This is a genomic window from Pseudoalteromonas sp. OFAV1 (assembly GCF_021532595.1).
Lineage (GTDB): Bacteria > Pseudomonadota > Gammaproteobacteria > Enterobacterales > Alteromonadaceae > Pseudoalteromonas > Pseudoalteromonas lipolytica_C.
On sequence record NZ_JAKGBG010000003.1, the window covers coordinates 57,672 to 173,014 of the forward strand.

General features: G+C 41.0%; 98 protein-coding genes, 6 tRNA genes and 2 pseudogenes (2 of these 106 cut by a window edge). 32 read left to right on the plus strand and 74 right to left on the minus strand.

Going from position 1 to position 115,343, the window contains the following annotated elements:
- The 12 genes from L1267_RS02425 to L1267_RS02480 form a co-directional block, all read right to left on the minus strand.
- Positions 1-394, minus strand: the 5' portion of a protein-coding gene (locus L1267_RS02425) for a GNAT family N-acetyltransferase (RefSeq protein ID WP_235382028.1). It extends 5 nt beyond the left edge of the window; 394 of the gene's 399 nt are visible here — the first part of the coding sequence; its start codon is at positions 392-394; its stop codon lies beyond the left edge, outside the window.
- Positions 395-490: 96 nt separating this feature from the next.
- Positions 491-2,392, minus strand: a complete 1,902-nt coding sequence (gene ppiD / locus L1267_RS02430; protein WP_235382029.1) for a peptidylprolyl isomerase — start codon at positions 2,390-2,392, stop codon at positions 491-493.
- A gap of 197 nt (positions 2,393-2,589) precedes the next feature.
- Complete coding sequence (locus tag L1267_RS02435; protein WP_175580427.1) at positions 2,590-2,880, minus strand: HU family DNA-binding protein; 291 nt, start codon at positions 2,878-2,880, stop codon at positions 2,590-2,592.
- 196 nt (positions 2,881-3,076) lie between these two features.
- On the minus strand, positions 3,077-5,437 hold the full coding sequence (gene lon / locus L1267_RS02440; protein WP_135923985.1) for an endopeptidase La: 2,361 nt from the start codon (positions 5,435-5,437) through the stop codon (positions 3,077-3,079).
- A 143-nt stretch (positions 5,438-5,580) separates the two neighbouring features.
- Complete coding sequence (clpX, locus tag L1267_RS02445) at positions 5,581-6,864, minus strand: ATP-dependent protease ATP-binding subunit ClpX (RefSeq protein WP_135923984.1); 1,284 nt, start codon at positions 6,862-6,864, stop codon at positions 5,581-5,583.
- A 135-nt stretch (positions 6,865-6,999) separates the two neighbouring features.
- On the minus strand, positions 7,000-7,617 hold the full coding sequence (gene clpP / locus L1267_RS02450) for an ATP-dependent Clp endopeptidase proteolytic subunit ClpP (protein ID WP_135923983.1): 618 nt from the start codon (positions 7,615-7,617) through the stop codon (positions 7,000-7,002).
- 275 nt (positions 7,618-7,892) lie between these two features.
- Positions 7,893-9,197 carry a trigger factor gene (tig, locus tag L1267_RS02455; protein WP_135923982.1) on the minus strand — a complete coding sequence of 435 codons (1,305 nt, stop codon included), beginning with the start codon at positions 9,195-9,197 and terminating at the stop codon, positions 7,893-7,895.
- A gap of 410 nt (positions 9,198-9,607) precedes the next feature.
- Positions 9,608-9,684: transfer RNA gene (locus L1267_RS02460), tRNA-Pro, on the minus strand.
- A gap of 42 nt (positions 9,685-9,726) precedes the next feature.
- Positions 9,727-9,803: transfer RNA gene (locus L1267_RS02465), tRNA-Pro, on the minus strand.
- 15 nt (positions 9,804-9,818) lie between these two features.
- A tRNA-His gene (locus L1267_RS02470) sits at positions 9,819-9,894 on the minus strand.
- A 23-nt stretch (positions 9,895-9,917) separates the two neighbouring features.
- Positions 9,918-9,994: transfer RNA gene (locus L1267_RS02475), tRNA-Arg, on the minus strand.
- A gap of 50 nt (positions 9,995-10,044) precedes the next feature.
- Positions 10,045-10,121 (minus strand) — tRNA-Pro (locus tag L1267_RS02480).
- 341 nt (positions 10,122-10,462) lie between these two features.
- On the opposite strand from L1267_RS02480, the gene folD reads away from it, so the two are divergent.
- The gene (gene folD, locus L1267_RS02485) at positions 10,463-11,317 is read left to right on the plus strand and encodes a bifunctional methylenetetrahydrofolate dehydrogenase/methenyltetrahydrofolate cyclohydrolase FolD (RefSeq protein ID WP_135923981.1); all 855 of its coding nucleotides are present in this window, start codon (positions 10,463-10,465) and stop codon (positions 11,315-11,317) included.
- 50 nt (positions 11,318-11,367) lie between these two features.
- Here the strand turns inward: folD and L1267_RS02490 are convergent, their stop codons facing one another.
- Both L1267_RS02490 and cysS read right to left on the minus strand, forming a co-directional pair.
- Positions 11,368-12,252 (minus strand): DMT family transporter, encoded by an 885-nt coding sequence (locus L1267_RS02490; protein ID WP_235382030.1) that lies wholly within the window; start codon positions 12,250-12,252, stop codon positions 11,368-11,370.
- Between the two features lie 135 nt (positions 12,253-12,387).
- Positions 12,388-13,767, minus strand: coding sequence for a cysteine--tRNA ligase (gene cysS, locus L1267_RS02495; protein WP_235382031.1), 1,380 nt, complete (start codon positions 13,765-13,767; stop codon positions 12,388-12,390).
- A 177-nt stretch (positions 13,768-13,944) separates the two neighbouring features.
- On the opposite strand from cysS, the gene ppiB reads away from it, so the two are divergent.
- Genes ppiB through L1267_RS02510 form a run of 3 tightly spaced genes read left to right on the plus strand, consistent with a single transcriptional unit; the run spans position 13,945 to position 16,075 of the window.
- Positions 13,945-14,436, plus strand: a complete 492-nt coding sequence (ppiB, locus tag L1267_RS02500) for a peptidylprolyl isomerase B (protein WP_135923978.1) — start codon at positions 13,945-13,947, stop codon at positions 14,434-14,436.
- 56 nt (positions 14,437-14,492) lie between these two features.
- Positions 14,493-15,227 carry a UDP-2,3-diacylglucosamine diphosphatase gene (locus tag L1267_RS02505; RefSeq protein ID WP_235382032.1) on the plus strand — a complete coding sequence of 245 codons (735 nt, stop codon included), beginning with the start codon at positions 14,493-14,495 and terminating at the stop codon, positions 15,225-15,227.
- Positions 15,228-15,277: 50 nt separating this feature from the next.
- The gene (locus L1267_RS02510) at positions 15,278-16,075 is read left to right on the plus strand and encodes a transporter substrate-binding domain-containing protein (RefSeq protein WP_235382033.1); all 798 of its coding nucleotides are present in this window, start codon (positions 15,278-15,280) and stop codon (positions 16,073-16,075) included.
- Here L1267_RS02510 and L1267_RS02515 read toward each other — a convergent pair.
- From L1267_RS02515 to miaE, 3 genes are all read right to left on the minus strand, one after another.
- Positions 16,068-17,969 carry a sensor histidine kinase gene (locus L1267_RS02515; RefSeq protein WP_235382034.1) on the minus strand — a complete coding sequence of 634 codons (1,902 nt, stop codon included), beginning with the start codon at positions 17,967-17,969 and terminating at the stop codon, positions 16,068-16,070. The two genes, L1267_RS02510 and L1267_RS02515, sit on opposite strands and share 8 nt — an antisense overlap.
- 5 nt (positions 17,970-17,974) lie before the next feature.
- Entirely contained in the window at positions 17,975-20,197 is a 2,223-nt protein-coding gene (locus L1267_RS02520) for a GGDEF/EAL domain-containing response regulator (protein ID WP_138558168.1), read from the minus strand.
- A gap of 224 nt (positions 20,198-20,421) precedes the next feature.
- Entirely contained in the window at positions 20,422-21,180 is a 759-nt protein-coding gene (gene miaE / locus L1267_RS02525; protein ID WP_135926255.1) for a tRNA isopentenyl-2-thiomethyl-A-37 hydroxylase MiaE, read from the minus strand.
- A 230-nt stretch (positions 21,181-21,410) separates the two neighbouring features.
- Here miaE and L1267_RS02530 point away from each other — a divergent pair, with 230 nt between their 5' ends.
- Positions 21,411-22,010: a Yip1 family protein gene (locus tag L1267_RS02530; RefSeq protein WP_135923973.1), complete on the plus strand. Its 600-nt coding sequence runs from the start codon at positions 21,411-21,413 to the stop codon at positions 22,008-22,010.
- A 77-nt stretch (positions 22,011-22,087) separates the two neighbouring features.
- Here L1267_RS02530 and purF read toward each other — a convergent pair whose 3' ends face one another.
- The 22 genes from purF to L1267_RS02640 form a co-directional block, all read right to left on the minus strand.
- A complete protein-coding gene (gene purF / locus L1267_RS02535; RefSeq protein ID WP_135923972.1) occupies positions 22,088-23,614 on the minus strand; it encodes an amidophosphoribosyltransferase in 1,527 nt (508 codons plus the stop codon).
- Positions 23,615-23,632: 18 nt separating this feature from the next.
- Positions 23,633-24,127, minus strand: a complete 495-nt coding sequence (locus L1267_RS02540; protein ID WP_135923971.1) for a CvpA family protein — start codon at positions 24,125-24,127, stop codon at positions 23,633-23,635.
- A gap of 449 nt (positions 24,128-24,576) precedes the next feature.
- Positions 24,577-25,230, minus strand: a complete 654-nt coding sequence (locus L1267_RS02545) for an SPOR domain-containing protein (protein WP_235382035.1) — start codon at positions 25,228-25,230, stop codon at positions 24,577-24,579.
- Between the two features lie 11 nt (positions 25,231-25,241).
- Positions 25,242-26,507: a bifunctional tetrahydrofolate synthase/dihydrofolate synthase gene (gene folC, locus L1267_RS02550; protein WP_138557818.1), complete on the minus strand. Its 1,266-nt coding sequence runs from the start codon at positions 26,505-26,507 to the stop codon at positions 25,242-25,244.
- A gap of 25 nt (positions 26,508-26,532) precedes the next feature.
- Positions 26,533-27,408 carry an acetyl-CoA carboxylase, carboxyltransferase subunit beta gene (gene accD, locus L1267_RS02555; protein ID WP_135923968.1) on the minus strand — a complete coding sequence of 292 codons (876 nt, stop codon included), beginning with the start codon at positions 27,406-27,408 and terminating at the stop codon, positions 26,533-26,535.
- A 158-nt stretch (positions 27,409-27,566) separates the two neighbouring features.
- Complete coding sequence (truA, locus tag L1267_RS02560) at positions 27,567-28,361, minus strand: tRNA pseudouridine(38-40) synthase TruA (protein WP_135923967.1); 795 nt, start codon at positions 28,359-28,361, stop codon at positions 27,567-27,569.
- A 102-nt stretch (positions 28,362-28,463) separates the two neighbouring features.
- On the minus strand, positions 28,464-28,796 hold the full coding sequence (locus L1267_RS02565; protein ID WP_135923966.1) for a Na+/H+ antiporter subunit G: 333 nt from the start codon (positions 28,794-28,796) through the stop codon (positions 28,464-28,466).
- A gap of 8 nt (positions 28,797-28,804) precedes the next feature.
- A complete protein-coding gene (locus tag L1267_RS02570) occupies positions 28,805-29,074 on the minus strand; it encodes a K+/H+ antiporter subunit F (RefSeq protein WP_135923965.1) in 270 nt (89 codons plus the stop codon).
- Positions 29,068-29,604, minus strand: a complete 537-nt coding sequence (locus tag L1267_RS02575) for a Na+/H+ antiporter subunit E (RefSeq protein ID WP_138557817.1) — start codon at positions 29,602-29,604, stop codon at positions 29,068-29,070. The genes L1267_RS02570 and L1267_RS02575 overlap by 7 nt, the downstream gene beginning before the upstream one ends.
- Positions 29,604-31,121 carry a monovalent cation/H+ antiporter subunit D gene (locus L1267_RS02580; RefSeq protein WP_138557816.1) on the minus strand — a complete coding sequence of 506 codons (1,518 nt, stop codon included), beginning with the start codon at positions 31,119-31,121 and terminating at the stop codon, positions 29,604-29,606. The genes L1267_RS02575 and L1267_RS02580 overlap by 1 nt, the downstream gene beginning before the upstream one ends.
- A complete protein-coding gene (locus L1267_RS02585) occupies positions 31,118-31,462 on the minus strand; it encodes a Na+/H+ antiporter subunit C (protein ID WP_135923962.1) in 345 nt (114 codons plus the stop codon). Before L1267_RS02585 ends, L1267_RS02580 begins: the two co-directional genes overlap by 4 nt.
- A complete protein-coding gene (locus tag L1267_RS02590) occupies positions 31,462-34,254 on the minus strand; it encodes a monovalent cation/H+ antiporter subunit A (RefSeq protein WP_138557815.1) in 2,793 nt (930 codons plus the stop codon). The genes L1267_RS02585 and L1267_RS02590 overlap by 1 nt, the downstream gene beginning before the upstream one ends.
- A 212-nt stretch (positions 34,255-34,466) precedes the next feature.
- Entirely contained in the window at positions 34,467-35,501 is a 1,035-nt protein-coding gene (locus L1267_RS02595) for a hypothetical protein (RefSeq protein WP_235382036.1), read from the minus strand.
- Positions 35,502-35,652: 151 nt separating this feature from the next.
- A complete protein-coding gene (gene nlpI, locus L1267_RS02600) occupies positions 35,653-36,531 on the minus strand; it encodes a lipoprotein NlpI (RefSeq protein WP_135923959.1) in 879 nt (292 codons plus the stop codon).
- Positions 36,532-36,659: 128 nt separating this feature from the next.
- Positions 36,660-38,789, minus strand: coding sequence for a polyribonucleotide nucleotidyltransferase (gene pnp, locus L1267_RS02605; protein WP_138557813.1), 2,130 nt, complete (start codon positions 38,787-38,789; stop codon positions 36,660-36,662).
- Between the two features lie 243 nt (positions 38,790-39,032).
- Complete coding sequence (gene rpsO / locus L1267_RS02610) at positions 39,033-39,302, minus strand: 30S ribosomal protein S15 (RefSeq protein WP_036969894.1); 270 nt, start codon at positions 39,300-39,302, stop codon at positions 39,033-39,035.
- A 108-nt stretch (positions 39,303-39,410) separates the two neighbouring features.
- A complete protein-coding gene (gene truB, locus L1267_RS02615) occupies positions 39,411-40,355 on the minus strand; it encodes a tRNA pseudouridine(55) synthase TruB (RefSeq protein ID WP_135923957.1) in 945 nt (314 codons plus the stop codon).
- On the minus strand, positions 40,355-40,759 hold the full coding sequence (rbfA, locus tag L1267_RS02620) for a 30S ribosome-binding factor RbfA (protein ID WP_036969898.1): 405 nt from the start codon (positions 40,757-40,759) through the stop codon (positions 40,355-40,357). Before rbfA ends, truB begins: the two co-directional genes overlap by 1 nt.
- Positions 40,760-40,869: 110 nt before the next feature.
- On the minus strand, positions 40,870-43,527 hold the full coding sequence (infB, locus tag L1267_RS02625) for a translation initiation factor IF-2 (RefSeq protein ID WP_135923956.1): 2,658 nt from the start codon (positions 43,525-43,527) through the stop codon (positions 40,870-40,872).
- 25 nt (positions 43,528-43,552) lie between these two features.
- Positions 43,553-45,052 (minus strand): transcription termination factor NusA, encoded by a 1,500-nt coding sequence (gene nusA, locus L1267_RS02630; RefSeq protein WP_135923955.1) that lies wholly within the window; start codon positions 45,050-45,052, stop codon positions 43,553-43,555.
- Between the two features lie 38 nt (positions 45,053-45,090).
- Positions 45,091-45,546 carry a ribosome maturation factor RimP gene (rimP, locus tag L1267_RS02635; RefSeq protein WP_062569821.1) on the minus strand — a complete coding sequence of 152 codons (456 nt, stop codon included), beginning with the start codon at positions 45,544-45,546 and terminating at the stop codon, positions 45,091-45,093.
- 295 nt (positions 45,547-45,841) lie between these two features.
- Positions 45,842-45,918: transfer RNA gene (locus tag L1267_RS02640), tRNA-Met, on the minus strand.
- Positions 45,919-46,463: 545 nt separating this feature from the next.
- On the opposite strand from L1267_RS02640, the gene L1267_RS02645 reads away from it, so the two are divergent.
- Positions 46,464-46,625 carry a hypothetical protein gene (locus tag L1267_RS02645; protein ID WP_235382037.1) on the plus strand — a complete coding sequence of 54 codons (162 nt, stop codon included), beginning with the start codon at positions 46,464-46,466 and terminating at the stop codon, positions 46,623-46,625.
- On the opposite strand, the gene L1267_RS02650 is transcribed toward L1267_RS02645, so the two are convergent.
- Complete coding sequence (locus L1267_RS02650) at positions 46,620-47,399, minus strand: DUF4124 domain-containing protein (RefSeq protein ID WP_235382038.1); 780 nt, start codon at positions 47,397-47,399, stop codon at positions 46,620-46,622. The genes L1267_RS02645 and L1267_RS02650 overlap by 6 nt on opposite strands.
- A 129-nt stretch (positions 47,400-47,528) precedes the next feature.
- Here L1267_RS02650 and L1267_RS02655 point away from each other — a divergent pair, with 129 nt between their 5' ends.
- Positions 47,529-49,085: a cryptochrome/photolyase family protein gene (locus L1267_RS02655; RefSeq protein WP_235382039.1), complete on the plus strand. Its 1,557-nt coding sequence runs from the start codon at positions 47,529-47,531 to the stop codon at positions 49,083-49,085.
- A 78-nt stretch (positions 49,086-49,163) separates the two neighbouring features.
- Here the strand turns inward: L1267_RS02655 and L1267_RS02660 are convergent, their stop codons facing one another.
- Entirely contained in the window at positions 49,164-49,610 is a 447-nt protein-coding gene (locus L1267_RS02660) for an Hsp20 family protein (RefSeq protein WP_135923951.1), read from the minus strand.
- A gap of 330 nt (positions 49,611-49,940) precedes the next feature.
- On the opposite strand from L1267_RS02660, the gene L1267_RS02665 reads away from it, so the two are divergent.
- The 3 genes from L1267_RS02665 to L1267_RS02675 all read left to right on the plus strand — a co-directional run bounded on the left by L1267_RS02665 (position 49,941) and on the right by L1267_RS02675 (position 52,739).
- Positions 49,941-50,399: a TlpA family protein disulfide reductase gene (locus L1267_RS02665; RefSeq protein WP_235382040.1), complete on the plus strand. Its 459-nt coding sequence runs from the start codon at positions 49,941-49,943 to the stop codon at positions 50,397-50,399.
- A 111-nt stretch (positions 50,400-50,510) separates the two neighbouring features.
- Positions 50,511-50,774, plus strand: coding sequence for a GrxA family glutaredoxin (locus L1267_RS02670; protein WP_054553185.1), 264 nt, complete (start codon positions 50,511-50,513; stop codon positions 50,772-50,774).
- Between the two features lie 147 nt (positions 50,775-50,921).
- Positions 50,922-52,739 (plus strand): DEAD/DEAH box helicase, encoded by a 1,818-nt coding sequence (locus L1267_RS02675; RefSeq protein ID WP_135923949.1) that lies wholly within the window; start codon positions 50,922-50,924, stop codon positions 52,737-52,739.
- A 135-nt stretch (positions 52,740-52,874) separates the two neighbouring features.
- Here the strand turns inward: L1267_RS02675 and L1267_RS02680 are convergent, their stop codons facing one another.
- The 8 genes and pseudogenes from L1267_RS02680 to L1267_RS02715 all read right to left on the minus strand — a co-directional run bounded on the left by L1267_RS02680 (position 52,875) and on the right by L1267_RS02715 (position 64,476).
- Entirely contained in the window at positions 52,875-54,434 is a 1,560-nt protein-coding gene (locus tag L1267_RS02680) for an AbgT family transporter (RefSeq protein ID WP_135923948.1), read from the minus strand.
- 149 nt (positions 54,435-54,583) lie between these two features.
- On the minus strand, positions 54,584-54,862 hold the full coding sequence (locus L1267_RS02685) for a YfcL family protein (protein WP_135923947.1): 279 nt from the start codon (positions 54,860-54,862) through the stop codon (positions 54,584-54,586).
- Between the two features lie 2 nt (positions 54,863-54,864).
- Complete coding sequence (locus L1267_RS02690) at positions 54,865-56,007, minus strand: ATP-NAD kinase family protein (RefSeq protein WP_235382041.1); 1,143 nt, start codon at positions 56,005-56,007, stop codon at positions 54,865-54,867.
- On the minus strand, positions 55,997-56,566 hold the full coding sequence (locus tag L1267_RS02695; RefSeq protein WP_135923945.1) for an elongation factor P hydroxylase: 570 nt from the start codon (positions 56,564-56,566) through the stop codon (positions 55,997-55,999). The genes L1267_RS02690 and L1267_RS02695 overlap by 11 nt, the downstream gene beginning before the upstream one ends.
- A gap of 90 nt (positions 56,567-56,656) precedes the next feature.
- Entirely contained in the window at positions 56,657-59,833 is a 3,177-nt protein-coding gene (locus L1267_RS02700) for an HD domain-containing phosphohydrolase (RefSeq protein ID WP_235382042.1), read from the minus strand.
- A 122-nt stretch (positions 59,834-59,955) separates the two neighbouring features.
- Positions 59,956-61,548, minus strand: a pseudogene (locus L1267_RS02705) (HD-GYP domain-containing protein); the annotation flags it as partial.
- Positions 61,549-62,486: 938 nt separating this feature from the next.
- Positions 62,487-63,542: a GGDEF domain-containing protein gene (locus L1267_RS23725; protein ID WP_168246721.1), complete on the minus strand. Its 1,056-nt coding sequence runs from the start codon at positions 63,540-63,542 to the stop codon at positions 62,487-62,489.
- Positions 63,543-63,825: 283 nt separating this feature from the next.
- On the minus strand, positions 63,826-64,476 hold the full coding sequence (locus tag L1267_RS02715) for a glutathione S-transferase family protein (RefSeq protein ID WP_235382044.1): 651 nt from the start codon (positions 64,474-64,476) through the stop codon (positions 63,826-63,828).
- A 101-nt stretch (positions 64,477-64,577) separates the two neighbouring features.
- Here L1267_RS02715 and L1267_RS02720 point away from each other — a divergent pair, with 101 nt between their 5' ends.
- Complete coding sequence (locus L1267_RS02720; RefSeq protein WP_235382045.1) at positions 64,578-65,417, plus strand: LysR family transcriptional regulator; 840 nt, start codon at positions 64,578-64,580, stop codon at positions 65,415-65,417.
- A gap of 13 nt (positions 65,418-65,430) precedes the next feature.
- On the opposite strand, the gene L1267_RS02725 is transcribed toward L1267_RS02720, so the two are convergent.
- The gene (locus tag L1267_RS02725) at positions 65,431-67,434 is read right to left on the minus strand and encodes a winged helix-turn-helix domain-containing protein (RefSeq protein WP_235382046.1); all 2,004 of its coding nucleotides are present in this window, start codon (positions 67,432-67,434) and stop codon (positions 65,431-65,433) included.
- A 130-nt stretch (positions 67,435-67,564) separates the two neighbouring features.
- Here L1267_RS02725 and L1267_RS02730 point away from each other — a divergent pair, with 130 nt between their 5' ends.
- Positions 67,565-69,571, plus strand: a complete 2,007-nt coding sequence (locus L1267_RS02730; protein ID WP_235382047.1) for a fused MFS/spermidine synthase — start codon at positions 67,565-67,567, stop codon at positions 69,569-69,571.
- 74 nt (positions 69,572-69,645) lie between these two features.
- Here the strand turns inward: L1267_RS02730 and aroC are convergent, their stop codons facing one another.
- A complete protein-coding gene (aroC, locus tag L1267_RS02735) occupies positions 69,646-70,743 on the minus strand; it encodes a chorismate synthase (RefSeq protein WP_235382048.1) in 1,098 nt (365 codons plus the stop codon).
- Between the two features lie 65 nt (positions 70,744-70,808).
- On the minus strand, positions 70,809-71,744 hold the full coding sequence (gene prmB / locus L1267_RS02740) for a 50S ribosomal protein L3 N(5)-glutamine methyltransferase (RefSeq protein WP_135923936.1): 936 nt from the start codon (positions 71,742-71,744) through the stop codon (positions 70,809-70,811).
- Positions 71,745-71,845: 101 nt separating this feature from the next.
- Between prmB and smrB the strand changes: the two genes are divergently transcribed.
- Both smrB and L1267_RS02750 read left to right on the plus strand, forming a co-directional pair.
- Positions 71,846-72,403, plus strand: a complete 558-nt coding sequence (gene smrB / locus L1267_RS02745) for an endonuclease SmrB (protein WP_135923935.1) — start codon at positions 71,846-71,848, stop codon at positions 72,401-72,403.
- 24 nt (positions 72,404-72,427) lie between these two features.
- Complete coding sequence (locus L1267_RS02750; protein WP_235382049.1) at positions 72,428-73,348, plus strand: AEC family transporter; 921 nt, start codon at positions 72,428-72,430, stop codon at positions 73,346-73,348.
- Between the two features lie 3 nt (positions 73,349-73,351).
- On the opposite strand, the gene L1267_RS02755 is transcribed toward L1267_RS02750, so the two are convergent.
- The 4 genes from L1267_RS02755 to sixA are packed head-to-tail and all read right to left on the minus strand — an operon-like array spanning position 73,352 to position 75,419.
- Complete coding sequence (locus L1267_RS02755; RefSeq protein WP_235382050.1) at positions 73,352-74,086, minus strand: SDR family oxidoreductase; 735 nt, start codon at positions 74,084-74,086, stop codon at positions 73,352-73,354.
- Positions 74,087-74,088: 2 nt separating this feature from the next.
- Positions 74,089-74,559: an ASCH domain-containing protein gene (locus L1267_RS02760; protein WP_235382051.1), complete on the minus strand. Its 471-nt coding sequence runs from the start codon at positions 74,557-74,559 to the stop codon at positions 74,089-74,091.
- Entirely contained in the window at positions 74,543-74,893 is a 351-nt protein-coding gene (locus tag L1267_RS02765; RefSeq protein ID WP_235382052.1) for a RidA family protein, read from the minus strand. Before L1267_RS02765 ends, L1267_RS02760 begins: the two co-directional genes overlap by 17 nt.
- A 49-nt stretch (positions 74,894-74,942) precedes the next feature.
- Complete coding sequence (gene sixA, locus L1267_RS02770; protein WP_135923930.1) at positions 74,943-75,419, minus strand: phosphohistidine phosphatase SixA; 477 nt, start codon at positions 75,417-75,419, stop codon at positions 74,943-74,945.
- Positions 75,420-75,615: 196 nt separating this feature from the next.
- On the opposite strand from sixA, the gene L1267_RS02775 reads away from it, so the two are divergent.
- Both L1267_RS02775 and L1267_RS02780 read left to right on the plus strand, forming a co-directional pair.
- Complete coding sequence (locus L1267_RS02775) at positions 75,616-78,336, plus strand: insulinase family protein (RefSeq protein WP_199527867.1); 2,721 nt, start codon at positions 75,616-75,618, stop codon at positions 78,334-78,336.
- Between the two features lie 176 nt (positions 78,337-78,512).
- Positions 78,513-80,627 carry a sensor domain-containing protein gene (locus L1267_RS02780; RefSeq protein ID WP_421966305.1) on the plus strand — a complete coding sequence of 705 codons (2,115 nt, stop codon included), beginning with the start codon at positions 78,513-78,515 and terminating at the stop codon, positions 80,625-80,627.
- Here L1267_RS02780 and L1267_RS02785 read toward each other — a convergent pair.
- Positions 80,624-80,818 carry a hypothetical protein gene (locus tag L1267_RS02785; RefSeq protein WP_135923927.1) on the minus strand — a complete coding sequence of 65 codons (195 nt, stop codon included), beginning with the start codon at positions 80,816-80,818 and terminating at the stop codon, positions 80,624-80,626. The two genes, L1267_RS02780 and L1267_RS02785, sit on opposite strands and share 4 nt — an antisense overlap.
- A 375-nt stretch (positions 80,819-81,193) precedes the next feature.
- On the opposite strand from L1267_RS02785, the gene L1267_RS02790 reads away from it, so the two are divergent.
- Positions 81,194-81,670 (plus strand): DUF4234 domain-containing protein, encoded by a 477-nt coding sequence (locus L1267_RS02790; RefSeq protein WP_199527869.1) that lies wholly within the window; start codon positions 81,194-81,196, stop codon positions 81,668-81,670.
- A gap of 78 nt (positions 81,671-81,748) precedes the next feature.
- Here L1267_RS02790 and L1267_RS02795 read toward each other — a convergent pair whose 3' ends face one another.
- The 7 genes from L1267_RS02795 to efpL form a co-directional block, all read right to left on the minus strand.
- Complete coding sequence (locus L1267_RS02795; RefSeq protein ID WP_235382053.1) at positions 81,749-83,068, minus strand: DUF58 domain-containing protein; 1,320 nt, start codon at positions 83,066-83,068, stop codon at positions 81,749-81,751.
- Positions 83,065-84,048 (minus strand): AAA family ATPase, encoded by a 984-nt coding sequence (locus tag L1267_RS02800; RefSeq protein ID WP_235382054.1) that lies wholly within the window; start codon positions 84,046-84,048, stop codon positions 83,065-83,067. Before L1267_RS02800 ends, L1267_RS02795 begins: the two co-directional genes overlap by 4 nt.
- On the minus strand, positions 84,045-85,193 hold the full coding sequence (locus L1267_RS02805) for a hypothetical protein (RefSeq protein WP_235382055.1): 1,149 nt from the start codon (positions 85,191-85,193) through the stop codon (positions 84,045-84,047). The genes L1267_RS02800 and L1267_RS02805 overlap by 4 nt, the downstream gene beginning before the upstream one ends.
- Positions 85,183-86,643 (minus strand): hypothetical protein, encoded by a 1,461-nt coding sequence (locus tag L1267_RS02810; RefSeq protein ID WP_135923922.1) that lies wholly within the window; start codon positions 86,641-86,643, stop codon positions 85,183-85,185. The genes L1267_RS02805 and L1267_RS02810 overlap by 11 nt, the downstream gene beginning before the upstream one ends.
- Entirely contained in the window at positions 86,633-87,583 is a 951-nt protein-coding gene (locus L1267_RS02815) for a stage II sporulation protein M (protein WP_235382056.1), read from the minus strand. The genes L1267_RS02810 and L1267_RS02815 overlap by 11 nt, the downstream gene beginning before the upstream one ends.
- Complete coding sequence (locus L1267_RS02820; protein WP_235382057.1) at positions 87,580-88,308, minus strand: RDD family protein; 729 nt, start codon at positions 88,306-88,308, stop codon at positions 87,580-87,582. The genes L1267_RS02815 and L1267_RS02820 overlap by 4 nt, the downstream gene beginning before the upstream one ends.
- A 177-nt stretch (positions 88,309-88,485) precedes the next feature.
- A complete protein-coding gene (gene efpL / locus L1267_RS02825; protein WP_135923919.1) occupies positions 88,486-89,058 on the minus strand; it encodes an elongation factor P-like protein EfpL in 573 nt (190 codons plus the stop codon).
- A gap of 190 nt (positions 89,059-89,248) precedes the next feature.
- On the opposite strand from efpL, the gene L1267_RS02830 reads away from it, so the two are divergent.
- The gene (locus L1267_RS02830; RefSeq protein WP_135923918.1) at positions 89,249-89,635 is read left to right on the plus strand and encodes an MmcQ/YjbR family DNA-binding protein; all 387 of its coding nucleotides are present in this window, start codon (positions 89,249-89,251) and stop codon (positions 89,633-89,635) included.
- 14 nt (positions 89,636-89,649) lie between these two features.
- Here the strand turns inward: L1267_RS02830 and L1267_RS02835 are convergent, their stop codons facing one another.
- From L1267_RS02835 to fadI, 3 genes are all read right to left on the minus strand, one after another.
- Entirely contained in the window at positions 89,650-90,180 is a 531-nt protein-coding gene (locus L1267_RS02835) for a GNAT family N-acetyltransferase (protein ID WP_235382058.1), read from the minus strand.
- Between the two features lie 138 nt (positions 90,181-90,318).
- Positions 90,319-92,544 carry a fatty acid oxidation complex subunit alpha FadJ gene (gene fadJ / locus L1267_RS02840; RefSeq protein ID WP_235382059.1) on the minus strand — a complete coding sequence of 742 codons (2,226 nt, stop codon included), beginning with the start codon at positions 92,542-92,544 and terminating at the stop codon, positions 90,319-90,321.
- Entirely contained in the window at positions 92,544-93,854 is a 1,311-nt protein-coding gene (gene fadI, locus L1267_RS02845; protein WP_235382060.1) for an acetyl-CoA C-acyltransferase FadI, read from the minus strand. The genes fadJ and fadI overlap by 1 nt, the downstream gene beginning before the upstream one ends.
- A gap of 359 nt (positions 93,855-94,213) precedes the next feature.
- On the opposite strand from fadI, the gene L1267_RS02850 reads away from it, so the two are divergent.
- The 8 genes and pseudogenes from L1267_RS02850 to L1267_RS02885 all read left to right on the plus strand — a co-directional run bounded on the left by L1267_RS02850 (position 94,214) and on the right by L1267_RS02885 (position 102,432).
- Positions 94,214-95,170: an AAA family ATPase gene (locus L1267_RS02850; protein ID WP_135923914.1), complete on the plus strand. Its 957-nt coding sequence runs from the start codon at positions 94,214-94,216 to the stop codon at positions 95,168-95,170.
- 3 nt (positions 95,171-95,173) lie between these two features.
- The gene (locus L1267_RS02855; protein ID WP_135923913.1) at positions 95,174-96,118 is read left to right on the plus strand and encodes a DUF58 domain-containing protein; all 945 of its coding nucleotides are present in this window, start codon (positions 95,174-95,176) and stop codon (positions 96,116-96,118) included.
- Between the two features lie 2 nt (positions 96,119-96,120).
- Complete coding sequence (locus L1267_RS02860) at positions 96,121-96,561, plus strand: DUF4381 domain-containing protein (RefSeq protein ID WP_138557445.1); 441 nt, start codon at positions 96,121-96,123, stop codon at positions 96,559-96,561.
- Positions 96,554-97,540 (plus strand): vWA domain-containing protein, encoded by a 987-nt coding sequence (locus L1267_RS02865; protein ID WP_135923911.1) that lies wholly within the window; start codon positions 96,554-96,556, stop codon positions 97,538-97,540. The genes L1267_RS02860 and L1267_RS02865 overlap by 8 nt, the downstream gene beginning before the upstream one ends.
- Before the next feature lies 1 nt (position 97,541).
- Complete coding sequence (locus tag L1267_RS02870; RefSeq protein WP_235382061.1) at positions 97,542-99,419, plus strand: VWA domain-containing protein; 1,878 nt, start codon at positions 97,542-97,544, stop codon at positions 99,417-99,419.
- Positions 99,413-101,062 carry a BatD family protein gene (locus L1267_RS02875; RefSeq protein WP_199527877.1) on the plus strand — a complete coding sequence of 550 codons (1,650 nt, stop codon included), beginning with the start codon at positions 99,413-99,415 and terminating at the stop codon, positions 101,060-101,062. The genes L1267_RS02870 and L1267_RS02875 overlap by 7 nt, the downstream gene beginning before the upstream one ends.
- Positions 101,063-101,140: 78 nt before the next feature.
- A pseudogene (locus L1267_RS02880) lies at positions 101,141-101,683 on the plus strand (sigma-70 family RNA polymerase sigma factor); the annotation flags it as partial.
- Positions 101,683-102,432, plus strand: a complete 750-nt coding sequence (locus L1267_RS02885) for a DUF3379 family protein (protein WP_235382062.1) — start codon at positions 101,683-101,685, stop codon at positions 102,430-102,432. The pseudogene L1267_RS02880 and the gene L1267_RS02885, both read left to right, overlap by 1 nt.
- A gap of 71 nt (positions 102,433-102,503) precedes the next feature.
- Here L1267_RS02885 and L1267_RS02890 read toward each other — a convergent pair whose 3' ends face one another.
- The 4 genes from L1267_RS02890 to L1267_RS02905 form a co-directional block, all read right to left on the minus strand.
- A complete protein-coding gene (locus L1267_RS02890) occupies positions 102,504-103,694 on the minus strand; it encodes an amino acid aminotransferase (protein ID WP_054553227.1) in 1,191 nt (396 codons plus the stop codon).
- Between the two features lie 73 nt (positions 103,695-103,767).
- On the minus strand, positions 103,768-104,427 hold the full coding sequence (locus tag L1267_RS02895; protein WP_235382063.1) for a GAF domain-containing protein: 660 nt from the start codon (positions 104,425-104,427) through the stop codon (positions 103,768-103,770).
- A gap of 45 nt (positions 104,428-104,472) precedes the next feature.
- Positions 104,473-106,143 (minus strand): ATP-binding SpoIIE family protein phosphatase, encoded by a 1,671-nt coding sequence (locus L1267_RS02900; RefSeq protein ID WP_235382064.1) that lies wholly within the window; start codon positions 106,141-106,143, stop codon positions 104,473-104,475.
- Positions 106,143-106,448, minus strand: a complete 306-nt coding sequence (locus L1267_RS02905; protein ID WP_135923903.1) for an STAS domain-containing protein — start codon at positions 106,446-106,448, stop codon at positions 106,143-106,145. Before L1267_RS02905 ends, L1267_RS02900 begins: the two co-directional genes overlap by 1 nt.
- A gap of 133 nt (positions 106,449-106,581) precedes the next feature.
- Here L1267_RS02905 and L1267_RS02910 point away from each other — a divergent pair, with 133 nt between their 5' ends.
- Entirely contained in the window at positions 106,582-106,911 is a 330-nt protein-coding gene (locus L1267_RS02910; RefSeq protein ID WP_135923902.1) for a stress response translation initiation inhibitor YciH, read from the plus strand.
- A 16-nt stretch (positions 106,912-106,927) separates the two neighbouring features.
- Here L1267_RS02910 and L1267_RS02915 read toward each other — a convergent pair whose 3' ends face one another.
- Positions 106,928-109,927, minus strand: coding sequence for a bifunctional diguanylate cyclase/phosphodiesterase (locus tag L1267_RS02915; protein WP_199527881.1), 3,000 nt, complete (start codon positions 109,925-109,927; stop codon positions 106,928-106,930).
- Between the two features lie 332 nt (positions 109,928-110,259).
- Between L1267_RS02915 and L1267_RS02920 the strand changes: the two genes are divergently transcribed.
- The 3 genes from L1267_RS02920 (at position 110,260) to L1267_RS02930 (ending at position 112,359) form a co-directional block, all read left to right on the plus strand.
- Positions 110,260-111,411, plus strand: a complete 1,152-nt coding sequence (locus tag L1267_RS02920) for a chorismate mutase (protein WP_135923901.1) — start codon at positions 110,260-110,262, stop codon at positions 111,409-111,411.
- A gap of 127 nt (positions 111,412-111,538) precedes the next feature.
- A complete protein-coding gene (gene dsbB, locus L1267_RS02925) occupies positions 111,539-112,057 on the plus strand; it encodes a disulfide bond formation protein DsbB (RefSeq protein ID WP_199527882.1) in 519 nt (172 codons plus the stop codon).
- A complete protein-coding gene (locus L1267_RS02930; RefSeq protein ID WP_235382065.1) occupies positions 112,057-112,359 on the plus strand; it encodes a DUF6170 family protein in 303 nt (100 codons plus the stop codon). Before dsbB ends, L1267_RS02930 begins: the two co-directional genes overlap by 1 nt.
- 23 nt (positions 112,360-112,382) lie before the next feature.
- Here L1267_RS02930 and L1267_RS02935 read toward each other — a convergent pair whose 3' ends face one another.
- Positions 112,383-112,676: a ComEA family DNA-binding protein gene (locus L1267_RS02935; RefSeq protein ID WP_135923898.1), complete on the minus strand. Its 294-nt coding sequence runs from the start codon at positions 112,674-112,676 to the stop codon at positions 112,383-112,385.
- Between the two features lie 287 nt (positions 112,677-112,963).
- Here L1267_RS02935 and L1267_RS02940 point away from each other — a divergent pair, with 287 nt between their 5' ends.
- On the plus strand, positions 112,964-113,266 hold the full coding sequence (locus tag L1267_RS02940) for a YebG family protein (protein WP_135926253.1): 303 nt from the start codon (positions 112,964-112,966) through the stop codon (positions 113,264-113,266).
- Positions 113,267-113,328: 62 nt separating this feature from the next.
- Here L1267_RS02940 and putP read toward each other — a convergent pair whose 3' ends face one another.
- Entirely contained in the window at positions 113,329-114,840 is a 1,512-nt protein-coding gene (gene putP / locus L1267_RS02945; RefSeq protein WP_135923897.1) for a sodium/proline symporter PutP, read from the minus strand.
- A gap of 370 nt (positions 114,841-115,210) precedes the next feature.
- Here putP and L1267_RS02950 point away from each other — a divergent pair, with 370 nt between their 5' ends.
- Positions 115,211-115,343 carry the 5' portion of an EAL and HDOD domain-containing protein gene (locus tag L1267_RS02950; RefSeq protein ID WP_135923896.1) on the plus strand. It continues 1,091 nt past the right edge of the window, so 133 of the gene's 1,224 nt are visible here — the first part of the coding sequence; its start codon is at positions 115,211-115,213; its stop codon lies beyond the right edge, outside the window.

Consider the following 115,343-nt stretch of genomic DNA (forward strand, 5'->3'; position numbering starts at 1 on the left):
ACTTTTTATACATCCCTTGGCTTTGTGGTGCGACAAACTTGTAGCCAAGCTTTTCGTAAAAACCTGGTTTGTCAGCGACCATAGTGACATAGCTGCCTTCAAAGGCGGCAGATTCGATGTAGCGGTCTACATGTTCCATAATTTGACGCCCTAGCCCTTTACCTTGATATTCAGGTGATACAGCAATATCAACTACCTCAAAATTACAACCACCATCACCAATAACACGGCCCATGCCAATCAACTCATCGTCTTTGCGAACACAAATAGCATAAAGAGAGTTTGGCAGCCCTGCTTTCGCCGCAGCTAATGAACGAGCTGATAAGCCGGCCTTAAGGCGCATTGCACAGTATTCTTCCGCACTTGGTAACTGCTCTATTAGGCGATACTCCATAAATGCTCCTTTGATACCTATTCACGAGTTAGAATTACCTGAAAAGTTAACAAAAAAGGCGCCATAAGGCGCCTTTTATTTAAGTTGTTTTGCTACTTATTCAGCAGCTTGTACAACTTTTGGTACTTTTACATCTGCTTGCGCTTTAAGTGCAGCAATGAATACCATGTAGTTTTTATTCACTTGAGCCATAGTGATGTTTTGTTTTTGTTGTTCATTAATATCGGTGCTTTGTGCTTCATTCACTGCTTTTAAAGCAACGATAGCAGAGTCACCATTATTCAGATCAACAACATCTACCACTGGCGTATCCTGAGGATGCGGCATTTTAAATACTTGCTGTACAATTGCCGGAGACACAGTATACGCTTGACGAGCAAGTGCAGACTCTTGACGCACTTCAATACCTTCGGCAGTAGCAACATCATTTAAGCTCTTACCTGCTTCGATATCTGCAAATAAACTACGTGCTTTTTCTTTAGCAAGTTCAGAGGCTTTCTGTGCAACCAGTGTTGCTTTAATTTGCTCTGATACGTCTTCAAGTGGCTTAGTCGTTGCTGGTTTATGGTCGTTTACACGAACAACAACAGCGTGCTCATCACCCACTTCAATAACCTCTGAGTTCATACGATCTTCTAACACTTCAGGAGAGAAAATTGCAGTAACAACTTGCGGGTTATTTAAAGGCTCTGGTAATGAGTTACGTGTCACAAGTTCTGTTTTCTGTACTTCAACACCGGCTGCGTCTGCAGCGTCTGTTAATGTATCAGAAATTTCAAAAGCAATTTCTCCCATTTGAGTTTGCTTTTCATAAAACGCATTCACTTTCTTAGTACGTTCAAGTTCAGCACGAAGCTCATCTTTTACGTCAGCATACGGTTTAACTTGCTGTTTTTGAATATCAGTGAGCTTGATGATGTGATAGCCGAATTCTGATTCAACAACGTCAGAAATGTCACCTTTGTTCTCAAGTGCATACGTTGCATCTTCAAAAGCTGGGTCCATCATGTCACGTTCGATCCAATCAAGATCACCGCCCATTTCAGCACTCACAACGTCATCCGAAGATGATTCAGCTAGCTCAGCAAAATCAGCACCGTTTTGCAGTTGTGCTAATAGCTCTTCAGCTTTCGCTTTTGCTGCATCATCGTCTTCACTGTTATCAATTAAGATGTGTGATACACGACGCTTTTCAGGCTCAATATATTGTGCGCTGTTTTGATCGTAGTATGCTTTGATATCTTCTTCTGAAACACTTGAATCCAACGTTAAGTTTGCAGCATTTAAATCAATATAGCTGACAGATACTTGTTCAGGCGCTAAAAATTGCGGTTGATTTAATTCATAGTAATCTGCAATTTCTTGCTCTGTTACTTCAATACCCGCTTGTAATGATTCTTTTGACACAACTAAATAGTCAATACTACGAGTTTGCTGTTGAAGCGCTACAGTATTATTTAATTCGTTTTCAAGAATAAAGTCAGTACCAGCAACTGCACCAACAAGTTGGCTGCGAGTCATGTCTTTACGTAAGTACTCTCGGAAAGCGTCTGGCTGGAAGTTCATCTGACGAATAACTTGTAAGTAACGATCGTTGCTAAATTGGCCGCCAACTTGGAAGTAAGGCATTTCTAAAATAGCTTTACGAACACTCTCATCACTTACACGAAGGCCTAACTCTGCCGCTAGTTGAGTTTGCAATTCTTGTTGTACTAAGCGGTCAATCACGCCTTGGCGAATTTGTGCCATGTAATTTGGATCAGCTGCGATTTGTGCAAAGTATTCACCAAACTGTTGCTCTAAACGATTGCGTTCATTTTGGTAAGCACGGCTGAACTCGGTTTGGCTAATTTTAACTCCATTTACTTCTGCAACGGGTTGCTCTGTGGTTTGTCCTAAATAACCACCAATCCCAGCTAAAGCAAAAGATAAAATCACCGCGCCTAAAATAATTTTGGCTGCAGGTCCCTGCGAACCTTCTCTGATTTTCTCAAGCATTTATCTATCTCTATTCTGATCAGGTACAAAATATACCAATTAGCATAATCAAGGATGATTGCTGATTGATATCAACCCTGCTCATGTAAAAAAAGCGTATCTTACCAGATACGCTTTTTCACTTGAAGTAACTGGTGATAAGTTACCTAAATTCTATTTAAGTGTCCTTAGGTATCCTCACCAACTAATCTTATTGATTAGTTTACTGCGTCTTTCAGCGCTTTACCTGCTTTGAAAGAAGGGATATTTGCCGCAGCAATCTGGATAGTCTCACCAGTTTGCGGGTTACGACCTGAACGTGCTGCACGCTCACGTACTGAGAAAGTACCAAAGCCAACAAGCGCCACTGAGTCGCCATCTTTAAGAGCGCCTGAAACAGCCTCGATGAATGAATCTAGTGCACGACCTGCAGCCGCTTTAGAAATGTCAGCGTCAGCTGCGATTTGATCGATTAATTGAGATTTATTCACAATATCATCCTCTTTCATTGTTATTATCAAGAGCGATTATTTTTTAAAAAATAACATCACTGTTTTGAAAATTTATAAGCAAATTAAGTTTATGCTCAGTTTATTATATTTTTCTCAACCCTAGGCCACATAAGGCCTAGGCTTGAAAACTAGTGCTTAACTTATCATACCCTTAGTATTTGAAAAGCCCCTAAATGCACTTTTTTGCGGTTTTTTACTGGTTTTTTTCAGTTTCGACAGAAAAACTCTCAACTGGGTGCTTTAAAGCCAGTTTTAAAACGTCATCAATCCATGTAACTGGGTGAATTTCAAGGCCCTCTAATACATTGTTTGGGATCTCTTTTAAGTCACGTTCGTTAATTTTTGGAATAATAACGGTTTTAATACCACCACGATGAGCCGCTAGTAACTTTTCTTTTAAGCCACCAATCGGTAACACTTCACCACGTAAAGTGATTTCACCTGTCATAGCAACATCAGAACGTACCGGGTTACCTGTTAAGCTCGAGACTAAACCAGTTACCATTGCAATACCCGCACTTGGGCCATCTTTTGGTGTTGCTCCTTCTGGTACGTGAACATGGATATCACGTTTTTCATGGAAGTCGCTATTAATACGTAATTTTTCAGCACGATTACGAACAACCGTCATGGCCGCTTGAATCGACTCTTGCATTACATCACCAAGTGAACCGGTGAAAGTAAGTTTACCTTTACCTGGAACAGCAGCTGATTCGATAGTCAGTAAATCACCACCTACTTCAGTCCACGCTAATCCGGTTACTTGACCAATGCGGTCACCATCTTCAGCTTTACCATAGTCAAAGCGTTGTACACCTAAAAACTCTTCTAGATTATCTTCATCGATAGTCACTTTTTTAGTGTCTTTATCTAACAAGATATTCTTAACAGCTTTACGGCAAAGTTTAGATACTTCGCGCTCTAGGTTACGCACACCGGCTTCGCGAGTGTAGTAGCGAATAATGCCAATAATTGCACTATCAGCTATTTCAACTTCACCCTCTTTTAGGCCATTACGCTTCACTTGCTTTGGAATTAAATGCTGCTTAGCAATATTCAGCTTCTCGTCTTCGGTGTAACCCGATAGACGAATAACCTCCATACGGTCTAGTAATGGGCCTGGAATGTTGAAGCTATTTGATGTTGCAACGAACATTACGTCTGATAAATCGTAATCAACTTCTAGGTAATGATCAGCAAAATGACTATTTTGCTCAGGATCAAGCACCTCAAGTAATGCTGATGCTGGGTCACCACGCATATCAGAAGACATCTTATCGATTTCATCTAATAAGAATAATGGGTTTTTCACGCCGACTTTGGTCATATTCTGGATTAACTTACCAGGCATAGAACCAATGTAAGTACGACGATGACCACGAATTTCAGCTTCATCACGAACGCCACCAAGGGCCATACGAACATATTTACGACCAGTAGAACGTGCAATTGACTGACCTAATGAGGTTTTACCCACACCAGGAGGGCCGACTAAACATAAAATTGGGCCTTTGAGTTTATTAGTACGTTGTTGTACCGCAAGATACTCAATAATGCGTTCTTTTACTTTATCTAGACCATGATGATCGCTGTCTAAAATCTTTTGTGCGCCAGCTAAGTCTTTTTTCACCTTAGAGCGTTTTTTCCAAGGCACATTGATAAGCGTATCAATGTACGAGCGCACTACGGTTGCTTCAGCCGACATAGGCGACATCATTTTTAATTTAGATAACTCTGCGTTCGCTTTTTCTTGCGCTTCTTTAGGCATACCTGACTCTTCGATGCGTTTTTTAATTGCTTCGAATTCATCGGGTACATCATCAAGTTCGCCAAGCTCTTTTTGAATCGCTTTCATTTGCTCGTTGAGGTAATACTCTCGCTGCGATTTTTCCATCTGCTTTTTAACGCGAGTACGGATTTTCTTCTCAACTTGCAGTAAGTCAATTTCACCTTCCATCAGCGCCATTAGGTATTCAAGACGCTCAGTGACATCAGCTATCTCAAGTACTTTTTGCTTTTCAGGCACTTTCAGTGGCATATGAGCTGCCATAGTATCTGCAAGACGTGCGGCTTCATCAATACCTGATACAGAAGTGAGTACTTCTGGTGGAATCTTCTTATTAAGCTTTACATAGCCTTCAAATTGGCTAATTGCGCTGCGTATGAAGACATCCTGCTCTTGTTCATCAATATGGTTTGACTCAATAAACTGCGCTTCAGCTACAAAGAAATCATCATTGTCTAGAAATGTTTCTACTTTCGCGCGTTGAGTGCCTTCAACCAACACTTTAACGGTGCCATCAGGTAGTTTTAATAACTGAAGTACTGTGGCAATGGTGCCAACACGGTAGATATCGTCTTGCTGCGGATCATCAACAGAGGCGTCTTTTTGCGCCACTAGGAAAATTTGTTTGTCCTTGTCCATCGCCGCTTCTAGGCATTTTATTGATTTTTCACGACCAACAAATAGCGGGATCACCATGTGCGGGTATACCACAACATCGCGCAGTGCCAACACGGGGATTTCGACTCGATCGGTTCTCTCAAGCGTCATTATATTCTCTTCGCACTTCATTTATTTTAAAGATTACTCAAGTATATGGGGATATGTAAGGGAAAGTTCAACATATTTGTAAAAAAAGGAGCCTTTGGCTCCTTTTTTATACTTAACTGATTAAATATTAATCTATTAAAGCTTTATTCTGATGCAGCTTTGTCTTGATTACCACTTTGGTAAATTAAGATTGGGTCTGATTCACCTTTAATAACGGTTTCATCAATAACCACTTTGCTTACATCATCCATTGAAGGCAACTCATACATAGTATCAAGTAACACACCCTCAACAATTGAACGCAAGCCACGTGCACCTGTTTTACGCTCCATTGCTTTGTGAGCAATCGCACTGAGCGCATCTTCACGGAACTCAAGCTCAACATCTTCCATTGCAAATAATGCAGAGAATTGCTTAGTTAGAGCATTCTTTGGTTCGCTAAGAATTTGAATAAGTGCCGCTTCATCTAGTTCTGTCAATGTAGCGACAACAGGAAGACGACCAATAAATTCCGGTATTAAGCCGTATTTAACAAGATCTTCTGGCTCTACATCTTTAAACGTTTCGCTTAAACTACGGCTACTTGCCGATTGCTTAACTTGAGCGCCAAAACCAATACCTGTATTTTTGTGGCTACGCTGTTCGATCACTTTATCAAGGCCAGCAAATGCACCGCCACAAATAAATAGAATCTTCGATGTATCAACTTGCAAGAATTCTTGCTGCGGATGCTTACGTCCACCTTGTGGTGGTACAGACGCAACCGTACCTTCAATCAGTTTAAGTAACGCTTGTTGCACACCTTCGCCCGATACGTCACGAGTGATCGATGGGTTATCAGACTTACGAGAAATCTTGTCAATTTCATCAATGTAAACAATACCACGCTGCGCTTTCTCTACGTCGTAGTCACATTTTTGCAGTAGCTTTTGAATGATGTTTTCAACATCTTCACCAACATAACCTGCTTCTGTTAGCGTAGTCGCATCAGCCATAGTGAAAGGTACATCGAGCAAACGAGCCATGGTTTCAGCAAGTAATGTTTTACCACTACCAGTAGGACCAATTAATAGGATGTTACTCTTACCTAGCTCAATTTCTGCATTAATACTTTGATTACGAAGGCGTTTGTAGTGATTGTATACCGCTACCGACAGCACTTTTTTTGCATGATCTTGGCCAATAACATAATCATCTAAGTGATTACGAATTTCTTTTGGAACAGGTAATTTATCAGACGCATTATGCTTTGGCGCAATGTCTTTGATTTCTTCCCTGATGATATCATTACACAGCTCAACACATTCATCACAAATGTATACTGAAGGGCCTGCAATAAGTTTACGAACTTCATGCTGGCTTTTGCCACAAAAAGAGCAGTATAACAATTTATTACTTTTGTCGCCGTCTGTAGGAGTGTCAGACATTCAGCTACCTCATTTATTACGTTGGCAGCAGCACTGGGCTACTGCTAATTCACTATGTTTAACTATATCAAAGAAAATCAGTTTTCGCATAGTAAAGGGTGATAGCTAACAATACGTTATTATTAGCTATTCAGATTACTTCGTTTCGCGGCTAGAGAATACAGAGTCAACTAGGCCGTATTCAACCGCTTCGCTTGCGGTCATAAAGTTATCACGGTCAGTATCGCGTGATACGACCTCTAATGGTTGACCGGTGTGCTCTGCCATCAAACGGTTTAACTTATCTTTAATCGATAAGATTTCGCGCGCATGAATTTCGAAGTCAGATGCTTGACCTTGGAAACCACCTAATGGTTGGTGGATCATCACGCGTGAGTTAGGTAAACAAAAACGCTTACCTTTAGCGCCACCTGATAACAAAAAAGCACCCATACTAGCTGCTTGACCCACACAAATAGTGCTTACATCAGGTTTAATGAAATTCATTGTATCGTAGATTGCCATACCAGCAGTTACAGAGCCACCTGGCGAATTGATATAAAGATAAATATCTTTTTCTGGGTTTTCTGATTCTAAAAACAGCATTTGTGCAAGAATCAGGTTTGCCATGTTATCTTCAACTTGGCCTGTTAAGAAAATAATGCGCTCTTTTAAAAGACGTGAGTAAATATCATATGAGCGCTCCCCTTTTGCTGTTTGCTCAACAACCATAGGGACTAATGCGTTTAGAGGGTCTATCATACCGCTATTCATTCTTATTTAATTCCTTATCCGCTGCGACTCATCCTTACTATAAGGAAAGCACATTAATACTAATGTTAATTAAAGTAACTGTTCAATCTTTTTAACTATATGTGAACGGTTCGGCACTATTTCAATCTTTACTGAAAAATGTTCTGAAATAACATCTAGTATTGTCGGTTTTTGTGAAACTTGCTACCACAAACTAAAATGGCCCGGGTACGCTGTAAATATACAGAGTAACACGAGCCATTTAATCGCTAGCGAGAGCTTAAGTCAATGACTTATTAAGCACCTTGCTGTGGATTCATGATGTCGTCGAATGCTTTTTCAACTTCAGTCACGTTTGCTTTAGCTAGGATAGCTTCAACTGCTTGCTCTTCCATCGCTACGTTACGCATTTGTTGCATAAGTTGATCATTTGACTTGTAGTATTCTACAACTTCAGTTGGATCTTCGTATGCAGAAGCTACAGTTGCGATTAACTCTTCAACTTTAGCGTCGTCAACTTTAAGCTCGTTCGCCTTGATAACTTCACCTAGTAATAGGCCAGTCTTAACGCGAGTTACAGCTTGCTCGTGGAATAATTCAGCTGGAAGCTCAGGCATGTTTTTAGCATCGCCACCAAAACGTTGTGCAGCTTGCTGACGTAGTGCATCAATTTCTTGATCAACTAGCGCTTTAGGCACTTCGATTTCGTTGTTAGCTAAAAGACCTTTGATAGCTTGGTCTTTAACGTTAGCTTTAACCGCTTGGTCAAGCTCACGTGTCATGTTCTTTTTAACTTCTTCTTTAAGAGCGTCAACACCGCCTTCAGCTACACCGAATTTAGTTGCGAACTCATCGTTAAGCTCAGGAAGCTCTTGAGTTTCAACTTTCTTAACAGTGATTGCGAAAGAAGCAGCTTTACCTTTAAGGTTTTCAGCATGGTACTCTTCAGGGAAAGTTACTTCAGCAACAACTTCTTCGCCCGCTTTTTTACCAACGATGTTGTCTTCAAAACCTGGGATCATACGACCTTGACCAAGTTCTAGTGGGAAGTCTTCAGCTTTACCGCCTTCAAACTCTTCACCGTCGATAGAACCAACGAAATCGATAGTTACACGATCGTTCTCGCCTGCAGCTGCATCAACTTCAGCCCAAGAAGCGTGTTGCTTACGTAAAGTTTCTAGCATGTTAGCTAGGTCTTCGTCAGTTACAGATACTGCTGGTTTTTCAACAGCAATTTTATCTAAACCTTGGATTTCAACTTCTGGGTAAACTTCAAACGTTGCATCGAATTCTAAATCTTTACCAGCTTCTAATGCTTTAGGTGCGAAAGTTGGAGCACCCGCTGGGTTAATTTTTTCTGAAACGATTGCTTCGATGTAGTTGCGTTGCATTAATTCGCCAGCAACTTCTTGACGCACTGCTGCACCGTAACGCTTGTTGATGATAGACGCAGGTACTTTACCTGGGCGGAAACCATCGATACGCTGGGTTTTAGACAGTTGTTGTAAGCGTTTTTTAACTTCAGTCTCAACGTTCTCTGCAGGAACGGTGATGGTCAGACGGCGCTCAAGGCCTTGAGTCGTCTCAACAGAAACTTGCATGATTTACCTCAATCTTCAATTTTGGCGACTGTTCGCCTTCCTTACAAACAAGGTGATCTCCATGAGTGATAGCAAGTTTTAATGCTGAAAAATTCAACTTAAAACGGCGCATTGTAACCATGAGATACCATTGCTGCTTTGCCTCTATGGGCACTATGTTAAACAATAGACGCGGCATTATAACCTAATATTTATGATAGTCGAGTCTAGGGGGCAATTATTTGGCGTATATAGCAGCATTCAGCGTTTAAGTGCTGAAAAAACGAACGCAGTAAAATAACAAAGTTAAATTAGGCTGATTTAAAGGAGGTATTTAGATATTAAGAAGTGGTCGGCGATGCAGGATTTGAACCTGAGACTGAATTGGATATACCCAAACCAATCGTTCTTTGACCATAAATCTTTAAAAGTGGTCGGCGATGCAGGATTTGAACCTGCGACCCCTTGGACCCAAACCAAGTGCGCTACCAAACTGCGCTAATCGCCGATACTGAGAGAAGCTTTGAAAATTAAGACCACTTTAGAAAAGTGGTCGGCGATGCAGGATTTGAACCTGCGACCCCTTGGACCCAAACCAAGTGCGCTACCAAACTGCGCTAATCGCCGATATCTTAAGTAAATTGGGGTGACTGATGGGGCTCGAACCCACGACAACCGGAATCACAATCCGGGGCTCTACCAACTGAGCTACAATCACCACGGCATTTACATATTTTCAAATGGCGCACCCGGAAGGATTCGAACCTTCGACCAACGCCTTAGAAGGGCGTTGCTCTATCCAGCTGAGCTACGGGCGCATCGAAAACTTCAAAAGTTTGCCTGTAAGCACCGCTTCTTAAAGAAGAAGTGGTCGGCGATGCAGGATTTGAACCTGCGACCCCTTGGACCCAAACCAAGTGCGCTACCAAACTGCGCTAATCGCCGATGCTTACTGTTGTTTGCGAGTGACCTCGTTAACAACGGGGTGCATAATAGTGATTTGGCCGTGTTAGGTCAAACTTTTTTTTAAGAAAATAATTCAATCGGTCACTTTTAGTTCATAATGGTTAAATATTGCAAATATAAGCTAAAATTTGAACTCTTTTTTATAAAGTATCGCTTTATATACAATTGCATCTTGGCGCTATGATGCTTTTCTGCGAAAATACACAACATTAATAAATATGATCAAACAAACATGATTTGTGTATCCACGCCCCCTTTATTGGATGATCATATTTTGATGTATCAGTATCAAGTTAACTAACCCCAATGAAAGGTCACCCATGACGGCAAACATCATCGATGGTAAAGCAATAGCTAAACAAGTACGCAGTAATGTAGCTGAACGTGTTGCAGAGCGTGTAGCAAACGGTTTACGTGCACCAGGACTAGCAGTAGTGTTAGTTGGTCAAGACCCAGCAAGCCAAGTCTATGTTGGTTCTAAGCGTAAAGCATGTGAAGAAGTCGGCTTTGTATCTAAGTCTTACGATTTACCTGGCGACACCACAGAACATGACTTACTTGCTTTAATTGACCAGCTTAATGAAGACAAAGAAGTAGACGGTATCTTAGTGCAACTGCCTTTACCACAAGGCCTTGATGCTGAAAAAATTCTTGAGCGTATTACTCCTCATAAAGATGTTGATGGTTTCCACCCTTACAATATTGGTCGTTTAGCACAGCGTATGCCGGCACTTCGTCCTTGTACGCCAAAGGGGATCATCACCCTACTCGACTCTACAGGTGTTCGCTATAAAGGGATGCATGCAGTCGTTGTTGGTGCTTCTAACATTGTTGGTCGTCCTATGTCGCTTGAGCTTTTACTTGCTGGCTGTACAACAACGGTATGTCACAAGTTTACACAAGATTTAGAAACACATGTTCGCCGCGCTGATTTATTAGTGGTTGCGGTTGGTAAACCTGAATTTATTCCGGGTGACTGGGTGAAAGAAGGCGCTATTGTGATTGATGTGGGTATTAACCGTCTTGAATCAGGGAAGCTTGTTGGTGATGTTCAATATGATGTGGCTGAACAAAAAGCGCATTTCATTACACCTGTACCAGGTGGTGTTGGCCCGATGACTGTTGCAAGCTTAATTGAAAATACGCTTGAAGCATGTGAAAAATATCACAGCTAAGAAGAGCTAAATTATTGCAAAAGGCTGCCAATGGGCAGCCTTTTTTGCTTTTAAGTTTTTTGTAGTTTTAACTGCTTAAGCTTTAGCATCTGAGGTAGCACTGAAAATACAATCATCATAAACATCAATAGGTATTGCCAGTCTTGGTATTGTTCGTTTATGAGCAAAACAGCGCATACTATTCCCGCGATTGGGTTGGCAATGGTGCCAAATGAAAACTCAGCCACACTCATGCGCCCTAATAACCAAACATACAGAGTATAGGCAATGGCAGTATTGGGCACGATTAACCAAAATAGCGCAGAGTATTGCAGCGCTGAAATTGGCTCAAATACCACTTGGTATTGCTCTGGCTTTAGCAAACTTCCATCGATAAAAGCAGCTAGCAATAATATGCTGCCACCAATGATTAATTGCCAAGTAAGCACAACCCACCAATGTATATGCACCGACAAACTTTGTACTAAGGTGCTACCAATCACAATAGTAAGTAAGGCACCCAATAAAGCCGCCACTCCCAATACATTTAATGTGACGTAAGCTGGATCAAACAATAACCACGCCAGTACAACCAAGGCTATGGCGCAAAATGCTTGAACTCTTGCTGGACGCTGTCCTTTTACAATCCATGCATACAGCAAAGCGACAACCGGCACTGACACCATCCCCACCCCAGCAATAGCTGCTGGAAGATTTACCGCCATGATAAAAATAAAGGCAAAAAACAGCGCTATATTCACAGCACCTAAAGTCAATAAACTTGGCCACTGCGATCGAGTTGGTAAACTAGGCTTAAGTAATAAAAGTAATAATCCTGCAGGCAATGCGCGCAATGCACCTAATAATAATGGCGGCCAATCTGGAGTGGCATATTTAGTCACAGCATAGGTAGTACCCCATAAAAAAGCAGGGATCATGGCAAGTAAGATATTCAATGTAAGTCCTTGTTAGTGAAAAGTAGCGTAAAAATAAAACCTCAAGTAAGGTTTAGGTCAATAGCTATGCCCAGTTAAAAACAAAAAAGGTTGCCTCTTGGCAACCTTTTCAATTTGTAATATCTCGGTGGATACTTAAGCTTTACGCCATGTTGTTTTACCAGCTGAATCTTCAAGTACCACACCGAGTGCATTAAGTGCATCGCGCGCTTCATCAGCTGCCGCCCAATCTTTGCTGGCACGAGCTTCGTTACGTTTTGCTATTAACGCTTCGATATGTGCTACTTCGTCGTCAGCTTGGCCACCTTGCAAAAAGGCTTCTGGGTCTTGTTGTGCAACGCCTAGTACCTCTGCAACACTGCGTAGTACATAAGCTAGCTTACCTGCTTGCTCTGTATCGCTATCTTTAACACGGTTTAGCTCTTTTGCTAATTCAAATAATACTGGTAGTGCTTCAGGGGTGTTAAAGTCATCATCCATCGCTTTTCTGAATTTAGCCACATATTCATTGCTAGCTAAATCGCACTCGATTGGCGTTACGCCACGCAATGCAGTGTAAATACGTTCAAGTGACGAACGTGCTTGCTCAAGGTTTTCTTGCGAATAGTTAAGCTGGCTACGGTAGTGACCTGAAATTAAGAAATAACGAACTGATTCAGCATCATACTCTTTTAATACGTCACGTACGGTAAAGAAGTTGTTTAAAGACTTAGACATCTTCTCTTTATTAACCTGAACCATACCTGTGTGGATCCACGTATTAACGTACTTGCCGTTATTTGCGCAGCATGACTGAGCAATTTCGTTTTCATGGTGTGGGAACTGTAAATCTGAACCACCACCGTGAATATCAAAGTGCTCGCCTAAGTGCTTAGAACTCATTGCTGAACATTCAATATGCCATCCTGGACGACCCTCACCCCATGGTGAAGACCATGACGGCTCTTCTGGCTTGGCTTTTTTCCATAGCACGAAATCAAGTGGATCTTGCTTATCTTGTGCAACTTCAACACGTGAACCAGCCTGTAGCATGGTTAAGTCTTGTTGTGATAAAGCACCGTATTGCTCAAATGTAGAGACATCAAATAATACATCACCATCAGCTGCAATGTAGGCATGGCCTTTCGCAATTAAACGTTCAACCATAGCGATGATTTCATCCATATGGTTTGTTACGGTTGGCTCAACATCAGGACGCAACATATTTAAGCTGTCAAAGTCTTCATGCATTGCTTTAGTCATGCGAGTCGTTAAATCATTGATAGACTCGCCTTTTTCGTTAGCACGTTTGATAATTTTGTCGTCAACATCGGTGATGTTACGTACATATTTTAAATCGTAGCCGATGTGACGAAGGTAACGAACAATTACATCAAACCCTACAAATGTACGTGCATGACCGATATGGCAGTAATCATAAATGGTGATACCACACACATACATGTCGATTTTGCCATCAACAAGGGGTTTAAACTGCTCTTTTTGTCGCGTAAGTGTGTTGTAAATTTGTACCATTTATAAAATGTCCTTAACGGTGTTTCGAGATTCTCTATGTTAACACTTGCAAAGCCGCTGCTCTAGCGCTTTATCAATTGAATAAGCACTTTGTTAATCGTTTTAAACAAGCTCTTTGTTAATCAAAGACAACTACTATAAAATAGTGCCATTATTAAACCAGATATAGGAAACCTCATGGTTGTACTACACACAAACTTTGGTGACATCACCATCAAAATGCACGAAAACGATGCACCAAACACAGTTAAAAACTTCTTAGAGTATGCAAACTCTGGCTTTTACAACGGCACTATCTTTCACCGTGTAATTGATGGTTTTATGGTACAAGGCGGTGGCTTTGAGCCAGGTATGGTTCAAAAAGAAGTAAACAACCCTATCGAAAACGAAGCAAACAATGGTCTTGCGAATAAAGTAGGCACATTAGCAATGGCGCGCACGCCGGATCCACATTCAGCAACTGCGCAGTTCTTCATTAACGTTAACGACAATGACTTCTTAAACTTCAGCAGTGAAACTTCACAAGGCTGGGGCTACTGCGTGTTTGCAGAAGTTGTTGAAGGTATGGACGTGGTAAACAAAATCAAAGGTGTTGCAACTGGCAGCGCAGGTTTCCACCAAGACGTACCACTTGAAGATGTAATTATCGAAAAAGTAACGGTTAGCTAATTTAATCGTTTAGTACTTTTTTAAGCGGGCCTTTGCCCGCTTTTTTGCGAGTAACCATGAAACAAAGTTATTTTATTGCCGATCTCCACTTAACAGAAAACCGCCCAGACATCACTGCGGCATTTTTTGATTTTCTTGATAGCAAGATTATTAATGATGACGTTGATGCCCTGTATATTTTAGGTGACTTTTTTGAAGTATGGGTAGGTGATGACTATCAAACTGACCTTTCAGTGAGCGTTGCCACACGTTTAAGCCAGGTAAGTGAAAGTGGTACTAAGGTGTTTTTTATTCATGGTAACCGCGATTTCATTATGCGTGAAGGCTATGCCAAAAGCGCGAGTATGACTTTATTACCCGAACAAGTTGTTATTGATTTATACGGCACCCCAACGGTTATCCTGCATGGTGATGAAATGTGCACCCAAGATGTTGAATATCAAAAGTTTCGCAAAAAAAGCCGTGGTTGGTGGTGGCCAAAATTAATGCTTGCTATGCCGCTTTGGTATCGCAAGAAGATTGCTCGCAACGCCCGCGAAAAATCAAAACAAAGCCAAGCTGGTAAAGCATTAGAAATCTTAGATGTTACAGAAGATGCGGTATTAGCCATGTTTAAAAAACATCAGGTTAAGAATATGATCCATGGTCATACCCACCGCCCTAATGTGCATCACTATAAGCAAAATGGAAAAACACTAACCCGCACTGTACTGGGTGACTGGTATGAGCAAGGTTCATACTTAAGAGCTACTCCAGAGCAGCAAAAACTAGTCCACACGCCCTTTAAATAACCAATTTTTTAACTATGCTTTAACCAGTATTGTCAAAAAATGCATTATCTATGATGAGTCGGTTAAGCCTTTTATGTTGTTGTTTACTAATTAGCTTTTCAATCAATTGCCAAACTTGGCAATTGGTCACAGAGCCGTTTCCTCCTTATTTTATTGATGAGCCAAATAAGCCGGGCTGGCTGCACGAAGTCATCATCGCAGCACTGAAAACACAAAAACATCAAGCCACTATTGAATACACACATTGGGCTCGCGCGCTAAAGCTTGCCACGCGCCATAAACGTGTCGCAGTGCTAGGTGCTTTTTATACAAAGCAAAGAGCGAGAGATTTTACATATTCACCTTCATTAGCAACCGCACATACAGTGTTATTCAAGCGTGTTGATAGCAAAATAACTTACACTGGCTCTTTGTATTCATTAAAGCCATATACAATCAGTAAAGGTGAAGACTATGTGGTAAGTGAGCAATTTGAGCACCACCCAAACCTTAGCGTGACAACCACAGGTAGCTTGATTGAGAGCTTGTTGCTATTAAAGCATGGTCGTGTTGATTTAGTTGCAGGCACAAAAGAAGTTGCCTTGTATTGGCTCGATAATAGCGAACGCCTACAGCAAGCAAAGCAAACAGAGTTAGAAATAGTTACCCCCTATCTTGCTACTCAACACTTACATGTGATTACTGATAAAAATCACCCTCAGGCTGAGCTTTTTCAGCAAAGTTTATCTTTAGGTCTTAAAGCAATTACGGCGTCAGGCAAGCTTTTAGAGATACTGAAGCATTATAAACTGAATGAAAAAGAAATTAGTCACATTACGCAACTATATGAAAAAACCTATGCTAACTAATTTTGTTCTTTTTCAAGCCTGGCAAGGTTATCTTAAACTGGGTTGCTATTCCTTCAGGTAGGTCTTTGCTTGCAACTAGCTGGATTTTTCCGTTAAGAACACTCGTAACCCATTCATGCACAAGATACAAACCTAACCCTGTATGACCATGGTTTCTAGATGTAGTCACGAAGGGGTCAAATAAGTTACTACGCAAAGAGTCATCAATCCCACAACCATTATCAGAAACGCTAATACAAAGGTCACCTTGTTGATTTAAATGTACATGCAATTGAATTTGTTTGTTATCAACCTCGTCAAAGGCGTGAGAAATTGCATTAACGATTAAACTCTCGATAACCTGAGAGATAATCCCAGGGCGACTAATAATGTCTTTTTTGACATCGATTTTAGTTTCTATGGTTACTTTTGAGGCTTTAAAGCGAGATTTTAAACCCAGTAGTAGATCATCGATGACTTTTTCGACATTAAAGCTAATGTATTGATCGTTTGACCGATCATGGGCCATTTCTTTAAAGCTTTTCACATGAGCGATCGCTTTATCTAAATTTACTTTTGAGAGCGACAAATTATCGGCAATACCTTCAACACTCGTTTCTAAAAACTGTTTTGTGAACCCTTGGTCAATTTTATCTTTGAGTTGTTGATTAATTAATTGCGCATTTGATAGTGAAATAGCAGCACCACCCAATGGTGTATTCATTTCGTGGGCCACACCTGCCACCATTAAACCGAGTGATGACAACCTTTGTGCTTCAATAAGCTCACCCTGTAATTGATGCTGCTGTTTTATGTAACGTTGTAATTTAGTATTGGCTGCTAACAGCTCCTGCTGCTCGTGCTCTAAGTGTGCTCTGGCTTTAATAATCTGACGTTGGTCACGATAACTGCGTTTCAGATATAAGCCAGAAATTGATATCAAGCTTACAGCACATGCAAAAGCAATAAAAAAAGACCATAAAACAATCTCGTTTTGCACCGAATCATCAGCCTTTACCAGTACAATAATATCGTTTGTACCATTTGCGCTATTATTATCTAAGGTCATTTTTAAAAAGCTAGTTGCATGACTATGCGATGCAATAAGATCCTGAGATTTTGGCAGCTGGGTGATGACTTGCCATAATTGGCTATCTTCTTTACCGAGTGTCAGCATCGGCTGCTCCAGCATAAACCCCCACTCTTTATCTTTGCGTGGATGTAACAACCAATAACCTTCACCATTAATTAATTGTATTTGTGCTTGCATGGTACTGAGTGACTTTATTTGCTGTAGAGTTTTCGACAGGTCAAAATTGACAACAATTAACCCGTTTAGAATAAAGCTATCGCTTATGGTTCGATAAGATGCTCTTAATGTTGGTTCATGTGGTGTAACAACTGCGCCGCGCTCGACATTTAAATCTATTGGCGTGATATAAACGTCCCCCTTACTGTGCTCCATCCCCTCGGTAAAATAATAACGACTACTTTTATTTTGTAGCTGTTGTTTTGGTACTAGCTCTGCTTGTCCTGCCTTAAAGTTAACACGGTACTTTTCTTGGCCTTCACTATCTAACCAACGAATTTGAGAAATGTTTTCTGCGGCTAAACCAAAGTTCACAAAATGGGTTTGTATTTGTTGCTCAAGTAATTCGTTTTCATCACTTTGCTTTAATATGTCATCGGCCACCAGCAACTTAACCACTTTTCGCACATCGCCAAGCTCTCTGCTTAAGGTGTTATGAGCGGCAAGTAAGGTGTTATCTTGCAAAAGCGTGATACTACTTTTTTGTATTTGATACTGGATCACATAAACCATCAAGCTAATTAATAAGCTAACAGCAACCATCACCATAAATTTAAAAAGTAGACTTTTTTTCAGTGACTTATATTGGCTTGTTACTTCTACCATAATAGTTAATTATACCTGCCCTTTAGCCACTGCAATGCATCATCATAAAACATGGGTTTTGCGTAATAGTAGCCCTGCCCTATGTAACACCCAGCTTCAATAAGCCAGTTGTGTTCAGCTTCTGTTTCAATGCCCTCAGCTGTTACTTCAAAGCCGAATTTTTCTGCCAGCAACATTATCATTTCGATAATGTGTTGGTTAGATTTTGACTCTTGAATATCGGTTACAAAGCAGCGATCTATTTTTATTATCTGCGCAGGAATTTCGCTAATATGGGCAAGTGACGAATAGCCAGTACCAAAATCATCAATACTAATTTTTATACCCAAGCCCGCAAAACGACATAAACATGTATTGATCTTTTCATAGTTAAAAATCGCTTGAGTCTCTGTTACTTCAAGCTCAAGTAACGAAGGTGAAATGCCATACTCCTCAATGCGTGCTGCAACCTCAACAAAGTAATCATCGGCTAACAAATCAAACGTCGATGCATTAAACGCGATTGGCAAACTAACGCCCTGCTCTGCAAATTGCTTAATCGTCTGCATTATTTTATCGAAAATAAGTTTGTCTAACTCACTGATAAGCCCTGCAGTTTCGGCAAGTGCAATAAACTCATCGGGTCTGACAAATGTTCCATCATCTCTTTGCCATCGCGCCAATGCTTCAAAACCAATCACTTCATCTGTGGTTAAATTAATCTTAGGCTGTAGGGCTACTTGAAGTTCTTTGTTGCGAATTGCAGTGCGCAACTCTTGCATAAGCTCATAGCGCCGGGTGATTGCTTTGGTATTATCTAACGTATAATAGAGAAGCTCAGCTCTTTGTGAGTTTTCATCATTAAGAGTAGACTCTGCTAAATTGAATATTTGCTCTGCGTTATGATCTTCAAAGGCGATTAGCTGCATAACTAAAATACGCACATCTAAAAACTGTTTTACCCCATCAATTTCAAAAGATTGACGTTTTAAAGAGTCAATAATACTTTCATCTTCAAATGCATGGCTTGACACTAAAACACCTAAACAATCACTTTTAAAAACAGCGATACGAGGGTGATATGGCGCTAAGGCTTGCAAAATATTCTCGCGCATTTTTAGATGTGTTTTTTTACAAAATTCATAGCCAAACCGAAAAGATTTTTCGTCAAACTGAAGTATCTCAAACACCACTAACTGAGTTTCTGCTTGTTCGTATTTGTTCATATTATCGATTTCGCGCTGGAGCCAGTTCCTGTTGGGCATGTTTAGCGTTATATCGGTGTAAGCAAGCTCAGTAAGCCGGTTCATCAGTGCAATATTCGAAAAGCCTGTACTGACATTTTCACTAAATACCTTTAGTAAAAATACATTATGCTCGTCGATGGGAACATCTGATTTAACAATCGTGATGTAATAGCTAATATCAACGTCTGCGGTATCAAAATAAAAAACACTGTAATGCTCAGAAAACACATGCTCTTTTTTATCTCTGGCTGAAATAAACGATTCCTGTGCTTCTTCACTGAGCACATCTGTGCTGAGCTCTTTACCATCAAGCCCTCTATAGCAGCCGATACTAGTTATAACTTTGGGGTGTTTATCAAAGTGCATTTCATTGCCAACGCATAATACGCCGCCTCCCTTAGATAGGTGCAAAATTTTACCTATTTCATCTAGCACCGCGTGAGAAAACGCACGTATATCGTGTTTACTATTAATGCTTCTTGCTGCATCGAGCACTAGCTGCAGTCCTTGTTTAGCACTTGAGATTTGCGAAATGTATTGATACGTACGAAGATGGCTACTAACGATAGATTTAAGCTTATCTACCGTCATATCTGACTTATTCCAGTATTCGTCAATATCAAGCGATTGCATTACTTGTGGTTCAGGAGCAAAGCTTGGTTGTCCTGTTAATAGCACTATGCGTATATCGTTATTGCCTAAAACGTGGCGAATGGTATTTACAAGCCTTAGGCCTGAATCATCTTCTTCCATTACCACATCAAGAAATACAATAGCGATATCTTTATGGCGCGATAAAACAGACGATGCCTCTGACACTGAATTTGCCGTTAATACCTCAAGAGACTCATTGTTATCTAGAGATATGGCATTAAAACTGTTTAGTAATGCTTGTTGGTAGTTTAAGTCATCTTCAACCGTTAAAACTTTCCATGTTTTTTGGGCATACGATTGTTCAGAAGCATCTTCTTTAAACTCGAAAGGCACATTAGAATCACGCATGACTTCTCCTTTTAACAACTTATGATTCTATTTTACGAATGTTAATAGCAACCTAGGTCAAAGGTAGTGCAAGATTTTAAAAGGTACAAATTATTTACTAAAACAACAAATGAATAAGTATTAGAAAAGTAATGAGAATTAGCTAATTTGAATAGGGGTAAAACCCACTAAACTTGGCAAGATAAATGAACTAGAGCGCCAAACAGGCGCTCTGATTTAATATATTATGCAGGCACACCGCTGTGAAATTTAAAGTCTTCATCTGGGGTTGAAATAAGCTCAGCTTCAAGTTGACCAAAAAATTCAACACGCTCAGTAATATCAAACTCACTGATTTCTTGCGCAAGGGTTAGATAATCTTGATAATGGCGCGCTTCAGAGCGCAGGAGTGAGATATAAAAATCACCTAAACGCTTATCAACATGCGGGGCTAATTTAGCAAAACGCTCACAAGAGCGGGCTTCGATGTAAGCACCGATAATTAACTTATCAACTAAAGCATCTGGCTCGTAAGTTTTTACATGGCGAAGCATGCCTTTAGCATAACGACACGGAGTAATACTTTTATATTCAATGCCGTACTCATCCATGATCTCCAACACTTGATAGAAGTGGTGCAGCTCTTCTTTAATAAGCATGACCATTTTATCAATGAGATCTTGCCCATATGGAGAGTTTGATTTTGGGATCATCGACTTAGTCAGCTTGTTTTTATCTGCAAGCTCTCGCCAATCACCTTCACGCTTGTAAATAAGTGTCTCAAAAGGCTTCAACCATTCAAGTAAAGCGTCGCTACTTTCTTTATCAACGGCATATTTGCGAATTAAGAACATCGCGCTTTGCGCCGCTTTTAACTCACAAATAAGGTGATCGATTAAAACTATATCTAAGTTTTCTTTTTTGGTTGCCGCAGCAATCCACTCATCAGGCGTTTCGCACTTTAAAAAAGCATGAATTGGCGCTAACAAATCAGAATAAGGCACTGAATAACTTCTCATCAAAAATCTTGGTTTGATTTTACCACATAATTAAGCCTGCATTCCATGACCCATATCAGTGCAAAGTAATTTCCTATATGCACTAAAGAGTTACATTCAATCGACTGTTTCGATTATTTCAGCTTCTTGACAAGATTTAATTACTGAACCATAACTTAATCAAAGCTGTACAAAAATAAAACAGCTACTATTCCTTTTTTACAGGGGCAACAATTATGATTTTAAACCACTTATGGGGCTTATACGCCCATCCACTCGAAGAATGGCAAACGATTGATAATCGCCATGAGAGTTTGCGCTATAGCCTATCTCATATCCTATTAATTGCATGTATCCCTTCAATTATGGGCTATTATTCGTCGGTTCACTTAGGATGGAGTATTGGTTCTGGTGAAGCTGTATTTTTAACCCATGATAGTGCATTGATGATCGCAGTAGCGATGTATTTTGCACTCATAGTAGGCGTATTTGCGCTTGCTTATCTAGCTCATTGGATGGCAGTAACATTTGGTGCTAAACCCACTTTCACACAAACCCTAGAACTTGCCGCTTATACAGCAACGCCAGTGTTTATGTCGTCATTTGCAGCATTTTTGCCAGAGCTTTGGTTTGTAGTGTGTGTTGGCTTAGTTGCACTTGCCTATTCTGTTTACCTACTTTACACAGGCGTGCCTATTCTCATGCACATTCCTGAGGAAAGAGGTTTTATTTATGCAAGCTCGGTCGTTACTTGCGGGCTTATTCTGTTAGTAATTATTTTAGCTGCAACAGCTATACTCTGGACAAACGGTATTGTTCACCCCATGTTTACTTGATTTCATTATTATTTCCTTTCTTTCCAAAACAAAAAAGGAGCTGTAAAGCTCCTTTTTTATCATCTTGAAAACAGTGACTAGTCAGCGCTATTTTCTTCTTGATTATGAAGTTCTAAACCCGCAGACATAGCATTTTCACGCGTTGATTTTGCTGAATCGTTACGTAAACGGTCAATGTGGTTTAGGTACTCTTGATCAATATCGCCGGTGATGTACTGGCCATCAAATACAGACGTTTCGAAACGAGTGATTTCAGGGTTCTCTTGGCTAACCGCCGCAATCAAGTCATCTAGCGATTGATAGATAAGACCATCCGCACCAATGCTAGCATTGATATCTTCAACTTCACGACCATGAGCAATTAACTCTGCAGCCGATGGCATGTCGATACCATACACGTTCGGGAAACGAATCTCAGGCGCAGCTGAAGCGAAGTAAACGTTCTTTGCACCTGACTCACGAGCCATCTCAACGATTTGTGCTGACGTTGTACCACGAACAATTGAGTCATCAACAAGTAATACGTTTTTACCTTTGAACTCACGGTCAATAGCATTCAGTTTTTGACGAACTGATTTCTTACGCATCTCTTGACCAGGCATGATGAAAGTACGGCCAATGTAACGGTTTTTAACAAAACCTTGGCGGTATGGCAAGTTAAGAGCTGAGGCAATCTCAAGTGCTACATCACATGATGTTTCAGGAATTGGAATAACAACGTCGATGTCTTTGTCGGCCCATTCGCGAGCGATTTTTTCACCTAACTTAGTACCCATGTTTACACGCGTTGCATAAACAGACATACGGTCAATTGTTGAATCTGGGCGCGCAAAGTAAACAAACTCGAAGATACATGGTGAGTAAGTAGCTTTTTCTGCACACGCTTGCGAGAAAAACTGACCGTCTTCAGTAACGTAAATTGCTTCACCTGGCGCAACATCACGCACAAACTCAAAACCATCAGTTTTTAATGCAACGCTTTCAGATGCAAACATATATTCAGTGCCATTTGCAGTTTCACGCTTACCAAAAACTAATGGACGAATACCGTTAGGGTCACGAAAAGCAACAATACCGTGGCCAATGATCATTGCAATTGTTGCATAACCACCTGTCACTTTGTTATTAACTTCGGTTACCGCGGTGAAAATATCTTCTGCATCTAACTTAAGCTTATTTGACTTACTTAACTCATGCGCCACGATATTAAGTAAGATTTCAGAGTCTGATGTTGTATTAACATGACGGCGAGCTTCTGAAAATAATTGCTGCTTTAATGCTTCTGCATTTGTTAAGTTACCATTGTGCGCAAGCGCAATACCAAATGGCGAGTTAACATAGAAAGGTTGCGCCTCAGACGAGCTAGATGAACCAGCTGTCGGATAGCGTACATGGCCAATACCAATAGTGCCTTGCAGACGTTTCATATGACGGGTATGAAACACATCTTTCACTAGGCCATTGGCTTTGCGTAAGCTAAACGTGTTGTTTTCAATGGTAATGATGCCCGCTGCATCTTGACCACGGTGTTGCAAAACAGTTAAGCCGTCATATAACGCCTGATTAACAGGAGAAGTGCCGACTATGCCAACGATACCACACATTAAATTTATCCTCGCCGATTAACGGTTTACCGAATTTAAAAAGCTTGAGTTGTTTTCGAGGTACGAAAAGAACCACTCAACAACAAAGCCAAATTCTGGAATCAAAATAGAGTTGCCCCACCAATGCGTATTTGGTGCACCGGTAAAAGCATCAAGAAAGAAAAGTAACGCGCTCACGACCAACACGCCACGAAGAGCACCAAACACAATGCCAAAAACACGGTCTGTGCCAGATAAACCAGTACGCTGTACAAGTTCACCTAAAATATAGTTTAGTAAACCACCCAACAGGAGTGTCGCAAAAAATAATATGGCAATTGCGGCTGCATTTCTTAAAAGGGGTTCTGAAATACTTGTTAGGAAGGATGCTAAATATTGGTAAAACAAACTAGAGATGATAAATGCGCCAGCCCACACCGCTAAAGACATTGCTTCTTTTATAAAGCCACGTATTAAACCGATGATAGTGGATAGTGCAATAATGCCAAGTATGGCGTAATCAACCCAGATCATAAGAACCAACTAGTCGTTAATTTGGGGCGCATTCTATACCCAAACCACCTGTAGATGCAAGAATTCAGCATGAGATAAAACGTATTTAGGCAAGGCATTGATTGTAGGTAATGGTGTACCCATTAGCAAAATCAATAACGCAGAATAAATACGTTTTAGCCATGCCCTTCGGGCGCTTCACAGAGCTTCCACTACTGTGTTGTGGCAACTTGAAAGGTACCTACATTCCTGTATTGCCACGCCGTGTATTGAAAGCCCTGTGATAGCGCTGAATCATGGATCTACAGGTGGTTTGGGTATAAGAACCACCTGTAGATGCAAGAATTCAGCATGAGATAAAACGTATTTAGGCAAGGCATTGATTGTAGGTAATGGTGTACCCATTAGCAAAATCAATAACGCAGAATAAATACGTTTTAGCCATGCCCTTCGGGCGCTTCAAAGTTAAATCACTTTGTAATTTCAAACTGAGTAACTTTACCATTTAACTTGGTTAACTGCTTTAACTCAGGAAGCTTACTCTCTAACTCTTTCTTGTTAAGTGAAGGACCTACAAAGACTTTTGTCAGTGTGCCGTTCGGGGTTTTTATCGGGCGCGTGAAAGTTTTGAAACCATTCGCTTTTAGTTTTTCTTGAAGCGATTTCACATTAGGTGCATGAGAAAAACTCCCCAATTGAATAACATACGCCATTTTGGTGAGGTTTTCTTCTGGCTTACGGGTTGGCTCAGGAGTATTAGCGACCGGCTTTGCAGGCTCTTGCACTGCAACTTTTGGCTCAGCTTTATTAATCACAGGCTCATCTATTGATGCTTCAATCATTTTCGGGGCATCGCTAAATGATTGCTGTTCTGTTGCCGTTAACTCGGCATCATTAGCTTTAACATCTTCAACAGCAACTTCGGCGGGTTGCTCAGCTGATGCCACTTTATTGTCTATAGCTTGTTGTAAGTCAATCGTGGTGAACTCAGGGCGGTCAGGGATCGCTTTAAAGTTTTCTGCATGATGAACTTTCTCTCCGTCCAAAATATTTGGAATGAAGACAATAGCCGCTACAACCACAATGGTGGTTCCTACTAAGCGATTAATAAACCCTGCGTTCACCGATTTCCTCTCTATTCTTTAAAGTAATTGATAGCAGCAGCCACAGTTATAAATGACCCAAACACAATCAATAAGGTGCTTTTATCTAGCTTTGGTAACATTGCATCTAATGCAGCTTCAACACTCTTATAATGGGTGCTAGGCGCTGTTGATGGCGTTTCTGCTAATGCGCTGGCAAGGTTTTCGACGGTATCTCCGCGAAAACAGTCTAAACTCGCCAACGACCATTCATCAACTACATCGGCCACAGCCGACATAGCAGCCACTTTATCTTTATCTGCAAGCATAGCGACTAATGCATGAATTTTAAACCCTTGATCTTTATACACGCTTAATTTACGTGCTAAATAACGAGCCGACTCTGGGTTATGAGCTACATCAGTAAAAATAAGTGGTTGCTCACTTAGCTGCTGAAAGCGACCTTCAACCGTTAAGTTTGCTAAACAGTCTCTTACTTGTTGTTCATTTGGTAATAAATCAAGCTTACTAAGTAGAGTCAATGCTGTGGCAGCATTTTGACAAGGGATCGCAGGTTTAGCTAAACGCCAGTCATTGGCTTTGTATTGCCAATTAAAGCCTTCACTGTCTTCTGTAAATTTAAAGTCGCGACCTGATAACACCATATCGGCGTTAATTTCATTACCGTAATCAGTTACTGTGTGTGGAATAGCTAAATCGCCAACGATTGCGGGCGTATTGGTACGGAAAATACCGGCTTTATCATACCCAACAAGTTCACGAGTATCACCTAGGTATTCTTTATGGTCTAAATCTATGGTGGTGATCACACAAGCATATGGATTGACTATATTAGTAGCATCATAACGACCACCTAGACCCACTTCTAAGAGTACATAATCAACCGCATGGCGTTTAAAAATAGCTAAAGCGCCCAGTGTTCCGTATTCAAAATAAGTCAGTGGTGTGTCACCTCGGCCTTTTTCGAGCATATCGAAAGCATCAACATGGTATTGATCATCAAGCTCTTGGCCATTAATACGCACGCGTTCGTTGTAACGAATAAGATGCGGAGAAGCATAAGTCCCGACACTAAAACCTTGTGCAAGCAGTAAGCTTTCTAAGCAACGAGCTGTCGTTCCTTTACCATTCGTACCTGCAATAAGGATTATTTTGCTTGATGTATCGAGTAAGCCGACTTGGTTTGCCACACGGTCTACGCGCTCAAGACCCATTTCGATATTGGCTGGATGTACACTTTCTAAATAACAAAGCCAATCATCAAGGCTTGATGATTGGCTAGGAAGGATTTCTGTCATAGCGTTTAATCAGTTAAGCTGAAATTTACGCTACTCTATGCTCTTGTTCAGTAGAAGGCAAGTTCATAAATTTCGCTAAGATACGTGCAAGGGTGTCACGCATTTCACGGCGGTCAACAATCATGTCGATTGCACCATGCTCTAGCAAGAATTCACTGCGTTGGAAACCTTCTGGTAGCGTTTCACGTACTGTTTGCTCGATTACGCGAGGACCCGCAAAACCAATTAATGCTTTAGGCTCTGCAACGTTCACATCACCAAGCATTGCCAGCGATGCAGATACACCACCCATTGTTGGATCAGTTAATACTGAAATAAACGGTAAACCTTTTTCGCTCATCTTTGCAAGCGCAGCACTTGTTTTAGCCATTTGCATTAATGACATAAGGGCTTCTTGCATACGTGCACCACCCGATGCAGAAAAACAAATAAGTGGCATATCATGCTCTAAGCATTGGTCAACAGCTTCAACAAAACGTGCACCTACTACTGACGCCATTGAACCACCCATAAATGAGAATTCAAATGCAACAGCAGCAACAGGAATGCCTTTTAAACGGCCTTTCATTGCAACAAGTGCGTCTTTTTCACCACTTGCTTTTTGTGCTTGGGTGATGCGGTCAGAGTATTTTTTAGAATCTTTAAACTTTAATACGTCTTTTGGTTCGTGTTCAGCACCAATTTCGTGACGATCAGCATCATCTAAAAAGTTTTCTAAACGTTTACGGCCACTTAAGCGCATGTGATGATCACACTTAGGACATACGTTGAGTGCTTTTTCTAATTCTGCTTTGTATAAAATTGAATCACAGTCTGTACACTTAGCCCAAACCCCTTCAGGGATTTCTTTACGACCTGATGATTTAGTCGTTTTAGGTAAGATTTTTTCTAACCAACTCATTTGCAACTCTCTTAAATGCTGTTCTGTGTCGCAGTCTGTTTAATCAAGTATGCTCGATGCACTACTTCTAGTAATTAAACAGACAGATTTTTTCAATTAAAACATGAATTACCCGTAGACGATATAAAAAACTGGTCTTAGTAGTGCAGCACTTTCAGTTAACTATCTGAATCAGGTAAAAACAGAGGTCCTAATGGTGTTTTAGGAATACCAAAGTGTTCAGGGTAATCCACATCCACTAAGTAAAGACCAGCAGCCTTTGCTGTGGCACTTGCCTTAGCGCGTTCTTTTAAATCAAGTAATTCTTTTAACCAGACTGGTTCATGTTTATGCAGACCAATATCCATCAAACAGCCAGTAATATTTCGTACCATATGATGTAAAAATGCATTCGCTTTAATATCAATTATCACATAGTCACCTTGGCGTTTTACCGACAAATGGTGAATCGTACGATTTGCTGTATTCGCTTGGCAATGCAGTGCCCTAAAAGAGGTAAAGTCATGCTCACCAATTAAATACTGACAGGCTTCTTGCATTTTAGTTTCATCGAGTGGGTGATGAAAATGCGTCACCCCTTCGCTCATGATTGCACCGCGATAGGTGTAATTATAAATAACGTAACGATAGCGACGAGCTGTGGCGCTAAAACGAGCATGAAAATCTTCACTGACAGGCTCGGCAAACCGAATAGAAATATCTTTCGGTAACAGGGTATTCATGCCCATTGTGAATGCAACCATTTCACGTTCTGCATGAGTGTCAAAGTGAACCACTTGCCCTGTGCCGTGAACACCAGCATCAGTGCGGCCAGCACATACGATTTCGACTGGGTGATTACAAATCCGCGACAACGCCGTTTCTACTTCTTGCTGTACGCTATTGACATGTGATTGACGTTGCCAACCACTGTAACGGGCGCCGTTGTACTCTACTCCAAGTGCTACTCGCATAATGATCTATTTACCTACTGTGCTAAATGACAGGGCATTTTATGCGATCTGCTCGCGCAATAAAAGCACCCTTGTACTTCACCCTGTTAGCACGATTAGTTTTTAATCGTCCTCAACGTTGTCTAAGCCCTTGGTACCTTCTTTAGCGCGAAGTTTGTGATGAATAGCTGACTTAATCAACATGTAACCACTGATAGGTGCGGTGATCAGTAAGAAAATTGAAATTAGGATCTCTTTAACGCTCACTCCATCATGGTGATAGCTAAAATACACCATTGCAGCGATAAGTAATGATGCCATTCCTAAAGTAGTGGCTTTAGTTGGCCCATGTAAACGCATAAAAAAGTCTGGCATTTTCACTAAGCCAATCGAACCAATCAAAATAAAGCAACCACCAATTAACAGTAAGATTGATACAATCCATTCACTCATTATTTGTTACCTTATTCAATAATATCGCCGCGCAGCAAATATTTACATACTGCAACGGTACTAACAAAACCAAGCATGGCAATTAATAAAGCGGCCTCAAAATAAAGCCCGGTATCCATACTCATGCCATAAAGAATTATCAGCGCAATGGTGTTAATAAACATCGTATCTAGCGCTAATATACGGTCAGGTACCGATGGACCCACTATTAAGCGCCATAAATTTAGTAATAACGAGATGGCGATCATCGCATAGACAATTAAAAATACGGTATCTAGCATCTAAAAATCTCCTTAAGCGGTGCTTCATAGCGCTGCTTAATAGTATTAATTAACGCCTGTTCATCTGCTAAATCGAGCACATGGATCAGTAAATAGCGCTGCTCAATTTCTTCGCCCTCTTCGAGTGACTCAGGAATAGGATAAACCTCTGCACTAACTGTGCCTGGGGTTAGTGACACAGTGCTTGCCAAAATAGTGATTGGCATTTCATGACTTAAATCAAGTGGTACTTTTATAAATCCCGGACGCAACTTTTTAGTCGGCCCGAGTATTAAAAGCGCAACTTGTAAATTGGCAGTGACAATATCGTACAGCACTAAAAGTAAGTACTTAAACGCCAATCCTGGTCTAACAATAAGGGGCTGTGGATCGCGAAATGGAAAAGTGATCCACGGAATTGTTATAGCAAAAAAAGCAGCTAACAGCAGATGCCCTGGCGACACGCTATTATTGAGTAATAACCAAACAACAAAAAGTAATACACTACGAAATGGAGTCGGTAGCCAACTAAAACGAGCTTCTAAACGCATTATTGGCCTCCTTGTAATACATTCTGAATGCCTTGGTTTATATCAAACAATTGCTCAGAGGTTGCTAGCATATATTCAGATATTGGCCCTGCAAAAATAACCATTAACGGCGAGCATGCTAACAGCACAATGACCGCAGTCACTTGTAAAGGGTGTGCTTTTACGCCCTCAATTGCTTCACTATCTTTATATTTGTGATCCCAAAAAAGGCTTGTACCAGCACGCGATATCGCAACCAACAGTGCCAAGCTAGATAAAATATAAATAGGCCAAAACAACATGGCTTTTTCGCTATCTAGAGTACTCTTTAAAATCCAAATTTTACCGACAAAACCTGACAATGGTGGCATACCCACCACGGCAAGTGCCGCAATAACAAAACAAATACCTAACAAGAATGGCTGAGCAACTGCACGCCCCGCCACTAAGCGGTCAGCGACCTTACCGCGCTGCTGCGCAATTAAATCAGCCAATAAAAACAGGACAGCACAAATTACAGTTGAATGAACTAAATAGTAGAGTAACGCAGCTGTGGCAGAGACATTTTGAATGGCCACCAACGCAACGAGAGTACCAACCGACACCACCACCAAGTTGGCAATCAACTTACGGAAATCTTGGCTAGCTAAAACACCAATAGCGCCCATCACAATTGTCGCCAGTGCTAAGCCCCACAACCAAGGCTGTGCCATATGAGCAAGCTCACCTGCATTCTCACCAAATATAACGGTGTATACACGCAGCATGGCATAGACACCTACCTTAGTCATAATCGCAAATAATGCAGCTACCAATGGCATTGCACTTGCGTAAGTATTCGGTAGCCATAAATGTAAAGGTAAGAGCGCGCCCTTTAGTGCAAACACGACAATCAGTAACAAGCCACCTATTTTCGCAAGGTATACATCATCACCTTTTAGTAAAGGGACTTTTTGTGCTAAATCAGCGATATTTAATGTTCCTAGGACACCATATAGAATACCTAACGCGATTAAGAATACACTTGAACCAATTAGGTTTAATATCACGTACTGCAGTGCTGCTCGTGTTTTGTGTTTGTCACCGGCATGCATCAATAGCGAATAAGAGGCAATCAGTAAGACCTCAAAAAATACAAATAGGTTAAACACATCACCAGTTAGAAAAGCACCATTCACACCCAGAATTAAAAAATGGACCAGCGGGTGAAAAAAGCTGCCTTTTTTGTCGTCACCTGCACAGCTATAAAGCACAATCACCGCGCCCAATAGGCTGGTTAGTAGCACCAGTAGTGCAGAGAGCCTATCAGCCACAAGCACAATACCAAAAGGTGCTGACCAATCACCGATAGCATAAACCAGTGATGCAGTAGTATTAACATGAAATAGCAAATAAGCACTTATTAGCAACGTAACTATCGATAAAATAACGGAAGCTACACGACGAATATGTAAGTTTTTACCGCACGGTGGCATTAATAAAATAACGCCCGCCAACATAGGGATTAAAATGGGTAAAGAAGCTAAATGCTGAATCATTTTTGCTCCTTAGATGATTTTAATAAATGACCGTCAACATGATCATTACCCAAATCAGCACGACCACGAATAGCTAAAATAACCACAAAGGCGGTCATCGCAAAACCGATAACTATAGCGGTAAGCACAAGTGCTTGCGGTAATGGATCCGCATACTCACTAGCACTGCCTAGTACTGCAGCTTTATTAATCGTTAAGCGACCTGACGAGAATAAAAATAGGTTAACCGCGTACGATAACATGGTTAAACCAAGCACAACCGGAAAGGTACGTGCTCTTAATATTAAGAAAATCCCGCATGCAACCAGCACGCCCACGCATGATGCGTACAATACTTCCATTAAATATTTACCTCTCGCTTGGGTGTATCGGCAGTCAATTTACCTAAACTTGCCAAAATCATCAGCGTTGCACCTACAACAGTTAAATACACACCTAAATCAAATACGATAGCACTGGCAAGTTCTGTTTTGCCGACTAACGGAATATCAAAATAATCAAACCACGTTGTTAAGAACGGACGGTCAAAGAACCAACTCCCCACACCTGTGAACAACGCAATGGCAATACCTGATGCAATGATTTTGCGATAATTCACATCAAATCTGTCTGCAATCCAGTGTGAACCATTTGCCATATATTGCAAAATAAACGCAATCGCCGTTACTAGACCTGCAATAAAACCACCACCCGGTAAATTGTGACCTCGTAAGAAAATATAAGCAGACACCAATAATGCCAGTGGTAATAGACTTTGCGAAATACTCGACAGTAAGATTGGATAACGCTCTCTAGCCCATGGGCGCCCTTCGCTATCACTTGCCGGCATAAACAATGGCAGATTAATAAGTAATTTATAAATACCTAATGCGGCAATACCCAGTACGGTTATTTCACCAAGGGTATCAAAGCCCCTGAAGTCAACTAAAATCACGTTTACAACGTTAGTACCGCCACCGCCAGTTTTAGCATTGGCAATAAAGAAATCAGAAATTGATTCAAGCGGTCTAGTCAACAGCGCGTAGCAGATACTGGCCACAACAACCCCAACAGCTGAGGAAATCCCTAAGTCACGCAAGACACGCAATGAACTAGATTCTTTAGGGGTACGCTGCGGTAAAAAGAATAATGCGAGCATCAGTAGCATCACAGTGACAACTTCAACTGTTAACTGAGTCAGTGCTAAGTCTGGCGCAGAGAATCGAGTGAAAGCTACAGATACCATCAGACCTACAATTGAAATCATAATCAAAGATATCATTCGCGAACGATGCCAAATAACAGTGACAAGCGCACCGATAATTAACAGACCCGCGCCAATGGCGTTATGAAAATCAATAGGTGTTAATTCACTTGTGCCCGCAAGTTGTTGCATCTCAAACAATGGCCAACCAGCACACATCAAAACAACCGCAATCATTACAAAAGCGTATCGTTGCAATGAACCATTTTCAATACGGTTAACTTTAGCTTGTGACCATTTGATCACAGAATACAGGCCTCGTTCAAAGCCTTTTTTAGCATTTAATGTCGGTAATGAAGCTTGGAAATGGAACAGGTGCTTACGTTGCACATAGATAAGCACACCGCAGCAAGTTGCAATAAAGCTCATTAATAAAGGTAAGTTGAATCCATGCCATACCGAGAGCTTATAATCTGGAGCTGCATCACCAAGTACCGCATACGAAGCAGACGCTAAAATATCGCTCACAGCAAAGTGAGGGAACATACCCACTAATAAACATAACACCACTAAAATTTCGATTGGCACACGCATGTAACGTGGTGGCTCATGAGGCTGTTTAGGTAAATCAATCGGGTCACCATTAAAGAACACGTCATGAATAAAACGTGCAGAATAAGCGACCGATAAAGCACCAGCTATAGTTGCTAAAACCGGAATGAGCCACGACATCGAACCTAGTACTTGCTGATGCAAGGTTTCAGCAAAGAACATTTCTTTCGATAAGAAACCATTTAACAATGGCACACCAGCCATCGCAGCCGCAGCAACCATTGCAAGCGTGGCAGTATAAGGCATAAAGCGCCACATACCGTTTAGTTTGCGCATGTCACGAGTCCCTGTTTCATGATCAATAATACCGGTTGCCATAAACAATGAGGCTTTAAACGTTGCATGGTTAATAATATGGAAAATCGCTGCAACCGTGGCAAGTTCAGTATCTAAACCAAGTAATAACGTGATAAGACCCAAATGACTGATGGTTGAATAAGCAAGTAAACCTTTTAAGTCATGCTTGAATAATGCGATATAAGCGCCAACCAATAAAGTAGCAAGACCAGTCATAGCAACCAAGATAAACCACGTATCAGTGCCTGCTAATGCTGGATAGAAACGGGCAAGCAAAAAGATACCAGCTTTAACCATGGTAGCTGAATGTAGATAGGCACTGACAGGTGTAGGTGCAGCCATTGCATGCGGCAACCAAAAATGAAACGGGAATTGCGCCGATTTAGTAAACGCCCCCAAAAGCACCAATACTAACGCCACTTCGTAAAGCGCATGAGATTGAATGAGTGCTTTACTCGCTAAGATAACATCCAAGTCATAACTACCAACGATGTCACCAATCAATAATAAGCCAGCCAATAGCGCAAGACCGCCCGCCCCTGTAATGGCAAGCGCCATGCGCGCGCCCTTACGGGCTTCAGATTTATGCCACCAATAGCTAATAAGCAAAAAGGAACTAATACTGGTAAGCTCCCAGAATAGCCAAAGCTGGATAACATTATTCGACATTACTATTCCGACCATCGCGGTCATAAATAGCATTAAGTAGCAATAAAGCTTAGGCAGGGAGTCGTTATTACTTAAATAATAACGCGCATAGAAAATCACTAAGGTACCAATACCTAAGATCATGTATAAAAAAAGTAAGGTTAAACCATCAAGTCTAAAAGACACTTGCATGTTTAATAATGGGATCCACTCTGCGCTGTAGCGAATCATTTCACCAGAAAATACCGCAGGTGTGTACGAGAATACTATTCCAAGGGCAAGCAAAGGCGCTAGCATAGTCAAAGCGGTACTTTGATTACGCGTTAGTTTTGAGGTGCAGGATGAAATAACACTGCCGATTAAGGATAACAGGGGTATCCAGAGCAAAGTCATAATTAAGAGCCTTTTAGTGTCATAAGAATATCAATACTGCTGCTAGTTATAATTAGTTGCGTACTGTTCATTTGGATGGTTAAAAGTTGGCTTCAAAAAAAGCTTACAATGCGTATAGTTATACTGATCAGGGGCTATTTTGTCTATAGCAGCCACACCTATTCGCACAAGTTTTAACCACTTTACATACTAAAATAGCAATAAATTGACGATTAGTCAGAAAAACTATGTTTAGTTGAAGCCATTGTAATTGAAGGTTTTAAACCCAAAAAAGCAAAGTAATCTAAAAATCGAACAGGCTTTGTTAAGGGCTGGTTAATTTGCTTTTGCCAAAGTTGTCGATACTGTTCAGACAGCCCCATTAACTGATACTGCATAATTGACCAATCAGGGCTTGGCTTATAGGCCAAATTATTATTACAAGCGATACTCTTTTGCCAGCCTACTGGAGGTTTAAGCTGACGCGCTATAAATAAATTTGGTGCAACATGACCCTGCTGCTGACATAGCCACTGCTGCTTTTGAGTTGGCAATGTGTATTCATCTTCAAAGCCATTAAAATGCATCAACTCATGTAAAAACACAGCATAAGGCTGTGTTGAATTAATATGCATTATTCCGCCACGCACGTTAGCACTGCCCTGTTCAGACATCATAACAATAAAATCAAATCCAGCGGGCCACGTGTAATCTTCTGCCTGATACCAATCACACTGCAGCACATTATCACTGCTGTTACATTGAAATTGGTCTGCTACATAAACAACTTCGCTAAAACAAAAACTGTTGATCGAAGGTTCTGGCTTTGACCCGTAACGTTGCTTAAACAACTTCAGCGTAGCAATTCCATCAGCGTGATCAGTCATCATCAGCACATTAAAATGGCACTGTGGCTGTGCTTTCAAATCATTTAGCGATAACACAAATTGATGTTGTTCAGCATATTGAGGACTTATATTTGCTGTTGCCATGCCTTGTCGTAAATACCAAGATTGTTTGGCATTACCATTTGGCAATTGGCCGCTACGCCACAGCATAGAAATAGCCTGCCATTGTTGATCCGCTGCCAGATGATCAGCTAAGCGTTGTTGCTGTAAAGGACTGAAGCTATCAAACCGAGTTTGCCACCATAATTGCGCAGCAGAGTAATCACCCTTTTGTAAAAATCGCATGGCAAGTTGATAGGTTGCATTAATATTTTTAAGTTCAGCAAGCCTTCGTAATTGCAGGGTTGAAAGTGTGTCCAATTGCGTGTTGAGGGCATTAGGCGCTAGGTGATAAATAGCAACGGCTTGGGAAGGTCTCTTATGAGCGTAAAAAACGTAACTCGGAGAAAACAATGATACTGAGCTTGAAACACAGCCCAAGCTCAGTAAAGTAATAACCAGCAAATAAACACTAGCTCGCGTCTTCACCAGCCATTAACTCAAGTTCTAAGCGAGCGTATTTATATTCAACAAACTCATGCACATTGGTGGCAAGGGCAAGTCTAAAGTAATCAGCAGCCAAGTAATTATCACCTGCCGCTTGATGCATCTTAGCGAGGTAAAAATAGGCTTCACATAAGCGGTGTGCATACTCTTGTTCAGAGGTAACCCCTTCGATGATACCAGACAAGAATTCAAACTCACTGACATCGCCTAGATACAGTGCAAGTAACTGGTAACCCCATTGAGACTCGTCAACACCTTGTGCATTTGCTTTTAAGTCAATTAAGGCCTGTGCTTTATCAGCTTCTGATTGAGCTAAGTAAAGCCAAAGTACACGGTATGGGTCGCTTGGTGAGCGATTTAAAAACTGTTGCAAATCATCTTGAGCAAGTAACGGGCGATCAGCATAGTAGAGCGCAATCCCTCTGTTTAAATAAGCATATTCATGCTGCTCATTTAACTCTAGTGCTGAATCAAAAAACTCATAAGCTTGTTCATACTGTTGCATGAGTGTGTGGTGAATACCTAAAAAGTTATACACCTCAGCTAAATCAGGTTTAAGCTTAATCGCACGGTTAAAATCGATACGTGCCAGTGTCGACATGCCTAAGCTGTCAAATAATACACCGCGGTCATAATAAAGTTTGGCTTGTTGTTCTGCACTCAAATCTGCACGATTTAAAAGTTCAGAGTAGCGCGCAATCGTAATTTCATTGCGGAAATCAGGCAGTAGCGGCGCAGTAAATGGAACATTAACAATCGGAACTGACTCAGGTTGTGAGGTTGTTTGACACGCACTTAAAGAAAAAATAGCCACTGCGGTCAATGCTAAGTGTTTAAAAATCATTAAATTCCTTAATACCTGAATTTTCTGTAGACAAAATCGAAGCTAATAGGTTTCATTAAAGCATAAAAAAAGGGGCTAAACAGCCCCTTTTTCTTATAACCAGTAAATAACTGGCTACTCTATCATCATTAAGCGTCTTTTGGCTCTTCAGCTTTTTCTTCAGCAGCTGGTTCCATTGCTTCTTTGATGCTTAAACGTACACGACCTTGGCGATCTACTTCAAGAACTTTAACTTTAACTTCTTGGCCTTCGCTTAGGTGGTCAGTTACGTTGTTAACACGCTCAGTGCTGATTTGTGAAATGTGCACTAGACCGTCTTTACCCGGAAGGATATTAACGAACGCACCAAAATCAACGATACGTACAACTTTACCAGTGTAGATTGCACCTACTTCTAGTTCAGCAGTTAATTGCTCAATACGCTTAATAGCTTCGTTTGCACTCATGCCATCAGTTGCAGCGATCTTGATTGTACCGTCATCTTCGATTTCAATCGTTGTGCCAGTTTCTTCAGTAAGTTGACGGATAGTTGCGCCACCTTTACCGATAACTTCAGCGATTTTCTTCGCAGGGATTTGCATTGTGTAGATGCGTGGTGCGAACTGAGATAACTCTTCAGAAGGAGCAGAAATCGCTTCGTCCATAACACCTAAGATGTGTAAACGTGCAGCTTTCGCTTGTTTAAGCGCGATTTGCATGATTTCTTTAGTGATACCTTCGATCTTGATATCCATTTGTAGTGCTGTGATACCGTTTGAAGTACCCGCTACTTTAAAGTCCATATCACCTAAGTGGTCTTCATCACCTAAGATGTCAGAAAGAACAACGAAATCGTCGCCTTCTTTAACTAGACCCATCGCAATACCAGCAACAGATGCTTTGATTGGTACACCAGCGTTCATAAGTGCTAGTGATGTACCACATACTGATGCCATAGACGATGAACCGTTTGATTCAGTGATTTCTGAAACAACACGGATTGAATATGGGAAGTCAGCTAATGTTGGTAATACCGCAGCAATACCACGCTTAGCTAGGTTACCGTGACCGATTTCACGACGCTTAGGAGAACCTACAAAACCTGTTTCACCTACGCAGAACGGAGGGAAGTTATAGTGAAGCATGAAGTGATGCTTGTTAGTACCAGTTAAGTCGTCGATTAACTGTGAATCACGCTCAGTACCAAGTGTTGCAGTCACAAGTGCTTGCGTCTCACCACGAGTGAAGATTGCAGAACCGTGAGTACGTGGTAAAACACCCGTCATTACGTCTAGTGCACGAACCATGTCTGGTTCACGACCATCGATACGCTTTTCACCAGCGATGATACGCCCACGAACGATTTCTTTTTCTAACGAACCGAATAGTTTGCCAACTTCTTGTGTATCTAGCTCTTCGCCTTCAGCAAGTTCCGCTGTTAATTTAGCAACAACTTCTTCTTTCGCAACACCAAGTGCTTCTTTACGCGCTACTTTGTCAGTGATGCGGTAAGCTTCACCTACTTTTTCAGCAGCGATTGCAGAGATTTTCTCAGCAAGAGTTACGTTTTTCTCTGGTGCAGTCCAATCCCAAGCTGGTTTACCAGCTTCTGCTTTGAACTCGTTGATTGCGTTGATGATAGCTTGAGATTGCTCATGACCATAAACAACCGCACCTAACATGACGTCTTCAGATAGTGTTTCAGCTTCTGATTCAACCATAAGTACTGCGTTATCAGTACCTGCAACAACTAGGTCTAATTGGCTTTCTTCAAGCTCAGCTAGTGTTGGGTTAAGTACGTATTCACCGTTGATGAAACCAACACGTGCTGCACCGATAGGACCATTAAATGGAATACCAGAGATAGCAAGTGCTGCTGAAGTACCAATCATAGCAACCATGTCAGGTTGGATTTCTGGGTTAACAGAAACAACTGTCGCGATTACTTGTACTTCGTTTACGAAACCGTCTGGGAAAAGTGGACGAATCGGACGGTCGATTAGACGAGCGATAAGTGTTTCGCCATCGTTTGGACGACCTTCACGCTTAAGGAAACCACCAGGGATACGACCCGCAGCGTACATACGCTCTTGGTAGTTAACTGTTAGTGGGAAGAAGTCTTGACCTGGTTGTGCATCACGCTTACCAACAACAGTAACTAATACTGAAGTGTCGCCAATGCTTGCTAGTACTGCGCCGTCAGCTTGACGAGCGATAGCACCTGTTTCTAGAGTCACAGTGTGTTGACCTAGTTGAAATTCTTTAATAATTGCTTGCACTTAAAAATGTCCTTTAAATGTAAAAGCAACTCAGAGCAGTGCTCCGAATTGGTAAAAAATAGTCCATCAAAGTACCAATTACAGTACTTAATTAAACTTAAGAAAAATTAATTAAGTACTACAATTGGCAATGATGTTTTTTCAATCACTTAGCAGATTTGCCTACTAAGATGTGCGCTAGTATACCTTTCATAAGCGCACAAAAAAAGGGGCTATATAGCCCCTTTTCTCGTAATCTAGTTCTTAGCGACGTAGGCCAAGCTCTTGGATTAACGCAGTGTAACGTGCAATGTCTTTACCTTTAAGGTAATCAAGCAGTTTACGGCGTTGGCTTACTTTGCGTAAAAGACCACGACGTGAGTGGAAGTCGTGCTTGTGATCAGCAAAGTGACCTTGAAGCTTGTTGATATCGAAAGTTAGAAGTGCAACTTGTACTTCAGGTGAACCAGTGTCGCCTTCAGCGCGTGCAAATTTAGCGATGATTTCAACTTTTTCTTGATTGCTTAGTGACATAGTAACTCCAAAAATTAATTTAAATTGTGTTTTAGCCGATCACTAATTCAGCCAAAACGATTGAGCGGGCGTATTCTACCAGCTTTAGTAATAACTACAAGGTAATCTTTACTCAGGCAATTGATTTGATAAACCGCGCTTTGATTTTAGGTGCCCATCTTTATGACGCTCACCAGTGCCAATAAACACGCCATCAGCCATAACTTTTACCACGCCATCAGGCACAGGTTTACCAATTACCACCGTTTGACCATGGCTAAACGCCACACCCTGCTCTTGTGTAATTTCAATCACAGGTAAATCAACCAGTGCGGTATCCATTGGCAAAAGTAGCTCATCTAGGTAGCTTGAAGGTGCCACATCATCTGCTTTTGCTTGCTGTAGCTTTTCTTCAAGTTGCTCAAGAGTGACCATTTTCTCACTAGGATAATGGCCCACAGCACTGCGATGTAACATGATAACATGCGCACCACAACCTAGCTTTTCACCTAAGTCGTCAACAATTGTACGAATATAGGTACCTTTAGACACATGCGCCGTCATTTGTACTTCGTTATTCGCTTCGTCAAACTCATCTAGCGTTAAACTAAATACATTAATTTTTCGACACTTGCGCGGCACTTCAATGCCCTCTCGCGCATATTTATACAAAGGCTGACCTTGGTATTTAAGCGCTGAATACATTGAAGGATATTGATCCGACTCACCTATAAAACTGGCAATTTGCTCAGCTAATTGCTCACGCGTAACTGATACTTCACGCGTCTCAACGATTTCACCATCTGAATCAGAGGTGGTAGTTCGCTCGCCAAGTTTTGCGCGTACAACATAAGTTTTGTCTGTATCAAGCAAAAACTGGGTAAACTTAGTCGCTTCACCAAAACAAATTGGCAGCATACCCGTCGCGAGCGGATCAAGCGCACCTGTATGGCCTGCTTTTTGTGCAAAGTAAATACCCTTTGCCTGCTGCAATGCTTTGTTTGATGAAATACCTTGCGGCTTATTAAGTAATAAAATGCCGTCAATAGCACGACCTTTACTGCGTCTAGCCATTAGTCTTTAGTGCCTTCTTCGCTATCATCTTCGTTTACATGCTTGGCATTATCTTCACGAATAACTGAGTCAACCAAGTTTGAAATACGCATACCTTCCATTAGCGAGTTGTCGATTACAAATCGTAACTCAGGCATGATGCGCGCACGAATGCGTTTACCTAATAAAGAACGAATATAACCCGTTGCTTCATTTAAGATTTTAGCGCTTTGCTTAGCTTTATCTTCATCATCAGTATTAAACACTGTGATAAATACTTTTGCATAAGATAAGTCGCGAGATACCTCAACCGCAGACACTGTCACCATGCCTAAGCGTGGATCTTTGATTTCGCGTTGAAGAATAACAGCAATCTCTTTTTGAATTTGCTGAGCAACACGATCAGTGCGAGAAAATTCTCTCATTTCATTTCACTCTAAAATAATAACTTATTGATGTTAAACAATAAGTTAATTTAATTACGAATACACAAATGGGGGCTAGGCCCCCATTTAAAATAGTGACTTAAACGAAATTAAAGTGAACGTTGTACTTCAACCGTCTCGAATACCTCGATTTGGTCGCCAACTTTAACATCGTTGTAGTTCTTAACGCCGATACCACATTCCATACCGTTACGTACTTCTTGTACGTCATCTTTAAAGCGACGTAGTGACTCAAGTTCACCTTCATAGATAACCACGTTATCACGAAGTACACGGATAGGCGCGCTACGCTTAACGATACCTTCAGTAACCATACAACCTGCGATTGCACCAATCTTAGGTGACTTGAACACGTCACGAACTTCAGCAAGACCAATGATCTCTTGCTTAAATTCTGGAGCAAGCATACCTGACATCGCTTGTTTAACTTCTTCAATCAGGCTGTAGATTACGCTGTAGTAACGTAAGTCTAGGTTTTCTGACTCAATCACTTTACGAGCTGAAGCATCAGCACGTACGTTAAAGCCAACAACGATTGCGTTAGATGCCGCAGCAAGCGTTGCATCAGTTTCAGTGATACCACCTACACCTGAACCAACAATCTTCACTTTAACTTCATCAGTAGAAAGCTTAGTTAGTGAATCAGCAATCGCTTCAATCGAACCTTGTACGTCAGCTTTAAGTACGATGTTAACTTCTGAAACATCGCCTTCCGTCATGTTAGTAAACATGTTTTCAAGCTTCGCTTTTTGTTGACGAGCAAGCTTCACTTCACGGAATTTACCTTGGCGATAAAGTGCTACTTCACGCGCTTTACGCTCATCTTTAACAACAGTAGCTTCATCACCAGCAGCAGGGATACCAGATAGACCTAAAATCTCAACTGGGATAGATGGACCTGCAGACTTGATGTCTTTACCGTTCTCATCTTTCATCGCACGTACACGGCCATATTCAAGACCACAAAGTACGATATCACCTTGGTTAAGCGTACCAGACTGAACTAGGATTGACGCAACTGGACCACGGCCTTTATCAAGACGTGATTCAATTACAACACCTGCAGCCATGCCTTCTGCTGGTGCAGTAAGTTCTAAGATCTCAGCTTGCATTAATACAGCTTCAAGTAGGTCATCGATACCTAAACCAGTTTTTGCAGAGATGTGTACAAATTGCGTATCACCGCCCCACTCTTCAGGGATAACGTCTAACTGAGCTAACTCGTTCTTAACGCGATCTGGGTCGATACCTTCTTTATCCATCTTGTTAACTGCGATGATTAAAGGAACGCCAGCAGCACGGGCGTGCTGAACCGCTTCTTTAGTTTGTGGCATTACACCATCATCCGCAGCAACAACTAGAATAACGATATCTGTTGCTTTCGCACCACGAGCACGCATTGATGTAAACGCGGCGTGGCCCGGAGTATCTAAGAATGTGATCATGTGACCATTTGTTTCAACGTGGTATGCACCAATGTGCTGAGTAATACCACCGGCTTCGCCAGAAGCAACTTTTGCTGAACGAATGTAATCAAGTGTTGACGTTTTACCGTGGTCAACGTGACCCATTACTGTCACAACCGGTGCACGAGGAATGGCTTTACCTTCTTCGCTACGGTCGCTTAGTACTTTCTCTTCTAATTCGTTTTCTTTAACGATGATAACCTTGTGGCCCATTTCTTCAGCAACTAGTTGTGCTGTTTCTTGGTCGATCACTTGGTTGATGGTAACCATGTCACCCATCTTCATCATTGTTTTAACAACTTCAGCACCTTTAACCGCCATACGTGATGCAAGCTCTGCAACAGTGATTGTTTCACTGATACGAACTTCGTTTTTCACGTCAGCCGTTGGTTTTTGGAAACCATGTTGTAAAGACGTTGGTGCTTTAAGCTTGCCTTTTTTGCCTTTAGGACCAACAGGCATTTTCTCTTTTTGAGGTCCTTTTTTCTTTTTCTTACGACGAGCGCTTTGCTCTTCACGTGCATCAGACTCATCTTCTGCTTCACGTGCGTAAGTTGAAGTTGTAAGGTGGTGATCAGCGTTTTCTTCACGCTGCTTACGCTCTTCTTCTTCCTTTTTCCAGCGAGCTTCATTTTCTTCAGCTAGCTTTCTTGCCTCTTCTGCTTGACGTTTCGCTTCTTCTTCAGCTTTTCTCAATGCGGCCTCTTCTGCTTCTTTTTGCAGACGCTCAGCTTCGGCGCGATCTTTTTCAGACTTAGCACTTTGCTCTGGGGTCATCTGCTTCTGTTTCGCTTTACGCTCAGCTTCAGCTTTGCGTTTAGCCTCTTCTTTGGCTTTACGGTCAGCTTCTTCTTTCGCTTTACGTTCTGCCTCTTGTTTCGCTTTAAGCTCCTCAGCTTCTTGCTGGGCTTTAAGCTCTGCTGCCTTACGGGCAGCTTCTTCTGCAGCTAAACGCTCTTCTTCTTGCTGTTGCTCAATGGCGCTTTTCTTAACATAAGTACGAGTTTTACGTACTTCAACTTGGACAGACTTTGCTTTACCTGTTGAGCCAGTCACGCTAAGCGTGCTTTTGCTTTTACGTTGCAAAGTCATGCGGGCTGGGCCTTCAGAACCCGTACCGCCATGCTGCTTGCTCAAGTGGTCAAGTAACGTCGACTTTTCAGACTCAGTTACCATATCACCTGCTTTTTTAGAAATACCGGCTTGCTCAAGCTGCTGTAGTAGTTTATCAACAGTTGTACCAATATCTCCGGCTAGTTTTTCAACATTTACTTCTGCCATAGTGTGTAATACCTCCGTTAATAAATTACTCTTCTGCGAACCAACAAATGTTACGCGCAGCCATAATTAGCTTGCCAGCTTCTTCTTCTGAAAGTTCAGTGATATCCACTAACTCATCAATGCCTTGCTCTGCTAAATCTTCTAGTGTTACTACACCTTTACTTGCCATAACAAATGCAAGGTGACGCTCAAGACCTTCAAGTGCAAGTAAGTCCTCTGCAGGCTCTGCACCTTCAAGGCTTTCTTCTGTCTTAAGCGCTTTTGTTGTTAACGCGTCTTTTGCACGTGAACGTAAGATATCAACTGTTTCTTCATCTAAACCGTCGATTTCTAAGAATTCTGATGCTGGAACGTAAGCAACTTCTTCAAGTGTTGAGAAACCTTCGTTGATAAGTAATGTTGCAAACTCATCATCAATATCTAGGTACTCAGTGAATAAGTTGATTAGTTTATCAGACTCAGCTTCATTCTTTTCACGCATTTCATCAACTGTCATTACGTTTAATTCCCAGCCAGTTAATTGGCTAGCAAGACGTACGTTCTGACCGTTACGACCGATTGCTTGCGCTAGGTTATCTGCTTCTACAGCGATATCCATTGAATGCGTGTCTTCGTCCATTACGATTGACGCAACTTCTGCTGGTGCCATCGCATTAATAACGAATTGAGCTGGGTTGTCATCGTAAAGAACGATATCAACACGCTCACCGCCAAGCTCTGTAGAAACAGCTTGTACACGTGCACCACGCATACCAACACACGCACCCACAGGGTCAATACGTTTGTCGTTTGATTTAACAGCGATCTTTGCACGAGAACCAGGATCACGCGCCGCGGCACGTAATTCAATCATTTCTTCGCCAATCTCTGGCACCTCAATGCGGAATAACTCCATTAGCATCTCAGGCTTAGAACGTGTTACGAACAATTGTGCTCCACGTGCTTCTGGTTTTACTTCGTAAAGTAAACCACGAATACGGTCACCCGGACGGAAGTTTTCACGCGGTAGCATGTCGTCACGGTAAATAACCGCTTCAGCATTGTTACCTAGGTCAAGGATAATAGCGTCACGTGTTGCTTTTTTTACAACACCTGTTACTAATTCACCTTGTTGATCTTTATATTCTTCAACAACAAGTGCGCGCTCAGCTTCACGTACTTTTTGTACGATAACTTGCTTCGCCATTTGCGTTGTAATACGGTCAAATTTAATTGATTCGATTTGCTCTTCAACGTAATCACCAAGTTGTAAAGACGGGTCTTCAACTTGTGCTGCTTCTAATGTGATTTCGCTGTAAGGATGTTCTAATGAACCATCTTCAAGAACTTCTGCAATTTTCCAACGACGGAATGTATCGTAATTACCTGTTTTACGATCAATTGCTACGCGAACATCAATTTCGCCATCGTGTTTTTTCTTTGTAGCAGTCGCTAATGCGAACTCTAACGCTTCAAAAATCTTTTCTTTTGGAACCGCTTTCTCATTGGAGACGGCTTCAGCAACCAATAATATTTCTTTTGCCATGGGTTATGCCTCGCTTGCCCTATTCCTTCGCACTCGAATTAAAACTTTGCGATGATGTTCGCACGTTCGATATTACTAAGCATAATCATATGCTCAGTGCCATCTGCCGAAAGTGTGATCATATCACTGCTAACTGATACTAAGTCGCCTTTAAAGTTACGACGACCATCTTGTGGAAGCTTAGTACGCACGCGTACTTCTTCTCCTTGCGCCTTCTCGTAATGATCTTGTTTGAATAATGGACGATCAACACCAGGAGACGACACTTCCAAATCATATTCATTTGTAATTGGATCTTCGACATCCAAAATTGCGCTAACTTGACGACTTACGTCGGCACAATTGTCAACCGTAATCCCTGCATCGTGATCGATATAAACACGTAATGTAGAGTGGCGACCAGCTTGCACAAACTCAAGACCATGTAACTCAAAGCCTAACATTTCTACGGCTGGTGAGAGCATGGTTACTAAATCTTGCTCAAGTTTTGTCACGAAAATCCTCCATACAAACAAAAAAAGGGCATAAAGCCCTGAAATACTGAGTTTAATGATGATTAAAACACATCATGCTAGACCAGATACAACAACGCCCCGAACCAAGCGGGGCGTCACACCTAAAGCATAAAACTGTGTGGCCTAGGGCCAAGCTTGGTTGCGAGTCAAATATCTGACTAAATTAAACTAGATAGCCTAAACGCAAAACGCGCATTACCCAGAATGCGCGACTTCATACAGTAAATTAATTACTGAGCACACTAAGCGCATTTAAAATGCCTTAGTATGTAGTTGGTTGCGGGAGCCGGATTTGAACCGACGACCTTCGGGTTATGAGCCCGACGAGCTACCAGGCTGCTCCATCCCGCGCCAATCGATATTAAAGTAAATTACTTAATATCATCTAATCGAGTATTAACACCTCAATTCAATGGCGGCCATTATAAGCATGTAGCGCTCAATTAGCAACCTTCCAGCATGAATTAGTTAGACTATTTTTTACCTAAAAATTTTATGACAGCATTGTCATAAAATTTATTGTTTTATTAAATCTGGTCTATATTAAGTCATATAATAAGAACAACCTATAGCCAAGACTATATAAGTGAGCTGCGATGAGTTTATCCACTGCACAAAAAAGGCTTTTACAGCAAAACATTAAACATTTAAAACCTAATTTCCATCAATTTACTTTACAGTTCCACACACTGGCAAATAAGCACAGTTTACACATGACCCTGCCCAGTCAAGAAAGTATTAATAGGCGTAGTTATCTGCTTTTTTGTGCTTTGAATAAAGTTGTCATGCACTTAGATGATTTGAAACAAGTAACACCTTTCATAGAATACTTAGCCAACAACCTCAGTTTTTTAAACGTAACAAGTCAAGATATAGATAATTTAACGAATGCTTTTATGAAAACCGTTGAATCAATGCAAGAACCTATGAGTGAACAACTTAAAGATGCGTGGCAATTAGCAACTCTCCTTTTTGCAAATATCGTTAAGTGCTATTTGTTTTCATACAGCAATGTCATACCACTGCAAGACAATTTCGCAGTAAGACGAACCTCATAATTTAACCAGCTCATTACTCAATCTGTCTAATTGGCGTTGTTCTACTGCAATTAGAGTATTGTACTTTTTAGTTACTGCACTCATTTTGGCGGACAACGCATAATCTTTATTCACATTACTAAGATTAATTGCCTGTTTATCAGCTTGCTGTTGTAATTTGACTATCTGTTGATTCAATTCATCGTAATAGCTGTCTATCTTGTTATTGTGTTCAGTCATTTTTCGCTTGATCTGTTCACTGCGAATATAGCTATCAATCTCGGTGTTTTCAGTCTTTGATAGCGTTGACTCTAAGCTAGCTTGCTCTGCATTTAATCTATCAATATTACGTTGTTCATTATCGATTAATAAATTATAACGCTCTGAAACAGCAGTCATTTGTTCAGCAACTGCGGCTGCCTTTTTTGCTCCAAATGAAGAGCGAAAGTACTCATCTGCCTGATTATTCAATGCAGCTATTTCACTATTTAATCGCGCGGTAAAGGTATCTATCTTATCGAAATGCTCAGCCTTTTTCACAGCGATTTGTTTCAAACGAATATATCTATCAAGCTCATCATTTTGCTTAGCAAGTGCGACAGGTTTAGGTACTGAGTTAGGGTTAGTTTGAAGCTGATGGTCTTCGATAACTATCAGCTTTGCATCAACACCACATGGTTGCTGACTAAATTCAACAGTACCATCATGCTCGCACTTGTAAATGGCCGCATTTGCAATTGAACTTGCCAACACCCCTGTGATGGCAATTACTAATTGAATGACATTATTATTCATATTTCACCTTCCGTAGTGGTGCACATCAATTAAATGGTAACACCCTAATTGCTATTCATACTCTATAATAGATCGATATTCAGGTTCACGTCGTAAAGAATAATTTACCTCAGACTGGGTATAGACAGCGTGCAATTTTCTACCATCCGATTTATTTTTGGCGACCAGCTAAACGCCAACCACAGCTGGTACAAAGAGCAAGATCAACAACATATACTATATGTTGTTGCCGAATTAAAACAAGAAACAAACTATGTGAAGCACCATATCCAAAAGGTAGCTGCATTTTTCGCAGCCATGGAAAACTTTGCTAAGGCGCTTGATAAAGTCGGGTTAAATTGCCTACACCTTACGCTTGATGATACAAAAGATGACAGCACCTTGTGTGAATTATTGACCCGACTGGCCAAACACTATCAGTGCAGCACTATTGAATATCAATACCCTGATGAGTTCAGACTAAAAAAACAAATGTCAGAATTTGCTGAGCAAAGTGATTTAGACGTCAAAGGCTATGATACAGAGCACTTTCTACTGCCGTTTGAAGATATAAGTACGCACTTTAAAAAAGATAAACACGTCAAAATGGAATTTTTCTATCGTGCAATGAGAAAGCGCTTTAATATTCTCATAGACGACGATAATCAACCTTGCGGCGGGCAATGGAATTTTGACCAGCAAAACAGAAATAAGTTAAAACAAAACGACCTTGATAAAATCCCAGCTCCATTATGTTTTAGCCATGACGTGATCCACATCTTAAAACGTATCGAAAAACATAAAGTAAATACCTTCGGTGAATGCGGAAAAACTTTGCTGTGGCCAACTACACGTAATGATGCCAAACAACTGCTGCGTTTTTTTTGTGAAAACCTGCTGCCCCATTTTGGCCAATTTCAAGACGCAATGACCTGCAATTCACAGCATCAATGGTCTTTGTATCATAGCCGCTTGTCATTTGCTCTTAACACCAAGATGCTACATCCGATGCAAGTCATTAAACAAGTGTTAGACACCTACGAGCAACATACTGATGATATAGATATTGCGCAAGTTGAAGGATTCATTAGACAAATCCTTGGCTGGCGCGAATATGTAAGAGGGATTTACTGGCAGAATATGCCTCAATACAGTGAAAAAAATCACTTAAATGCACAGCGTTCTCTACCAGAGTATTTTTGGCATGGTAAAACAAACATGAATTGTATGCAGCATGCCATCAAACAAAGCCTTGAAACAGCTTATGCCCATCACATACAACGCTTAATGGTCACTGGGAATTTTTGCTTATTGACCGCAATCGAGCCAACTGAAGTTGATGCATGGTATCTAGGTATTTACATCGATGCTATTGAATGGGTTGAAATGCCCAATACTCGGGGAATGAGTCAGTTTGCTGATGGTGGGTTAATTGCCACTAAACCCTATGCTGCTAGTGGCAATTACATTAATAAAATGAGTGATTACTGCAAACACTGCAGCTACAAAGTAAAAGAGAAAACCACTGACGATGCGTGTCCATTTAACAGTTTATATTGGCACTTTATGTTAGAGCATGAGGAACAGTTATCGCAAAACCCACGGATCGGTATGATCTATAAAAACTGGTATAAACAAGATGAAGCTCTTCAGCAAGCGACGCTTGAGCGAGCCAAATGGTGTTTAAATAATTTAGAAAAGCTGTAATAAAAAAGCCGCCTCAATTGAGGCGGCTTATTACTAACAAATAACTAGGGAAACAATGCTTTGTTGATAAGTATAAAATTACTTATTCTCGAGTAATTTACCATTACCAATTTCGATTTTACGTGGTTTCAGCGCTTCTGGAATTTCACGTTGTAAATCGATACTTAGTAAGCCGTTTTCAAGGTCAGCGCCTAATACTTTAACGTGGTCGCCTAATTGGAACTTACGTTCAAAGTTACGCTCAGCAATGCCTTGATGAATGAACTTACGCTCTGCATTGTCTTCTTTGTCAGCTTTTGTGCCACTGACTTTTAATGTGTTGTTTTCTGACTCGATGGTCAATTCACTTTCACTAAAACCGGCAACAGCCATAGTGATACGATATTTGTCTTTATCGAGTGCTTCGATGTTATACGGAGGAAAACTTGGCTGCTTGTCTGTACGAGCTGCCGCATCCATTAATGATGCTAAATGATCGAAACCGATGAATGAACGATAAAGTGGTGATAAGTCTACTGTACGCATAATTATATCCTCATATTTAAGCGATATTTTGTTAGTACTCTTCTATTGAACCAGTGCTAACAAAGTTAAATTAATACTATATATTTCAATTACTTTAGTTTGTTTGGGACCCATCAGGCGTCCTCACTAAACTATTTATGGGCGGGTAAATTCTTTTCAAGATTTTTAGCAAAAAAAAATTGCAATTTTTTTAAATTAAATGAAAGTTAAGTGCTCTCAAACTGGTCTGAATAAGTTGATTTTAAAGGGCTAACCACGTACAAAATAACAATGAAAAAAAATCCAACTTTTTTAAAAAAATTTTTAAGTGTGCTAAAAAATGTCGTGTTAATGGCAGTCATTGTGTATGCCGTGACCACATTTCAGCAGCGAAATTTACTCTCAACTGATAAAACCCCTGCCCCCTATTTTAATTTGGCCACGTTAAAAGACCCGACACAGCGAATGACTATTGCGCAATTGCAAGGAAAGCAAACAGTGGTGTATTTCTTTGCGCCATGGTGCTCAATTTGCCGCTACAGTATGCCAAATTTAGAAACTGCCTATCAGCAAGGTAAGTTAAATGCGATAGCGATTGCCCTCGATTATGAGAATATTACTGAAGTAAAACAGTTTACTGATTCACTCGAATTAACCATGCCTGTGTTACTTGGCAGTAAAAGTACAGGCCAAGATTATAAAATCAGTGCCTACCCAACTTATTATGTTATTGATGAGCAGCTGGCTATCACTGCGCATTCTATGGGTTACTCAACAGAACTCGGCCTCAGAATCCGCACACTTGATTAGCTCAATCACATTTGCTGAGAAAAAATAGAACAGTACAATCGATTTTATGCACTGTTTTTATTCATTTAATTCGTTAAGATGATAACCAGATAAACCATCGAGGAGAGCGATATGTTAACTGTAATTTTTGGCCGTGAAGGCTGCCCATACTGTGTACGTGCAAAAGACGTTGCTGAAAAACTAGCTAATGAGCGTGATGATTTTAAATACCGCTATATCGACATCATTAAAGAAGGCATCAGCAAAGCAGATTTAGAGCAGTCTGCTGGCAAACCTTGCCCAACCGTACCACAGATTTTTATTGACCAAGCCCATATTGGTGGCTTCACTGAGTTCGAAGCATACGCTAAAGAAAATTTAGGGTTATATCAATAAATTGTAAACGTGGTTGATTTTTGCAAATTTAAATTGATTAAATTATGACCAACATCAACCACATACAAATTAGTTGTAATTTATACAAGCAATTGCCTTGTATTTCCTATACAATGCGCGCCTCTTTAAATTCGTTGAGGCGTATTAATGTCAGAACCAGTCACGTTTGAATCTCTAAATCTTTCTCCTGCAATCCTTAAAGCAGTTGAAGAGTTGGGTTACAAGACTCCATCTGAAATCCAAGCTCAATGTATACCGTTATTGCTAGAAAGAAAGGACGTACTGGGACTAGCGCAAACGGGTACAGGTAAAACAGCAGCATTTGCACTGCCGTTACTAAATAATATTGACCCGTCTGTGAAGCAGCCACAGATCCTTGTTTTAACGCCTACGCGTGAACTTGCGATCCAAGTAGCTGAGGCATTCGAACAATATGCTAAGCATACTCGTGGTGTGGAAGTTTTAGCCCTATATGGTGGCCAAAGCTACAGCATCCAACTAAGTGCACTTCGTCGTGGCGCGCAAATTATTGTTGCAACGCCGGGCCGCTTAATTGACCACATTAACCGTGGCACTATCAAGTTTGAGAGCTTACAAGCCCTTGTTCTTGATGAGGCAGACGAAATGTTACGCATGGGCTTCATTGATGATGTAGAAAGCATCATGGAGAAAACGCCACGTGAAAAGCAAACATGTCTTTTCTCTGCGACCATGCCTAAGCAAATCCAAAATATTAGCAGCAAGTACATGAATGAGCCTGAGCAAGTTCATATTTCTGCTCGTAACTCAACTGTATCAACAGTTGAGCAAGTATTTTGGAATGCACATGTACACAAAAACAAAGCAATCGTTCGCTTCTTAGAAGCTGAAGAATACGATGGTGCAATTGTTTTCGTACGTACGCGTAACGACACGGTACAGTTAGCTGAATTACTTGAGCGCGAAGGTTTCTCTGCGGCACCACTTAATGGTGACATGAACCAACAAGCACGTGAACGTACAGTAGATCGTTTGAAAAACGGCCTAGTTGATATCGTTATTGCAACAGACGTTGCTGCACGTGGTCTTGATGTAGATCGTTTAAGCTTAGTTATCAACTACGATATCCCGCAAGACTCTGAAGCCTACGTTCACCGTATCGGCCGTACAGGTCGTGCAGGTCGTACAGGTAAAGCGATTCTTTTCGTAAAACACAACGAGCGTTATTTACTTAAAAATATCATTCGTCATACGAAATCAGAGATCGCACAAGTTGACTTGCCAACTGCAAAAGTCGTTGAAGAAAAGCGTATTAAAGCACTTCAAGACAAGTTAACAATTGCGCTTGAAAACAAAGACATTACGTTCTTTAATCAAGTAGCTGCTAACATGGCTGAAAAACTTGAGTTAAGTACTGAAGACTTAGCAGGTGCGTTACTTTGTTTAGCGCAGCAACAATCACCAATCAAGGTTGAAGAAGTTAAAGTTCAACCGCGTGGCGAACGCAGCGAACGTGGCGACCGTCGTCGCAACGAACGTGGTGATCGTGGTGGTGAGCGTTCTGCACGCGAGCGTAAACCTCGTGAACCGCGCGAGCGCAATAGCCGCAGCATGGGTCCTATGGATACTTACCGTATCGAAGTAGGTCGCGAGCACGGTGTACAAGTTAAAAACATTGTTGGTGCGATTGCTAACGAAGCTGATATCTCAAGCAAGTTTATTGGTGATATTCGCTTACACGACAGCCACAGCACAGTACAGTTACCACAGAACATGCCAAAAGATGTGCTTGATCACTTCCAAAAGGTATTTATCTGTAAACGTCCGATGAATATGACGCTAACGCAAGATCAAGGTCCTGCTGCTCCTCGCGCAGAACGCCCAAGTGGTGACCGTGGTGATAAAAAGCGTAACTTCAAAGACCGTGGTGAAAAACGTGGTGGCCCTCGTAAAGAGCGTCGTCCAGTGAGCTTCACAGCTAACTAATGTAAGCTGTAAGCAATAAAAAAACCTTGTCATGCGAGTGACAAGGTTTTTTTGTGTCTGTAGTAAAGCTGTCAGCTATCAGACCGCAGTTTTTAAAGCCTCAAGCTGGATTGCTGAGGCTTTAAAACTTAATCATTATGAACCAATGGCTGGGTATGCGTAGCTTGATTGTAGACCTAGTGGGATACCTAAGCCCCAGTACGCAAGTAAGAAGATACTCCAACCTATTAAAAAGGCGATTGAATAAGGTAACATCATCGCGATTAATGTTCCGATACCTGTGCCTTTTACATACTTCTGACAGTACACTACAACCAGTGGGAAGTATGGCATCAGTGGCGTGATGATATTCGAGCTTGAGTCACCTACACGATACGCAGCTTGCGTTAAATCAGGTGAAATGCCCAGTTGCATCAACATTGGAACAAAGATTGGCCCTAACAGCGCCCATTTTGCTGAGCTTGAGCCAACAAATAGGTTCACAAACGCCGTTAAAAAGATAATACCTACCACAGTGACTGAGCTTGGCAGTGCCATTGCTTTAAGTAGCTCTGCACCTTCAATCGCAAGTAATGCGCCAAGGTTTGATTTACTAAATGCGGCAATAAATAACGCACAGAAGAACGCCATAACAATATAGTAAGCCATACCGCTCATGGCTTTACTCATGGCATCTATCATATCTTTAGAACTTTTGAAGGTACCCACTGCAAAACCGTAGACGGCGCCTGGGATCCAAAACAGTAAGAAAATAAGCGGTACAATTGATTGCATTAACGGTGAGCGGAAGTTAGTTAATGAGCCATCGCTGCTTCGCATTGCTGAATCGGCTGGGGCCGAAACAAACCAAAGTAAAGCAAGGCCTGCAATCATCACTGTGCTTGCAATATAAAACGCTCGTTTTTCATCACTGCGCGCTTCGTCAAAGGCAGGTAAATCTTGTGTGTCACCATCAAGTGGCGTGTTTTGTAAGCGCGGCTCGATGATTTTATCTGTGATATACCAGCCTAATAAGATAATAAATAGGCTCGAAGCCGAGGTAAAAAACCAGTTGTTAAGCGGGTTTATTGCCATATCAGGATTAATAATTTGCGCTGCACTTTGCGTAAAGCTTTGTAGTAACGGGTCAATGCCTGATGGAATAAAGTTTGCGCTAAAGCCACCACTTACCCCAGCAAACGCTGCAGCAATACCGGCAAGCGGGTGACGACCCATCGCATAGAAAATAACCCCAGCCAATGGGATAACTAACACATAACCGGCATCAGTGGCGGTATGACTGACAATCGCCACTAAAATAATAGAAGGCGTTAAAAGCTGTTTTGGTGTTACTTTTAGCATTAACTTAAGGCCAGTGTTGATGAAGCCAGAATGCTCAGCAACCCCGACACCTAACATAGCAACGAGTACCACACCAAGCGGGGCGAAGCTGGTAAATGTTTTCACCATCGACGATAAGAAGGTGGCTAATGAATCACCCGCAAGTAAGTTATTTACAACGATGGCTTCGCCTGTGCGTGGGTCTATAGCGTCAAATGTGGTGCCCGAAAAGAGCCAAGATAAAAACCAAATTAATAGCATAGCGACTAAGAAGATAATCGCCGGATCGGGCAGTTTATTACCCACCCTTTCAATCGTATTTAGAAAACGTGCTATCGCACCGCTTTGTGCTTGCACATCATTATTGTTATTCATTTTCAAATTCCCTAGAAAAAATTCTCGTTAACCTTAACGTATCTAAGTAATAAGGTAAATTTTAAGTTAATAGCTTTACTGATAATGCTAAGGTCTAGCTGTAAAAAAAGCGACACAGGTCGCTTTATAAATTTAGTTTAGATACTAAGTTAAGCTGCTAGCGCTTTAACTTCATCCCACAGACGCACAACAAGCTCTTTATCTTCTTCGTTTAGCTCACCATTGCGGTAAGCTTTAACTAAGCTTGATTCTACTTGATTGTTAAGTTCCTCAATTGACAAGTTTAATTCTTCTACTTGTGCATAACCTACCGCTAAGTCAAAGTGACCACGTAAATAGCCACCCGCAAACAGTTCGTCGTCAGTCGCTTTATCAACTAAATCATCAAAATATTGCTGCGCTGCATCAATATAACTTACTAAACTCATTGTTACTTCTCCTCTGGGTGCAGCCCATCTTGATGACCCACTGCATACATAATATGGTCATTAAAACCGGTGGTTACGCGTATATAACCACTTAATTCATCGTCTAACTCACTATCGCCGGTATCGGCAATCAGCGGTCGGCCATTTAAGGCCTGTAATTTAGTTTTAGTCGCCACTACAATAATATTGTCACGACCAATAGCACGAATAAGTGCAGGGCTTAATTGCTGATTTCCTCTGCCGAATATATGGCCTTGGCCACCAATTAAGGTAATCACTAATTTAGTCGCTTTACCTTCGGTAAGCTCAAGTAATTGCTGAGCCGTTAAATCCTGTGCAACGAGCTCTTGATCAGCCACTAAATCAACACCTAACAAGGTATTTTCAAGGCCCATTTCTTCCATTATTGCAGCCACGGTTGAACCACTGCCCATCACATATAAACAGTCTTCATCCATTTCACTAACAACATAAGCCGCAATATCGGCAAGCACTAATTCATCGGTTTCTTTACCGCCATTTTTAACTGCCTGTACATAACGTACTTCACTAGGCACTTGCATTTCACCATAGCGCTTAGCTTTTACCGTGCCTTCGCGAAATGCTTCTTCGTCGATATCCATCACATCGGCATCGCTAAGGCTGACAAGTTCACCTTTAACTAGCATCTCAACAACACGCCCAGCTGCTTTTGGGGTAATAGCATAAACCCCAGAATGAATTTTACAGCCTGCAGGAATACCTAATACAGGAGTGCTATCACCAACTGCGTGACAAATGTTGCGAGCAGTGCCGTCACCACCAGCAAATAAAATAAGATCGACACCTTGCTCGACCAATAGCTTGGCTGCCTGCTCTGTGTCATCAGGAGTAGTGATTTCATTGGTTTGGTAAATGGCCTGAGTATTAAAACCAAGCTGGCTTGCCGTTTGCTCACCCATTTCACCGTTTACAGTGTAAATGGTTAACTTATCTTGATGTGCAAGCAGAACCTCAAGTGCCGCTCGGGTGCGTAAGTTTGCTTTTGGCTCTGCGCCAAGTTGCATTGCCTTTGCTGCGGTATCTGCCCCATCACTGCCCTTGAGTGCGACACTGCCGCCTAAGCCGGCAACCGGATTTACAATTAAACCTAATTTAAACTGCATCAGCTAAAACTCCTGGGTTGCTATGAAAATCGCGCTGCCACGTAAACTGTGCAGCGGATAATGGCCATGGGGTGTTATAAAAATCGCTCAATGCTTTAAGTAACGCCTCTGTGCGCTGATTAAAGCCAGATGCTAATAGATCCAATACTTGCTGATGAACCCGCGCCTGAAAATCAAACCGGCAGGTTTGCTCGCCATTAAGATTATCAACCGATACATTAAAATCGAAACCCGCTGCTGTACTGAGCGCCCACTCAATGGCTTGCGGTTTTACTTCAACCGCTTCAAATTCAGCTTGCTGGTGTTTATCACGGCCATCTGGGCAATACCAATAACCATAATCTTCTTTTAACCGACGTGCCTCTCCTGCCACCAGCCAATGGGCAATCTCATGCAAGGCGCTGGCATAGAAACCGTGGGCAAATACAATTTGATGATAAGGCGTTTGCTCATCAGCAGGCAGGTAAATAGGTTCATCATCACCTTTTATCAAACGTGTATTATGACTTTGATAAAAGGTGTTTTCAAAAATAGTGATTAAGTCAGCAATCTGATGCATACGGCTTGAATTCGTCTCGTTAAAAGCGTCACTAAAAACGAGGCGAATTGTACGGACTTTTCAGCCTAAAGTAAAAGCAACCGCCCTCAGTTACAGGTATTTTGCGATATCAACATCATCGATTTGCTCTGGGTTTAAATAGCGCTTTGCATACTCAAGGTAAATACCTGACGTTAAGAACAATTTGAATACATCTTCATCAACATGCTGATCGGCCACCATCTTCGCTAAAATATCAATGGCAACACTCAGCGGTTTGGCTTTTTTGTAGGGTCTGTCGGCTGCGGTCAATGCTTCAAATATATCAGCAAGCACCAACACGCGTTCAGGTATCGATAAATCATCCGCAGACAACTTACGCGGATACCCCGTGCCTTTTAAAGTTTCGTGGTGAGTCGAGGCATAACGTGGCACACGGGCTAATTCTTCAGGAAACGGCACATTATCGAGCATACGTATAGTGCTAATAATGTGCTCATTAATTTTAAATCGGTCTTCACTTGTTAATGTACCGCGCTGAACCTGTAAGTTATATAACTCTCCTAAGTTATATTTATACTCAGGAATATCTACTTTTATCCCTAACCGTTCATCATAGTGAATTGGTTTATCGTGGGCAATCAAATGCTCAGGCTTATCTGAAAGTAGCTTTTCAGTTACAGGGAGTTGCTCATCATTGCTATGAACTCGCAGCTCTTCGACTGGTGAAAGGCCTATTTTATCGTCAAAATAGCGCTGCCAAGTAATAGTGCTGAGCGCTTCTAAACGCTCAAGGCTAGCTTCATCCATAAACTCGCCCCCTACATTACAGGTAGCGATAAACGAAAAATCACTCCGCAGCTCTGCTTGGCGTTTAGTAAGTTCAGCCTCAAGCTCTGGCTGCTTTTCGGGTGTGGCTTGCAATGCTTTTAGATAAGCGATTTCTGCATCTCGCCAAAGTACTTCAAAACGTGTACGCACTTCGTGTATACGGTTGTATATTGTTTCTAACTTAGTGCCTTTATCTACGATATGTTCTGGCGTGGTAATTTTACCGCAGTCATGTAGCCACGCTGCGAGACTAAATTCTCTTAGCTCGTCTTTATTTTTAAACGTAAACTCTTTAAAAGCATGTTCATTTGAGCTTGAAGCTGCTTTGGCTAGCATAATGCCAAGCTCTGGTACCCGTTCGCAGTGCCCTGCTGTATAGGGAGACTTATCATCGATAGCCTGTGCGATAAGCTCAATAAATGACTCCATTAAGGCCTTTTGCTTTTGCTCATGTTGCTGAATCGATTGACTCATTTGCACCATAGAGCGAGATAGGTTGTTAATTTCTTTAATACTGCTTTTTAGCGTAGAAACTTGGTCAAATTGACGCCGTTTAATCTTTAAGTTTTCGCCCTCTAAGGTCTTAATTGGTGCAACGATAGGTGAGGCAAAAAACCACGACACGGGTAAAACCATAATTAAGCATGCGGCAGTGATTAAAATTGACAGCTTAATTTTCTCGCGAGTAGAGCTTAATACACCTTCTTTGGGCACCACTATCGCTAGGAAATCGCTATTATCGCCCATCTCAGAAAGCGGGGTGATATATACGTACTTTTCAACCCCATTAAGAGTCATCAAACGTAAATGGGCAAAGTTTGTTTTATCTTTAATTAAGGTTAAAAATTCAGGGTAAGGCACGGTGCCAATCACTTGTGGTTGCTGATTGGGGTCGCTTCCTAACCATTTACGCTCAAGTGCTGCAATATACGAATCTGGCAGTTGCTCTATTGCCATATCAATTAAATCTTTAAGCGCTGCATCCTCCGGGTGAAACAGTAAATGCAGCGTATCGGGTAAAAGGTCATGGCTGTAACTATCAAGCTGATTATATTGAACCCCATCAATAAAAAACTGCTTTTGGGTGTATTTGAACACCGCCTCGTTATCTAGGCCTGCAAAGACCCGCCCTTGGCTTACCGCATCAAGTACCGCTTTTGTACTTGGCAGCTCAACAATGTCGATGTCGGGAAAGTGCTCTTTGATCACTTTGATCACCGACCAACCTTCGCCAATTGCAAGCTGCTTACCCGCCAACTGCTTCATGCTAACAACTGGGGGCGTACCTTGTGCAGTAATAATACTAAATGGCAAGGTTGCCATGGTTTGGCTCATAATACCAAGCGGCTCATTGGCAGGCGTTTTAAAAATAGGCTGAATAACATCTATTTCTTTTTTAGCAAATTGATTCAAAAACTCAGACCAAGTAAACCCATTGATAAAGGTCACTTTAATTCCGAGCATATTGGCCAAGCCATTAATGTAATCAATGCTATAGCCTTTGGGGTTACCGCCAACACTAAAATCCATTGGCGGCCAATTAGTTTCGTTTGAGACACTTAAATAAGGGTACTTAGCCAAGACACTTTGCTGGGCCTCAGTCAGAGGGAGTTTTTCAAGCGTTGGCAGAAGTAAGCTATGCTTTTGTTGGTTAGAGGCGACAATTTCACCCTCTTTATTATAAATATACAGCTCACTTAAATACTGGCTGCTCATTTTACTTTGCTGTTTGCTTAGGTACTCTGAAATGCTCGATAAGCTAACGTCTAACGCCAACACACTATTTTCGCTTGCTGACTTTATCGAATAGGTTTGCCCTGGTGCTTGCAGGTGGGTAAAGAAGTATGGTTTGGTTTTATTGACACGGGTAGAGTTTGCTTGCTTAAACCACAAACGCTCTCGCGGATCATAGCTGGTACCTTTTGTTTGAGAGATGCGTAAATTAAATTGCTGGTCAAAATAATGAGTGTGCTGAACTCGATCTGCCCCTTCATCGGTAATATGGATCACCACCCAGCGATCAGCTTCGATGGCTTGCAGCTGTTGGCGAACTATTTCACTACTCTCTAAATTAATTAATTCGTAAAAGTCACCATTTTCATACCCCACATATAAAGCATAAAACAATGGATTGAGCTGCATGATTTCACTCATGACATTTCTCAGTTCACTTTTATCTTCATTGTTGGCACTGATAAGACTACCGTTTTGTACCATCACACTTAAAGTGTTTTCAGATTTTTCGTTCACACCGGTCAGGTAATCAGCGACAGAGCCTGTGGCTAAATTAAAGTTTTTGACACTGGCTTCTAACGCCATTTTTTCACTGAAATAATATTGCAAACTGATGGCAATTAACGCGGTGAGTGAGGTTGCTAATACGAACACAGCAACAACGGTAAGACGAATCGAAAAACGAATTTTTTGTTTGAGTTTTTGAAAAGCAGATACCAGCACTTATGCATCTCCTTGCAATGCTTTGTTCGTAAATAATATTAGCTTGTATAATATGTATACACCAATAACTTTGTATTACAAACAAAAACACTGCAATATTAGCCTAAAGCATAAGCAAATAATTATCTTAGATATTTTTGAATATCGACCGAATCGATTTGCGACTCATCTAAAAACTGTTTTGCATATTTTAGGTATATGCCTGAGGTTAAAAATAGCTCAAATACATCACGATCAATATGCTCGTCATCGACCATCTTCGCTAAAATATCAACGGCAACACTCAGAGTTTTGGCTTTTTTATACGGCCTATCTGTCGCAGTTAGAGCCTCAAAAATATCAGCCAGCACTAACACTCGTTCAGGTATTGATAAATCTTTTGCAGTTAATTGGCGAGGATATCCAGTACCTTTTAATGTTTCATGATGCGTCGAGGCATAGCGTGGGATCCGAGCAAGCTCTTTCGGAAAAGGAACATTAGAAAGCATGCGAATAGTACTGATAACATGTTCATTAATTTTAAACCTATCCTCAGCAGTGAGCGTACCGCGTGAAATAGATAAATTATAAATCTCACCTAGATTGTATTTATACTCAGGGATTGTCATTTTTATCCCTAAATCAGGTTCGTAATCAACGGCCTTTTCATGAGGAATTAAATCACTTGGTTTATCACTCAATAGTGATTCTTCAACAGGCAAAGTTTGATCTTTAAGGTTTACCATGCGCAACTCTTCAAGTGGCGATAAACCAAGACTAGCATCGAAGTGACGATACCACTTGATGCTGGCAATCTGATGTAAACGATTTAATTGCGACTCATCCATAAACTCTCCGCCGACATTACATGCCGCAATAAAGCTAAAATCTGCATGCAACTTTTCAATCTCAGCGTCTAATTGCTGTTGTAACTGCTGTTTTTGTTCTGGGTTTACAAGCAGTTTTTCGTAGTAGTCTAGTTTTGCATCTCGCAGCAGTACTTCAAAGCGCATACGAACTTCATGAATTCGGTTGTAAATTGTTTCAAGCTTAGTGCCTTTATCAACAATATGTTCTGGCGTAGTAATTTTACCGCAGTCATGCAACCATGCTGCTAAACGAAACTCTCGTCGTTCATCTGGGGTTTTAAAACTAAACTCAGAAAACGCCTCATCCTTTGAATCTGATGCTGCATCAGCAAGCCAAATGCCGAGCTCTGGCACCCGCTCACAATGCCCTGCCGTGTAAGGTGATTTATCATCAATTGCTTGCGCTATAAGCTCAATAAAAGATTCCATTAACGCTTTTTGCGAGTTTTCATGCTGCTCAATTGAGCGACTCATATCAACCATAGAACTGGCTAAATAATGAATCTCTAGAATATGGCTCGAAAGTGTAGAAACCTCATTGTAATCACGCTGTTGGATTTTTTTATTTTCGCCCACCAATTTCAAAATAGGATTAACAATCGAAGATGCAAAAAACCACGATACGGGCAAAAGTAACAATAAACATAACCCTGTGACTAAAATTGAGATTCTGATTTTCTCTTTAATAATTGCTAGCACATCTTCTTTCGCAACTAGCACTGTAAAGTAATCCACTTCATCAGAGTGCATATCGCCACTAAGTGGCAATGGCACTACAAACATATATTTTTCTTGACCATTTTCGTGCACATCAAGCATTTTACCGAACTGTTGCTTTTTATTGGCAAGCCCAGGTTGTTGCTCATCAAGTCGAATAAGCGCAGATAAGTCGTCGAATGTTCGTTGCTGACTTTGATTACGACTTGCTGCGATGATTTCGCCATCACCCCGGTAAACATACATTTCAGAAGAAACTAAGTACTGCATTTTAAGTTGTTGCTCTACAAGAAAGTGGCTCAAACTGGAGCTGGCTATATCAAGTGCAAGTACATCACCTGTGTCTTCTGACTGTATTGAATAGGTATAGCCCGGCATTTCTAATAGATTAAAAACATACTGCTCAGACTTTGAGACTGACTCACTAGAGGCCTCCTTAAACCACTTTCGGGTACGAGGATCATAGTCAGTTTTTTCTTCGTTGACTCTAATAACCGAAAGGCTTTCATCCAAGAATAACTTTACGGTTTTGCGAGCATCACCTTGCCCGGAGACTTTATAAATCAACCAGCGCTCCAAAGGCCGGACTTGAAAACTAGCGGGTAAGGTTGCATCACCTTTTAAATTAATTACTTGCAGCATATCACCATTTTGATGCGCAAGAATTAATGAGTAAAAATCCGCATGTCGACTTAATACCTCTATCAACACATTACGCAAGGTGTCTTTATCCTTGCTATCTTCAGAAAAGAGTCGAGTATCATGGATCATTACGCTGAGCGTATTATCAACCCGATGATTTATTCTCGAGATATGGTCTGCTATTTGTTGGCTGGTCTGCTTAAATTGGTCCGTTTTTGTCTGCAGTACAAACTTTTCACTAAAGTAATAATGGAGACTAATTGCCACAATGCCTGTTAATAAACTTGCTAAGGCAAACACCAGTAACACACTGACGCGAATTGAAACTTTAAAGCCCTTAGGTTGGCCTGGTAGCATATTGCGGCTCCTTGCATGCTGAATATACCTATCTAGGTATAAAATAAAAATAAAAGTGAAATCTAAAACAACTTATTTAGACAGACTCGCTAGATTTTGACGACCAGTTGATTGCGACCAGCCTCTTTGGCTTCGTATAACGCTGAATCTGCTCGAGCAATAACAGACTTTTGAAGCTCCTCACGCATAACTGTCAAACCAAAGCTTGCTCTTATTGATAAAGACATATCATTTAGATGTAACGGCTCAGCATTCAGTGTTTCAATCATTTTATTGACAATTATCGTCGCATCTTCAACAGAACAAAGCGGCAACACAATTACAAACTCCTCTCCTCCAAAACGATAAACATCGTCAGAAGCTCTCAAAGACTTTGTAAGGAATGTTGAAAACTTTTCTAGCACAGCGTCGCCAACTTCGTGCCCATGGGTGTCATTAACACGTTTAAAGTAATCAATATCAGCTAAAACAACGCATACTTGTTTTGATTTATATTGATTTTCTTTACTGAGTTTTTGGTAATGCTCATAAGTATTATCAAACGCTCTGCGGTTAGGTAACTGTGTAAGCGCATCTTTCAAGGCCTGCTTTTTCATTTCTTGAGCTAATTGACCTAATTGCGTATTACGTACAAATAGCTCACGACGAATAATGTGTTCATGGGCAGCCATGATCGATCCCGCTAAATTAGCCGCTATGTGAGCTAAAATAACCACATAAAAAGAATGCAAATTTATATCTTTATTAAAATAAATAACGGAAATAGCCAAACAGCTATAAAACACACCTAATAGCGCTGATAGTTTCAAGGAGAGCAAAGTCGAGAAGTAAAATGTAATCAATACAATGACATCAAAAAACATATGCAATATATAATGACGCTCATAGGTGATAACCATAAATTGCATATTCAAAAACATAAATATCATAAAGGCGATGACCATCTTTATTAACTGCTTCGGTGACTTTACAAAACTAATACCAAAAGCAGCGCTAACGCATACAAATACAGTGATAGTTCTGCCAATCAAAGCAATATCAGGCCAGAAATCTGGCTGAATAATCATCTTATCGAAAAAAGTGACGAGCATAGTCACAACGGCGATTATACATGCAAGAAATTGAGCAAGCTTTTTATCTTGCACCAATTTACTTTGTATAAACAACAACTCAACCTGTTTCGACTTGAACTGACAAGCATAACGGTTAATAGTCATATCTTTGTTTAATAACTTTGCAGCATAAACGCCCATAAATGTGCCTACAACAAAAGGGAGAATGAGAAGTGTTGAATTAAAGAGCAACAACTCTATTATAGAAGGAAGAGATTAGAATTGAACTAGTTATTTTGTATAAAAATAACACATTTTAACCAGCACAATATAAGTAGGGACAAACGAAGTATTAATGAAATACTCCGTAATTATGTTATGAAATCTCTTTTCCTGCCTCATCACATACAACAATATCGGTTTCTTTTAATGCTTGATTGATCCAGGTTTGCAACACAGGGCATGCTAGCACATACTGGCAATAAGCTTGTGCTGCACTCGATAGCTCCACCTGATAGGTTTTAAAACGCAACACCACAGGTGCAAACATCGCATCAACAATAGAAAACTCGCCAAATAACCACGCATTAGGATAACGCTGCTGCTGAGCCGAAAAAATCTCATCGATACGTGCGATATCTTTTTTAGCTTGCTCTGATAATTCAACATGCCTTTTAGCGCGAATGTTCATCGGCATTTCATTGCGAAGTGCAGCAAACCCAGAATGCATCTCGGCAGCTAGACTGCGCGCTTTTGCTCTTTGGGCTATTTCACTAGGCCAAGCTGCACTATTTAGATAAGCATCATTGATATATTCACAAATAGCGAGTGAATCCCACACGATTAACTCAGCATCAATAAGTGCCGGCACTTTTTGCACTGGAAACTTACTTTTTAATGCTTCATAAAACTCAGGCGTATCTAAAACCAACTGTTGCTCTGTAAAAGAGATATTGAATTTACTCAGTAAATACCACGCTCTTAATGACCAAGTTGAGTAATTTTTATTACCAATAAATAATTGCATTGCGCTTCCTTTAACGTTTAGATTAGGCTCACTATAAAACAGCAATTGGGTAATTACTCGCCAATTGTTTTTATGCTACCTATAAGTAAAGTTGATACATTATGGATATTGATGCCCTCAGGACTTTTTGTGCCTTTGTTGATACAGGCAGTTTTACCCGCGCTGCAGCACAGATTTGCAGAACCCAATCTGCGGTAAGTATGCAAATGAAAAAGCTTGAACAAGACATTGCAAACCCCCTATTTGAAAAGCAAGGTCGTCAACTGGTGCTAACCCATCAAGGCCACCAGCTAGCAAGCTATGCAAAACAATTGATAGCGCTTCATGATGAAGCGTTTAAGCAATTAAAAGCAGGCACAGGCAATATGCGCGTACGCATAGGTTGTCCTGACGACTATGCCCACTCTTTACTACCAGAGCTTGTTGGTGCCTTACATCAACAGTTTAATGCGCTAGATTTACAAATAAGCTGCGCCCCAAGTACTGAGCTTAGAGCCAAGCTAGACCAAGGTATGCTCGATTTAGTAATTGCCACTCGCTCGCCAGACAGCGAAGAAGGCTACTTATTGCAATCAAGTCAAGGTGTGTGGGTGAAAAATCCTGCTTTTGAGATTAAAGAGTCAACCCCACTTCCTATCGCCTTGTTTCAACGAGACTGTAAGTTTCACCAAGCTAGTATTGAGGGTCTATTAAAAGCCGAGCGTCGTTTTAATATTATTGCCTGTTGTGGCTCAGCGGGAGCATTACATGGCTTGATTAAACAAGGACTGGCAATTGGCAGTATGGCACGAATAAGCATGCAATCGGGTGTGGAAGAAATCAGCGATAACTCACTTCCGGTACTGCCTGTCATTGATATCGTCCTGCTATACGGTAATCACGCCCACAACCCTCTCAGTCATGAACAGCTTAAGCAGCTTGTGGAGTTGATTAAGACATAAAGACCATATCAAGCTAAAGAAGCTTTACTAACTTACGAGTTCTATTAGGCTCTGTAAGGTATAAAAACTCTGTTAAATCATGGGCACTATTGATCAGCATATGTTGCTTAGGTTGAGTTAATTGCCAACTTTCTGTTGCAGCGGTTGCCAAATCGATACGCTGGAAATTAATAGTATCAGCATGCTCCATAGTGACCGCTAATTGCTGGTTGCTTACAGATATACCAATGATGTCATTGTTAGCTGCTTGCCAAACAGTCTCAATATCTCCTCGGCTATTAACTCGAAACACTTCGTTGCTATTTGAAAAATAGATCTGGTCTTGCTCATCTAAATCCATGCCATAGCAGCTTAAACGTTTCCCTGAGCCTGTGAATGCTGTCAACTTTAGGCTTGTTAAATCGAATTTAGCCGGATGAAACGTCTGTCCATCCTCTGCTCGATACGAAACTAAAATCGCGTCTTGATTGTGATACATTTCTCTCAAATAGAAAGAATGATTGCCGTGAGGAATTGTTTCATAAGTGCCACTGCTTAAATCAATTTTAAACAATGTATCTTTACTTGCGGTGTACACCTGTCGTGCGTCCTGGCTCCAAACAATGCCAAATAACTCATGGTTATCAGGATTAGCAAAAATGCGCGTTTGCTTGCCATTATCGTATAAAAATAATTGTTTTAATCCAAAACGATGTGACTCAAAAACAAATTTCGTTGAGTCTGGCGAAAACACGGGTAGAAAGTCGATTGATGAGGTATCAACGAGTTTGGTCAATTTGTCAGGGGTGGCGCGTGTTTGGCTAACAATATCTACATCAACATTCACTAACTCCATCAAAATGGCTTCAGCGTCTGGTGTATACTGGGCATCACGAATTATTTGATAATTATTAAATGAAATTAGCTGAAGCTCACCATCTAGCTCTAGATTAATAAGCTGATTTCGTTGACTAATCAATAGCGCTTGATTGTTCGGGTGCCAACTTAACCCTTGAATACCGTTTTCTATGATAGCAATAGTTTGTATTTTTTTACTGGCAAGGTCGAGTACATCAATACGGTATTTGTTTTGACCCGCTTCAATCCCCATTGCGACTTTACGGCCGTCTTTCGATAACGCATTAACGAGTAACCAATCTTGCTGTGTAGCGGCTAGTAAATGTGCCTTTTGTTTAGACTCTAAGTTGAGTGAAACCAGTCGAGTATCGTTGTTTAGTTTATCTTTTTCTATGTAATAGAGCAGCTTATCAGCATGCCAATCGATATGGTGACTGGTCAGAACGGTGTCATTTAAAACACTCACCGTCGCTTGTTCTAATGGCTGAAATTTCGATAAATCAATGCTTAATGTGTTCAGATATTGTTTCTGCTCTGCGCTTTTCACAAACGCAATCTCATTATCGGAGGTCGACCACCCCAAAGCGTAGTAGCTTGCAGCATCTTCAGTTAGCCTCACCTCTCGCTCAGTCGCAAGCTCTTTAATCCAAATCTGCTGACTTCCTTTATTACCTCGAACAAAAGCAAGGTACTTACCACTATGTGAAAGTGACAAATTAGCTTCATTTAGTTCACTCGAAGTGAGTGGCATCAGTTGGGTAAAGTGAGCATTATCTTGTTGCTTAGGGACTAGTTGCCACGCAATAGCGATAAGGCTTACTAGTAAAACAAACAGCAACCCAAGATGTTGCGATTTTAGTTTTTTGCTTTGCCCCTGTGTTACTTTTTCAAGGCTATAACCGCGCTTAGGGTGTGTAATTATATACTGCGGATTTTTGGCATCTTCTTGGAGTGCTTTTCGTAGCAATGCGATACAACGCTGTACAGAACTTGGGTTGTAGGTAGCATTAGGCCACACTTTTGCAAAGATTACTTCTTGGCTTACAACTTCACCTTTATTTAAATAAAGGGTATGTAATACATCCATGACCTTTGGCTCGACTATTTGCTCATAATCTTGCGATGAAATTAAACATCGACTCTCATCAATTGCAAATTTGCCGATTCGATAACGCGCCACTTACTTCTCCAATAAATATTTACGAATCAAAGATTAAGGTTTTCTTAAGAGAAACTCAAGCGTTACTCCATTGTCACTTTGCTCTGGCTATTGGATTGTTTTTGCTATCTCAAAATAGGTAATAAAAACAATGTATAAATATTTATCAACGCTCACTATTTTCATCAGTGCTTTTTTAATTTTTCAAATTCAGCCGATGCTTTCAAAGCAACTTCTACCACAATTTGGTGGTGGTGCTTCTATCTGGTCAGCAAGTTTAGTGTTTTATCAAGTCATGTTACTTATTGGCTATTTCTATGCGCATGGTATGGGTCGCTTTCATATTAAGTTGCAGGTAGTCACCCATATAGTTTTAGTCAGCTTTGCCACACTCATTGTTGTGACAGAATTTGCAGCACCAAATCTCACAAATTGGCCGCCTACGCTTGCGGTGTTTGTTAATTTATTTATAGAAATTGGTCCAATATTTATTCTACTGAGCGCTACCAGCGTTCTTTTACAAAGATGGTATGTGCAAACTGCTTCAGCACAGGTGCCTTACCATTGGTATTCCATCTCAAACTTGGGTTCTTTAATGGCGTTAATGAGCTACCCACTCGTTTATGAATTACTATTTTCTTTAGAGCAGCAAACTACTTACTGGCTATTTGGACACATCAGCTACTGCTTGTTATTAGCACTTCTTGTAATATTTTTACTAAAAAAAGCACCCGATTTATCAAGAGCATCTATTCAGACTAGGCATATCACGCTATTAAAAGTTAAAGGTCAATGGCTGTTATTAAGTGCCTTAAGCTCGGCCATGTTGGTATCTACCACGCATATGATCAGCACTAATATTCCACCCATGCCATTACTTTGGTCGTTACCTCTTGTAATTTACTTGCTCACCTTTAGTTACACGTTTGCCAACAAAGTAAATTATCAGCGTCATGTGTGGGCATATGCGTTTATATTTTCGGCTTTTGCAGGCCTGCTGATGTTTTATTTTGGCAGCTTATTCAATGCCCTAGCCCAGCTTATAATTTACAGCTTTATTCTATTAACCGCCGGTATGGTCTGTCATGGTGAGCTGAGAAACAAAGCCCCTGAAAACGAGCAATTTACCGTTTTTTATTTTTATATCGCCCTTGGCGGTGTGTTAGGTTCGCTTTTCAGTACGCTCGTTGCCCCATTGCTATTTGTCCAGATTGACGAGTATTTACTTACATTAGCGGTTATCTTTAGTTTTGTGTGTTACTACCAAACAAAAGCTAAAACAAAGACAAACCAGCTCAAATTCACTCTCATGACCAGCTCAGTTACTTGGTTAGCATGCTATTGTTTTTTAGCGGTAAACTTTAACCAATATAACATTGCCACTAGCCGCAATTTTTATGGCTATTTAGCGGTAAAAGATATAAACACTCAATCAATAAAAGAAAGGCGCTTAATTGACGGCACCACGATTCATGGCTCAGAGCCACTAAATCCAAACCAACAGTTGGGGCAAAGTTATTACCACCAGCATACTGGTGTCGCTAAATCACTTGCCATACTAAAGCAAAACAGCGCACTAAACATTGGCGTGATTGGTTTGGGTGCAGGCGTTTTAGCTCGGTTTGCAGACCAACAGGATAGTATTCACTTTTTTGAGTTAAACCCTGCTGTGTACGAGATGGCAAAGCGTTATTTCTCATATTTAGAAAACAGTGAAGCCAAGCTCACAGTCAGCTTAGGGGATGGTCGTATTGCGCTAAAAAATAATGCGAACGAAGTATTTGATGTCTTAATTATTGATGCATTTACCAGTGATGTAATTCCTACACATTTGCTAACCCAAGAAGCAATGTCACTTTATTGGCAAAGGCTCAATGAAAATGGCGTATTGATTGTGCATATCTCAAATAATCATATCGACTTACTGCCTGTATTACAGGCACATAGCCAATATTTTAATAAGGCAATGTTAAAGTTTAGCTATCAAGGCCATAGCCCATCAGACATAGGCTCAGACTGGGTGGTGCTAACTGATAATCAGGCTTTTTTAAATCGCGTATCTATCAGTGATTTGTCGCCTATTAAACGCTACCCACATAGCGAGCTGGCAATGTGGACTGATAGCAAACACAGCCTACTCCCCTTATTAAAATTCTAACAGGCATAAAAAAGCGCGATGATTTTACTAATCATCGCGCTTATTAACTGCTTTTACTTTATTTAAGACTGCGCTTAAATCGAACCTTTGATTGGTCCATGTCCGTGGCTTACATGTGGGTTTTGACCACGTTGGCGCAATAAGTGATCCATTAAAGTAATCGCCATCATCGCCTCAGCAATAGGAATAGCACGAATGCCTACACAGGGATCATGGCGTCCTTTGGTGATCATCTCTACCGCTTCGTTGCTGGTGTTAATGCTGTTGCCCGGTATGGTAATGCTTGAGGTTGGCTTAAGTGCGATAGAGGCAATGATATCTTGCCCTGTAGAGATACCTGCAAGTACACCACCCGCGTGGTTTGATGTAAAGCCATCAGGAGTCAATTCATCACGGTGCTCAGAGCCTTTTTGCTCAACCACATCAAAGCCATCACCAATTTCAACGCCTTTTACCGCATTAATGCTCATTAATGAGTGTGCAAGCTCTGCATCTAGGCGATCAAATACTGGCTCACCTAAGCCTACAGGCACATTTTTAGCAACCACTTTAACTTTAGCGCCTACCGAATCACCTTGTTTTTTTAGGTCGCGCATGTACTCATCAAGCGCTTCTAGCTTGCTGGTGTCTGGAAAGAAAAATGCATTATTTTCTACTTCATCCCAGTTGTAGTCTTCTGCTTTGATTGGTCCTAGTTGGCTCAAACATGCTCGAATTTCAATACCATGAAACTGTTTTAAGTATTTTTTAGCAATTGCACCTGCCGCTACACGAATAGCCGTTTCACGGGCAGAAGAGCGACCTCCCCCTCGGTAATCACGGATACCGTATTTATGCCAATAGGTATAATCGCCATGACCTGGACGAAACACCTCAGCGATTTTGCCGTAGTCTTTTGAACGTTGATCGGTGTTTTCAATCAGTAAACCAATGCTAGTGCCTGTGGTTTTACCTTCGAATACACCTGAAAGAATTTTTACTTCGTCACTTTCGCGGCGCTGCGTTGTATAACGACTTTGCCCCGGTTTACGACGGTCTAAATCAATTTGTAAGTCGGCCTCGCAAATTTCAAGGCCTGCTGGTGTACCATCAACAACGCCGCCTAATGCAACGCCGTGGCTCTCACCAAAGGTGGACACTTTAAATAGTTGTCCAATGCTATTACCTGCCATTAACTTTCCTCATTCCTAATGACTACTGAGACCGAGCCCTCAGGCTCGGCTTTTAAAATCTGCCGTTAGTCAGCAAAATACTTAACTAGTTGCTCTTTGCTGATCACAAACACACCTAATCCACCTTGCTCGAACTCAACCCACTCAAACGGTGCATTTGGATATAACGCTTCCATATGTACCATAGAGTTGCCGACTTCGACAAATAACAAACCGTTATCAGTTAGATGTTCAGCGGCTTCAGCTAAAATTGTACGCGTTACGTCTAGGCCGTCATGACCCGATGCTAAACCAAGTTCTGGTTCATGGTGGAATTCACGCGGTAAATCAGCCATATCTTCAGCATCGACATAAGGTGGGTTTGCTACGATCAGATCATATTTTTGACCCGGAACGCCACTAAACACGTCTGACTGAATTGGTAGTACGCGGTCATTGAGCATGTAATCGCTAATATTAATATCAGCAACTTCGAGCGCTTCATAAGAAATATCAACCGCATCAACTTGAGCATCTTCAAATGCTTGTGCAAGTGCAATGGCGATACACGCAGAGCCGGTACATAAATCAAGAATGCGCGTTACTGAGCTTGGCTCTTCTAACCAAGGTGCAAAGCGGTTGTTAATTAGCTCTGCAAATGGCGAGCGTGGAATTAACACGCGCTCATCGACATAAAACGGCATACCTGCAAACCATGCTATGTTGGTCAGGTATGGTACTGGCGTACAATCATTAATACGCTCTGCAATTAGTTCAGCTAAACGGTTCTTCTCGGTGCTGGTTAAACGCGCATGCATTAGCTCTTTTGGCGCGTCGATAGGCAAACTTAATGCGGGTAATAATAAGCTAACTGCTTCATCCCACGCATTATCTGTGCCGTGCCCAAAGAAAATACCACTGCTGGCAAATTGACTGGTTGTCCAACGTAACCAATCGTGCAACGTTGAAAGTTCTGCAATTGCCTCGTCTAAAATTGCATCTTCAATCTGGAAATGGTTCATGTATGTTCCTTAACTTTCAAAGTCTATTCTGACGCGTATTGTACCGTCTTTTCAGTTGGTTTTTACTCGATTTTTAGCGTTTTTTTGTTTAGACTGCCGCCATGAAAAAAGATCCCCACGCCAACAATCACATTAGCCCTGACGATATTGATTTATTTCGTCAGAGTATTAGTGGTGCCAAAGCCTTTAAACAAGACACTATTCGATTCACCAATAAGCCTAAAGTGTCACAAGCGAAGCAATTTTCCCAGCAAAAAAAGCAACATCAGGCAGAATTTTTCTTTTCTGATGAATATGTACCAGACATCGACACTCATGGCACTGTCAGTTATGTCAAACCAGGTCACGATAGCTTTTTAGCAAAGCAACTTCGCCGTGGAGATTACCCGCCTGAGTTAACCCTTGATTTACATGGCTTAAATAAAGAGTTAGCCAAAGATGAGCTGGCTGGATTAATTCATGAGTGTAAAAAACAGCACTACTATTGTGCCTGTATTGTGCATGGTATTGGTGAGCGCATACTCAAACACAAAGTGCCACAATATTTAGTACAACACCCTGATGTAATTGCTATGCATCAAGCACCTCTTGAGTTTGGCGGTAAAGGTGCGGTACTTATTTTAATTAATCTTCCACAAAGTGATGAGTTCAGACGCTAACGTCTTCTTGTCATAAGGCCTAATGTGCATATTTTTTCGATTATTTTTCCACTGATTTTTATCGTTTTAAGTGGTTACATCAGCTCGCGTAGCAAGTTTTTATCGAAAGAGCACATAGCAGGGTTAAGCAAGTTTACCTTTTACATTAGCGTGCCTGCTTTTCTATTTTTGAATATGGCACAAGCCGATTTAAAAAATAGTGTTTCTGTTGCCGGCTTTTTAAGTTTTTATATTCCAGTATTAGCTATTTATGCCCTTGGCTATGTGATTGACCGGTATTTTATAGCAACGCAATCTGCACCATCGCGTCACGCTGTATTTGCTCTTGGCAGTAGTTACTCAAATACCGTACTGGTAGGTCTGCCTATTATTATTGCTGCTCTTGGACAGCAAATGGTCGGCATTGTGTTTATGATCATCACTTTTCACAGCGCATTATTGTTTACCCTCACCTTTTTGCTCAGCGCTAAGTCGCAGCAAACATTCTCTTGGCGAGCGTTTGCTAAAAACATGCTACTGAACCCAGTCGTGTTGAGTATCAGTAGCGGCTTGGCTGTTAACCTACTTGGCTTTAAACTTTTTGATAATTTAGCAAATGGCCTGAGCTTACTTGCTAAACCCGCCATTGCGTGTGCGTTATTCGTGTTAGGGGCAAATTTGGTGTTCTATAAAGTTGCAGACAACTGGCAGGCCTCCGTTATTGCTACCATCATCAAACTTGCCGTTTTACCTTGTGCTGTATACTTTTTTGCTAGCCACATTTTTAATTTGGAGCAATCTCTGCTGAAAGTACTTGTTCTATTAAGCGCCTCTCCTTTAGGTGTAAACGCTTATTTAATTGCTAATCAAATTAAACAACATCAGGCGACACTGGCAAGTAGCGTTGTGCTTTCAACGGTGTTAAGTGTAGTGAGCTTTAGTGTTTGGTTAACTATTTTACTTTAGTTTTTATAAACCACCTGAAACATCTATAAAACTGCCTGTTGTAAATGATGCTTGCTCACTTGCCAAAAAGTAAATCGCTGAAGCGACCTCATCAGCTTCTCCACCACGCCCCAGCGGCAATTTAGATTTTAAACGATCGACGCGGTTTACTTCACCACCATCACGATGCATATCGGTATAAATAAGACCAGGCCTTACCGCATTAACTCGAATGCCTTTACTCGCTACTTCTTTGGCAAGGCCAATAGTGAAGGTATCAAGTGCTCCTTTAGATGCAGCATAGTCTAAATATTCATTTGGCGAGCCGGTTCGCGACGCACCCGATGACACATTCACAATACTGCCTTTATCCATGCGCTTAATTGCTTCTCGCGCACACAAAAATGCCCCTGTGACATTGCAACTTAAAATAGCGTTGATTCGCTTAGCATCCATTTCTAATAACGGCATTTGCGGCATCATCATCGCCGCGTTATTCACTAACACGTCTAAGCGCGCAACCAGCCCATCGAGTTTGGCGAACATGGCGATTACTTGCTGCTCATCTGCGATATCAGCTTGTAATAAGTACGAATTCACACCAAGGGATTTTAGCTGTTGGGCTACCTGCTCTGCACTTACTTGATCTGACTTATAATTAATACACACATCATAGCCATGTTTAGCAAACAGCTTTGCTGTCGCGGCACCAATACCTCGTCCACCGCCAGTGATAAGAACCACAGGATTTGAACTCATGCTCACTCCTTAAAAATTAACTTAAACTGTTCACACACTAAAGGCATATCGGGGTGACATTGATAGCCTGTGCCAGCTAATTCTCGCTGATAATAGTCCCAATGTACGCGTTGCCAATATTCAAGGCTTTTGTCGCCCTCGCCTTCTAGCGCGGCATAATCTGCGCTTATTTGATTAAATGCGGTAATGGTTACAGAGACAGTTTCAATAATACCTAGCGGCTGCCCTAGCCAATTGGTAAAAATGGCCAAATCACCCACTTCAGGAAGGGCTTCATTGTTGGCTTTAAACCAATAAAGTGAAGGGGTTGTTGCTTGTTTTACACCCTTTAAAACCAGCAATGCGCAGTCATTGGCATCTTGCTCATTGTCGCAAAAATGCCAACTTGGTAATTGAACAACTGCGCGCCCTGATTGCTCATTAAAGCGAGCAATCATTTGCGCTATACGCTGCTCGTTACTTAACGGCTGCAACAACAGATATCTCTACAAGCAGAGCATCGCGCGCCATTTTTGCCTCAACACAAGCGCGAGCAGGTGCATGGCCTTGAGGTACCCATGCATCCCAAACAGCGTTCATCTTGGCAAAATATTCCATGCTTTTCAGATAAATAGTGGCACTTAACATATGCTCTTTGCTACTACCAGCCTCAATGAGTAAGGCTTCAACTTTATCAAGCATAGTTTGAGTTTGTTCAGTGATATCTTTTTCAGCATCAGCACACACTTGGCCACACAAGTAAACAGTGCCGTTATGCTTAACGATGCGGCTCATACGCGCACCCGTTTGTAAGCGTTCAATTGTCATAGTAAGGACTTAAAAAATTAACAGTGGCGCTAATTTAGCAAATCCACTGTTATATTTCGACGTTATTTGGTGAGTGAATACTATGGTAGTAACTGCGCTGATTGTGCTCATCATATTCAATTACGGCGACTGCGCCAGTATTGAAAATAGGCATGTGGCCAGGACTCAACTGATCAACTAAATAGCTGACTATTGGCATGTGCGCTACCACTAACCAAGTATTACACTGAGGGTGCATGGCAATGAGGGTTTCTAAATAATCAGCAGCAACTTGTGGCACGCCATCTGGCGTAATATCGCTACAAGTTTCATTAAATTGTAACGAAATATTTTGCGTTGCATCAGTAGCGGTTTGTTGAGCGCGAATGTAAGGACTCACCAACAGAGCATCTGGTTTATAATGTGTTGCTAACCATTGCCCCATTCTACTGGCTTCTTGATGACCATTTTCGGTCAGTTGTCTTGCTGCATCATCTGCTTGCATTGGCGTTGCTTCGCCATGGCGCATGATTAAGATTGTTTTCATAAAAAATCAACCGATTAAAGAATATAAAACAGTAGCCAGTTTGCTTGATTGTTAGCTATATTAGAATATCATCACTAGATACATTAAACATCCGCTTATTGATATTCAGGTAGATTTTCATTGCTGTGCCATTTTTAGCCTTCCTGAAGTTATCATCTGTTGTTAGCGAGTTAACGCATTCTTTCAGGAGCATCTTTTGAATATCAGCCGCAATGATAACAGAACATATCAGCCCCTAACACTGGACAATGGTCTAAAAGTGCTCTTGGTGCAAGACCTTGAGTCAACAAAATCCGCGGCTTCTATGGCGATAAACGCTGGTCACTTTGACGATCCTCTTGATAGACAAGGGCTCGCTCACTTTTTAGAACATATGCTTTTTTTAGGTACCGATCTGTACCCAGAGTCAGGCGGGTTTTCTAATTTTGTTTCACAGTCAGGTGGCAGTACCAACGCATGGACAGGCACTGAGCATTCTTGCTTTTTCTTTGATATCAATAACCAACAATTTTCAGAAGCTCTGGCTCAATTTAGTCGCTTTTTTATTGCGCCATTATTAAGCCCTAACGAAACTGCTAAAGAACGAAATGCGATTGATGCAGAGTTTAAATTAAAAATAAAAGACGATGGCCGTCGTATTTACCAAGCCCATAAAGAAACCGTTAATCCTGCTCACCCTTTTGCTAAGTTCTCGGTTGGTAACCAACAAACACTTGCAGATCGTGAAGGTTGTATTAGCGATGAATTACGTGCCTTTTTTGACCGCCACTACCAAGCACAATGGATGACTTTAGTCATTTGCAGTAACGAAGATATTGCCACGATGAGCGACTGGGTAAGCCAATATTTCAGCGCCATTAAAGGGCAGCAAAAAAGTAAGGCGATCATTGAGCAGCCTCTTTATCGCAAACAAGACTTAGGTAAAGTGCTGCATATTGAGCCACACAAGCATATGCAAAAGCTAATTATAAGTTTTGCAATGCCGAACATTGATGACTTTTATCGTCACAAAACGGTGAGCTTTATTGCTCACTTACTCGGCTATGAAGGCAAAGGGTCGCTGTATTCAATTTTGAAAGAGCAAGGTTGGATCAACGCGCTTTCTGCAGGTGGTGGTATCAATGGCAGTAATTTCAAAGACTTTAACATCAGCATGGCGTTGACAGATGAAGGTATTGAATACTATGAAGATATCGTCGAAATGGTGTTTGAATATATCTGCTTAATTAACCAAAACTGCGATAAGTTGCCGCGTCTTTATCAAGATAAAAAGAACCTTTTGCAAATCGCCTTTGATAATCAAGAAAAAGCACGCTTAATTGATTGGGTAAGTAATTTAAGCATTAACATGCAGCATTATGATGAAGCTAACTATGTTCAGGGTGACTACCTTATGGAAGGCTTTAATCAGTGTGCCCATGAAATTGCTATGCAATGGCTTACGCCAGACAATATGCGCTTAGTGTTAATTCACCCAGGTGTCGAACCTGAGCATACGACAGCATGGTACAATACGCCTTATAAAATTGAGGATATTTCTCCTTGCTGGTTAGAAGCACTCGGCGAAATAAACACCCCCCTGCCTAAAATGTGCTTACCAAGCGCGAATCCTTACCTTAATAAAGAGGTTGAGTTACTCCCCTTAGACGCGCCAACAAAAACACCAGAATTACTTGTAAAACAAGAAGGTTTTGATTTTTGGTTTAAGCAAGATGCAACCTTTCGTGTTGCAAAAGGGCATTTTTATTTAGCAATGGACTCTTCCTTTGCGATAAAAGATGTTAAGCATATGGCACTCACACGTTTGTTTGCCGACTTATTTATGGACAGTGTCGCTGAACAATTTTATCCAGCAGAACTGGCAGGCCTTAGTTATCATTTAACCTCTCACCAAGGCGGTTTGACCTTACATACTGCAGGCCTTTCATCGAGTCAGTTAGAGCTGGTTAATGAGTTACTTGAAGCACTCTTTAATGTTGAGATCTGCGCAAAACGCTTTGCAGAATATAAAAAGCAACTAGTTAGGCATTGGCGAAACAGCAATCAAAACAAACCTGTAGGTGAATTATTTAGTATCCTTGGTGCACAGATAATGCCTTGGAACCCAGAACCAAATGCGCTTGCACAAGCTTTAAAAGATACGAGTTTTCATCAATTTAATTGCTTTAGAGAAGAGTTTTTCAAAGCATTGCATGTAGAGTCTTTTTTGCATGGTAATTGGCAGCGTAGCGATGCATTGAAATTTCAAAAACAAATCGCTGAGCACCTCGCTGGCAGCAATACCATTATTGATTTAACCAGACCTCTATCTACTATTACGGATGTGTCGCAGCAGCGCTTTTGTTTAAATTGTAATGACCATGCGATGGTTCTTTATTACCAAGCTCAAACTGATGCGACTGAAGAAAAAGTAAAAATGATGTTGTTGAACCACCTCATCAATCAAGATTACTTCAACGAATTAAGAACCAAGCAACAGCTAGGTTATTTGGTAGGCGCAGGTTACGCACCTTTCAATACCCGCGCTGGTATCGCTTTTTATGTGCAATCCCCTAAACATAGCGCTGATGAAATTTTAAAACGTCATAAGCAGTTTATTGAAAATTATGTGACACAGATCTCACAAATCAGTGAGCAACAATGGCTTGATACAAAAGCAGGCTTAGTGACTCATATCGCAGAAAAAGACAAAAACTTGCGTCTTCGCTCACAGCGTTTATGGCTAGCCATAGGTAATCGCGACAGTGATTTTAACATGCAGCAGCAACTTTTAACTGCCCTAGAAGCATTAAGTCTGAGCGATATGCAGCAATATGTGTGCGAGATATTCAGCGATGAACGCCCAAGAATAGAACTTTTAAGCGAACCTAAGACTAAAAAGACAGCAAAAACCACCCTTTATTCGCATTCTCTTTGACTCATTCGTCAGCTTGGATTAAATTAACTGGTGCGAATTAGGGTAATGCATTAATGACAAAAATAATAACAATGATTTCTGCTTTTCTAACAATAAGTATAGCGAGCGTTTTTAGCGCCGCTGCAAGCCCCATAGAACTTGAGCAAACAACTTTGCTATTAATACCAAGTGGGGTGATGTTGTTATTATTGCCGTACCTATTATTTATAATTTTCAAGCTCAAACGCTCTCGCCATCAACTCCGTATCTCAGAACATCGACTAAAAAGTACTGTAGAGGGAAGCGGAGATACATTGTGGGATTGGAATATAAAAACAGGCGAAGTGCTACGTATTAACGACAAATACACCGCGAATACTAATAATACCAGCGCCTTCCCTCCTAATCGTGACCTTATCCATCCCCATGATGTTCACCAAGTAGAAAAAGCACTAAAAAAACATTTTGCAGAACACACTGCTTTTTTCGAAGCAAGTTACCGTATTAAAGATAATTTTGACCGTTGGCACTGGGTATTAGACCGCGGAAAAATTATAGAAAAAGACGCAAACTTACAGCCATTACGCATGACTGGCACCGTGCGGGATATTTCGCAACTAAAGTCCACTGAGGCACGCTTAAACTTATTTGCTAAATGTGTTGAGTCATTAACTGACGCGATTGCTATTTACGATAAAAACTTCAAATTAGTCGATTTAAACCCAAGCTTTTTAACCTTGTTTGGTGGCAGCCGCGAGCAATACCTAAAAAAAGACTTCATGCTTAATGGTTATGACCAAAGTTATGTAGATGAAGTTAAAGCAACTGTTAAAGCCACTGAACATTGGCAACAAGAAGTCAAACTGAGAAACGCCAAGCGACAGCTACTGCCCATTGAAATTTCAATTGATGAAATCAAAAATGAGCACAATCAAATTTGTAATTATGTGGTTGTATTCTCAGATCAAACTGAACGAAAAAAAGCCGAATCGCAACTTCATAATTTATCAAACCGTGACCGCACAACAGGCTTACCTAATCGAAATCTGTTCTTCACGAATTTAAAGAAGCTCGCTAAGCAAGATAACCATCATGCCCTGTTAGTTTTCGATTTAGATAACTTTAAAAAGATCAACGACTCACTTGGTCATCAACTTGGCGATAGCTTGCTGTCTAAGCTTGCGATGCGTTTGAATAAACTTACCCGCGAAAAAGACGTATTTTATCGCCTAGGTGGAGATGAGTTTGCACTGGTCATGTCGGGTACCAACGACATACACACCATTACTCGTATGGCTAAGCTATTTTTAGCGGCGATAGCTACACCATTCAACATGGCAGGCCATGAGCTGGTGATCACATCGAGCGTCGGTATTGTGTTATTTCCTGAAGATGGTAATACCCCAGAGTTATTGCTTAAGAATGCCGATACAGCCATGTATCATGCCAAGAAAAAAGGGAATAGTTACCTATTTTTCAACGACACTATGAACCGCCAAGCCGTCAAAAGGCTACAAATCGAAAACTTGATGCGCTACGGTTTAAAAGAAGATCATTTTGAAGTCTATTATCAGCCGAAAATGAATATTCGCACTGGCAAACTAGATGGTATGGAAGCACTGGTTCGTTTTATTACTCCGAAAAAAGGCATTATAAGCCCGGGCGTATTTATCCCTATTGCAGAAGAAACCGGGCAAATCATCGAAATCGGTGAAGTGGTATTAAACAAAGCATGTCGTGATGTAAAAAACTGGATTGATCAAGGCTTATTTAACGGCCGAGTTGCGGTTAACTTATCAGCGAAACAATTCAGCTTGCCTGATTTGACCACTCGCATTGATGTAATTTTACAAAAAAATGAGCTGCCATCTTATTTCTTAGAACTTGAAATTACCGAAGGTACGGTAATGGATGACCCTAAAGAAGCGATAACAATTATGCGCTCACTAAGCGCTCGTGGTATTCACCTAGCAATGGATGACTTTGGTACGGGTTACTCATCATTGGCCTATTTAAAGCAATTTCCGCTTAACACCTTAAAAGTTGATAAAGCCTTTATTGATGATATGCAATCAGAGCGTGGTCGCAACATGGTCGACTCGATTGTGACCATTGCCCATAACCTTGATTTACATGTAGTTGCTGAAGGGGTTGAACAAGCTGACCAAGTGACAATGTTAGAGCAATTGAAGTGCCAAACAATACAAGGTTATTTCTATTCTAAACCGTTATCACAGCCAGAATTTACAGAATTTTTAAAAAGCCAGCTCGATAAGTCTGCGCCAAGTTTATTAAGAAGCGTAGAGGCCTAAGGTCGCCAGCCACATGATTGGCGGCCGATATGACGAATAAAGGCACGTCGATAATGTACGTTAAACAAACACCAGGCAATTGGGCCAAGCATTCCACCGAGAAGCATCCAACGCTTTACTGGCATCCCTTTAGACAACGACTCTAAATACATCACCAAAACAAACATACAGCTTAAAATAACAAATAGCACACAACACCTCATTAAAAATCAGCGGCAGTGTACATAATTCACACAGCTTTTGGAACTTCACACTTTATATAGTCTGCATAACGCGTGTTTATACAACGAACTTTTTATTATTTTTACTAGGTAAAGCAACAATTAATGTGTACTAAATAATTACGATTTACTAATATAGGAACAAACTAATACCAGTTCGCTTAATTAAGTGGTCTATTTTGAGGCAATAAAACCTCGTTGATAGCAAGGCAAAAATTTCGTTATTTTGTTGTTCTAAATCAGAAATTTTTAACGCAGATAGCGACAAGTTTAATCCCTCAAAATGATTAAGTATTATTGCGGATTGGTGTAATCAAGGAACTAACAAAAAAATGAGGATCCGTTGTGTCTGAAGAATCAACAAATGTATATGAAGCACCTGAAGCAGAGCTAACTCAAGCAAATACAAGTGGCAATAAACCTATTTTAAACTTTGAGCGCTTCTCCGCTTGGGGCGTATTCTTTTTGAGTCTTATCACATTAGGTATCTACGCCTTATACTGGCTAGTAAGCCGCGCAAACAAAGCAAACGCACTTGCTAAACATCAGGTAAATCAAAACTTAATTTATGGCTATGTTGCTATTTACGTAATCAACTTTGTTTTGGCATTCACCGATATTTCTGAAGCCTTGTCTGCTATTGCTTCTATTATTTCTTTAATTGTTGGTCTGGTATTCATTTTCTCGCTACGTACTTCACTCAAAGAGTTAATTAATGAAGGCAGCAATGAGCCGGTACATTTAAGTGGCATACTCACGTTTTTCTTTTATGCGATTTATTTCCAATACAAAATTAATGAGGCCATTGATAATCAAAAGTAATCGTTTCATAGGTTTCGTTAATTAATAAAAAAGGCATTGAATTCAATGCCTTTTTTATTGCCGCTTGATATTCGGGTATTACAACGCCCCTGAGTGCTTCACATTCAAATAGGTATTAAGCACATGCGGTAACAGCTGCTCAGGGTTACAGTCTATGGCTATCACCCCTTGCTTTTTCAGCTTAGCCATATTGGCTTTATGTGAATTTAGTAGTGCTAATGCTGCACAGTAACTGGTTGCATCTTCATACTTTTCTATAGGTTCTTCGAGCACTTCACTCACGGCACGATTGTTAATATTGATAAGTGCCACTAAGTGATGTTTTTGCAATAGCTTTATTGCAGGCATTAACTCGTCAATACTTTGCTCATCTAGGGTGGTGACTAATAACACTAAAGAGCGTTTACTGCGCTTAGCAATTAACTGGTTTACAGCTACCAAATAGTCACTGCTGCTATTATCTGGGTATAAATCATAAAAATGATTCATCACCCGAGATACATTCTGCGCGCCTTTAACATCGGGTAACCAGCGTAAGTTTTGGTTAAAGCTCTGCATACTAAACCAATCACCTTGCTTTAAAACCGTGTGAGAAAGTAGCAATAATGCATTTAAAGCATGATCAAAGTGGCTGCCTTCATTGGCTTCTACGGCCATTTTTTTTGAGGCATCAAGCATAACTATTACATGCTGGTTTTGCTCTTCTTGATACTCTCGCGAAATTAATTTTCGGCGTTTACTTGTTGCCTGCCAATCTATCTGCCTGACGCTGTCACCTTGGCGATATTCGCGTAATTGCTGGAATTCAATACCATCACCGCGCTTTTTGGTGAGTTTTAACCCCGAAATAGGCTTATTCACGATCCCGTTTAAATGCTGTTTAGAGGTAACACGGCTAAAGTCTGGGTAGACCTTTAACTGAGTAGCTTGAGTTGCCAACCAATTTGCTTGCCAAAGGCCTAGTGGCGACCCCACCCTAAGCTCAATCGCACTAATTTGTGCATCCCCCCGCTTATGGGCGCGTATCATAAAGACCAGCTTTGCCTGTTGCTTAGCGTCAATGAATAGGGTTTGCACTGGCTTTAACAATTCAATAGCGTTGCTTAAATGCACACTCACATCTAATTGCTTAGCATGTTTGGCATTATTTTTAATCAACACGTTTAAATCTTGGCGTCTGTATAAAGCCATATTTAGGTTAGTTTCTGCGCTTACTTCGAGTAAAGGCGTTGACTTAGCTGCCAAGCAATCAACAATTGCAACTAAAGCTGGCACCAATAACAAGGCGGTTAAAAGCATGCCATTTACCTGAGCAATAGCACACACAAGCATAAGCAACAGAATGAGTGCTGTTAACACAACTAAACGTTTTGCTGGCCTAAGCTTGATACGGCTCATGAGCGTGGCGCTTCAACACTGGCTAAAATAGCACTGATCACTTCGTCAAACGAAACACCTTCCAGTTCTAAATCCGCAGATAAAATTAAACGGTGCCTTAAAATATTTGGCGAGACTAGCTTCACATCATCTGGGGTAACAAAATCACGGCCATTGATCAATGCCATTACTTTTGCAGCTTTAATGATATTAATTGAGGCACGTGACCCTGCACCGTGCAGCACGCCTTGCCAAGTTCGTGAGCTACGAACTATATCAACGGCATAATTAAGAATTTGCTCGTCTACTAAAATATCCGCACAAAGCTGTTTAATTTCAGCAATACGCTTGGCATCTAATACCGCTGGAAGCTGCTCCACTTTGCTTTCATTAGAAACTATTTGTGTATTCAGTTTTAAAAGCTCAACTTCCGATTCATGAGAAGGAAAACCAAGCTCTACTTTCATCATAAAGCGGTCTAATTCGGCCTCTGGTAATGGGTAAGTCCCTTCTTGATCTAGTGGGTTTTGAGTGGCTAATACCATAAACGGGGAGTTTATTAATAACGATTCGCCATCAATAGTGATTTGTTGTTCTTGCATCACTTCAAGTAAGGCTGATTGCGTTTTTGCTGGCGCACGGTTAATTTCATCAGCAAGTAAGATATTAGTAAAGGCAGGGCCTTTTTTGATATTAAACTCACCTGACTTCATATCATATAAACTATGACCAACAACATCCGATGGCATTAAGTCTGGGGTAAATTGTACACGTGAGAAATTTACACTTAAGCTTTTAGCTAAAGCTCTAACAAGTAATGTTTTACCAAGTCCCGGAACCCCTTCAAGCAGCACATGGCCACCCGCAAAAAGAACGGTAAGCACATCTTCAACAATGGCATCTTGACCGACTAACACACGCGAAATGTTATGCTTTACTTGTTTTACTGCATCAGCGGCCTCAACTAAGCTCATGCGATTAGTGTCTAATTCCGTGCTCATAAGGCATTCCTTAACTGTTTAAATCGTTTTATATAATTTGTTCTTTGTGTTTTTGAGTCAGGTAACTTGCTAGCCAATAGCTGCGCTACCTGTTGTTTTTCAAAATGGGTTAAATTAGCAATACTCTGCGCCTGTTTTTCTGCACTTAGCATTTTAAAGTTTGGTACACGCGCTTCTACCTTGCTGTAAAAGTCTTTCTTGAGTGCGGCAAATAATACGGCTTCATGGCCGTGCTCAGAGTAAAAATTTGCGAGTGCACGAATATGCTGATTAAAACTGGTTTTAGCTTCAAAATCAGGGGCATATGCTCGGCCAATACGGCTCGTAATATGCCACACTGCAAGCACAATTAATAACACTAGAGTCACTACAAATTGCCAGCTCCAGTGCCAAAGCTTTGCAAGCCAATTAGGGTAAGTCAGGTATGGAACATAGCTAATACTCTTAGCGCCTTTACTTAACCAAAGTAATAGACTGCCATGGTCGAGGTGGCGCAAACGATAGTTAGTAAAAGGTAATAACGATGGCATCACAACTACTCTGCCTTGACCAAAGGCAAAATCACACATTAGGGTTTTGCCCTCAGAAGTATTTGTACTTACACCAAGGCAGTTTTCGATGTAAAAGGCACGGCTTAATTCGAGTTCGAGCTCAGTATTTTCATCAATAGACAACACACTGTTTTTATCTCCCTCTTTGCGCATCGCAAAATCATACTCAAAGACATCTTCTTGACTTAGCACATTGATGCCAAGCTGCCCAAAGAACACTGAATTATCGATTGCTAGCTCTTCGCGCTGCCTATTTAATACATAAATTAAACGCCCGCCATCAGCGACCCAGTCAGCAAGCTGAGTATCAAGCAGATAAGAGTCAGCAAGTACGGCTTCATCTAAAATTAAAATGCTTTTTGGATCTATCGCAAGCTCTTCACTTTGTGCTTGTTCAGCCAAGTGTTTATCTTTGATCCAACTTATTCCATTGGCCTTTAAAAGACGTTGGGCCATGGTGAAGTTATCTTTGGCAACATCTGAATGAAACCCTATTTCAACTTCTCTTTTTTCCCAATCTAATGAGGCCAGTGAGGCAACGATAAACACGGTAAACAAGACTAATAGAGCAATTAGCACAACCTTAAGCTTCATGGGCTTGCTCCTGAGTATTTGCTGTCATTGCTGTAATTTGTGCAGTTAACTCTACAAAATTGATATCAGGGGTTTTATGACCCCAAGCAACCGCGACCCATGCAGAAAATAAGCGGGCAAATATCGCTTGTCCTTGATTTGGCACCTTTGCATCAATTGCACGTTTACATTCGCGTTCAGTCATCGAGCGGTGCAGGCGCACTTGGTGATGCTGCTGAGCCCAACTCAGGGTATGATGAAGCAAATACGCTAACGCTAAGCGATGCTCACCTTGCTCAAAGCATTGCTGTGCAGCAGCTATTAAATCTGATGGTAAATCTTTACTTTTAATCTCTGCAAATAAGGTTGGGATCACTGACTCTTCAGTTACTTTTGTGCGCTCAGGTAAGCTTAAGTTGGCAAAAAAACCTCGTTTTTTAATCAAGTAATAAACGAGCCAAACCAATAATAATCCAACTAACAGCCAAACTAATACACCAAACCCATTACCTATCGCTGTAAACAGATCGATAAGCCATGACCAATCACTGTGTGATGAACTCTCTGTAGGCTCTAAATTTGGCACCCAGGTGGTTTCTGTTTCGATGACATTAGGCTCATTATAGAGTGCGGTGACTTGCTCTTTTATCGCTTGCTTATCGATTTGCTCAGCATAACTAGTTGATGGTTGCAGGGTAAACATTGTTAGCATAAATAGCCCAACAGCACTGAGTAAGCCTGCGAGGCGGGTACGAATGTTTTTAAATGCCAGCTCAATGTCCCAACCTTCAAGCTCTACACGGCGGTGTAAATAAGCAAGAAATCCACCACTAACAAATAAAGGTGCAACCAACGAAATACTAATTATGTAGATAAGGTTAAAAGCTATCTCTAGCCACTCTGGAGATTCAAAAATTTGGTACATAGCCTCTTCGGCAGAAAACGATTGGGGGATTAATGCGATAGTCAGTGCCGATATCCCCATCAACAAAATGTATTCAAAATGCACACAAAACAGCATCCATAGTGTTTGCTTAGGCTTCGTTGAGGCAAACAATACTTGCTTACGCTTGGTTTTTCGTTCACCTGAAAGTCGTTCTAGTTGCTCAACTGGCGCTAAAAATGCACGATTTGGGCTAAGCCTATATATCGTTAGATGAGCGACCATGTCGGTCATTTTTAACTGTTTCACTGACCTTAAGCTACGACTAATACTTAGCGGCTGATTAAACACCGCTTTTGACATGTAATCCAGTAATGGCCGCTCAAATAGAGGCTTGAGCCACCAGATAACAAAAGCACTTATTCCCCAATTAAACAACAGGCCAATCATTAAAAACACCGGGACAGCCATTATTAAATACATAGCTACCAATGCTACAAAGTGTTGCTTAACCAGTAATACCGCTAAATCAAAGGTTTCGTAGGCGCTGCGCTTACGAGGGTTAAAGCTTAGGTGATTAAGCTCCATAACGCATACCCTTATATAAGCGAAAAATGACATAAGCCCAACAACCGCTGCCAACTAAATATTTAACTTCATTAGCAATATCACGAGGTGACCAAAATGCTTCAATAAAAGCGGCTATCACCAACATTAAAAACGCCCCAACAATCAGTGGGAGTGCTTTTTGAGCAGCCTGTTTCATCGCATATGCACGGGTAAACTGGCCGGGATTTAAAAGCCCGTAACCAATCTGACAGCCTGCCGCTGAGGCAATGATGATAGCGGTTAACTCAAACGAGCCATGGGTGATAACAAATGAGAAAAACGGCCCTTCAAAACCAACATTAACAATATGAGCGGCAATAGCCCCAAAATAAAAGCTATTGAATAATAAGAAAAAGGCAGCGCCTACACAGAACAACACACCGCCTGCAAACATCTGAAATGCAATACCAATATTATTGTAAATGTAGACCCCGAACATCATGAGATCTTGTGATGCGCCTCGCTCAGCCGATTGTACGCTACCACTGGGGTTATACATTTGTTCGATATTAAGGACGGCGCCTTGCCCTAAAAATGTATAGACGGCATCAGGGTCAAGTGTCACCCAAATAAAAGCAATAAGAGCCAATCCCCAAAATGCCAATAAGTTAATACCAAGCATTAAACGGTTTTCATATAGGGCGCGAGGAAATGCTGTGCGTGCTACGTGCCATAATTCAGAAAATTGATTACTACGCGATAAATAAAGTCGCTTTTGCCCTAACTGCACGAGTCTATTGATTTGCTCAATCAACACGGGGCTGTATTGACGACTTTGCGCAATGGCTAAGTCATTACACACTTTTCGATACAAATTAGGAAAGTGAATAGGTAAAGTCTCTGTACTTTTTTGTTCACACAAAGTCTTAAATTCATCCCAGCGTTCACTATTCGACTTTACAAATTGAGTTTGTTTCATGGTTTACCCTCTTGCGGTGGGTAATCTGTATTATCATTGACTTGTCCAGCATAATGGCGCGCATAACTGAGCAAGTGCCACTCAATATTGTTTTCATCTGTCGCAAATGACTCTGCGAGAATACGCGCTAGTTCGTGGCGCCTAGCATCAGATAACTCGTCATGACGCTCAGCAAAAGCCAGCACTGCAAGTTGCTCTTCGGTAGTTAAACTTACTGTAGGGACATGCACTTGGCCTTTCGACAGCTCTGGTCGCGCTTCTAACTCGTCTTCATAAATAACCATAGTACCAGCAGCCCAATCACCAATTCGCTTGAAACGGTTGTTAAACAACATAACCACAAGACCCAAGAAATAGCCTATCGGTAACATATCTGCGGGGCGTAATAAGTTGCGCACCACTATTTGCGAAAAGCTCGCGGGTAAGCCATTATCTTGCACAACACGAATTTTAAGTCTTTTTTTACCGGGTGTTTGGCCATTCTCCATTTCATAAAGAATGTTGTACCCCCAAGAAATTACAAAGTAAGCAATTAAAATAAGCCCTTGCCCTGCATCGCCTAAAAATGCCAAAACGCTGCTCACAGCAATTAAAACAAGGCCTCGGATAATAAAATCAATAAGGTAAGCGTAGCTTCGGGCAACAACGCCAGCAGGAGTTATGGCGATATCAACGCCTTCGGGAAGTTTTATATATTCTCTGTTTTCCAATCCGTGGTTTAACATTAATCGACAACTAGCATTATTATTGTTTTCGTAAGCCCTTAATGATGCGGCTTTTCTGTCCCTTTTTCAATGCCTTTGTAGGAGCAAACTTTTATTCTGTCGCTTAATAAAACACTGAAATACTATTTTTTGACACAAAAAAACCGGCAACTAGCCGGTTTCTATCAGTGAGTGCCATTATTTCTCAGCACGGCCCATAAATTTATGCTCAACGGTGTTGATACGAATTCGGTCGCCTGTAGAAATATGCTCAGGAACTTGAATCGTTAAACCCGTAGTTAAACGTGCAGGCTTTGAACGCGCACTAGCAGAAGCACCTTTAATTGAAGGGTCTGTTTCTTCAACAACAAGTTCAACGCTTGATGGTAAGTCTAGACCAACCGGAGCACCATCAATTACAATTACGTGAAGACCCTGAGTTTCTTCATTAACGAATAAAATTTCTTCGCTAATCGCTTCTTTGTTTAAGTTATATGGCGTGTAATCTTCATTATCCATGAAAACATACTCTTCACCGTCAATGTAAGAGAACATTGCTTCACGGCGAGTTAAGTCAGCTAGCTTTAGCATGTCGCTGTCTTTGAATGTTTCATCCACTTTACCGCCTGTTACTACATCGTATAAACGCATGCGGTATAAGCTACCACCTGCACGACCTTGCGGTACAGAACGTTGAATATCTTTAACTACTAAAACACGGCCGTTATGCTCAATAGCGGCGCCTTTTTTAACTTCACTTGCCTTAGGCATGGGTGTATTCCTATCGTTTTTTGATGACAGGAATTTACCACGTAATAGCGTTTGTTCAATAAAAATTTATAGTTTTAAATCACATCTGTGATTTATCCTATTTTTCAGCAAATTATGGCAATAGTTGTCTCCAAACTACGAAAAAGCTGCTATGTTTATAACTACGAAAAATGACTTCAAGGATTGGATCATGAATCAACACGCAGTACACGAATATTTAATGAACAAGCCATTGGTGATGATCACACAACCATTTGGCCAAGATGTCGATGTTTATAAAGTTAATCATAAAATGTTTGCTACCCTCGCAGAGGGCAAAGAAGGTCAAACAGATGATGAAGGCAACCTTGTATGGTGGCTTAATCTAAAGTGCGACCCTGATGAGGCTCAAGCATTACGTGATATTTTCCCGTCTGTGATCCCGGGTTATCATATGAACAAACGTTTATGGAATACGGTTATTTTAGATGGCACCGTACCACAAGGAGAAATTGAACGAATGATCGATAATTCGTTTAATTTAGTGGTTGCGAATATGCCAGAAAAAGACAGAAAAGCGATTGAGCTTCATCTGTAAAAGTTTTGCACTGATCACACTCTGTGATCAGTGCAGCTTAAATGATAATGATGATCGGCATACAAAATACCACCAATTGCATAGGCGTCAGGTTGCTTTTCAATCAGCTGAAAGCCACACTTCTCAAGTACTTTTTCTGAACCGATATTACCTTCGGTAACAACCGCTTTAAATTCACGTACAGCATGTTCTGATGTGGCATAATCGAGCACCGCTTGCAAAGACTCAGTGGCATAGCCTCGACCATGAAAGTTAGGCAATAGCAAATAACCAACTTCTTGTATCTCAGGGACTGTTGATGAGGTAAATCCAGTCACGCCAACTTCTTTTCCTGTGCTGGTTTCAACAATCACTAAACACAGTGGTGAATTCGAATTTGGCTGCCAAGGCTTTAAACGTTCATTAAACTTAGCGCGTAGCTGCGCTTCTGATGGCTTATCAAAGCATTTCGCTATTACTTGGGCATCATTATGCAAAGTATAAAACAATGGCCAGTCATCGGCATTTAACAGCCGTAATGTTAATCGCTCAGTGGTGAGAGTCATGGTGATTAATCAATTAGTAAATAAACCTAGTTATAACAAACCGACATGGCGAGTTAAATACCACTTATGGCCAATATCGAAGCAAAAAGCCCCGCTCAACGTGAGCAGGGCTTTTAAATTAGCTAATTAATTAAAATACTAGCTTTTAGTTGTTTCAGTATCAGCTTCTTCTGACGCTTGCTCGTCTTCGACCACTTCTTTGGTTACTTCAACCGGATCGACAGGCGCAGCTTCTTCAACTGCCGGCTCTTCGCTTTCTGCTTGGTAAAAACGACTACCCTTTTCAGCCATTGCTTTTAACGTATCGCAAGGTGTGAAAATTGGATTGTAGTTAGCAAAAGTCGCCATTTCTGAGCTCACTTGTGCGGCACCCAGTTTATCCATATAGCTAAATGGACCGCCTAAGAATGGTGGGAAACCGATACCAAAAATAGCACCAATATCACCGTCACGCGGGCTTGCAATAATGCCATCATCTAAACAGCGCACCGCTTCGTTCAGCATTTGCGCAACACAACGTTTAGCAATTTCGCTCTTGTTTAAACGAGGTGATGGCGTAACACCCAGTAGCTCGTATACTGACTCATCCACTTTTTTATCTTTCTTGTCGTAAAGATAAAAACCACGGCCAGTCTTACGACCTAAGCGCTTAGAATCGATTAAGCGATTAAAGGCGTCAGGTGCTTTAAAGCGCTCGCCCAATTCTTTTTCAAGGATTGGCGCAATTTTAGAACCGATATCAATCCCTACTTCATCAAGAAGCGCTAAAGGCCCTACCGGGAAACCAAACTCAACCAATGCTTGGTCAATCTTTTCAATTGGCTCACCTGCTAGCAGTAAATTAGCCGCTTCATTTACATAAGGCGCTAAGATACGGTTTACATAGAAGCCAGCCATATCTTTAACCACAATTGGAGTTTTACCTTGCTTACGGGCAAAGTTAACCACGCGTGCGATAGTTTCTTCAGATGTACCAGCGTGTGGAATAATCTCAACAAGTGGCATTTTCTCAACAGGTGAGAAGTAATGCAGACCAATTACATTTTCTGGACGTGCTGCATCAGCAGCGATTTGCGCAATCGGTAATGACGAGGTATTACTTGCAAAAATCGTGTTGTCTTGGCACTCACGTTCTACATCAGCCACCATACCTTGCTTTAAAGCAAGATCTTCGAACACTGCTTCAATAACAATATCAATGTGTTTAAAGCCGCTGTAATCGGTGGTACCGGTAATGCGGTTCATGGTTTGTTGTAGTTCTGCTTTAGATAAAATACGACGCTTTTGCTTTTTATCTAAAATTTTATAGCTGTAGTTCATTGCATTGCTAATGCCCTTTTCAGCCACATCTTTAATGCGCACTGGAACACCGGCTTTTACGGCACTAACATGAGCAATACCCGCGCCCATTAGGCCGCCGCCTAATACTGCTGCTTTAGCGATTGCTGGTGCGTCATCATTGCGCCACTCTTTTTTCATTTCTGTGGTTGCAAAGAAAATACCGCGCAATGCTTTTGACTCATCGCTCATAACTAGCGTGGCAAAACCTTCAGCTTCAGTTTTGTATGCTTTTAACTGATCAAGCTCAACACTTGCACGAACCGCTTTAATAATCGCTAAAGGAGCTGGGTAGTGACCGCCTGTTTTCTTCAGCACATTTTCTTGTGCTTTTTTGAAAATAATATTACGACCAAATGGGTTTGACTCAAGTAATTGGCTTAATCGGTCTAGCTTAGGTTTAGTAACCTTAGCCTTCCCTTTGAGTGCAAACTCTTTAGCAACATCTAGTAATACACTGTGCGGGACACAATCATTTACTAAGCCTGTTTTCTTCGCTTGCTTTGCACGCACTTGTTTACCTGTAAGCATCCACTCAAGTGCTTTTTGCAAACCAACTAATTTAGGTAAACGTTGTGTACCGCCACCCCCTGGTAATAAGCCTAACTGTACTTCAGGTAAACCAAGCTTAGTGATATCGCTGTCTGAACACACGCGATAATCACAAGCTAAAGCAAACTCTAAACCACCACCTAATGCTGCACCGTGTATGGCACTAACCGTTGGGAAAGGCAGCTTTTTCATATCGAAAAATGCTTGCTGGCACATTTCGCTTAACGCTAATGCATCTTCACGGCTATTGGCGCTATCAAGCATTTTAATATCAGCACCAGCGATAAAGTTATCGCTTTTACCACTGATAAATACCATGCCTTTTACCGCTTTTTCTTGTGCGTCTTTAAGTAAGGTTTTTAAATCTTCTGCAAAACTACTTCGAAGGGTGTTCATTTTTTCACCCGGCACATCAATAGTTACAACGGCTACGCCGTCATCAGCCACTGATAAACTAAATACTGAATCTGTCATTACGCACTCTCCAATACAAAGGCTGCGCCTAAGCCACCCGCTGCACACGCAGTCGTAAGCGCTAAGCCGCCACCGCGACGATTAAGTTCATGTAAGCTTTGCGTGATCAGGCGCGCGCCTGTTGCCGCAAATGGGTGGCCGTATGCAAGAGAGCCACCTAATACATTGAACTTGTCCATGTTAATTTCGCCGATCGCTTTACTACGACCTAGCTTTTCTTGTGCAAATTTATCTGACGCAAACATCTTCATGTTGGCAAGTGTTTGCGCTGCAAATGCTTCGTGCATTTCGATTAAATCTAAATCAGCTAATGTGATACCAGCTCTATCTAAGGCAATTGGCGTTGAGTGCGCCGGACCCATTAGCATGTCTTCATGTACACCAATTGCAGAGAAAGCAAAACTGCGTACATAACCTAAAATGTTGTAACCCAATGCTTTAGCTTTGCTCTCACTCATCATTAATACCGCTGCTGCACCATCTGTTAATGGTGTAGCGTTAGCTGCGGTAACTGAGCCGTGATGACGGTCAAATACAGGCTTTAATTTGGCGTAGCCTTCAACTGTTGAGTTATGACGGATGTTATTGTCTTGCTCAATAAAGCTCTTATAAGGTGCAACATGGGCAGTCATCACTTCGTCTTTCAGTTTACCATCAGCCCACGCTTGGCTTGCAAGAGTGTGAGAACGGTGTGCTAAAGCATCTTGATCTTCGCGACTAATGTTATGCGTTTTCGCCATTTGCTCAGCTGTTTGACCCATAGATAAGCCAGTAGAGTACTCAGCGACAGCTGGCGGTACAGGCAGTAAGTCTTTAAGACGCAGTTTTGAGAAAATCTTTAATCGCTGACCAAAAGTGCGTGCTTTGTTTAAATCAACAAGGCTACCCGCTAATTTTTTGCTAACACCAATAGGTAATACAGATGATGAGTCAGCACCGCCCGCGATACCAACTTGCACTGAGCCTGCCATAATTGACTCAGCCACGTTAGCAATGGCTTGGAAACTTGTCGCACACGCACGCGATACAGAATAAGCATCAACAGATACAGGCATACCCGTACCTAATACGATTTCACGGGCAATATTTGGCGCTTCTGGCATTTGTACTACTTGACCAAATACCAGTTGGTCGATTTCAGATTTATCGAAATTTAGTCGCTCAAGCATTTCGTTGACAACTAACTTACCCATATCAAGGGCTGGTACATGGTGGAATGCTGTGGCTTGCTTTGCAAACGGCGTTCGTAGGCCGCTAACGATTGCGATACGATCGCCTTTTGCTGTTTTAAGTATATTTTGCTCAGACATTTATGCTCTCCCGCTGACAGGTCTGACCTGTTTGTTTTTCCTGATTCTAAAACAACCCGTGTACGAATGCCAATAGTAAGTTTTCAACCATAGGCTTTTTTCGACCGATTTACAAAAAAACACTGTATTTATATGGTAGGCTAAAATTTTTATAGGCTAGGATAAAATTCCTTAAAAAATAACGAACTATTTGAGGATTTTCTGTCTAACACTTGTGTTATAACTTTTGAATCCTTATAACTTGTTGATAGCGCCCCATTCACGGTAGCGTAAACACGATTGATAAGCACTGAACGTTTCACGTTTGTGCGGTATAAAAAACAATTTTTGACTCACGCTTTTAGGACAGTCTTTTTATTATGGCAGTTAACGCATTTTCACAATTAAAAACATACTTAGACACGCAAATTATCGGCCAACCCCAATTAACTCAAGCACTGTTAATCGCAATTTTGGCTGATGGCCACTTATTAGTTGAGGGCCCTCCGGGTCTTGCAAAAACCCGTGCTGTAAATGCATTAGCAAAAGGCGTTGAAGGCAGCTTCCAACGAGTTCAATTTACCCCTGACTTACTACCTGCGGATGTCACCGGTACCGATATTTATCGTCAGCAAACCAGTGAGTTCGTATTTGAAAAAGGCCCGTTATTTCATAACCTAATATTGGCTGACGAAATTAACCGTGCTCCAGCTAAAGTACAATCAGCACTTCTTGAAGCAATGGCCGAACGCCAAGTAACTGTTGGTAAAAACACCTATCCACTGTCTGACCTATTTATGGTTATGGCAACGCAGAATCCGCTTGAGCAAGAAGGCACTTACCCACTGCCAGAAGCTCAGCTTGACCGCTTTTTACTGCATTTAAGCATTGATTACCCGGGTGCTGAACACGAATTAGATATCCTACGCTTAACCCGTGGCGAGGCCATCTCTGATAAACAAGCAACGACGCAACAAATTAGTCAAAGTGAGCTTTTTGCTGCCCGTAAAGCCATTTTGGGTTTGTACTTAGCTGAACCACTAGAGAAGTACCTAGTACAATTAATTGTTGCCACCCGTGAAGCGTCTGAACTTGATGAGCAACTTGGCCGCTGGATTGAATATGGTGCAAGCCCACGTGCAACGATTGCCCTTGATAAGTGTGCGCGTGCTCATGCTTGGCTTGAAGGTCGTGATTTTGTAGCCCCTGATGATATCCAAGCTGTGCTTCACAATGTGTTGCGTCATCGTATTATATTGAGCTACGAAGCGCAGGCCGATGGCATTAGTAAAGACGATGTGATCAGCCGTATTTTAGAATTGGTGGCAGTACCATAAGCTATGTCGAGCCAATTTGATACAGCGGCGTGGTTAGCGGCAAGCCATAGTCAAGGCGTAAACTTATCACTCAAAGAGTTGATGTATTACAAAGCCAAAGCTCGCTTGCTAGAACTTGCGCCCAAAGTAAAAATCAAAAACAGTTTAGCTGGGCAATACCTTGCGCCTCATAAAGGTCGCGGTATGGAGTTTGCCGAGGTACGGCATTACCAAGCCGGTGATGACATACGCTCTATCGACTGGCGTGTTACCGCACGTACTGGCGAAACCCACACTAAGCTGTTTCAAGAAGAAAAAGAACGCCCTGTTTTCGTATTTACTGACTTTTCAAACTCAATGCTGTTCGGCTCAAAGTTATTATTAAAGTCAGTGCAAGCAGCGCACATTAGCGCATTAGTTGCATGGTCAGCATGTCAACGCGGTGATCGGATTGGTGGTCTGGTGTTTAATCAGCATAGCCATCACGAATTAAAGCCTACATCGCGCGAAAAAGCAGTGCTAAAGCTTTGTCACAATTTATGTGATATTCACAGCCAAGCACTGACTAATATAGATAAAACAACCACCAGCTTATTTAGCGAAAACCTTAAACGCCTTAATCATTTAGCAAAACCAGGAAGCTTGGTTTATATCGTCTCTGATTTCAGTGCCCTTGATGAAGCAAGCTTCAAACAGCTTGAGATGCTAAGCAGACACTGTGAGTTAATTGGCTGCCATATTAGCGACCCATTCGAGCATCAGTTACCGGCTTTTAAGCAAACTGTGACCGTGTCGGCTAATGGTCAAGAGCTGGCTTTACCGTTAATGGATAAGCAATTTCGCGAGCGTTTTGCTAAGTCTGCTGAAGAGTCGTTTTCTAATAGATTAAAACGCTTACAAAAATCTGGGCTTAGTTTAATTTCATTCAGTGCAGCCACCCCACTTGAGCTGCAATTAGTGAGAAAGTAACAATGCAAAAAAATCCGCTAGATGGCTTACATGATGTCATTGCACCAACCGAGGTTGCATGGTGGCCACTTGCTCCAATTTGGTGGCTTATCATCGCCTTAGTTGGTTCGTTATTAATTGTCGGCTTAGTGCTTTTATATAAAAACCAGCAGTTTAAAAAAGCCAAAAAACAAGCCATTAAATTAAGTAAAACAGTGGCTGATGATGACGCACAACAGCTACACATTATTTTAAAACGTTTAACTCGTCATTATTACAACAACCAGCTTGCCTCTCAGCCTTTAGCAAAGTGGTCAGAAAGCTTGTCTAAGCTTAGTGGCGACAACTTTAGTTACGATGAACTAATGCCACTTTATCAACAGCAAACGAATAATGCCGAGCTTGGGGCTAAATTACGCAGCGCCATCCACAACTTTAAACTCAAGGAGCCAATCAATGTTTGAGTTTAGTTGGCCATGGTGTTTTGTACTTTTACCACTTCCTTGGTTATTAAGCCGCTTTATGCCGCTAAAGCAGCAAGGGCAGTTACGTTTACGTATCCCAGGCTTTGCTAAGCTTGGCTTGAATAATCAAACAGTGCAGCAACATAGCCGTAAAGTTTCATTACTCGAATGGGCAGTATGGGGTTCACTGGTTGTTGCAATAGCAAACCCAACTTGGCTTGATGAGCCTATCACACTGCCTAATGAAGGCCGCGACATTATGCTTGCAGTGGATTTATCTGGCTCAATGACCGAGCAAGATATGGCCTATCAGAATCAATATGTCGATAGGCTAACCATGGTAAAAGCTGTATTAAGTGACTTTATTGAGCAGCGTCAGGGTGACCGCCTTGGTCTTATTTTATTTGGCGATACGGCATTTTTACAAACGCCACTTACACGTGATGTTAAAACTGTGAGCCAAATGCTAAGCGAAGCACAAATTGGCCTAGTTGGCCGAGCAACAGCCATCGGTGATGCATTAGGTTTATCGGTAAAACGCTTTGCCAACAAAGATGAAAGTAATCGTATTGTTGTGCTATTAACTGATGGACAAAACACCGCTGGTAACCTCGATCCAGAAGATGCGCTACTGTTAGCCCGCGAAGAAGGTATCAAAGTATATACCATTGGCGTTGGCTCAGATAACCCACGTGGTTTTAGCCTATTTAATATGGGTGGCATGAATGGTGGTAACCTTGATGAAAGCTTATTAAAGCGTATTGCAGAGCAAACCGGCGGCTTATACTTTAGAGCAAAAGATGTGGCTGGTTTACAACAAATTTATCAAGAGCTTGATAAACTTGAGCCTATTAGTAGCGATGAGCAAACGTTCCGCCCGCAAATTTCTTTGTTTTATATTCCACTGCTTATAGCGCTTGGCTTAATAAGCTTAGCAATGCTAGTCAGTTTTATCCGCCAATTTAAGCAGGAGAGCTAGTATGGATTTTGAATTTATTCGCCCTGCCCTACTTTGGTTATTAATCCCAGCATTGATTATTTTTAGTGTGTTGTTAGTGCGCAATAAAAAGAGCGCCCCAGCTGATTTAATAGCCCCCCATTTGGCACAGTTTGTAATGAGCGACAACCACAAAAAACAAAGCCAACCACTTTGGTTAGTTGCGCTGTTTACCTTATTAGCTATTGTGTTTTCTGCAGGCCCAAGCTTTGAGAAAAAACAAGTGCCAGTGTTTCAAGCAAAAAACGCTCGAGTCATTGTGATGGATATGTCGTACTCTATGTTCAGTACCGACATTGCGCCAAGCCGCTTAGTTCAAGCTCGCTTTAAAGCACTTGATATGATTGAGCTTTTCAAAGAAGGTGATACAGCATTGGTTGCTTATGCAGGCTCTGCATTTACTATTTCGCCGCTAACCAATGACGCCAGCACGTTGGCTAATCTTATCCCAAGCCTAAGCCCTGATATCATGCCAAGCAAAGGCTCAAATGTGATTGATGGTTTAGAAAAAGCAAATGAGCTACTTAAACAAGCGGGTTACCTTGAAGGCGATATTATTTTAGTAACGGATGGTGTTGACCAACTTGACCAAGAAGATATTGCTCGCTTTACAAGTGAATCGGATTATCGCTTAAATATTTATGGTGTAGGCACTGAGCAAGGTGCGCCAATCAAGCTTCCTGAAGGTGGTTTTTTGAAAGACATGCAAGGACAAATTGTTATTCCAAAATTAAATGTGAGTCGCTTAAATGCACTTGCACGTAATAGTGGTGGCAAATTTGCGCTTTATCAAACCAGTAATCAAGATATTAAAACATTCGCACCTAGTGCCAATGCTGAAGTGCTTAAAGATGAAAAACAAAGCCAAGCTTTATGGCGTGTTGATGCGGGTATTTATGGCCTGATTATTTTACTACCGTTAGCACTTTTTTTGATTCGCCGAAGCAGCCTAGTGCTTGGGGTTTTGTTTGTTATGCTACTGCCTCAGCAACAGGTTTACGCCGCTGAGTTACCAGAGGTGTTTAAAAACCAAGACCAACGCGCCCTTGATGCCTATCAGCAGAATCAATTTGAACAAGCCGCACAAGCAGAAAACGCGCAACTAAAAGGCGCAGCCCTTTATCAGCAAGGTAATTACCAAGCGGCCATGGACGCCTTTAGCGAAGATAAGTCAGCTACTGGTTTGTATAACTATGGTAATGCTCTTGCCAAGGCTGGTGAGCTAGAGCAAGCCATAGAGGCTTATAAACAAGCCCAGCAACTTAAAAATGATTTTACTGAAGCAAAAGAAAACCAAGCCCTCGTTGAACAGTTATTGCAGCAGCAAGAGCAACAACAGCAGCAACAAGATCAACAGCAAAACAATGATCAACAAAACAGCGATGGCCAGCAAGATAACCAGCAAAAGCAACAGGGAGAGAATTCCCAGCAAGGTGAAAACTCTGAGCAAAGTGAGCAGCAAGAGGGGCAACAACCCTCTGAGCAAGGTGAACAATCAGATCAAAAAGGTGAGCAAAGCGAGTCTGAAAGTGGCCAGCAAAACAAACCTGAAATGGAATCTGAAGCACAACAGTCACCACAATCAGGTGAACAAAAGCCAGAGCAGTCCCCCGAGCAACAAGATGCAAAGCCAGAGCCATCGCAAAGCGATGAACAAGCTAAACAGCAAGCAGAGCAACAAGCTATGCAGGCACAAGCAGCTGAACTGACTAATGAAGAGAAAGAAAAAGCACAACAGCTTAATCAGTTACTTCGTAAAGTCCCTGATGATCCTGCGATCTTATTAAGAAATAAAATGCAATTAGAAGCACAAAAACGAAACTATCAACGTCGTCCACGAGGAGCCGAAAAATCATGGTAATGCGATTATTATGTTGTTTATTGCTAATCGCGGCAGCGCCGCTTTGGGCTGCCACCCAACTACAGGCAAGTGTTGATAAAAACCCAGTCCTTGCAGGTGAGTTTTTCATATTAACTATTACCGCTGACGACACCATCAACAGCGAGCAACCTGATACCTCTGTACTATTAAAAGACTTTGTTGTTGGACCAACGAGCGTTAGTACCCGCACCAACATTATTAATGGTGAAATCAGTAAGCAAACGAGTTGGTCTGTAAAATTAATGACTCGCAAAGAAGGGACTTACACAATCCCAGCATTTACCGTCGCAGGTGCAACTTCGCAGCCAATTGAGTTAACGGTTAGCAAACGGAGTCAAAACTCTGAACAAAGCCAAGATGCATTTATCAAAACCAGTATTAAACCGCAAAGTTTGTATGTGCAAGAAGCTGGTGTTTATACAGTTAAGCTATACATAGACAACAATAAAGAGCTACTTGATGGCAACCTTACGACACCAGAAATGGAAAATGCCGAATTAACCGCCATCAATAAACAATCAGAAAGCTATGAGCTGATTGATGGAAAGCGTTATTTGGTGATCACTCGCGAATACCTAGTGCAACCACAAAAAAGCGGCATTAATACCATTACAGCCCCTGTCTTTAATGGCCGTATCCGTCAAAACTATCGCCAAATGGCAATTTCAGCTATGGGTGAAAATGTTGATGTAGACATAAAACCAATTCCTGATAACTACACAGGTGCTTGGCTGCCAAGTGAATTAGTCAACCTTGATGAGCAATGGCAACCAAAAGATGACACGGTAGAGGTAGGTACGCCAATTACACGTACAATCAAACTCACCGCGCTTGGTGTCACCAAAGAACAGCTGCCTGATATCGAGATGCCACAAGTACAAGGTTTTAGAAGTTACCCTGATCAAAAAGAGAATAACCACTTAGTGCGTGATGGTCGCGTTATTTCTCAGCAAACAGCGTCTTATGCGTTATTACCTCAAACACCAGGAACATACACTTTACCTGAAATAAAATTGCCTTGGTTTAATACTAAAATAAACCGTATCAGTTATGCCACGCTTCCTGCACGCACAATTACGGTGATACCAAGTACTAACCCATTAACCCCGCCACCAGCGACGCTTACACAGCCCCAAACTGACAACTCTGCCGCTGTGACAGATATACCACCGGCTGTGCAAACTGTCACTCAAGTCAGCACACCAGCTTGGCTCGTAATTGTTGCAGCTGTAGGCTATGGCCTGTGGTTAGTCACTTTGGTTCTGTATATTAAAAAACGCCCAACAGTACGTGAAGTCGCACCACAATCAGTAGCTGCTTCTTCAACATCACTTGATGAGCTTAAGAAGGTCGCTAAACAACGCAACAATGCTCTCTTCTACAGCACGTTAATGGCCTACGCTAAACAGCAAACCGGTCACACAACACGACCAATTGAGCACCTGCAAGCAACACTTAACAATCAAGCCCTCAATGAGGAAATTGCTAAATTACGCGCTAAACTCTATAGTTCAGCAGACGAGCATCCTGATTTAGCAAAGATTGTGGCTTTGCTTAGCCAAGCCACTAAGCACGTTAAGTCGACAAACCAAGAAGATGTATTAAAGAATCTATACGATTAATATTAATACGTTGAATTTAAACGGCTAATCTACAATTAGCCGTTTTTTATGTAAAAATAATATAAATTCAGAAAGTTTTTTTCTGGTGGGCGGGTCTTATTTACTATGACAGAAAAACAAAAGCGATATGAAGCACTGGTTCATATCTACCACAGTGAGCTTTTTCGCTTTGCATATTGGTTATGTCGTGATCAGAGTATTGCAGAAGACTTAGTGCAGGAAACCTTCCTGAGGGCTTGGCGTGCCTTGGATTCACTGCAAGATCAGCAAGCAGCTAAACCTTGGTTACTCACTATATTACGACGAGAAAATGCTCGGCGATTCGAACGTAAACAATTTGATTACGCCGATGTTGAAAATGACACACTTGTAGATGAAAAAAGCACGACGCTTGATGCTGAAATGGAACAAACAGTGATTCAACGACAAATTGGAAAGTTATCAGAAGAGTATCGCGAGCCACTGCTGTTACAAGTAGTAATGGGGTGTTCGGGTGATGAAATTGCCGAGATACTCGATTTAAATAAAAACACGGTAATGACACGTCTTTTCCGTGCCAGAAACCAGCTTAAAGAGGCTTTAAGCAGTGATGATGATCAACTTAGAGGAGCATCAAATTAATGGATGAACTCGAGTTTCGCCGCCGCATCCTCGCCGAGCCAAGCACGACTGATAAGGAGCTTGACGCGTTTGCCGAGCAGGACGAAGATAAACAGGCGTTTATCGATGATGTACGTGCCTTAGATGATGAGCTAAGTAAAGCACTCAACGTACCCGTGCCTGAAAATCTAGCAAAGCGAATTATTGATAATACTTATGCAGCAGAAGAACAGCTCTCTGAGCAGCCGTTAGACACTATTATTGAGGCTAAGTCGCGCTTTGCCTTTAATCGCCTTTATTTAGCGGCTGCAGCGTCGTTTTTAGTGGCAATTAGTGTGTTCTTCGTTACTAACAAACAGCATACGTTATACAGTGTTGGTGAGCATGCTTTTACTCATTTGTATCATGAAATTGACTCGCTTGATAAACATGAGCCAATTGACCTTGCCTATGTGAACGAAAAGTTTGCCACAATTGGCGGACATTTAGATGAGCTACCCGGTAAAGTTACTTATTTAATGTTTTGTAATTTTCAGGGGAAAAAAGGACTGCACTTGGTATTTGAATCTGACTTTGGCCCAATGACTGTCTTTATCGTCCCTGCTGACGAACAGCCTTTTGGTACTGGCTCAGAAGATTTCAGTGATGAACGTTTTGCTGGGCATATAAACCGCGGTAAACAAGCTGACACGATACTGATAGCCAGCCTTGATGCACCGCTTGATAGCTATAATGCAATGCTAAATGATGCGATACGCTGGTTACATTAGCCCTGTCCGCAAATAAAATTTAGATACAAAAAAACCGCAGTGACTGCGGTTTTTTATCGCTATAGAGCCGATTATTTACAAACGTCTGCTACTGCATTAGCAAAGTAATCAATGTTTGCATCACTGATACCAGCAACGTTTACACGGCTAGAACCAACAATGTAGATTGAGTACTCTTTTTGTAAGCGTTCGATTTGCTCTTTATTAATACCTAGGAATGAGAACATACCATTTTGACGGTCAATAAATGAGAAATCTTGTTCAATCCCTTTCGCTGCTAAGCTTTCTTTGATTAAAGTACGTAAACCATTAATACGGTTACGCATTTCATCAAGCTCATCGTGCCACATTTGCGTAAGCTCAGTGCTGCCTAAAATCGTGCTAACAATATCAGCACCGTGTGCAGGCGGCATTGAATAAATACTACGTACAACGCTTAATAATACAGAGTTAGAGATATCAGCAGTTGCAGCATCTTTTGCAATAATTGAACACGCACCGATACGCTCGCGGTATAGACCGAAGTTTTTCGAACATGAAGAACAGATGATTAGCTCATCTACCGCTGCAGCTAGTTTACGAAGACCAGCAGCGTCTTCTTCAAGGCTTGAACCAAAACCTTGGTAAGCAATATCAACAAGTGGCGTGAAACCAACTTCAACAGCAAGATCAGCAACTGTGCTCCATTGCTCAGCATTTAAATCCATACCGCTTGGGTTGTGACAACATGCGTGGAATAACACAACATCACCTTTAGGCACTTGCTTTAGGGTGTTTATCATGTCATCAAACAATAGGTCTTTATTTTCGTAATCGTAGTAAGGGTACTCTTTTACTGTTAAGCCTGCCGCTTCGAATAAGCTGATGTGGTTTGCCCACGTTGGCGTAGTAACCCATACCGTTGCATCTTTATTGCAACGCTTGATGAATTCAGCTGCAACACGAAGTGCACCTGTACCACCTGGTGCTTGTGCAGTGCGAACACGGTTTGCTAATAACGCAGGATGCTCACCCAGTAATAAGTTTTCCATTTTTTGGCAGTAATCTAAGTTACCCGCCAAGCCAATGTACGATTTACTGGTTTCGTTTTCTAAACGAAACGCTTCCGCTTTTTTAACCGCTTTTAATACAGGCGTATTGCCTTGCTCATCCTTATAAACACCTACACCCAAATCGATTTTCTTCGGGTTTGTATCTTGTTTAAAGGCCGCCATTAGGCCAAGAATAGGATCTGTTGGTAATGGTTTTAATTCTGAGAACATTGACTATCTCTTTTTATAGGGGTTAGCGTTGCCACTAGCTTAACATAAAAACCCAGCCTAATTACTAGTTAAATTAGACCAAGAGTTGAGGAATTTTAATACAACACGCCACAAGTAATGCAAGGGTTTGTTGATCAAAGAAATCAGTATTAAATGCTTCTGCATCTATAATACCTAAGCATTCGTTTTTGTCTGAAAGTAATGGTAAACAGGTCTCTGCTTTCACTTTAGGATCGCAAGTATAGTACTCACCACCTTGAGCAAGGTAATCAGCAACGTTATTGATCACACGCCCTTGCTTAGATAGTGCAACCTGTACATTATTGCTACCCTTAGCGAATGCGTCTGTTAGAGGAAATAACGGACGACTTGGCGCGCCATGGTAAACCAGCTTCAATAACTGTGAGCCTTCGTCTGTATTTGTTGCTTGATAAATACCAAACCAATCTACTTGCGTCTGGGCTACGACAAAATCGATGATTTGTTGAAGCTTAGCCAGCTTTTCAGTGTTTACAGCATTGTCTGCAACATAGTCGTTTAATTTGAATGGTTCATCTTGCAAATAACCAAATAAGCTACACGCACCACCCTCGCCTAGCTCAGGGATTTGGTACTGCCAGCGCACTGAAGGTAATGCTGACTCTGCAAGATATTGCTCAAGGTTTGATAATTGCTCCGCAACAAGGTTTTCAGGTAAATCTAGTTGGGCAACAGATAAGTAAGTAGAAATCATTTAGCCATCCAAACATCTATAATGCCGAAATGATAACATGCGATTTTAGTGCGAGCTAGCTTTGCTTGCAGTTAATTTATAATTAATTTCGACTTGGTTGCCAGCGCTATTAAATGAGACTTTAGAAGCTATCTCAGAAAGTAAACATAGACCTCGACCATGTTCTCTAACTAGGTTTTGCTGACTCTGCCCTGTTTTTGAAAATCCATTCCCTGAGTCACAAATCGTAAAGTCTAATTCTAATGTTTCGGGACTATATTGAATATCTATAATGATTAATGCTTCGCTTAACGAAGCCAGAGCTTCTTCTCGCTGTTGATAATAGATTAAAAAACCGTCTTCTTGGTTTTTTATCTCTGAGTCAAGCCCAAGAACACCATGATCAAGTGCATTATTATAAGCCTCAGATAACATCAAAAATATATTAGCCCGATGATCATTTAAGCCACCAATTTTGCTAAGCAGTTCGATCACTTCTAAAACGGGGTCGGTACTTTTAATTTGCTTTGCGTTTAAACTCATTGAGATATGAAAAGGTAAAGGCGAAAATTGCTCATATGTCTGTTCTGGTGAAGGAACCGGCAAACAATTTAACAACACTAAGCTCAAGTCATCTTGTTGTTGATTGCCACGCGCAAAACGATTAACACGCTCAATTATTTGTTCCGTACTTATATACGATTTTGACGCTAATACTTTTTTAAATCGTTGTTCACCAAAGTACTCATCATTGAGGTTAGTTGTTTCAATAATGCCATCTGTTGCCATCACGATTCGCGATGATGGCTCAACTTCGATGTGAATTAAACCACGTTCAAACTCTTCAGGCTCAAGAATACCCAGCGCCATATGCTGTGATTCTAGCGTTCGGGTTATGTTGCCTTTTTCATTAATAACATAAATGTCAGGTAAACCACCTAACCATGCTGAAACACTTCTTCCAGACTTACTCAACTCTAAAATAGTCGCAGCACAAAACATATGGCCTGGCAGTAAATTGCCCAGTACAGTATTAATTTCAGCCGCAATATCACTGACCGACATACCTTTACTTACCATGGTATAAAACACGCGTGAAGCGGGTAATGCACCAACCGCTGCAGCTAAGCCGTGACCTGTAAAGTCTCCTAACATGCAATATAAACTGCCAATAGGGCTTTGTGCCACAAGAAACATATCACCATTAAACATGGCGGCAGGAGATAAATGGAAGTCTAAATGAGCAGGAAATGCTTGCTGGTTTTCTAATGCGTTATTAAAGATATGCTCAACAATCTCATGCTCTCTTTCAACTTGATTTTGATGGTACTCAAGTTGCAAATTCTGATCATGGGCTTTTTGGCTTAAGTTTCTAATTCGGCTGTGTGCTTTTATCTTGGCGTTTAGAATCACTTCTTGAAATGGTTTTTGTAAGAAGTCATCTCCCCCAACAGCTAAACAACGCTCAAAACTTGCCTCATCTTCTAATGAGGTAATAAAAATAATTGGCAGGTAAACTTGGCTGAAGCGCTTTTTGATTATCGATGCAGTTTCAAAGCCATCCATAACTGGCATGATGACATCAAGTAACACGATGTCGATTTTATTCTCTTCTAATAGCTTTAATGCATTCAAGCCATTATCGGCAGTAAAAACACGATAACCTTGTTGCTCTAACATCACTGTTAATAGACGGCGATTTAACTCTAAATCATCAACAACCAGTATATTTAGCATCAATCAATATCAAACTTTTTGTCAAAACGAGAAATTTGCAGAATTTTCTTTAGCTGTGGCTGACAGTTACTGATTTGAATTGTGTCGACCTTACCAGAAAGGTTTTTTTTCATGTTAAGCAGCATACCTAGTGCAGAGCTATCCATATAGTCTGTTTCTCTTAGGTCAATAACAACCTTGTTAATATTATCGTTTAAGTCAGCATAAGCCTGACGAAAAGTTTGCACTAGATTAAAATCAAACTTTCCTTTGATCTGAACGGTTAAAATTTCGCCATCTGCAGATGTACTGCACGTTAAACTCATAATAAACTCCTAACAAACAATTCCTTCCTCAGAATTATCTAAATATAACTGCTTAAAAGAAATAAGCCAAAAATTAAAACACTTAGAATGAAATTTGTTATTATTTGGGCAAGCTTTCACAATGAGATCCACTATGAGCGACAATAATCTAGTTTATTCAACAGCGACTGGCCGTATTGAACAACCTAAAGAAACAAAGCCAACCCAAAGCAAAACGTTTAAAGATGGCTTTTTACGTATTGAGCGTCAAACAAAAGGCCGCAAAGGCAAAGGCGTCATGCTAGTTGTTGGTATTGACAGTGAGCAACATGACTTAAAAAAGCTGGCTAAAACCATTAAAAGTAAAATGGGTCAAGGTGGCGCCGTTAAAGAAGGCATCATCGAGGTGCAAGGTGACGACAGAGAAAAACTCAAAGCTATTCTCGAAGGGCTTAAATTTAAAGTAAAAATTGCAGGGGGCTAGTCAGCCCCCTCACTCATTATGACTTCATTGAGCTTAGGTGCTCATAAAGTGCTGGTAACTCATCTTCTGGGACTGGTTTACTGTAATAGAAGCCCTGCACAATATAACAATTGTTATTTTGCAAAAATTCTATTTGCTCAATCGTTTCAACCCCTTCAGCAACCACGTTTAGTTTAAGCTTTTGCGCCATCGCGATAATTGCAGCCGTGATTTCCATGTCGTTGCTATCCTCAGGAATATCTTTAACAAACGAGCGGTCAACTTTCAAAATATCAACCGGGAAACGCTTCAAATAACTTAATGATGAATAGCCTGTACCAAAGTCGTCAATCGAAATCGACACGCCCAACGCTTTCAGTTGATGTAGTTGCAAGATAGCAGCTTCTACATGCCCCATCAGCATACTTTCTGTGAGCTCTAAGTGCAGTCGCTTTGGCTCTACACCAGTTTGCTTAATAATGTTATCAAGCGTCGATACTAGGTTGGCATCTTTAAACTGTCGAGCAGATAAGTTAATCGAGATATTATTTTTTAAATTCTGATCTGCTAATCGAGCTGCAAACTCACAGGCTTCTTTTAAAATCCAGGCTCCTAACTCAACAATTAATCCAGTTGCTTCAGCAATAGGAATAAATTTAGTCGGTGGGATCATTCCCTCTTCCGGATGGAACCAACGTATCAGCGCTTCGTACCCAACAACTTGGTTGTTACGACAATCAACTTGAGGTTGGTAGTACACTCTGAATTGGCCTTCACGAATACCTGTACGTAACTCATTTTCAATGAATAATCGTTCATTCGCAGCAGCATTTAATTCTTGGCTATAGAAGTGATAGGTGTTTCGTCCCTTTGCTTTTGCTTCATACATTGCAAGATCAGCATGTTTGAGTAATTGGTCTTCTTCTTGGCTATCAAATGGTGCCATTGTAATACCAATACTGGCACTAATGATCACTTCATTGTTACCTAACTTAATTGGCTCATTAAGCGTACGTTGAATGGTATTAGCAACTTCTGTCGCATGAGTTTGATGCTCAATACCACTAAGTAAAACCGCAAACTCATCACCACCTAAACGGGCTATGGTATCTTCTGTGCGTAAACGTTTTTTCAAGCGATTGGCTACTTCAACCAGTAATTGGTCACCTGCATCATGGCCTAACGTATCATTGATACGCTTGAATTCATCTAAATCAAAATAGAACAAAGCAAAGGCATAATGACCACGCTCTGCTAAGGCCATTGACTTACGCAATTGCATTCTAAAGAAAGTACGGTTTGCAAGCCCCGTTAAGGTATCAAAATAAGCAAGTTGCTCCATCTTACGTTGGCTTTCTTTTACAAAAGAAATATCTTGAGCTGATGCCACGTAACTGGTTATCTCACCACTGTCTTCACGAATTGGTGAAATACTTAAAGAAACCCAAACAGATTGACGATCATTTGCTTGTAATAAGGTATCACCGCGCCAATAATTTCGGCTTCGCAGGTCAATATCAATATCATCAACTAATATTGCCATCTCTTGTGAAATAATGCTCAGTAAAGGAGAGCCTATAAAGTGACGTTCTTCAAAGCCTGTCATCTCAACCATTTTTGGGTTGACGTATTTTACTTCAAACTCTTCATCTGTAATGACCACCCCCGTTCCGGAGAATGCAACAGCCTTAGATAATCGATTTGCCGCTTTTTCTGCAATTTCCTTTTCACTGATACGCTGATTTAAACCATCTATCAATTTACGGATCTCAACGGCCATATCTCTGAAAGAACCATTCAAGGTACCGATTTCATCTTTATTTTCTTTAGGAAACTCTGTTTGCAATTGCCCTTTACCAAAGCTCACCACAGCATTAACCAAAGAGTGAATACGGCGTAACACTAATTGATAAAGTGCTTGATGAAGTAACAGTGCAACTAAAATAGCGTACAAAATAAATAAGCCAAAAAATTTAACTTTCAGCTCTTCTAACGCAGATAATGCCGATGAACGCTTTTTATAAATACCAATATACCAGTCGAGCTGTTCAACTTTGCGGATATTGATAATATGAGTTTCACCATCTTGTACAAATGAATTTGCCGACTCAGGCAACCTAAGACGAATGGTTTCAGAGACTAGCTTTTGCAAGTCAGCATTCACAAAATCTTGAGTCGCTAATTTTTTCCCCTCACGCCCGTACTTTTCTAATGTTTTCTTATCTAAATCAGGGTGCGCCAATAATTGACCATTCGCATCAAAAACAAATAGGTTTTGTTCGCGATCGCCAATCGGTAATTGAGAAAGCAGTGTTTCAAGTGCAATATCGCTTCCTGTTACACCAAAAAACTCATTTCCACGATAAATAGGAACGAGCACACTCACAACCCATTTGTGCCATATATTATCGTAATAAACATTTGACCAAACAGCTTCACGACTTGGGTTGGTAGCTTCTTTAGCGTAGTTAAAGGTTTTACCAGTCGTAAAATTAAAATCGCCCGGAACATTTAGCGCCCAGTTAGGCGGCGCAATACGAATAAAATTGTCTTTTGTGATCAGATAGAAATTGAAAAAGTCTTGGATTAAGGTAGGTGAAACAATTTTCCATAATGACTCGGAATCATTAATTAATTGTTTGTAAAACGGTGAGTAATTTTCTTGTGGTATAAATGCAGCTGATAACCCATCAGCAGAAGTGCTACGAATACTGCCGTCTACAGCAAATTTAATTTCTGAGTTAAAATTACTTTGCAAATGAGAGTCGCTTTGTAGCAACTGGCTACTAACAACGGAATTAGCCTGTTCCGCAATATTAATTTTAGTGTTGATTAAATGATTAAACTGCTTTGTTAAGCGTTCACTTGAGTGCTTTAAGAGATCATGCTCTTCAAACACGAGTTGCTTCTCTTCGGATTTGAGCATTAAAGCCGCTGCACAAATACCCGCAATTAAACAAATCGCAGAGATCAGCAGCGACAATTTCATACTTAATGAATTCACACCAAACCGTGATGGCGGTCGTCGATACACCACAGGACTACCTTATTAATAATTGTTATTATTTATTATGCAAAAACAAATATACCAGATTCATTTTTATATTTATAAATTTTTTATGAAGATTAATGAATTTTCCTAATCAGTGTACTCATTTATAAATTACTGCGATATGCAGTTGACTTTGTGTACAAGTGTTTTTACATTAAAGCAATGAATAAAATTATCTCTCGCACACGTTTTTCGTTTTTTAGCTTCTTTAGATAGAGGAGGCTTAACTGTTTGCGAGATAAATTCACCGAATAGCTAAAGCCTCCCTCTTGGGAGGCTTTTTTGTTTGTGCACTGTTTTGGAATGAGGAAACCAACATGAGCAATGATGTATTAAATGCATTACGACACGATATCAATGAAATTGATTCAGATTTATTAGTCTTACTGGCCAAAAGACGCCGAATAAGCCATAGCGTTGTTGAGTATAAAATTGCTAACAATAAACCAATACGAGATGAAGCACGTGAGCAAGCGTTACTCGAAAAGCTAATAAGCTATGGTAAATCACTTGGCCTAGACGCCTACTACATAAACAATGTCTTTCAGACTATTCTTGAAGACTCAGTTTTAAATCAGCAAGCCATGTTGCAAAAGAACCTCAACCCTGAAGCAATGAGCGAAACACACCGCGTAGCATACTTAGGTGGACAAGGCTCATATAGCCAACTAGCTTGCCATAAATATTTTAGCCGTCGCCCAGGTAAAGTAATTGAAATGGGCTGTACTAGTTTTGATCAAATCACAGGTAAAGTAGAAAGTGGTCAGGCAGACTTTGGCTTATTGCCTATTGAAAATACCAGCTCAGGCAGTATTAATGAGGTGTTTGATTTATTACAACATGCGCAAGTATCCATTGTCGGTGAAGTGACACACAGTGTTGAACATTGCCTATTAGCGATGCCTGGCACAGAGCTTTCTCACATCAACAAAGTGTTTGCTCATCCTCAGCCTTTTGCTCAATGCAGCCGCTTTATCCAAGGTTTGGGAGATATTCAGCATGAAACCTGCGACTCAACCTATCACGCCTTAAAATCAGCTGTTGAAACACCTAACAGTGCCGCAATTGGCTCAGCACAAGCCGGTAAAAATGTTGGCCTAGAGGTTGTTAAGTCAGGTCTTGCTAATCAAAGTGAAAATCATAGCCGCTTTATCGTTGTAGCACGTAAGCCGCTACAAGTTTCAAAGCAAATTCCGACCAAAACCAGTTTAATTATGGCTACAAAACAACAAGCCGGTTCTTTGGCAGATGCACTGATGATTTTCAAACACCATCAGATCAATCTAGTAAAGCTTGAATCTCGCCCTGTACCTGGTAACCCATGGGAAGAAGTGTTTTATGTCGACCTTGAAGCGAACCTTGATGACTTACATGTTAAACAAGCGCTCGAAGAGCTAAAAGAACACACCCAGTACACCCGTGTATTAGGCTGTTATCAAAGTGAATCATTACAAGCAGTAAGCGTTTAATCCACCTTATTCTATTAGTTAAATAAAGGAGCCAACAGGCTCCTTTTTGTTTAATTTTATCGCAGAGACTTGCACCCCCTTCCCAGTGTAAGCATAATCTTGAAAACATTTTTAAACTGGAACATACATGAATTGGTTAGCAGAATTAGCAACTAAAAGAACACCTTGGCTATTATTAGCCGTGATATCCTTAGCATTTGAAATCACCGCATTGTTTTTTCAATACAATATGGGTCTTGAGCCATGCATCATGTGTATTTATCAACGTACAGCAGTATTAGGCTTACTTGCTGCAGGTGTTATAGGTGCGATTAACCCGCAGGCGATGGTATGTAGAGTAGTAGCATTTGTCAGTTGGGGTATATCAGCAATTTGGGGTTATTTTATCGCCAAAGAACACATTGCAATGCAAAACAACACTGATCCTTTTGCATTCAGCTGTGCTTTTGAACCAAACTTTCCGAGCTTTATGCCTCTTCATGAGTGGATCCCAAGTTTCTTTGCTGCTACAGGTGATTGCGGCAATATAGATTGGCAGTTTGCATCACTGAGTATGCCAGCTTGGATGGAAGTGATCTTCGCTGCGTTCTCTGTCGTATTTTTAGTGGTTATAATTAGCCGCCTTGTATGCAAAAAGTCACTGTAATGATATATTTTTTTACCAGTCAAATACCTGAATTAAAGGCCTTTAAAGTGAGGCAGCGCCAGCAAATCATTGCCCTTGCACTTAGCCATTTGAGCCCTATGCACAAAATCACTTTATCTGTCTGTAAACTTGCTTTTTTGGCACCACTATTTTTAGGGCTCGCGTATTTTGAAGGATGGATGCTTCTGCCCTGGTTACTGTTAGCGGGGGTAAGCTATCCGCTTCTAACCACACCACTCGAAAATATATTTGCATTGCCACATCTGCAAACCGCTATTAAAGAATACAAACAGGGCTGTTAGGCCCTGTTTGACAGAGTGGCTTTCTAAAGCGTAATTTGTCCCTTTAATTTTTGGTAGAGTTTCTCACCAATCCCCTTAACCTCTTTTAGCTGTTCGACAGTTTTAAAGTTACCTTGGCTCTTACGATATTCAATAATTGCTTTGGCCTTTGCTTCACCAATACCTGGTAATTGAGTAAGCTGCTCTAACGTGGCTTTATTCAAACTTACTTTTTGTAGCTTAACATCTGCAACATCAACAGGTTTCGCTGCAAGTGCAGCTGTGGCGGGCAAAAGCGCAAGGCTTGAAGCTAACAATAGACTTGATAATAATTTCATATTTTCCTCCATGATGTCCTTACTTGGACAACTAATTTCCTTTGTTACCAAACACTCGCTCCATCGCTTGTGTTCTTAAAATTATAGGCCTAGCAGTTTTCCGATGCTTGGATAGATTTTAGGTAACAATTTAAATTAAGCTAATTTCGCTTTCTTTGTCAAATGATAGAAAGAAAAATGTAAGTTGCTACTTGCAAATAATGTCACAACACATTACTGTATATAAAAACAGTAATCAAGATGGCGATTTTACGCTACAAATGCCACGCTTAAATGCAGGAGAGATCATGGCTGTTGTTGTTAAATATGTTGTAGAAAGAAACGGAGTCGAGCGCATGACGTTTACTACTAAAAAAGAAGCTGATGCGTATGACAAAATGCTCGACATTGCTGAGTCATTGGAACTAATGCTTGAAAAAGTTGATGTACCATTAAGCGAGCAACAAATTGAGTCACTGGCGCTTGAAATGGCAAAAGAAAAAGACCAATTTATGGCTGTACTCAAAGGTGCAAAAGAAGCACCTGCGAAGCCTAAAAAAGCAAAGTCAGACGATAACGTTGCAGATATAAAAGAGAAAGCTGCAAGCTAACCATTCGCTTTAAAATTAAAAAAGGGCAACATCTGTTGCCCTTTTTTGTGTTTAATCAAAAATTACAGTGATGATTCAACTTCATCAAATAAGTCTGTAATTTCCTTTTTAGGCTCGGCTGTCATAAGGCTTACAACAACAATCGCTATCGTTGATAAAATAAAGCCAGGGACAATCTCATAGATGATTGCACTTAGAGCTTGGCCGTCAATAGTGATTGGCGCGTAAATCCAAAACAACACTGTTGCTGCACCAACAACCATGCCACTGATTGCTCCTTGTAAGTTCATGCGCTTCCAGTACAAACTAATTAGCACAAGCGGACCAAATGCAGCACCAAAACCAGCCCATGCATTACTTACTAAATCAAGGATTGAGCTGTCACGGTCATACGCAAGATAAATAGCAAATAAAGCAACCAAAATAACGCTGATACGACCCACTAACACTAGCTCTTTTTGTGAAGCGCTACGATTTAAGTAAATCTTATAGAAATCTTCTGTTAGTGAACTTGAACATACTAATAGTTGCGACGAGATAGTACTCATGATCGCCGCTAAAATAGCAGCCAATAAGAAACCCGCAATAAGTGGATGGAAAATAAGCTCAGATAACACCAAGAAAATCGTTTCTTTATCATCGATTGGCATTTGATTTTCAAGCATGTACGCTGCGCCAAATAAGCCTGTAAATACGGCACCAATAGCTGAAAGCGTCATCCACGACATACCTACACGACGCATCGTTGGCATATCTTTAACAGAGCGAACTGACATGAAACGAACAATAATATGTGGCTGACCAAAATAGCCTAAGCCCCATGCCATTGCAGAAATAATGGCAATTGTTGAACCACCAGCGAACCAGTCCATCATGTTAAGTGCATGTATTTCTGTTTCTTTAGGAGAACTTAATAATAAGTCATAGCGTGCATTTGCAAGCGTATCCATAAATGGTTGATCAAGCATAGTGTAGGTTGCAATAGGCACCGCTAACAGCGAGATAAACATGATACAGCCTTGCACGAAGTCAGTTAAGCTCACTGCTAAAAAGCCACCAAATAAGGTGTAAAGCACAACAACACCCGTAGTAATGTACAAGCCCATTTCATAACTCATATTAAATGAGTTTTCGAACAGCTTGCCGCCCGCGACAACTCCTGATGAGGTATATAGAGTAAAGAATACAATGATAACGACTGCAGAAATAACACGTAAGATATTTTTATTATCTTCAAAACGGTTTGCAAAGTAATCAGGGATAGTTATCGAATCATTTGCTTTTTCGGTGTAAACACGTAACCGAGGTGCCACTAAAAAGTAGTTAGCCCATGCACCAAGCACTAAACCGATTGCAATCCAAACCTTGCTTAGGCCAAATAAGTACATTGCACCTGGTAAGCCCATTAATAACCAACCACTCATGTCTGATGCACCCGCTGAAAGCGCCGCAACACTTGGAGATAAGTTACGTCCACCTAGCATATAACCTGACACATCATCTGTTGATTGCTTATAGGCATATAGCCCTATTCCCAACATTACGATGAAGTATAATGCTAACGAAATTATCATTCCTGTTTCCAAATTAGCCTCCAAAAATTAGTTAATGTTGGCTTTTAATCCGAATAATGACTCGCAAGTTATTTAATTATAAGACATTATTGGGGTAAAAACCGATATCACTCATGACTATACCACGCTTCGACACTATAACTCCAATGGTGCCGATAACCAACTAAGTTTACATTTACAACGATACGCTAACAAAATTGTGATATTTAATCATAACTTATAGAATTTCATTACGATTTATCCTAGTCTTAACGTTAAGATAAAATCATAATTTATCCCCATATCTTGTCATTTTATTAATGCTATTTTAGATACAATGGCATATATTGCGAGGGGATAATGAAATAACTGATGTGGACAAGCTTGGACTATGTATTTTTACGCTGCGCGCCAACCGATTTTAGATAAGGAAAAGAAACTAGTCGGCTACGAACTCCTCTTTAGGGATGGAGTAGATAATGTGTTTCCAGATATTGATGGCGATGAAGCAACGTCACGGCTCA

Coding starts and splice junctions, on each gene's coding strand:
- ppiD (WP_235382029.1), bottom strand. CDS start 2,392: ATGCTTGAGAAAATCAGAGAAGGTTCGCAGGGACCTGCAGCCAAAATT.
- L1267_RS02435 (WP_175580427.1), bottom strand. CDS start 2,880: ATGAAAGAGGATGATATTGTGAATAAATCTCAATTAATCGATCAAATC.
- lon (WP_135923985.1), bottom strand. CDS start 5,437: ATGACGCTTGAGAGAACCGATCGAGTCGAAATCCCCGTGTTGGCACTG.
- clpX (WP_135923984.1), bottom strand. CDS start 6,864: ATGTCTGACACTCCTACAGACGGCGACAAAAGTAATAAATTGTTATAC.
- clpP (WP_135923983.1), bottom strand. CDS start 7,617: ATGAATAGCGGTATGATAGACCCTCTAAACGCATTAGTCCCTATGGTT.
- tig (WP_135923982.1), bottom strand. CDS start 9,197: ATGCAAGTTTCTGTTGAGACGACTCAAGGCCTTGAGCGCCGTCTGACC.
- folD (WP_135923981.1), top strand. CDS start 10,463: ATGACGGCAAACATCATCGATGGTAAAGCAATAGCTAAACAAGTACGC.
- cysS (WP_235382031.1), bottom strand. CDS start 13,767: ATGGTACAAATTTACAACACACTTACGCGACAAAAAGAGCAGTTTAAA.
- ppiB (WP_135923978.1), top strand. CDS start 13,945: ATGGTTGTACTACACACAAACTTTGGTGACATCACCATCAAAATGCAC.
- L1267_RS02505 (WP_235382032.1), top strand. CDS start 14,493: ATGAAACAAAGTTATTTTATTGCCGATCTCCACTTAACAGAAAACCGC.
- L1267_RS02510 (WP_235382033.1), top strand. CDS start 15,278: ATGATGAGTCGGTTAAGCCTTTTATGTTGTTGTTTACTAATTAGCTTT.
- L1267_RS02515 (WP_235382034.1), bottom strand. CDS start 17,969: ATGGTAGAAGTAACAAGCCAATATAAGTCACTGAAAAAAAGTCTACTT.
- L1267_RS02520 (WP_138558168.1), bottom strand. CDS start 20,197: ATGCGTGATTCTAATGTGCCTTTCGAGTTTAAAGAAGATGCTTCTGAA.
- L1267_RS02530 (WP_135923973.1), top strand. CDS start 21,411: ATGATTTTAAACCACTTATGGGGCTTATACGCCCATCCACTCGAAGAA.
- purF (WP_135923972.1), bottom strand. CDS start 23,614: ATGTGTGGTATCGTTGGCATAGTCGGCACTTCTCCTGTTAATCAGGCG.
- L1267_RS02540 (WP_135923971.1), bottom strand. CDS start 24,127: ATGATCTGGGTTGATTACGCCATACTTGGCATTATTGCACTATCCACT.
- folC (WP_138557818.1), bottom strand. CDS start 26,507: ATGACAGAAATCCTTCCTAGCCAATCATCAAGCCTTGATGATTGGCTT.
- accD (WP_135923968.1), bottom strand. CDS start 27,408: ATGAGTTGGTTAGAAAAAATCTTACCTAAAACGACTAAATCATCAGGT.
- truA (WP_135923967.1), bottom strand. CDS start 28,361: ATGCGAGTAGCACTTGGAGTAGAGTACAACGGCGCCCGTTACAGTGGT.
- L1267_RS02570 (WP_135923965.1), bottom strand. CDS start 29,074: ATGCTAGATACCGTATTTTTAATTGTCTATGCGATGATCGCCATCTCG.
- L1267_RS02575 (WP_138557817.1), bottom strand. CDS start 29,604: ATGCGTTTAGAAGCTCGTTTTAGTTGGCTACCGACTCCATTTCGTAGT.
- L1267_RS02580 (WP_138557816.1), bottom strand. CDS start 31,121: ATGATTCAGCATTTAGCTTCTTTACCCATTTTAATCCCTATGTTGGCG.
- L1267_RS02585 (WP_135923962.1), bottom strand. CDS start 31,462: ATGGAAGTATTGTACGCATCATGCGTGGGCGTGCTGGTTGCATGCGGG.
- L1267_RS02590 (WP_138557815.1), bottom strand. CDS start 34,254: ATGACTTTGCTCTGGATACCCCTGTTATCCTTAATCGGCAGTGTTATT.
- nlpI (WP_135923959.1), bottom strand. CDS start 36,531: ATGATTTTTAAACACTTAGCATTGACCGCAGTGGCTATTTTTTCTTTA.
- rpsO (WP_036969894.1), bottom strand. CDS start 39,302: ATGTCACTAAGCAATCAAGAAAAAGTTGAAATCATCGCTAAATTTGCA.
- truB (WP_135923957.1), bottom strand. CDS start 40,355: ATGGCTAGACGCAGTAAAGGTCGTGCTATTGACGGCATTTTATTACTT.
- rbfA (WP_036969898.1), bottom strand. CDS start 40,759: ATGAGAGAATTTTCTCGCACTGATCGTGTTGCTCAGCAAATTCAAAAA.
- infB (WP_135923956.1), bottom strand. CDS start 43,527: ATGGCAGAAGTAAATGTTGAAAAACTAGCCGGAGATATTGGTACAACT.
- nusA (WP_135923955.1), bottom strand. CDS start 45,052: ATGGCAAAAGAAATATTATTGGTTGCTGAAGCCGTCTCCAATGAGAAA.
- L1267_RS02645 (WP_235382037.1), top strand. CDS start 46,464: ATGAAAACCGTTGAATCAATGCAAGAACCTATGAGTGAACAACTTAAA.
- L1267_RS02650 (WP_235382038.1), bottom strand. CDS start 47,399: ATGAATAATAATGTCATTCAATTAGTAATTGCCATCACAGGGGTGTTG.
- L1267_RS02660 (WP_135923951.1), bottom strand. CDS start 49,610: ATGCGTACAGTAGACTTATCACCACTTTATCGTTCATTCATCGGTTTC.
- L1267_RS02665 (WP_235382040.1), top strand. CDS start 49,941: ATGGCAGTCATTGTGTATGCCGTGACCACATTTCAGCAGCGAAATTTA.
- L1267_RS02670 (WP_054553185.1), top strand. CDS start 50,511: ATGTTAACTGTAATTTTTGGCCGTGAAGGCTGCCCATACTGTGTACGT.
- L1267_RS02675 (WP_135923949.1), top strand. CDS start 50,922: ATGTCAGAACCAGTCACGTTTGAATCTCTAAATCTTTCTCCTGCAATC.
- L1267_RS02680 (WP_135923948.1), bottom strand. CDS start 54,434: ATGAATAACAATAATGATGTGCAAGCACAAAGCGGTGCGATAGCACGT.
- L1267_RS02685 (WP_135923947.1), bottom strand. CDS start 54,862: ATGAGTTTAGTAAGTTATATTGATGCAGCGCAGCAATATTTTGATGAT.
- L1267_RS02690 (WP_235382041.1), bottom strand. CDS start 56,007: ATGCAGTTTAAATTAGGTTTAATTGTAAATCCGGTTGCCGGCTTAGGC.
- L1267_RS02695 (WP_135923945.1), bottom strand. CDS start 56,566: ATGCATCAGATTGCTGACTTAATCACTATTTTTGAAAACACCTTTTAT.
- L1267_RS02715 (WP_235382044.1), bottom strand. CDS start 64,476: ATGCAATTATTTATTGGTAATAAAAATTACTCAACTTGGTCATTAAGA.
- L1267_RS02720 (WP_235382045.1), top strand. CDS start 64,578: ATGGATATTGATGCCCTCAGGACTTTTTGTGCCTTTGTTGATACAGGC.
- L1267_RS02730 (WP_235382047.1), top strand. CDS start 67,565: ATGTATAAATATTTATCAACGCTCACTATTTTCATCAGTGCTTTTTTA.
- aroC (WP_235382048.1), bottom strand. CDS start 70,743: ATGGCAGGTAATAGCATTGGACAACTATTTAAAGTGTCCACCTTTGGT.
- prmB (WP_135923936.1), bottom strand. CDS start 71,744: ATGAACCATTTCCAGATTGAAGATGCAATTTTAGACGAGGCAATTGCA.
- smrB (WP_135923935.1), top strand. CDS start 71,846: ATGAAAAAAGATCCCCACGCCAACAATCACATTAGCCCTGACGATATT.
- L1267_RS02755 (WP_235382050.1), bottom strand. CDS start 74,086: ATGAGTTCAAATCCTGTGGTTCTTATCACTGGCGGTGGACGAGGTATT.
- L1267_RS02765 (WP_235382052.1), bottom strand. CDS start 74,893: ATGACAATTGAACGCTTACAAACGGGTGCGCGTATGAGCCGCATCGTT.
- sixA (WP_135923930.1), bottom strand. CDS start 75,419: ATGAAAACAATCTTAATCATGCGCCATGGCGAAGCAACGCCAATGCAA.
- L1267_RS02780 (WP_421966305.1), top strand. CDS start 78,513: ATGTTGTTATTATTGCCGTACCTATTATTTATAATTTTCAAGCTCAAA.
- L1267_RS02795 (WP_235382053.1), bottom strand. CDS start 83,068: ATGAGCCGTATCAAGCTTAGGCCAGCAAAACGTTTAGTTGTGTTAACA.
- L1267_RS02800 (WP_235382054.1), bottom strand. CDS start 84,048: ATGAGCACGGAATTAGACACTAATCGCATGAGCTTAGTTGAGGCCGCT.
- L1267_RS02805 (WP_235382055.1), bottom strand. CDS start 85,193: ATGAAGCTTAAGGTTGTGCTAATTGCTCTATTAGTCTTGTTTACCGTG.
- L1267_RS02810 (WP_135923922.1), bottom strand. CDS start 86,643: ATGGAGCTTAATCACCTAAGCTTTAACCCTCGTAAGCGCAGCGCCTAC.
- L1267_RS02815 (WP_235382056.1), bottom strand. CDS start 87,583: ATGAAACAAACTCAATTTGTAAAGTCGAATAGTGAACGCTGGGATGAA.
- L1267_RS02820 (WP_235382057.1), bottom strand. CDS start 88,308: ATGTTAAACCACGGATTGGAAAACAGAGAATATATAAAACTTCCCGAA.
- efpL (WP_135923919.1), bottom strand. CDS start 89,058: ATGCCTAAGGCAAGTGAAGTTAAAAAAGGCGCCGCTATTGAGCATAAC.
- L1267_RS02830 (WP_135923918.1), top strand. CDS start 89,249: ATGAATCAACACGCAGTACACGAATATTTAATGAACAAGCCATTGGTG.
- L1267_RS02835 (WP_235382058.1), bottom strand. CDS start 90,180: ATGACTCTCACCACTGAGCGATTAACATTACGGCTGTTAAATGCCGAT.
- fadJ (WP_235382059.1), bottom strand. CDS start 92,544: ATGACAGATTCAGTATTTAGTTTATCAGTGGCTGATGACGGCGTAGCC.
- fadI (WP_235382060.1), bottom strand. CDS start 93,854: ATGTCTGAGCAAAATATACTTAAAACAGCAAAAGGCGATCGTATCGCA.
- L1267_RS02850 (WP_135923914.1), top strand. CDS start 94,214: ATGGCAGTTAACGCATTTTCACAATTAAAAACATACTTAGACACGCAA.
- L1267_RS02855 (WP_135923913.1), top strand. CDS start 95,174: ATGTCGAGCCAATTTGATACAGCGGCGTGGTTAGCGGCAAGCCATAGT.
- L1267_RS02860 (WP_138557445.1), top strand. CDS start 96,121: ATGCAAAAAAATCCGCTAGATGGCTTACATGATGTCATTGCACCAACC.
- L1267_RS02865 (WP_135923911.1), top strand. CDS start 96,554: ATGTTTGAGTTTAGTTGGCCATGGTGTTTTGTACTTTTACCACTTCCT.
- L1267_RS02870 (WP_235382061.1), top strand. CDS start 97,542: ATGGATTTTGAATTTATTCGCCCTGCCCTACTTTGGTTATTAATCCCA.
- L1267_RS02875 (WP_199527877.1), top strand. CDS start 99,413: ATGGTAATGCGATTATTATGTTGTTTATTGCTAATCGCGGCAGCGCCG.
- L1267_RS02885 (WP_235382062.1), top strand. CDS start 101,683: ATGGATGAACTCGAGTTTCGCCGCCGCATCCTCGCCGAGCCAAGCACG.
- L1267_RS02890 (WP_054553227.1), bottom strand. CDS start 103,694: ATGTTCTCAGAATTAAAACCATTACCAACAGATCCTATTCTTGGCCTA.
- L1267_RS02895 (WP_235382063.1), bottom strand. CDS start 104,427: ATGATTTCTACTTACTTATCTGTTGCCCAACTAGATTTACCTGAAAAC.
- L1267_RS02900 (WP_235382064.1), bottom strand. CDS start 106,143: ATGCTAAATATACTGGTTGTTGATGATTTAGAGTTAAATCGCCGTCTA.
- L1267_RS02905 (WP_135923903.1), bottom strand. CDS start 106,448: ATGAGTTTAACGTGCAGTACATCTGCAGATGGCGAAATTTTAACCGTT.
- L1267_RS02910 (WP_135923902.1), top strand. CDS start 106,582: ATGAGCGACAATAATCTAGTTTATTCAACAGCGACTGGCCGTATTGAA.
- L1267_RS02920 (WP_135923901.1), top strand. CDS start 110,260: ATGAGCAATGATGTATTAAATGCATTACGACACGATATCAATGAAATT.
- dsbB (WP_199527882.1), top strand. CDS start 111,539: ATGAATTGGTTAGCAGAATTAGCAACTAAAAGAACACCTTGGCTATTA.
- L1267_RS02930 (WP_235382065.1), top strand. CDS start 112,057: ATGATATATTTTTTTACCAGTCAAATACCTGAATTAAAGGCCTTTAAA.
- L1267_RS02935 (WP_135923898.1), bottom strand. CDS start 112,676: ATGAAATTATTATCAAGTCTATTGTTAGCTTCAAGCCTTGCGCTTTTG.
- L1267_RS02940 (WP_135926253.1), top strand. CDS start 112,964: ATGGCTGTTGTTGTTAAATATGTTGTAGAAAGAAACGGAGTCGAGCGC.
- putP (WP_135923897.1), bottom strand. CDS start 114,840: ATGATAATTTCGTTAGCATTATACTTCATCGTAATGTTGGGAATAGGG.